Origin of the sequence: Endozoicomonas sp. (assembly GCF_965196975.1) — a bacterium.
Taxonomy (GTDB): Bacteria; Pseudomonadota; Gammaproteobacteria; order Pseudomonadales; family Endozoicomonadaceae; genus Endozoicomonas.
The window spans coordinates 3,366,604-3,481,946 of record NZ_OZ239981.1 but is presented as its reverse complement, the minus strand read 5'-3'; the positions used below and the strand labels follow the sequence as shown (position 1 = coordinate 3,481,946).

Here is a 115,343-nt window from a genome sequence, read left to right as displayed (position 1 = left end):
TTTACAAGAAAGTCCGGTTGCAGGAGCGGATGAAACTGGCATGCGGGTTGACGGTTCACTGTGGTGGTTACACATTATGCGAGATGACCAATGGACGCTTTACTACCTCTCAGAAAGGCGAGGTTGTGAAGCAATGGATGCAATGGGCATCCTGCTGACTTTTGCAGGCATTCTGGTTCACGATCATTGGAAGTCCTACTTTGCCTATGCGGCAGTGCATGTGCTTTGTAATGCCCATCATCTGAGAGAGCTTCAGGGAGTTGTCGATAGGGATGCGAATAAGCTGGCTCTGCGGCTGATGAAATTGCTTACGCTCTCCTGGCACTTCTGCAAGAAATACAAAGCAGCCGGTCTGACTCAAATGCCTGGTGCAATACAGCTTCGCATTGAGACGATATACGACCAAATCCTTCAAAGGGCTCTCACGAAGGAAACCGCTTATATGGAAAAACAACGACAGGTGCTTGGACGTAAGAAGGTCAGGAATACCAAGGCCTACAACCTGTTCAAAAGGCTTATTGAGTTTAAGGTTGAAACGTTGCGCTTCATGTCGGACTTTTCAATTCCCTTCGATAACAATGGCAGTGAACGTGATGCCAGGATGGCCAAACTTAAGCAGAAGATCTCAGGCTGCTTCAGAAGCGAAGACGGAGGTACCATGTTTACCCGAATCCGAAGCTATTTATCATCTGCTAAAAAGCAGGGGTTGAACATATTTCAGGCGCTTCTTAAAGCGGTTCGAAATTACAACAATACGCCTTTGCTGGGTGCTGAATAGTTACTCGTCAGGAATAATAGAAAATGAGCTGTGTATAGAGCTGACACTGGGAAGATGCTCGAGTGAGTCTTCAGCAGGGTATACCGGTTCTGGAGACTGGGGGACCGACCCACTATTCTGGCTCTCACTGCCCAGTGTCTGGCTCTCACTACCCAGTGTGGGGGTACCCTCAGGCATACTCACAACAACGATGCTGTCTTCAGAGTCTGAAGACAGTACGCTATCAGACTTGCCTTCTGCCTCATTGCCGGGGGCAGTAACCACCTCCCCGGTACCTGGCGCCTCATCCGGTGATGAACTTCTGCAGTGTCGAGTCGTCAACTCTCGCGAAGGGCCAGGCTCATAAAACTCCCAACCCGATGGTGGCGGTGAGTCAGGTCGCCCTGATAGCGAAGGGGGTACTGAAGAAGGCGCCTGTAGATGGGCTGCCTGATGACCACTGAGGCAGGCTTGCCCCTCGGTACTTTCAGGTTTTTTATCAAACTTTAGTACAAGGTTTAGTTTGCCCTCATGTTGAGGTGGCTGTGCTGCGCCCACTTTATCAAACATGCCTGTTTCTCCTGTTTTTTAGAAATCAAATGATCAAGATCTTTTTAGAGTCTCTTTTCATTTCTAGACATGTAAGAAGTTGGTGAGTTCCAGTCTTACCCGAATGAATTGTGACGACTGACCCAAAACGTTCGTAATATAGTGCCGTGCAGTAGAATGATGAGGTCAGGCTTTTCTTCATCACCAGGTGCAAAAGGCCAGGCCTGAGAGGGTGGGTTCTGTTTTCACCGCAAAGACACAGAGGAAACGGATTTCGGTACCTGAATGATTCTGTGATCAGTTTTTCACCCCATCGGAACGCTGATCAAGCGCGCTCTTCATGGGATAAGTTATTTCTACATTCCGATGGCAACAATTCATAAGGTATGTCGGTTTTATTGTTACCTACCGCTGACATTCCCGGCACGGGCTCATCGTAACCGCATAACCAGGACATAGGGCTGGTCGGGCTATTGTTAACCACGGCAGGTCTGTAGGTTAAGATTTTTCCTTTCAATATTACGGGTGCCTTGTGACCTATCTGAATATGAATGGCGCCCTCCTCAACGGTAATGCTTTCTACCCGGTTCCCAATCAGCAGTTCAGGAGCTGGTACACCTGCTTGCCGGTTATTTATCGGGAAGGCCAGGTTTTCATGGTAATACGCTTGTACTTTCTCTCTGATGGAGGATGAGATACTTAATGCATCGACGATTTCACTTCGGTGAATATACGTCTGATACTGCGGCATCGCGACTGAGGCTAAAATCCCAATGATGGTTACAACAACCATTAACTCAATTAAAGTAAATCCATTTTCTTTTGATGTCATGACACTGAACTCAGGGTAAAGAGCGGTTGATAGGCGCTGTTGATAAAGCAGTAAATGGAGTAAATGATTACCACGCCTGAAATGGTGAGCAGTAATGTGGTATATGCCTCTAATCGTCTTTGCAAGACCTGCTTTTCACGGCTCAGAATCGCAGTAATTTCCTGATGTCGTCTGCCCGGGTTATGGATGAACTGATTTAAATAACGATAAAGCTCGTTATCACTTTCATCATAATCGATCGGGTAATTCATTAAGCTGAGCAGCTGTTGATAAGAGGCTTTTATCTTACTGGGCATCAGCAGTCTGAAAAGAAGGGACCTGGCAGGCTCGATGGCTAAGCATGATATCCGTTTCATGGTATGCGATGACAGTATGGAAAAGCATAATACAAGGGCTATCGTGGCGGTTATGGCATTCCAGTGATCAACATACCATGCCATGTCGTCAGAAACCGGGAAATTCAGGTTCTCGTACATCGCCATAAACGCAGGGATGACCTTGGTCATATATACCGTTGATGCCAATAAATAGATACCAGTCACGTACGAGAGATAAGTGTGCGCTCTTTTGGTTTTATCCAATGCCTTGATGGGCTCAGAAAAATCAAGAGCACCATAAGTTGACGTTGCAATCAGTGCTTTTTCCCTGGACGCGGTATTCTTTAACCGCTCTTCAAGCTTGAATTGCAACGATCTTTTTTTGGATGCAGGTCCATACCAATGGACAGCCTCACACCGGGAAGCATGTTCAAAAGCCACAGAGGGGGATTCAGACGTTTGCAAATGTTCATTCATTTCCCGACAGAGGAAATGAAATCGGCTCCATGTCATTTTTTAACTCCAGAGGGTTGGGATATAAAGCGATTGGTGCCAAATAAACGGGTCATTACCGGAATATAATCAGTGGTGATGGGAGCAGTAATTTCATTATGCTCAAGACAAAATAAAAGAAATGACACCGGCTTCTTCGTTTTCTAACCACAGAGACACAAAGGAAAGCTTTTTAGTGCTTTGACGATTTTATGATCAGGTTTTCAGGTCTCATGATTCAAGAACTGCCTCCGGTCTTTACACACCTAAAATTTAACGTGGAATTTTTATTCATTGACCGTGTTAGATAGAATGCTTTGTTAGGAAGATGTTTTACTGTTTTTAATAAACACATCATACTCATATGTGGTGATTTCAAATGGGTTTCCATCTGGGTCTTTGAAATAAATAGACCATGAAACCGCATGATCAACTGGCTTACAGTGAATATCGTTTTCAGCTAAATGAATAATCCATTCATCCAGTTCTGAAGCTCCCACCTTGAACGCAATTGTTGTATCTTGAATCTCAGCATTTTCAAAAAGAGCCAGGTGTATATTCTTATTCGCACTCTCTAACGTCAGTGGACCACCACTCACAGCCCAAAACTCTAAAGTTTCCACCCTTTGAAACCCTAATACCAGCCTATACCATTCTTCTGATTTAGACCTATCTGAGACATTGAGGTGAATATGATCAACATTTTGAAGATTTGGAATCATGGATTTTCCCGGGACTTCTCAAAATATGTCTGATGCCTTCTTGTCAGGGGGCAGCCGGAATGCGGTGCAGGCTGTCCCGAAGAGGCTTGAGTGTAAGTGAGCAACTTGTTACAGGGCATTACTCGAAGCACCTTTTTATCAAGTAACCACATACCCACGCCAAAGCAAAAAAGATACCCGATATGGCAAGCAGGCCAAAGCTGGCACCGACTAGCTGGAGAATGAATTCCCGGTTCGCTGATGCAAGCTCAGTAAGTAGTGCCCCAATTATGCCTGCACCGAAAACACTGAAAGCAACAAAACCAATGAGCATAGAAAAGAACACTAAAGGTTTCTGTAGTCTTTTAAACTGAATGCCTAACAGTATTGCTTCTATTAATCCCATAGCTGACTCTTGTATGTCTTATAACGCCTGCCTGTGCGCCTTGTCCGCATGACGCACTCGTTAGGCGCGAGTTACTCTTTGATTTCGATTCTGTATGCTTTATATACTTTGTTGTCTATGTTTTCGACACTGTGTAAGCCCTCAGGATCCAGCCACTGTGGATTTTGGTGTGACATTCCATCTGTGGGTTTAGTCATGAATAGCAGCTGACCGTTCTCGCCATAATATTTTATTTGAGCTGGCTGATCGACAATCATGACACTACTCGCTTTATGAGTGTGGACAGGCTCTCTTGCTCCAGGCTCTATCACAACTCTCAGGACTCTCACATTTTCGTTTTCAAGGAGGATTTTATGAGAGTCTGGTGCTGCTATGACCGCATCAAGCGATTCTGAATGTTCCCATGGACTTTCCTCATCTCCAAATGCGATGCTGCATGAGAGCAATAGAAGTAAAGAGTAACTCTGGAATTTATTCACGAACAAAACCCTGTTGATTTATTCATCATGAGAATAGCAGGATTTACTCGAATGATGGTTTAGCGCCTAACCGCCGCAGACGGTGTCGGGTGGAGGAGCGTAGCCCCGGAACGAACTGGAAGCATTGGTTATGTGATTTCTTGCAGACATGCGGAAACGCCTAAGATTATTAGCCTTAAGCGTTTCTTCTACCCAGTTCGATTAGAGATTAACCGAGATTTACAACTTCATATGTAAGATCGGGAAAGGTTTACCCATATCATCGAGAGGTGAACGTGAGATGACGTTAAAACCCATGTGCTTGTAAAAATTAACAGCTTGTGGGTTTTGCTCATTTACATCGACACTCACTGCTCCCAGGTGGTTTACTGCATACTCAAGTAACAACCGACCTATGCCTTTTCCCCGTGCCTTGTCGAGCAAAAAGAGCATCTCAACTTTCGCATCATGAACGCCCACAAACCCTAGAATCTGGTCTTCGGCATTCTTGACACATTTCAGTGTCACAGCAGGGAAAGCCTGTTCGATGATGATAGGCTTAAAAAACTCAATATCTTCTTCCGTAATGAAGTCATGAGTAGCTCGGACTGAATTTTCCCAAACATCCAGCATTTCTGCATAGTATTCAGGAAGCACATTTTCAACAATCATAGATTTCTCTGTTACGTTCAATTGCTCTGATGTGCAGCCGCGAGTTGCAAGAATAACATCCTATTGCAAGTGAGTAATAGTTGAGATTTGCACTAATTACATAACATTGTATTATGTGTTGACCTCACTACTACTGCGGAACTTTATATCTTTAATAATGTTAATAATAGAAACCAATCCTATAAAAGGATGTTTTTTAATGCTATCAGTTTATAAATTACACTATGGTGGGCAAGAGCTAATTAGAGTCGAGAAACCGGACTCTGATAAAAACGAGTGTCCAGTTTGTATTGGCGAATTTTTAGATAGGAAGTTAATAGAAACTGACTGCAATCATTTATTTCATGCTTCATGTTTGAAAACATGGCTCAATACTAAAGTTGAAGGAGGGATAGTAAATAATTGCCCATTATGCAGACGAAACATATACACTTTAAGAGCAGCCCTTAATAGATTACAGCTAGATGATGTGGAAGATCAGCTGGCAGTTGCATGCATAGACAAAGCAAAACAAGCCCTCGAAGAGTATTTAAACGGAAATAAAGATACATCATTAGATTTTATCAGGATAAATATACAAATCGCTTTGGATAATGGTTTAGAATCTGAAGCAGAACCCTTGGTGATACGCTGTAAACTTGAGATGGCGAAAGAAGCCCTCGAAAACTATTTAAACGGAAATAAAGATACATCATTAGATTTTATCAGGATAAATTTACAAATCGCTTTGGATAATGGTTTAGAAGCTGAAGCAAAACCCATGATGATACGCTGTAGACTTGAAATGGCGAAAGAAGCCCTCGAAAACTATTTAAACGGAAATAAAGATACATCATTAGATTTTATCAGGATAAATTTACAAATCGCTTCGGATAATGGTTTAGAAGCTGAAGCAAGGCCTTTCTTGGAGAGGTTGAGTAAATTGCTTGGTTGAGACACATAAGATTGTATTAGAACTCAAATGAGCAATATTGGTTATTGAACTCACTTGAGTTATATCCCCCCATTCACCTTTCTTAATGACTCACGTGAGATATATCACCCTTTTTACAGGTTTGGTAACGCTCTGATTAATAAGTCTTTTCGCAATTCCCTCCGATACGTCAGAGTTACCTTAGATAAGCCTTTTGCACCTGACTGAACATCACAAGCATCCTTGTGATAGAAACCATTAATCACCAGGCAGTCTCGTTTCTGCGCAGATCAGGGCTTCAGCACATGGCTCAGTTTCTCAGCAAAACAGCAAAAATGACAAAAACGCTACCGCCCGTAGATTTGCCCTGATCGTATCATCATCAGGGGGAGCAGGGTTCCTGGTAGCTCAGTAGGTCGTTATAACGCCGAGCTATTGTACAGAGACTCTCTTTAAAACGACTATAGTCTTATATCAACAAAACCGGACTCCCCAAAAGAAAACGCCCGCAGAAGCGGGCGTTTGGGGTTTTGCAGAGCATTAGCCGTTAGAAGTCATAACGGATATTGGCCAGCCAGGTATCGGCACTGAAGTTGGAGTTCCAGTTCCGGTCGTAGTTGGCAGACAGACTGACGTTGTTGTTTAACCAGTACTGCACACCCAGACCCGCCTGATAGTTGGTCTGTTCTGGCTTGGCACCGGTGGTAACAAAGCTGTTACCGGCACCGGTCAGGAAGCGGGCAGCGGTATCACCCCGGTCGGCGGCAAAGTCGTGCCAGGCCATCAGGTTCACTTCTGGAATCAACAGACCGCGCTTGGTATCGATTGCGGTCATTGCCCGCAGGCCGGCACCCAGCTCCACCGTTTCAATGCGCTGATCCAGCACTTCCATATTCAGCGGCTGCAGGGTGTAGCTGTCGGTATCCACACGGCTGTAGTTAAAGGCCACCTGAGGCTCAACAATGGTGTCATTGTCGTTAAAGGCGAAGGTGCGGCCAGTGACCAGGCGCAGGGCTACCTGGGCAGCATCGCTGTCGGCGGTGGACTTCACGTTGGCAGTGTACTGCTCGATATCGGAACGGCTGACACCGAAGGCGATACTGCTGTCCATAAAGTAGTCCTGCTGACGCCAGCTGCCATAAGCAGTGAGCAGGTAGCTGTCGGTTTCGCTGCGGTTGGCGCTGCCTTCCACATCGGACTTGGTGACACCGTAGGTCACGGCCAGGCCGGCAGTGAGGGTATCGCTCAGATCGGCATCGGCACCGATGGTAAAGCCACGGGTGCGGTAGCTGTAACCGTCGAAGTCATTGCCCTGGTACTGAACCGCATCCTGGTCTCCATCAGACGCAAGAGCCTGCATCCAGAGTGAGCCGGGCTCGATGTTGTCACCAGAGCTGACCCCGCTGACGCTGCTGCGGAAACCGGCAATACGCTTGAATACGGCACCCAGCGTTTCGCTCTGAGCGGCCTGACTGGCACCGACAACGCCGGAGGAGTCTGGCACCATCTCTTCAGCAATGGCGGCCAGTTCTTCCGCGGTTTCTGCCTGCTCAATGGCCTGGCAGATTGCATTGCATTCGCCACCAGAGCTGGCGATGTATTCCTGCATGTAGGCATCGATAACCTGGACTTCGTTACCGGTGGCGCCAACACTTTCAATAACCTGACCAAAGTCGTTGGTAGCGACCGTCACGCTGAGGCTGTTTACCGTTACTTCGGCCAGTTCCGCGGTAATGATGGCAGAGCCGGATTCAACGGTTACACCGTTGTGAGAGAGTGCATTACCAGACAATGCCAGATAATCGACAGGGTCCAGATTTACCTCAAGGTTCTGAGAGGCGGTAATGACCAGGCGGCTGTCGCTGCTCAGGTAAATATAACCCTCAGTGCTCAGCATCGCTTCCGCTGGGTCGGTCTCATTGCTGATGTTCAGGCTGAGCGTACCACCGTAAAGGTTAAGGTCACTTTCAAAGCTACGGGCTTCACCGGTCAGTGTCAGGCTACCGCTGGATTCAATATTGATGAAGCTGCCACCATAAACGTTGCCGTCCAGCGTGGTAACACCGTCAACATAAATCTGCTCGATATCGTGCAGATCTCCGGTGATGCTGCCGCCATCGATATACGCTCTGTCACTGCTGCCTTCTGAGCTGCCAAAAATACTACCGATGATCTGGCCGGCTTTCTGTACCAGTGTCAGCGGTGCAAAGGCATCGCCGTAATCTATGGCGGTGACCGTTTCACCGTCATTACCACCCGTAATGGAGCCGTAGTTTTCGACGGAACCATCATGGTCTGCACCAAAGCTGGCGTAGATCGCTGCACCCTGATCCGAGCTGATGGTGCCGGTATTGAGGATGTCCCCATTCAGCTCGCCATTGATGTGGATGCCCTGGTAGTCGCCATTGATGACCCCTTCGTTATAAATGGCGGCCTTCTGGCTGCTTTCACCATCAAAACCGGTGGATAGCTCATCAATATAAATACCGATGTGCCTGCTGTTGATGGTACCACTGTTGGCAATGCCGGCTTCCAGGGCGCCATCGTTCAGTATGGCTGCTTCGATCATGCCGTCTTCGACCAGGATGCCGTAGCCTGCGGTAATATCACCGGTGTTCAGAATGCCGGCGCCAACCCCGGTACCGTCAGTAACGGAGATACCACGCCCATAGTATGGGCCTTCTTCTGTGACGGTGATGGTGCCGCTATTGGCAATCATGCCTTCGACGTAAGAGTCTTCAGCGGATACACCTTCATAGCTGGCATTCATGGTGCCGCTGTTGAGGATATCGCTCTCAAGGTAACTGCTTTCCAGGTACATGCCTGTGCTGGCGTTGATAACACCCGCATTGATCATACTGGTTGCCGGCAGGTCTTCCAGGGTAATGCCAGTGCCGCCATCCGTGACGGTGATCACGCCATTTTCATCATTGATCACCGCACCGACAGGAAGCCCTTCGGCATACCCCATAAAGCTATCGACATAGATACCACCATAAGCTGCGGTAATCTCGCCATCGTTCCGGATGCCGGTGGAGACATCGCTGCTTGACGTGTAGATGCCATAACCATTGCTGGCGGTGATGCTGCCCTCGTTAATAATGCTGTCTGCTACTGTGTCGTACAGACTGATGCCATCCATATCGGCAGTAATAACACCGCTGTTGCTGACCTGGTTAACGAAGCCATTTTCCCAGCTTTCGACATAAATGCCGTAGTCCGCTTCAATCAGGCCTTCATTCAGGATATTGCCGCTTATCTGGCTGTTCTCAACGGCAATCCCCGTGTCGCTTGCATTGATAGTGCTGATGTTCACGATGTCATCAGTCAGAATGCTATCGGTAACATTCAGGCCATAACTGGCATTGATAATACCGGCATTACCCAGACCGGTCGCCTCAACAAAATCAAGGCCGATACCGTAGGAATCTTCAGCCGTTGCGTTAATCACACCACTTTCGTCGTTAACAATAATACCAACGGATAAAGGGTCGTTTTCTTCAGGTGGTATTGGGCCAGGAGGTGGAGGTGGTGGTGGCGGAAAATCCTGTACAGCGAGCATCGGACCAAAGCCAGGATAACCGGAAACTAAAATGCCTTCGCTCGCATTGATGGTGCCGTTGTTGTAGACACCGGTGGTTAACTCACTTCCAGCGATGTTGATGGCCGCCCCATACTCCTCAGAGACATTGATGGTTCCTTCGTTGGCAACTGTGCCGGCCTGTGTGCTGTAGAGTTGAATACCTGACCAGTCAGCGTTAATGGTGCCAGTGTTGACCACACCTTCGGTCAAACTGCTTCCAACGGACTCCATACCAATAGCACTGTTGATGATACCGGCGTTAACCAGACTCTCTCCGGACAGGAAAAAGGCCCCCATACCAAAGCTGTCGCCATACTCTTCTTCGCTGTCAGTGGTTATGACGCCATTTTCATCATTGACGATGATGCCAACCTGTGAGCCTTCATCATCACCCGCCACTTCGATACCGGCATAACCGGCATTTATCTGTCCACTGTTGTATACGCCGTCGGTGAGGTTGCTGTCGGAAACATAGATACCAATATCACCAGCCAGTATGGCGCCAAGGTTTCCAACACCAGTAGCATTCACACCGTTCAGCTCGATACCGCTATTGCCGGCAGTGATGGTGGCATCAGCATTGTTCAGTACATACTGAACAGTGGTCTGGCCGTCACCCCAGCTGTCCAGAGCAATACCCGAGCCGAAAACATCGATATCTCCGTTATTGGTGACATCTTCTGCAATCTCACTGCTTCTGATATAGATGCCTGCACCGAAGCTGTTGTCATACATCCGTGGCATGGCTTCCTGAGGCGCTTCGACTTTGATCAGTCCATTGTTGATGACACTGTTGGCTTCAATACCATTGATGGCAATACCCAGTTCTTCAACCTGGATCTTGCCAGCGGTGTCATTAACGATGTTATTGAGCGTGGTGGTGCCGTTCTCACTGCTCTCCAGGTAGATCCCTTCATAGCCAGTGATCAGGCCGCTGTTGATCACGTCACCGGAAATGGTTGTGCTGTCTGCGTAAATGCCAAGGTCGGCAGCAATGGTACCCTGATTGATAATGCTGCCGTTTATCACAGCACTGTCGACGTCGATACCATTATCGGTGGCATTAATGGTTCCGTTCTCACCATTAATAATGCTGCCTGTTGTTGATGTGAAGTCTGTGCAGCTCTCTTCCAGCTCATCACATTCGGTAAAGGCTGAAACATAAATACCACTGCCTTCTATTTCTTCCGGTGGCGCAGGCTCTTCATCATCCCAGCGCTGGTATTCAGCGAAGCCGCCACTGGCATCAATCAGGCCATCATTACGAACAGTGCCGGAAACAGTACTGGAACTGACATTGATCCCCGCACCCGCTGTAGTAACGATGAGGCCGGTATTGGAGACACTGGCCGCCGTTGATTCATCGACATAGATACCGTCCCAGAAGCCAGTAGAGAAAATGGCGCCTTCATTGACCACGTCACCGACCGTTGAGTCATCCGCAACGATAATGCCTTCACGGGAAGAAGTGATCATACTGTCTTCACCCACATTACCCACACGGCCGGTAACATTGGCATTTTCAACTAGAATACCGAAGGTTTCGCCATATTCATGGTTATTCACTTCCACCCGTATTTCACCGGTGTTAATCACATCACCAGTGACATAGGCTGCCGGGGTTTCCTGTGTTTCCAGTTCAACCCCAACGAAAATACCACCCACCATATCTTCAATCAGAGCCGGTGTTTCAGGATCTGCATCGGTAATGGTGATGGTGCCGCTGTTGATTACGCTGCCACCAACGGTGGATTCGCCAAGAATTTCGAACCCTTCAGGACCATCAGAAGGTACGACGTTGGTCACCTGGATGCCGAACATGCCTACCTGCTGGTAGTGCTCGCCCTGGGTGGTAAGGGTGATATTGCCGCTGTTTTCAACATCACCGGCAATATCCGTTTCACTGATATGGATACCGATGTTGTCGCCCGTGATACTGCCCTCGTTCAGAACGTCGCCACCAATGGATGATGAGTCAATCCAGATGGCGTCGAATACCGGGGTTTCAGCGCTGCCAATCGTACCGCTGTTAACCACACTGCCAGCAACAGCTGTGTCTCGAACAATCAGGTAATCGTGAGTCAAGGTGCCACTGTTGATCAGGTCACCGCCAATATCGGCATACTCAACTTCAAGATACGTTGCCGTACCTTCATTGATGACATCTCCGCCGATGCTGAGGATAAGGTCATTGCTGTCGTCGTCATCGTCCAGGTTATCGCCAGCGAGGAAGAGTGAGTAATCGTTCTCTGTACCAATGCCATCCGGTAGAATCAGCTCGCCCTGGTTGATAACACTGCCGGTGATGTCGCGATCACCTTCCGGTCCGACCAGTACCTTGAAAAACTCTAGCCCGGTGGTATTGATAATATCGCCATCAACCGTACCGCCGACGGTGATAACATTGGCGAGATTGTCGTCGGATATGGTGATGGTGTCGCAGGTTTCACCAGAGCTGATGGTGATGCCCCCGTCGACCGGGGCGGGGCAGGGAGCGGCGGCGGCTCCCATGGAGTAGGTATGCAAAATGGCCACTACCGCTGTACTTAACAGCGATTTGCGGAATAGCTCGTTCCTGTTCATGGTTATTCTCTCTTATGAGCGAGAGCCACACTGCACAAGAAACTTTTACTGCCTGTCCTGGGAAAACGACAATGGCTTTACAATTAGCAATACGTAATCTTACTTAAAATTTACGATAAATCCACAATAATGTGATGGGTTTTGCATTTTTATTGGATTTTATTGATCTGGATGCGTGTTCTTGCCCGAAAAATAACCTTGATGATGTTTTCCGGATGCAAGGCGCTCAGAATAAGAGGGGTAACCGTGAAGAAAATGACCGAGTAAAGTTTAACCCGGTCATGCTAAATGGATGCTTTTCCACGGTTCTGCTGTGAGGCAAGCTTCAGGGCGTTGGTTTAAATGGCTTCCAGTGCTTCTGATAACTTTTTCACAGCTATCACTGTCAGACCGGGAATCGGCTTTCTTGGCTGATTGGCTGCGGGAACAATGGCCCGGCTGAAACCGTGCTTGGCGGCTTCGATCAGACGCTCCTGGCCATTGGCCACCGGGCGGATTTCTCCGGCCAGACCAACCTCTCCAAACGCCACCAGATCCTGAGGCAGCGGTGTATCCCGCAGGCTGGATACCACGGCCAGCAGGCTGGCCAGGTCGGCACTGGTCTCGGTGATCTTTACGCCACCGACCACATTCAGAAATACGTCCTGATCACTGGTGAAAATACCACCGTGTCGGGTCAGAATTGCCAATAGCATGGCCAGGCGGTTCTGTTCCACGCCGACGGTTACACGGCGCGGGTTACCCAGTTGGGATTCCACCACCAGCCCCTGTATTTCAACCAGCAGCGGGCGGGTACCTTCCCACAGTACAGAGATAATACTGCCTGAGGTCGCTTCCTGGGTTCGGGAGAGGAAGATGGCTGAAGGGTTTTTCACTTCTTTCATGCCTGTTTCGGTCATGGCGAAAATACCCAGCTCGTTCACCTGACCAAACCGGTTTTTGGTGGCCCGCATCATCCGGAAGCGGGAGTCATCAGTATTGCCCAGCATGATCTGGGTATCGATGATATGGGACAGGGTCATGGGACCGGCCAGGGAGTTGTCCTTGGTGACGTGGCCAACGATCAACAATACCGTGCCGGTCTGTTTGGCAAAACGGGTCAGGAAAGCGGCAGACTCTTTTACCTGGCCCACGCCTCCGGGAACGGAGTCCACCCCGTTCATGTACATCACCTGGATAGAGTCGATCACGATGATGCCGGGCTTTTCCTGCTCGGCGACGGCCACAATGTTTTCTGCGGAGGTTTCCGCCAGCATTTTCAGGTTATCGGTTGGGAGTCCTAATCGCTGGGCACGGGCGGCAATCTGCTGCAGTGATTCTTCGCCAGAGACATAAAGAGCATTCATGGACTGGGCAACGTGGCAGAGCACCTGCAGCAGGATGGTACTTTTCCCGGCACCGGGGTGGCCACCAATCAGCACGGCACTGCCTTTGACAAAACCGCCACCGAGCACCCGGTCAAACTCCGTCATGCCACTGGAAAAGCGGGGTGCTTCTTCAACATCCACTTCACTGAGGGTTTTCAGCTCGGAGAGGGTGCCGGCAAAGCCGGCTTTATTACTGGCGGCAATGGATGGAGAGGCCGCTGGACCGAGGTTCACCTCTTTATAGGTGTTCCACGCCTTGCAGTCCGGACACTGCCCCTGCCATTTGGCGGCTTCGCTGCCGCATTCAGTACAAACGTATGCTTTTCGGGATTTTGCTTTTGCCATGAAGAGTCTTTGCGCAAATAGAGTCAGTCTAACTGCTTAGCCAGTTCGCTGACAAACCTTCTGATTGAAACCACAAAGATCACAAAACTGTCGATTCTGAAGGAACAATCATCGGCAGCTTTGTGATCTTTATGGCTCCAGTCCTTCAACAGGCTAATTTTCAGATTTCTGCGATACTTTACAGTCAGGTAGTAAAAGGATTCGCGAACATGAGTCATTTTTTCACTCCCGATGACTATGCCATTGCGGTGGCTGAGTCACCAGTCGCAAAGTACGTTTACACCCCTTATGTAAAAAGTGTGCTCATGATGCACCCGGTGAATTCCGTGTTGGACCTGCGCTGTAGTGAAGGTTTCTTTTCACGCCTTGCCCTGGTGGCAGGGGCTGAGTATGTGGTGGGTATTGACCAGTGTCCCGCGATGCTGGATCGTGCCATTCAACTGAATGAGTCTGCTGGCCTTGGCATTGAGTTCAGTCAGGCAGATCCAACGTCACTGCGACTGGATCGATCATTTTCTACGGTGTTCGCTTTCTGGCTGACCTGCCGACTGGCCAGCCTGAGCCATCTGAAAGAGCTGGCTGAAACCCTGTCTTATCATACGTCACCGGGTGGGTATAGCTATCTGCTGGCGATGGATTCTGAGCGTCATGCCCGGGTACAGGATAATCCACAGTCACCGGATGACTGCTATGGAAAAAAAGTGGACTCTGTAGATGACCTTCAGGATGGCGACCCATTTGAGTTAACCATTCAGGTCGGTGAGACTGAGGTACATTTTACCGACTACTGCTGGTCTACTGATACGGTTGTTCAGTGCCTTGAAGAGGCTGGTTTTTCCAGCGTGAATCTGCTTTATCCACCGGTGTCTGAAGAGGGGCTCAAGGCCAAGGGTGAGCATTACTGGGCAGCGTATCAGGGGGACCCGTTTGTTGTGGCGATAGAGGCTTACAAGCAGTGAGTAGCGACCATTTTCAGAGCGTTATTTTGGAACGGTAGACTTAAGCTATAGCGTGAGACAGTGCCTGAAATCCATTGTTCTGATATCTCCGCCACTATCATTGTTATAGTGGCTTTTTATATGAAATTGGCTGCAGTTATAAGTTTGTGGTGTATGGAGGTGAACTTTTTAAAACAAATATGATCTAGCAAGTAAGTTTTTAAAAAAAAATCGTAACTATTCAGCACCCTTCATATAAATCTGGAATTTTCTGATTTTTCGACCATCATCTTATACTCAATTTTTCTAACAAATCTCCAGTATGGAACCAGACTTCCCAGCTACTCCGTTTACCGAAGCTCTCCTTAAAGAGAATGAAGAGCTTCGGACCGAGAATGCGCTTTTACGGGAACGTTGCAGCGAACTGGAAGAAAGGGTTAATAAAAACAGTCAAAACAGTAGTAAGCCACCATCGTCAGATGGTTATCAAAAGCCCAGTAAAAAAGGGAGTGATAAAGGTGATACATCTTCCAAAGAAGCCCCCTGCTCCTCACAGGAAACACCGAACCCCAAAAGCCTTAGACCATCTTCAGGCAATAAACCAGGTGGCCAGAAAGGTCATCAAGGCTCTTGTTTGAGACGTGTCGCCTTACCCGATTATGTCAGGCATCTGAAGGTTGAAAAATGTTGCTGTTGCCAGTCTTCGCTTATCGATATTAAACCCACCAAATACATTGAGCGACAGGTTTTTGATCCAGGTAGACCCGGAGAATTTGAAGTTACCGCGTACTGGGCAGACGTTAAAGTATGTCCTTGTGGTAAACGGAACACCGCTGAGTTTCCCCAAGGAGTGAAAGCCGCTGCTCAATACGGAGAAGTGACTCAGGCAATGGCTGTTCATTTAAACCAGTATCACTTCATCCCATATCACCGGGTGTCTGAGTATTTCAATACTATTTATTGCATGAGTGTCAGCGCAGGCTCTGTTGCCAATTTTGTTGCCTATACCCATGAGAACCTGGCCTCTACTGAGCAGAGTATCCGCGATGCTTTACAAGAAAGTCCGGTTGCAGGAGCGGATGAAACTGGCATGCGGGTTGACGGTTCACTGTGGTGGTTACACATTATGCGAGATGACCAATGGACGCTTTACTACCTCTCAGAAAGGCGAGGTTGTGAAGCAATGGATGCAATGGGCATCCTGCTGACTTTTGCAGGCATTCTGGTTCACGATCATTGGAAGTCCTACTTTGCCTATGCGGCAGTGCATGTGCTTTGTAATGCCCATCATCTGAGAGAGCTTCAGGGAGTTGTCGATAGGGATGCGAATAAGCTGGCTCTGCGGCTGATGAAATTGCTTACGCTCTCCTGGCACTTCTGCAAGAAATACAAAGCAGCCGGTCTGACTCAAATGCCTGGTGCAATACAGCTTCGCATTGAGACGATATACGACCAAATCCTTCAAAGGGCTCTCACGAAGGAAACCGCTTATATGGAAAAACAACGACAGGTGCTTGGACGTAAGAAGGTCAGGAATACCAAGGCCTACAACCTGTTCAAAAGGCTTATTGAGTTTAAGGTTGAAACGTTGCGCTTCATGTCGGACTTTTCAATTCCCTTCGATAACAATGGCAGTGAACGTGATGCCAGGATGGCCAAACTTAAGCAGAAGATCTCAGGCTGCTTCAGAAGCGAAGACGGAGGTACCATGTTTACCCGAATCCGAAGCTATTTATCATCTGCTAAAAAGCAGGGGTTGAACATATTTCAGGCGCTTCTTAAAGCGGTTCGAAATTACAACAATACGCCTTTGCTGGGTGCTGAATAGTTACAAAAAATCTTATGTTGCGATCCAGTTATATTGACGCCTTATCATCGCTTTCTTCGCAGTTCCGCCAAAGCAACGATCCAATACCTGGATCTGATAGCAGGAAAGAGCCTGTTAAAAGGAAGATATCAGAAAAGCTATCTGTAGTTATCAAGCAGGAACCCGATGTACTTCCACCCCCACTGAAGGCTAGAAAGATAGAGGACTCTAGAGTCAGCTGTAAACGACCTGTTTCTGAAGCGAAAGTGACTGATGAAGTGGATAAAAAGCCTGTTGATCTTCCAGATCCTCATCCAGTTAGCAGTGTTCAGTCTCTAAAAAGAAAACCCCAGTCTGATTTAACCATTGTTTTGTCGAAGGGAAATAACCCTCCCCCATTGGTTCTTGCCAGAATAATAGGGAGTGATGAAGGCATGTTACGCAGCCCAAAACTGGGAAGGGCTGAAGCAGCAAGGCAGAGTAAGTTTCACTGTCAGGTGTTGGGGCAGGGGGTTTACACCGCACAGAGTACCAGACCCGGAGCCGGAGCCGGCTTATATGCAGGGATGGATTTTGCTCGCCATGTTTTAATCACCGAGTGTGTAGGAGAGATTGTGGAAGTTCATGCTGGTAGCAAAGGCTCCAGTTTGACATGGGAAAAAATTGGTTCCAGTTATGACTCATGGAGCCATCTGGTGGAAATATCAGATCACAAAATTCTGCAGTGTATCAAAGAGGCGGTTCCTGGCCTGGGTGGTGGTAGTTTTGCTAATGACAGTTTTCCCGATAAACCCAATGCTGAGTTCGTTCGAATCAAGGATGAAGAGCGAGGCGAGTATCGGGTTTTTATTAAATCACTGTGCTTTATCCCTGCCGGAGCGGAAATAACGGTCAGTTATGGTGAGGGGTTCTGGCTTTCTTTTAAGGAGATGTATCCTGATCGGTATGAACATATTTTTGGTGAAAAACTCTTTGACATTGATGGTTGGAATGAATGCTGGCAGAACGCTTTTCAACCAGGAAAGAAGCCAGGAACGGTTGTTTTCCGCAAGCAGGGACTTGTCGATTTATTGAACCGGAAGAAAGAGGTTCCTCAGTGGGAAGAGCTCAATGATTGCCATAAGAAATGGAATAAAGATCTAGTTATTTATGCACTTTATAAATATTGGAAAGTTGGACCGGAGAAGCTTACGCCGAGCGTGCTCAGTTTGCTGAAACCGGACTCTGACCATTATTTTACAGCGATGGGCAAATACACTGCCTGCCAGACAAGAAAAGCGAAAGACATTATTTCCGACTGGGGAAGGCCAAAGGGTAATCATCATCATGCTCCATTGATGATTCCGACTAATGGCGTTTTTCGAACCAAAATTACCACGTGGGGGTCTGAGCACATCAATGTCTTTTATCGTTTTTTTAAGCCGCAACGATATGTAGAGCAGGTTGACGCTAAAAAAAGTTCAGATGCTTTGATGCATGTACTCAAGATACTAAACCCCCAACATCCGCTCTATGAGCAGTTAATAACTGAGTATATTTTCAGGTACCTGAAAACGGGTATTGGTCAGACGGTTAATTTTAATTCTGACCAAACAAAGAAGGGACTGAAATCTTTAAACACACTGTTGTTGTCATCGGCACCACCGGTGCCTGAGACAGTGTGTGGAGAGCCTCTTGGGTCCAGTAATAAATGGTCTACACCGAGTGTAAGAGAGTTATTAAGACGAAAGGGGGTTCAAATTATTGAGGCAAAGGGGGTTCAGTATATGAGTCCGTTCAAACAGCTGGACATGCTGTTTGACCTGAATGAAGAACATGAAGAGCAATATATGGAGGGCTTATTAAGCCTATGTCGAGAACGGCGTTGTCAGTTTGGCACAATCGCGAGGGATGCTAAGGGGTCGAGAAGTGGCTATGGTATTCGGTTCAGAGCAATCCATGGCGTAAAGTATGATCCGAAGTATGCGGATAAACATGCCCTGTTTTTCCAGTATATTCACCATGCGGGCATAGATTGTCAGGAGGTATATCAGCAGGCAACCAGTGAAACATTGTATAAATGTATCCGGATGATTGGACCCAGGTATAAGGGAGCTGTTTCTCAAAGAGAGCTATTGGCAATAGCACTAAGCAGGTTTGGCCCTAGAAATGAAGAGAATAGAAAGGTCCTTGAAGTAGCGATAAAGAAAATTCGTGATAGCTTGCATGACGACTTACGCTCAATGAAAAACAGTGACCTATGTTCAACGCTTCAGCCGTTGGGACGTAAGTTGTGTTTGAAATATGAGCAATTGCCAGAGGTGGCGGCTTTGCGTGATTCTTAAAGCCTGGCTGGAGGTATTGACCTCTCTGCGTGAGTCTGCAGAAATGGTATTACTCCATATACTCAAGAAAACCGCTCACCACTATAGTGGTCTCTATACGTTTAATTTCAGGAAGTGCCGAGTTGTCTGCTGTTGCCGTTCTTCCCAGAATGCTGGGAACCCTGTTTTATTATTCTCCAACCTCCGAAGAAGCCGTTGGTGTTATTTCCGAACTGGCTGAACTGCCTGCTCTGCTGGACTGGCAGAACTCCTCGCTGATTGAGGACGCGACAGCGCGTCTGTGCTCTGTGGATATAGCAGAATTGCCTTACCAGTTTTCCCTGCTGTTTGAAGGGCAGGGCGCCATGCCTGCGCCACCCTGGGGATCGGTTTATCTGGACAGGGAAAACCTGCTGCTGGGTGAAACGGCACAGGCTTATCGCCAGTTTCTGCGGACAAACGAGGTGGAACTGGATACGGATTTGAATGAGCCGGAAGACCAGTTTGGCCTGATGATTCTGGCCATGGCTTACTTTATGGAAACGGAGAATGACGATGCCGTGGTAGAGCTGCTCGGTACTCATCTGCTTCCATGGTCCGGCCGTTATCTGGAATTGCTGGCAGAAGCCGATGAGAGCGGCTTCTACAGCGCTCTGGCGGAAGTAGCTGATGAATTCCTGAAGGAAGTCTCTGAAGCGTACGAAGTGACGGCCGATACTCGCCAGCTGTATCGATAATCTCTGTACACTGTTGGCCGGTAAATGCCGGGTCGGAGAAAACTATAAAAAAAACAGGTTGCCTGTCCGATACATTTGAGAATGCCCTTGGGGTTGTTGATGTTTCATTCCGCTGATCTCGTAATGGAATGCCAACAGCCCCTTAACTTCGATAATGACTAACCAGATGACTACCCGCTGTATAAGAAAATGATCTTGTATTGTGGGCCTTCCTCAGCTTCAAGGGCATATATTCAGGGATAATTATGCCACTAAAACGGACAAGTGGGACAAGTTCAAAGCCTATTGCTGCCTCGGAGCCCGCTGATCACTCTGACAAAAAAGAGTCTTTGCCTTTTGCCTCAGGGGTGTTCAGGCATTGGCAGATACTGGGGAAAAAAATTGAAAAAAAGCTGAAGAAAGTAGGGGCGATGCTTGAGTTGCCAACCACTCGGGAGAACATTAAAAGTGTTCCTGAGGCTGGTGAGAGCCACTCAATGGTTATTTCAAAAATCCATGACCTTAATAAAGGGAAAATAAGTTATGAAGATTTTGTTACCTGTCTGAAAAAAGATCTGGCTGGGGTTATCCAGGAGCTTGAACTCTATAACCACCTGTTTGGGTTGCAGGAAACACTAACGCTATTACTTTCTGAGAAGGATAAGAATCGGCATAAAAAAATCATGGGCTCAATACCGCCACTGATTGAAAAAATTGCTAAATATCAAGGAGATCTCATTAGCCCTGAGACCCGGTATCTGATTGAGCAGTTCGACGGCAATGAGACTGATGCGATTAACGTCGTTTCAGACTCTCTGAAAGGTGAGATTGAACATCTCGGTTCGAGAATAGCAAAAGGTGGAAGAGTACCTGTTGTAAATAAGGAACTCACACGTGATTTGCAGCTTGATTACTTTTACTCAAACTGTTGTTTTTCCGCTGACGATATTCAATTACTCAAGCTGCTAAAATCCATGGATAACGTTATCTTTCACCTGAAAGGCGTTATCGTCCGAGCATTTGTTAAAGATAGCCTTAAGTACAAATCGCCCGTAAATGACCTTGTTCTATTAAATGAGGCAGCAGTCAGAGAAGCAGAGGAGGCCAGAATACAGTGGGTTCTGGATCAAGATAGTTCTGAAATAAAGCACACCTGGAAGATTCTTGGTCGACCTCAATCCCTTCGGCAGGATCTGGAATACCTGATCAGTCTGCCTGCCCCACTATCAGGAAGTGAAAAACAATGGGCAAGAATAGCCCGTGATGTTGAGGCTTTTCTTCAGGATGAAGAAAGAAAAAGGCATATGGTGGAAACCAGTGTTTTTGTGATGAAGGTTCATAAACGGTTGAAAGCGTTAAGCTTGCCAGAAGGGCATAAGCTAACGTCGTGGCCATCGCTTTATACGGATTATATTCCACAAGGACATTCTGTCAGACCGAAGACATAAGTCGCGGGACAGATGAAAGCCTATACTTCTCACTTTCTGTTCAGGTTCTCGGATAACTGGATTTGGCAATCCGTTTTGTTCAGGACAGCGTCTACACACCGTCCTGCTCATAGCTCTTTGAGACCGGTAAACCCCGTCGACAATGACATAACAGCGAGTTCACTTTTATGCTTTTTGCTTCATCACCTGGAGGAGTGTTTGAACGGGGTGAGGAATCTTGCCATCCCCATAACGCTTCACCTGGCTGCGGCAGGAATAACCGGTAGCCACTAGCCTGCCGCTGTTTTCCGGGTTCTGCACAACGTCCTTCCAGCTCATGTCGTAGAGCTTTCTTGAGGTTTCCTGATTTCGGGTTTCATGGCCATAGATGCCCGCCATCCCGCAACAGCCGGTAGCTTTATACGTAAGCTTCAGACCCAGGTCTTGGTATAACTGTTGCCACTGAGCAGGGGCTGCAGGTACATTAGAGGTTTCTGTACAGTGCCCCAGCAGAACAAACTCTTCTTCGGCCGTGTCTGAAAGGTTCATTTGCAACTGACGTAACGTTTTTGACTGCTGAGCAAACCATTCAGAAAGCAGCAGGACTTCAGGAGAATCTTCCCCCATCACTTCTTTGTATTCATCCCGGTAGGTCAGAGTAACCGCAGCATCAATCCCCACCAGGCTGATGCCGCTGTCGGCCAGCTCTTTCAGCTCTTCGCCATTGGTTCTGGCGATTTTTTCAAACCGGCCCAGGAAACCATAGACATGAAGCACCTTACCATTGGGTTTATACGGCGCAATCAGTGGTCGGTAACCAAGACGGATCAGCAGCTCAACCAGATCGGTCAGCAACGGTGTTTCAAAGAAGCTGGTAAAGGCATCCTGAATAATGATGACGGTTTTATCCCGTTCACTGTCGGGGATGGCATCCAGCAACGTCCGGTTGGCGATGGCCGCACCTGCACGACAACAGTCGCTGGTTGGCGATGAGCTGGTAATCGCAGGGATATCCTGCAGACCAACGGTTTTGCCGGCAAGGGTATTGGCCACTGACCAGCCCATGACCAGATTGTAAGCCGGTTTGAACTTTGCCAGTACGGGCAGCATGGGTTCCAGCAGACCAGCCACATGGTGTTTGACCGGTCTTGGGTAGCGGCCGTGGTAGAGTTCAAAGTAACGGGAACGCAGGTCGGGAACATTCACCTGAATAGGACACTGCCCTGCACAGGATTTGCAGCTCATGCAGTTATCGAGGGCACCATACACCTGGTGGCTGAAGTCTTCTTCACCCCGCCATTTGTTCACCAGGTTAATCAGTTTCTGGCCACCGTTATAGAGTGGACCCGCCTGACGAATCTTATGGCTTTCACCAGCAATATCAGCACCAGCGGCGGTTTGTAATCGCAGCCATTCCCGCACCAGACCAGAGCGGCCTTTTGGGGACTGAATCCGATCATAAGTCGCCTTCCAGGTAGGACACATGGCACTGTTGGGGTTGTAGTTGAAGCAGGCACCGTTGCCGTTGCAGTAAAGGCTGCTGGTGAATGCTTCAAAGGCATTTCGTTCAATCTCCCGGTCCTGCTGGCCACGGGTTGGCACTTCATCAATTTTCAGCAGCTGAACGGGTTCTGGCAGGGTCGCGGGTGTGGCAATCTTGCCGGGGTTTAACTGGTTGTAAGGGTCAAATACGCCTTTGATTTCCTGCAGCACCGGATAGAGGTCGGCAAAGAAGTCCGGGGCGTACTCCGAACGGACACCTTTGCCGTGTTCGCCCCAGAGCACACCACCATGGTTTCTGGCCAGCGCGGCAACGTCATCACTGATTAAACGAACCAGTTTCTCCTGTTCCGGGTCTTTCATATCGATGGCCGGGCGGACATGGAGTACGCCAGCATCCACATGACCAAACATGCCATAGGTAAGGTGGTGACTGTCCAGCAGTGCCCGAAACGCTTTAATAAACTCGGCGAGATTTTCTGGAGGAACGGCAACGTCCTCGACAAAAGGTATGGGGCGAGCGTCGCCTTTCATATTACCCAGCAGCCCAACGGCCTGCTTACGCATATTCCAGATCTTTTTAACATTGCCGGTACCCATCACCACGCTGTGACCGGCACGCCAGATACTGACCGGCTTTTCCAGCTCTGTTTTCAGACGATCGATACCCTGTTGGATCTCAGCTTCATCGTCGCCGGTAAATTCAACAAAGTTAATGCCGTCAATGTCATCACTCTGCTTGGGGAAGAAGTCTTTGACGCTTTCCCAGACGCTATCGGACTTGGCCAGCCCAAGCACACGGGAGTCGATGGTCTCAATGGAACCGGGCTCGGCAGCCATCAATGCCTGGGCATCCTGCAGTGAGTCCTGAAAACTTTTGTAGAAAACCAGCACCAGAGCCGACTGCTTCGGAATAGGCAGCAGGTTAACTTTAATTTCACTGATGATGGCGAGCGTGCCTTCTGAGCCACAGAGAATGGCATTCAGGTCGTGTTGATGGTCTTTATTAACAATATTGGCCAGATCGTAGCCGGTCAGGTTTCTGTTCAGGTGCGGGAATACTTCTGACACCCGTTGATGATGCTCGCAATGCGTCTTTTTCAGGGTGTTATAAATTTCACCAATGCGATCCTGCCGCTGACACAGTTGCTCAAGTTGATCGTTATCAACAGGTGAGGAGTTCCACACTGTGCCATCAGCCAGTACGGAAGTCAGCTCAAGCACATGGTGGCGGGTTTTACCATACACCACAGAGCCCTGACCGCTGGCGTCAGTATTGACCATACCGCCAACCGTTGCCCGGTTGCTGGTGGAGAGCTCCGGGGCAAAAAAGAGGCCTTCTTTAGCTGCCAGCTCGTTGAGGTAGTCTTTTATCGCTCCCGACTGAACCCTGGCCCAGCGCTCTCTGGTGTTGATTTCCAGCACCCGGTTCATGTAGCGGCTGGTGTCCACCATAAAGCCTGACGTAAGCGACTGGCCATTGGTGCCGGTACCGCCACCACGGGGAGAAACAACAATCTGGTGGAAATCAGGCTTATGAGCAAGTGTGAGAATTTTGCTGATGTCTTCCGTTGAGCGAGGGTAGAGTACACCCTCGGGAAGTACTTGATAGATCGAGTTGTCCGTTGCCAGAACGGTCCGGTCGGCATAACCCAGCTCAATATCCCCGCTAAAGCCTGCAGAGGCCAGTTCACGGGCAAAGTGGCCATATAAGGTATTTGTTGTTTTCTGATCCAGCCTGCTGATCACAGCTTTACTCCCCATCAATCCCATGGGGTATTGTACGTAAAGCAATTAAGTGAAACCATTATTGAATGGCTTCCGGGAATACCTTTACAACATTTATCACTGCCCTCATGTAGATCAGTTTTGTGGATCCAAGGGTCAGTTTTCCCAACGTCCATTACAAAAAGGGCATGTGTAGTTTGGATGCTTTGTTCTGAACCACTGTTTTAAACAATGTGGATGCATAATGCCGGGGTGATCACCATGACGACAGTTCACGTTATAAACCGGGGCAGTATTTCCAGAACAGATTATGCATACTGAATCATCATTTTCTTCTAGTGTGGTTGGTCGTAAAGCGTCATCCAGCACCCGTTCCAAGTGAGTTTTCCGTAATGGTGCAAGTAGCCCTCCAAGTTTTTTTCCAGCAACGGTTCCTGCTTGGTGTGCAGCTTCATCGACCATCATGAAGAGTATGTCGCCCACCCACTTCGGAATCCAGTATTGAACATGCTGTGAGTATTCACCATAGTGGGTGGTATCAAGATGCAAGCCTGACCATACAGATCCGCGGTACTCGCCACTGTGCCAGTGAATCGAAACAGAGTCTTCTTCGGATGTAGAGAAAACAAACTGGGCTGCTCCATCATCATCTCGTAGAGTCTGTGTTGGATAGCCAAACTCTGAGCTTGCTGATAACCCCTGATCATAGGTTAAGTATGAACTGGTCTGCTCGTCATGGTGCTGTTTGAAAAACTGAAGGGCATCACTAATCACCTGAATTACATCAGGTGCCAACACGCTGCGTGCATTGGGCAGATGGTTAATTTCTTGCTTCTTATACATCGCATGCAGAATCAACTCATTAATACTTTCGCCTCGTAATGGGATGTCTACTATCGATGGGCTGTCCATATCAGGCAGGGTGAATTTCATAATGAGACTGCCTGTTTTATGACTGACTTGTTCTTCTGAAGGCCGTTGAGTATGAATATGCTGAACTGGTTGTATAGAAATAGAGTCAATGCCAAGTTCATCCATTACTAATGCGAGCTCTTGATAACTTCCATTACCAGAAGGTTGGCCAAGATGGAGCCTGACAATGTCATACTTAGATGAATCATGTGTTGATTTTGGGTAGGAAATTTTAATAGAAAATAATCTGGCAATATCTCCGTATAATGAAACTGGGATGAATTGAGTGGCTGTTTCGCTTAAATCGTCTACAACTTCTCCCTTGATTAAACCCATCATTTCAATAAAGACTCTGGATAAAGAGAGAAGTACTATACGCAAGATGGGTGAGTTTCGGAATGCTATATGTTCTGGTATAAACGGTAGCATTGTGAACGGCTCAATAATTCCATAGCCAATGGAAAACAAAAAGCTGTATATGTAATCTCCGCTGCTGCCCTCAAGGAGAGCATTGAAGTAACTGTTTTCAATAAAAATCCAAGTTGAATAAATACTTAAAATTGCAGCTGCAGTGTTTAACCTATATGGTATTTTATGGCCATAAGCCACAAGAGCTTGAAGTGTAGCTATAAATAATCCTTTCTTAAGAAAATCATCGATTATCAATTGTTGGTGATAAGTTGTAATTCTGTCCAGATAGAAAATGCTGTTTCCTAGCTTAATTGCCGTGCCAAAAGGGGTAACTGATAAGCTGAAAGTTCCTTCTTTAGTTTGCGAGGTGTGTCGTTTTTCCTGAGCGTAGGCGTTTATTTCTGGTTGTTGAGTATCATAATTACTATTGATTGGAAGAGGTGATGCTTCTGTCGACAGAGTGAAGGCAAAGAATATAAATACTAAAGCGAATCTTTTTATATAGTTTCCAGTGTTTTTTTTGATTGTCAGTTTTGTATTGATCATGGTTGTGTTTGTTTGAATTGGCTCTCGTTGGATTGATGAATGTTTTGCTCGGATTTTCTGGTTTTTATCGATTAAAGTTTCTTGTGTATGTATATCGTTGAAATAAAATTTAATTAATATGAATGTGATTTTCTTTGAAAGAGAAGCGATTTAATCATGTCGAGCTAATTTAGTTTTGATGCTGGTGTTCTTATCTACAGTAATATCTGGGGAATAATGTTCTATAAAAGGGTTCGTGTTAATAACAAAAGAGTTCGTGTTAATAACATATTAAAGGCGCTTGTCAGTTTAGACTTATGTTTGCAATTTATCAAAAAGTTAATGCTTGCTGGTGTTGATAGTTGTGAGTGCCAGTTTAAAAGTATTATGAACATTCAATTACTCAGGGTCTTGGAATTAGATTGTGTTTATAAAAGAGTCTCTGGTTTTTATTATGCTGTTGATTTTTATGAAAATTGGCTTGATTTACGATAGCCCAAGAGGTCTATTTTCTCTCAGGCTTCGAACATTCTAACTCATGGCTTCGCCAATGCTACCTCAAGGAGATGCCTATCGGCTTCAGAGAACGGTAATGTTAATGCCTCCTGATGCGCCCTTTCTGACATTTTATTCCAGGTTTTCTGCACAATGGAAATTACCTTGCCCCTGGGGTGTTTTTCAGCAAAGGCAGAAAAATCACGGGTCAGAAAGACCAGGCAGGCACAGTCTTCCAGAGCCTGGGTATCGGCATTACGTTTTATGCCCTGCTTGCGGATGATTGCTGATGCCTGTGCACAGCTTTCTTCTGAATAACCGTGCCTGGCCATGATTTCACAGGCTTTTCGTGCGTGCAGTTTGCCCAGCTCGGTGCGCCACTTCAGGTAGCCGGTACGTCCTTCAGGGTATTCAGAACGGGAGATTTCCCAGCGGCAGAGATGCTGACTGCGAACGGCGATCTGCAGCTCTTCAGAAGCATCCGGAGCCAGCTGCTGTAGCCAGTACGTCATTTGCAGGGCATAGCTCAGCTCAGCCGGGGTGCCATCAACAATCTTTGGATCCATCCCATGAAGCTGGTCAATAGCGGCCAAGGTTTCTGCAAGCCTGGTCATAAACTGCGGTCCTGTTTTTTATGAGAATGGTTATGAAAATCGTTATGCCGCACTTTTTACTTGATTTGCCTGAGGATTTCGACTGGTATTTGTGATTCCACAGGTTGTTTTTCGGGTTGATTAGCTGGAGAGACGGGTAAGAAGAATGAGTAAAGAAAAGCCCCCCAAGGTTGCCATGGTGGTTGGTGCAACCGGAGCCACCGGGCAGGTGTTGATGGCATCTCTGCTGGCGAGTGATCACTATTCTGAGGTTATTGTTCTCCACTATCGAACCACTCCCTGGAGAGATCATCCCAAGATCAGGGAGATTGTGCTGAGTCTGGATCAGTTACAGGACCTGGAGCCAGGTTTAACCGTCGATGTCCTGTTCTGTTGCCTTGGCACTACGATTAAAAAAGCGGGCTCAAAGCCAGCCTTTGCAAAAGTCGACCGTGATTATGTTCTGGCGCTTGGGCAGTGGGCAGTCAGTCATGGACAGCCATCGTTTCATCTGATCAGTGCCCATGGCGCCGATAAGAGGTCGCTGGCCTTTTATATGAAGGTGAAAGGTGAGGCGGAGAGTGGGCTGAAAAGAATGGGGCTTCGTTCTCTGTCCATTTACCAGCCTTCGTTGTTGCATGGGGAACGCAATGAGTTCCGGTTAATGGAATCTGTCGGTTTTTATGTGATGTCTTTGTTAGGCAGCCTGCCGGTTTCTGGTTTAAAAGCACTTCGTCCCACCCGGATAGACGCTCTGGCGAAGTTGATGTACCAACAGTCGTTACTGGATGTGTCCGGCTTGCAGGTATTCCGCCCTTCAGATATTGCTGCCTGTGAATAGAGAGGCTCCGTTGCAAGCGCCCGTTGTATTACCTGAAGACTATTACCTGACCAATTTTCAGAAGCTGCTTGGTTTTGTTGAGAAGCGATATGTTGACCTGTTGAATGACAGCGAAACTGATTTTTTAAACACGTTCCAGCTGTTGGAGGAGGATGCGCAGAAGCTCTATGTGCGACTGGCGAGTCGGAAAGGCCCGATATTTCGAACGGATAAACTGAATTATCCGGAAATTACATCCATTGAACTCGCCGTTAATGAGCTGGTTGGTGCTGATCTTATACAGGCTAACCCACCACTGGATATTGTCGGTCTGTCAGACCTGATGACCAAAAGTGAGTTGTTACTCTGTTTTCCTGATCAGCTTGGGACTTACCGAAATGAACGTAAGCAGGCTCTGGTAAACCGACTGGTTGATAGTGGTCAAGCCTGCCCTGATCTTCCATTTACCACACTTCAACCTCTGTATATGGAAGAACTGAGAACCTTATTGTTCCTGTTCTTTGGTAACCTCAGTCAGGACCTGACGGAGTTTGTGCTTCAGGATTTGGGGGTGACTCGCTTCGAAAATTACCCGCTGACATCCCGTCTGTTCAATAGTCGGGAGGAGCTGGAACTGGGGTTTAGCTTGTCAATGCTCTGGCAGGAGGTTGCCTATGAAAGTAAGAAGCTTGACCTTGATTCATTGCAGGTTCTGTTTACAAAATTACCGCCATCGTCTGACTTCACTCATCCGACACTGAAGCGTCGTCATGCTCGGCTGGTAAATGCCATTGCCCGTGACATGGAAAGGCAGGGGGCATTGAGGGAGGCGGTAGTGAGTTTTCAGCAGTCCTATTTGCCACCGTCCCGGGAACGGCGGACTCGCATTATGGCCAAACTCAATGATACTGCTGGCGCTCTGGCTCTTTGTGAAGAGATAGAGGCTTCACCGGCCAGCAGCCTGGAGCTGGCTTTTGCCCATCGTTTTTCCAAAACCCTGAAAGGGGAAAAGCGTAAGCGGCAAATCTCTCGGTTGAATGAACGGACTCTTGAGTTTAACGACAATGGTCAGCGGGTTGAGTTTCAAGTTCAGGAGCATTTCAGAAACCAGGGGAGGCAGGTGTTTTATGTTGAAAATGCCCTGATAAACGGACTCGCTGGCCTGTGGTTCTGGGATATAGTTTTCGCCGATAGGGATGGGGCCTTTTTTCACCCGTTTCAAAGTGGGCCTGCAGATCTGATGACCCCTGATTTTTATCAGAACTGTAAGGATTCGATTCATCACAGACTGTCAGAGATGTCTGAAAGCCATCTTCTGGATACTCTGCTGATAACCTATAACGAGAAGCACGGAATCAATAACCGACTGGTTATCTGGCCTGCACTCAGTCCGGAGCTGATTACACTTGCCGTATCGTTGATACCGGTAGAGCAACTGCGTGCCATGTTTCAACGACTGATGTTTGATATTGCCCATAACCGAACCGGGTTTCCGGACCTGATCCTGTTTGATGTGGAAAATAAAAAGTACCAATGGGTGGAAGTGAAGGGCCCTGGAGATCGGTTGCAGGATAACCAGAAACTCTGGCTGGCGTTTTTCCAGGAGAATGATATTCCGGCTGAAGTTGTTTATGTCAGTTGGTCATAGCAGTACTGGTTGTTTTTTCTTCGAAATGTTTCTCTTCTTGACTCTGTTACTGATACCGCTAGGGTGAAGGGTTAGCTATATCTAATAGCTCTCAAAATACAGAGGTAAATATGGGCACAGCACCCGATAATAATAATAAAATCTTGCTGCAAAATGGCCTGCTGATCGATGGCACTGGTACCCCGGGCAGAAAAGCGAATGTATTGATGGAGCAAGGACGACTTCGGGTTATGAACCCCACAGAAAAAGTCGCTGATGCCACCACCATTGATTGTACCGGTAAGGTGATCGCTCCCGGCTTTATTGATGTCCATAGCCATATGGATTACTTCGCCATTGAACATGCACCGGAACACTTTGATCCATTTATAGCTCAGGGCATCACAACGATGGTGGTGGGTAACTGTGGCTTCAGTCCATTTGGGTTTAAGTGCAATACCCCTCATCAGCACCTGATTGAAAACTCGCTGTTTAAAGAAGGCCATGGAGAGATAATCTGGCACAGCTTTCAGGGTTATCAACAGCGTATTCAGGGGCATGGCTGTGGTCCTAACCTGGTCAGTCTGGTTGGTCATGGCGTTTGTAGAACTTCACTCAATGGTTTCAGTGCAGACCCTCTGTCTTCCAGCCAGTCGCATGAAATGCTGATGATGCTGGATGAAGCCCTGTCCCAGGGCGCTGCAGGGATATCCCTGGGTCTGCAATATAAACCAGGTGTTTTTGCCAGTAAGGAAGAGTTACGGGCCGTTGCCCAGCTGGTAAAAAAACACGACAAAGTACTGACTGTGCACGCCAAGGCTTATTCCAGCCTCTCTGGTACTTACCCAATGAACCCGTTTGGCAAGGCTCATAACCTGCGAGCCATTGATGAGATGCTGGATCTGGCTAGGGAAACTGGCGTTCGGCTGCAGTTTTCTCATCTGATCTTTGTGGGGGAAGCGACCTGGAATACGCTGGATGAAGCCATTGCGAAGTTCGACAAAGCCATTGCTGATGGAGTCGATGTGAAGTTTGATATGTTTCCCTATCCTTTTGGCGCCACACTGCTCAACACACTCTTGCCGGAGTGGGTGATGGCCGGTATGCCCGGGATTTTGAAAAAGCCCCTGCCCATGTTGCGCCTGAGGCTGGAAGCCTGGCTGGCATTTCGATCATTGGGGCTTGGTTATGACTGTATACAGATCAGTGATGCCAGTTGCCCTGCTTATGAAAAGTACAATGGCCTGTTTATTACCGAGATTGCCAGCAGGGTAGGGAAGTCACCCTTTGAGGTGATGGTGGATATTCTTGATCAGTCCAATGCGGAAGCCCGGATGATTATGCATAAATATTACGGCCCGCAGATTGTGGAAAAGCTGATGACTCATCCAGCAGCCATGTTTATGACGGATTCCTGGCCTGAGCCATCCGGAGTTGAAAACGCCGCTACCTTTGGTGCTTTTCCCCGCTTTCTGCAGATTGCACGGGAGACGGGCAACGTATCGCTGGAAACACTGATTCATCGCATGACGGCACAGGCGGCTGAACGTTTTGGGATCGCTGAGCGCGGTTGTATCCGTGATGGTTTTGTTGCCGATGTGGTAGTGCTGGACTGGCAGCAGGTGCGGGATAATACAACACATGACTTATGTAATGCTCCGCCCAGTGGTATTGAACATGTCTTTATCAACGGTGTGCCTGCCAGGTTAGATGGGAAGAAATATACTTCGGTTTCTACCGGGGAATGTCTGGCGATGACTGCTTAACTTATTGGAGGGGGGCGCGATAGTAGGCTCCGCCAGCTATTGAATTACTCTTCTTCTTTGATGGTCACTTCATGGTTTCCATTCAATAGAGGAGTCGGGTTAGCAGGTAAAGTTCATTGAGAGGAGATAAAGTAAAGGAGTGACTACCCGGAAAGGGCAGTCACTGATTAACTGCATTACGCATCAATACGCTTGTACTTGATACGGTGCGGGCCTGCCGCTTCTTCACCCAGACGGGCAACGCGGTCTGCTTCGTATTCGGTGTAGTTACCTTCAAAGAAGGTGACTTTGGAATCGCCTTCGTAGGCCAGAATGTGAGTGGCCACGCGGTCCAGGAACCAGCGGTCGTGGGAGATCACCATGGCACAGCCAGGGAAGGCCAGCAGAGCTTCTTCCAGAGCACGCAGGGTTTCTACATCGAGGTCGTTGGACGGTTCGTCCAGCAGCAGTACGTTACCACCGTCTTTTAATGTGGCAGCCAGCTGGAGGCGGCCACGCTCACCACCGGAGAGTTCACCGACACGCTTCTGCTGATCACCACCTTTGAAGTTGAAGCGTCCAATGTATGCACGGGACGGTACTTCATAGTTGTTGATCTTCAACATATCCTGACCATCGGAAATCGCTTCCCAGACGGTTTTCTTGTCGTCCAGCTCATCACGCAGCTGTTGAACGTTGGAGATCTTGACGGTGTCTCCAAGTTCAACGGTTCCGGAATCCGGCTGTTCCTGACCGGTGATCATTTTGAACAGGGTGGACTTACCGGCACCGTTACCACCGATAATGCCGACGATGGCACCTTTTGGAATACTGAAGCTGAGATCATCGATCAACAGGCGGTCACCAAACCCTTTGGACAGGTTGTTGACTTCAATGACCTTGTCACCCAGACGTGGGCCGGGTGGAATGTAGATTTCATTGGTCTCGTTACGGGCCTGGAAGTCCTGGGACTGCATCTCTTCAAAGCGGGCCAGACGGGCTTTGGATTTGGACTGTCGACCTTTGGCATTTGATCGGGCCCACTCAAGCTCGTGCTCCATGGCCTTGCGGCGGGCATCCTGCTGTTTCTGTTCCTGCTCAAGGCGCTGTTCTTTCTGTTCCAGCCAGGAGCTGTAGTTGCCCTGGTAAGGAATGCCTTCACCACGGTCCAGTTCCAGAATCCAGCCAGCGGCATTGTCCAGGAAGTAACGGTCGTGAGTAATTGCTACGACCGTTCCGGGGTATTCAACGAGAAAGCGCTCCAGCCAGGCAACGGACTCGGCATCCAGGTGGTTGGTTGGTTCGTCAAGTAACAGCATTTCAGGGCTGGAGAGCAGCAGACGGCAGAGTGCAACACGGCGGCGCTCACCACCTGAGAGATTTTCAATTTTGGCGTCCCATTCTGGCAGACGTAGAGCATCGGCTGCGACTTCCAGCTTGCGCTCCAGGTTGTGGGCATCGGCAGCCTGAATGATGTTTTCCAGGCGGGCCTGCTCTGTGGCCAGGGCATCAAAGTCGGCATCTGGATCAGCGTATGCTGCATACACTTCGTCCAGACGCTGCTGGGCAGCCTTAACTTCACCCAGTGCTTCTTCAACTACTTCACGGACGGTTTTATTCGGGTCCAGCTCAGGCTCCTGAGGCAGGTAACCCACATTCAGGTTGGGTTGTGGACGGGCTTCACCGTCAAACTCCTGATCCACACCGGCCATAATGCGAAGGAGCGTAGATTTACCGGCTCCGTTCAGACCCAGAACACCAATTTTGGCACCCGGAAAAAAGGAGAGGGAAATGTTTTTTAAAATCTGGCGTTTCGGGGGAACGATTTTGCTCACCCGGTTCATGGTATAGACGTACTGAGCCATGTCTCTGGGTCTCTGATTCTATAAAGGTTAATCGATGGAAGATACTGGATGCCCATAGCCTTGGCAATGGTTTCCGGGTAGCACTGCTACCAAGATAGCTGTTAATAGGCGGTTGGGTGCTGTCCAGTTCATGCGCACCTTTCTTTTGCATAGAAGGGCTGGCAGATAAGGCTTTGATTTCTAGAGTGTGATGCGTTGAAAAAGTTGATCTGAACAGTACATATAGTCGTAAAACATTTGGTGAGTATGCGTTGTATTGTGTGATTCCCCAGCATAAGTAACGTTGTTTTGATGGGCTGAATGCTATGATCAAAATTTGTTGATTATTCACCAGCTTGCTTTTTAAAGGCGTCTGAATAGTGAGTGCATGGTGTGATCCCGGCCAGATAGCGGTAAGGCTAATAATGACTATGAAGGATTTTCACTGCAGATTTATTCCAAGCTGTATTAGAATAGCGCCTCACCACCGACATCCAGGCATTTTACAGGCAACAACCCAGAGGTAATGAATGTTCACAAAGGACATGACCATCGCTGAATTTGATCCGGAGCTGAAGGCGGCTATTGACGCGGAAACCCTGCGTCAGGAAGAGCACATTGAGCTGATCGCTTCCGAGAACTATGCCAGTCCACGAGTTATGGAAGCTCAGGGCAGTGCGCTCACTAACAAATACGCTGAGGGCTATCCTGGCAAGCGTTATTACGGTGGCTGCGAGCACGTTGACGTCGCTGAGCAGCTGGCCATTGATCGTGCCAAGGCGCTGTTTGGTGCTGGTTATGCCAACGTTCAGCCTCACTCAGGTTCCCAGGCTAATTCCGCCGTATTCATGGCGCTTCTGAAGCCCGGTGATACCATCCTTGGTATGAGTCTGGCTCATGGTGGTCACCTTACACACGGTGCCAGCGTAAGCTCTTCAGGTCGAATTTATAATGCCGTGCAGTACGGTATTACTCCGGATACCGGTGAGTTGGATTACGAAGAAGTTGAGCGCCTGGCTCTGGAGCATAAACCCAAGCTCATTATTGGTGGCTTCTCTGCCTATTCAAGGGTTGTCGACTGGCAGCGTTTCCGTGATATTGCCGACAAGGTCGGTGCCTACCTCATGGTTGACATGGCCCATGTCGCCGGGCTGGTGGCTGCGGGCGTTTATCCCTCCCCGGTTGGCATCGCTGATGTGGTTACTACCACTACCCACAAAACTCTGGGCGGTCCTCGCGGTGGTTTGATCCTGGCCGCTGAAGATGAAGAACTGAACAAAAAACTGAATTTTTCCGTTTTCCCTGAGTCTCAGGGTGGCCCTCTGTGCCATGTGATTGCTGCCAAGGCCGTCTGCTTTAAAGAAGCGATGTCTGATGAGTTCAAGTCCTATCAGGCGCAGGTGGTCAAGAATGCTCAGGCCATGACCCGTGTGATGATGGAGCGTGGTATCAAGATTGTTTCCGGCGGTACTGATGACCATCTGTTCCTGATGGATCTGATCGGTAAGGAATACACCGGTAAAGATGCAGAAGCTGCTCTTGGTCGTGCCAATATCACGGTGAACAAGAACGCGGTTCCTAATGACCCACGTTCACCTTTCGTAACCAGTGGTCTGCGTATCGGTACACCGGCGATTACCCGCCGAGGCTTTAACGAAGAAGACTCTGCCGCTCTGGCTGGCTGGATCTGCGATGTGCTGGATGCTCTGGCCGATGGTTCCGGTGATGAACAGGTCGAAGCAGAAGTGAAAGCCAAAGTGCTGGAAATCTGCTCACGTCTGCCTGTTTATAAATAAGTTCAGGCTCTTTAGCCGTCCAAACGCGATGCAAGCTTCAATTGATTGCATAGCGTAAGGGCGGCTCCTCCCTCCCTATATCTTCTTTCTACATTATCTTGTAATAAAACCGTAGCTGGTTATCATTGCTTAATCCCCCTCAAAAAACTGAAGGATTAACTTGCTCAATGCATTGTCCATTCTGTGGTGCTGCTGAAACAAAAGTGATCGACTCGCGTCTGGTTGCAGAAGGCAGTCAGGTGCGCAGGCGTCGTGAATGCCTGTCCTGCATTGAACGTTTCACCAGTTATGAAACAGCAGAACTGCTGATGCCAAGACTGGTTAAACGGGATGGTACCCGTGAACCTTTTAATGAAGATAAGCTGCGGGCGGGCATGTCCCGTGCCCTGGAAAAAAGACCCGTCGGTGTTGAGCAACTGGAAGAAGCATTAAGCCGTATTATTCATCGCCTTCGGGCCATGGGGGAGCGGGAAGTCAGCTCCCGGATTCTGGGTGAAGAAGTCATGCGGGAGCTGAAGCAGCTGGATGAAGTGGCCTATATCCGTTTTGCTTCCGTGTATCGCCATTTCAAGGATTTAAATGAGTTCCGGGAAGAGATTGACCGACTGGAGACCGAGGATCGGGAATAAATGCCCCTGATTCTTTTATTACTGGCGATTCTGGTTCTGGTTTTTGGACCTCAGTTCTGGGTCCGGCAAACGCTCCGTAAATATGGCAAAGATCGACCGGATCTTCAGGGAACCGGTGGTGAGCTGGCCCAACACCTGGTTGAGCGTTTCCAGCTGGAGAGTGTATCGGTTCGCGAAGGCATGGAAGGTGAGGATTATTATGATCCGGAAAACCGGGTAGTTTCACTCTCCTCTTCGCACTATCAGGGGAAGACCATCGCAGCGGTCGCCGTTGCTACTCATGAAGTCAGCCATGCCCTGCAACATCAGGAAGAGCATCCCGGGTTTATGCGCCGCCAGAGACGGATAAAAATGGCCATGATGATTGAGCGATTCAGTGTCATGGCCTTGATGGTTACTCCTTTTATTTTCTTATTAACCCGTCTGCCCCAGAGTACCTTGATTACTTTATTACTGGGGGCATCGGGGATGGTTGCATCGCTCTGGGTGCAATTGATGAATCTGCCAGTTGAGATGGATGCCAGTTTTAATAAGGCGCTGCCGATTCTGGAGGAAGGGTATCTTTCCAAAGATGATATTCCGGGGGCGAGAAAAGTCCTTAAAGCGGCTGCAATGACCTATGTTGCTGCTGCGCTTGCCAGCCTGCTAAATATCGGACGATGGATCGCTATTCTGAGGCGGTAGGTAAGTACCTAACCCTATGAAATCATATTTTCTGATTCAGTGGTCAGCCACTCCCGGCAACTGCTCCATGCGTTGCTCTAACTCCTGCATCCATGCAGTTGTGCAGCGTTACAGCTACGATCACATAGCTACGGCTATGCTCACTCCGCTGAGCCTTGCATAGTAACTAACCACTAAGCCAGAAATATTCGATTTCATATGATCAGGTACTTATTCAATAGTGGGTGCCAGAGGCTGTTCATACATCCAATTGTGAATGCCCCTGGTCAGAATCTTTAAATTTTTGTAACTATTCAGCACCCAGCAAAGGCGTATTGTTGTAATTTCGAACCGCTTTAAGAAGCGCCTGAAATATGTTCAACCCCTGCTTTTTAGCAGATGATAAATAGCTTCGGATTCGGGTAAACATGGTACCTCCGTCTTCGCTTCTGAAGCAGCCTGAGATCTTCTGCTTAAGTTTGGCCATCCTGGCATCACGTTCACTGCCATTGTTATCGAAGGGAATTGAAAAGTCCGACATGAAGCGCAACGTTTCAACCTTAAACTCAATAAGCCTTTTGAACAGGTTGTAGGCCTTGGTATTCCTGACCTTCTTACGTCCAAGCACCTGTCGTTGTTTTTCCATATAAGCGGTTTCCTTCGTGAGAGCCCTTTGAAGGATTTGGTCGTATATCGTCTCAATGCGAAGCTGTATTGCACCAGGCATTTGAGTCAGACCGGCTGCTTTGTATTTCTTGCAGAAGTGCCAGGAGAGCGTAAGCAATTTCATCAGCCGCAGAGCCAGCTTATTCGCATCCCTATCGACAACTCCCTGAAGCTCTCTCAGATGATGGGCATTACAAAGCACATGCACTGCCGCATAGGCAAAGTAGGACTTCCAATGATCGTGAACCAGAATGCCTGCAAAAGTCAGCAGGATGCCCATTGCATCCATTGCTTCACAACCTCGCCTTTCTGAGAGGTAGTAAAGCGTCCATTGGTCATCTCGCATAATGTGTAACCACCACAGTGAACCGTCAACCCGCATGCCAGTTTCATCCGCTCCTGCAACCGGACTTTCTTGTAAAGCATCGCGGATACTCTGCTCAGTAGAGGCCAGGTTCTCATGGGTATAGGCAACAAAATTGGCAACAGAGCCTGCGCTGACACTCATGCAATAAATAGTATTGAAATACTCAGACACCCGGTGATATGGGATGAAGTGATACTGGTTTAAATGAACAGCCATTGCCTGAGTCACTTCTCCGTATTGAGCAGCGGCTTTCACTCCTTGGGGAAACTCAGCGGTGTTCCGTTTACCACAAGGACATACTTTAACGTCTGCCCAGTACGCGGTAACTTCAAATTCTCCGGGTCTACCTGGATCAAAAACCTGTCGCTCAATGTATTTGGTGGGTTTAATATCGATAAGCGAAGACTGGCAACAGCAACATTTTTCAACCTTCAGATGCCTGACATAATCGGGTAAGGCGACACGTCTCAAACAAGAGCCTTGATGACCTTTCTGGCCACCTGGTTTATTGCCTGAAGATGGTCTAAGGCTTTTGGGGTTCGGTGTTTCCTGTGAGGAGCAGGGGGCTTCTTTGGAAGATGTATCACCTTTATCACTCCCTTTTTTACTGGGCTTTTGATAACCATCTGACGATGGTGGCTTACTACTGTTTTGACTGTTTTTATTAACCCTTTCTTCCAGTTCGCTGCAACGTTCCCGTAAAAGCGCATTCTCGGTCCGAAGCTCTTCATTCTCTTTAAGGAGAGCTTCGGTAAACGGAGTAGCTGGGAAGTCTGGTTCCATACTGGAGATTTGTTAGAAAAATTGAGTATAAGATGATGGTCGAAAAATCAGAAAATTCCAGATTTATATGAAGGGTGCTGAATAGTTACAAATTTTTTAATCATTTTCTGGAATTGAGTTGATATGGTCAGTTCATCTCTGCTGGCTCTGTTTGTTCCCACGTTTTTCTTTGTTTCTGCAACCCCGGGCATGTGCATGACACTGGCCATGACGCTGGGTATGACCGTCGGTGTTCGACGAGCGCTCTGGATGATGCTGGGAGAACTGCTGGGTGTTGGGTTGATTGCGGTACTTGCCGTGATTGGTGTAGCCGCTGTGATGTTGAATTACCCAACTGCATTCACGGTGTTTAAGTGGGTAGGCGGCGTGTATCTGTTTTACCTGGGATTCCAGATGTGGCTTTCCAAAGGGAAAATGGCTATTCCCCATGAGGGTCAGCAACCCAGAGAGACGGCCCCCAAAGAGCTTATGGTTCAGGGATTTGTAACAGCCGTAGCTAACCCTAAAGGATGGGCATTCTGTATCTCGCTGCTGCCACCCTTTATTTCTGCAGACCTGCCGGTTGCCCCACAGCTGATCGTTCTGGTTTCCATTATTCTGATTATTGAATTTATCTGCCTGAATATTTACGCAGCAGGTGGAATAACACTGCGACATTTTCTGCAGAAAAGCGGCAATGTTCGAGTGATGAACCGGATTGCCGGCTCTCTGATGATGGGGGTGGGTATCTGGTTGGCATTTGGGTAAACAAAAGTCAGTGTGCCGCCTTTTCAGCGTTTTCATCCATCGACATTATGAAAGCGGCAGTTTTTTAATAAGAAGTGTATCAGCGGGCTAAGTGAATAGGGCTTTTCAATTGAATAACCCGCTGGTTACTGCTGCCGCGCCAGGGCAGTGAAAGGTCTCTCTTATCCCGCTGAAAACGACCATCAATCAATACATCAATATATTGCATGACTTCCTGCTGGGCTTTTTGCTGAGTTCTTCCAGCGTATGGCCGGTACAGAGCCGGATATGTTTCTCTGGATACTCTGCCTTTACCGGTTTAACCAGCTTCAGCATGCCGGACAGGCTCCCAGGATAAAGTGAGTCTCTACCGGAGAGTGGCAGCCCATCCGGCTTGATACAAGAATCACTCAGGTCTTCAGTCGTCTGGTTTTCAGAGTCTGGTCAATAAGAACGCTATACCATCCACCAGTTTTAGTTTTGCATTGATCAATGTTGCATCGCTCAGACTCTCGCGCCCGCCGCGCGGAGCGCTGCCTTGATTTCACGGATTTTCCTGTCGTAGACGACTTGACGATTTCCAGGGTCAGTACAGTTGAAATAACGATGGCCTGAATTTCCGTAGACTGAAGGCCAATCTTTCAGGCACTCAAAACAAATATTGTGATTACACGTTCCCCTATCTTGTGCGTTGTTATAAATTCTATGTTCTCCGTTCCGCTGAATTAAGTTACAGCCGCCGGGTTCTCGTATTATAGGGGTATCGCATTTCGGGCATGGACGAGCCTGATTATCATGCCTTTTAGCGTCTTGATACATACTTAGTTTTGCTCGAAGATCCATAATTTGTTGATTATTATTAATATCCGCCTGGGCGCAAGTCTGGTTTCGATGAGGGGGATTCTGACAACTTGCACAAAAAATTTCGGTACAACGTACAAGGCTGTCGCCCGGGCCTGGATCGACAGCTTTAACTCCGTCACAGGTTACCCGGAGCTGACTTTGGTCTCTAAGGTTGACTTCAGGATGTTCCTTTTGACACTCTGGGACTGGACATACAGGCTTTTTCATAACCAAAGAGTCCAGTTGCCTGGAGTTCGGATCTTCACGAAAAAGCCGATACTGGCCAGCCAGACGGAAATCTTGTACTAACTGCTGTGTTTGAGGGTCGGTAATGTATTTGCCGAGTACGTTCGTGGGTAAAACATGCTTGACTTCACCAGGTGCGCTTGGACATAAAGGACATAACACGCCACGTCCTTTTAATTCAATGTCCTCTACGGGGGCCTGAATTCGAGCGTTTAAATGTCCTGACAGACAGTCAGGGTGTAACCATGAGGGATTCGTGCAACCAGTGAGATTAACTGCTGGAGCAGCATCAAATCCTGTCAGGCATATAGGGCAGTCAGGGGTGCCTTCTGGCGGCGTTCTAAGCTGTTGTGATGCGTCTGCTGGTTCAAATCTATAACGCCCATCACTATGACTATCACTATTGCGATTAAATGGATTGGGAAGCCAATTGGTTACAAGCTTCTCAGCCAGAACGCAGATGGTATAGATAGCAACTGCCCCCAATGCTGCAGCAACGAGATTAGGAGCCAGATATAGGGCTGTACCAACCGCAATGACAGGTTTGACACTGCGACCCAGCCAATAACCTATACCATGTCTATTATTAGGAATATGGTCTTGGCCAGCCGGGTTAATATTAGCTGCGAATGCGAACGGGTTTAATGCATTAAGAGTGTCCATCATTATTTGTCTATCCTTTAGTATTCTAGAAAAATACTTAGTAAAGACAATATTGTTTATAACAAAGTTCCCTTGTTTTCGTTTTTACCCGCTCAGGGATTTAATTTAGTACTTTGGTATCAATACGAATCACCCGCTGGTTACTGCTACCGCGCCATGGCAGTGACAGATCTCTCTTATCTAACTCAAAGCGCCCATCAATCAGTACATCGATATATTGAATAACGTCCTGTTGGGTTTTGCTGAGTTCTTCCAGTGTGTACCCGGTCCAGAGCCAGATGTTTTTCTCCGGATACTCAGCTTTTACCCGTTTTACCAGCTTAAGCATGCCGGGAATATTTCCCGGAAAGAGCGGGTCTCCACCGGAGAGTGACAGTCCATCCCGCTTGATGCGTGCATCACCCAAGTCTTCAATAATCCGGTCTTCCATAGCCTGGTCAAACGGGGTTCCCTTGCTGGCATCCCAGGTCGTGGCGTTATGGCAGCCTTTGCAGAAATGCTCACAACCGCTCACAAACAACGTACAGCGGGTGCCTTCGCCATTAACCACATCGATTGGATAATATTGGAGATAGTTCATGCTTTCTTGTTGTACTTACTATCAAGTATGTATGTAGCGATAAATGGCATTCTACTTCTCATACCCATAAGTTGCATTGAAAGGAGTTAGAAAAAAATCATCATTTAGTCCAGCAATTTTAATTCCAAGTACTTTACAAATACTTTTGTGCAGCGTGACCAGGTTATCAAACAATCTATCAGGCAGTTGGAGTTCACGATGCATGTTGTGGAGTGCTTTAATTACTTCTGGCTCATTATGAAATAAAACTGATACTTGGTTTAAAGCACTAAAAAACTTTATTTTAGCTTCAGAGGTTGTGTTATGAGTCAAGGCAAACCGGTAACCTACCAGATCTCTTAGTACCTCTAGTCTTTGCTTTCTTTTCTCATAGCGCTGAAAGAAGTAAGTTGAAATCAGAACGCTTAAAATTCCTGATATTAATGAAGAAATGATGGTAATTGAGATATTCATTTTTAATATACTCCCAAAATATTATATTCAGTCAGATAGCTCTAATTGGAGTTAGCCTGTCTGAGTCCCTAACTCTTTGTATGGGGAAGTATTACTCTTGATGTTCAGGATTTTCGGCCTTTTCATAAGCTGTGTAACTTAAGTAGGGTTCAGTAGGCATTCCCACGGGGTTCCGTGGGAACGAGATTGCCAAAAAACTCTTCTTTGTGTCTCTGTGCCTTTGTGGTGAAAGCTTTTAATCCCTCACGATAAGCCGTATCAGAGGTGCTTAACCCGACGAACTACTTCTTCCTGCTTACCTTTAATGAAAGGTCGGCTGTTAGGCTGGCCCAGGTAGCCACAGACGCGACGGGTTACGGACATTTTATCTGAATCCCGGTTCTTGCACTGCGGGCACTCAAAACCACGGCTGGTGGCGTTGAACTCACCTTCATAACCACAGCTGTAGCAGGAGTCATTCGGTGTATTGGTGCCGTAGTAAGGAACCTTGTCGTAGGTGTAGTCCCAAACGTTTTCCAGTGCCTTCAGGTTGTTGACCATGTTCGGGTATTCACCGTAGCAGATGAAGCCACCACTGGCATGTTTAGGGTATACCTGCTCAAAGTCGACCTTGTCGTATGGGTTAACCTTCTTTTCCACATCCAGGTGGAAAGAGTTGGTGTAGTAGCCTTTTTCAGTTACTCCTTCAATGACACCAAATTTCTTTCTGTCCAGTCGGCAGAAACGGTCACACAGACTTTCACTTGGGGTTGAGTAGAGGCTGAAGCCGTAGCCGGTCTCTTCTTTCCACTCATTTACCGCTGCACGCAGGGTTTCAACAATGGCAACGGCTTTCTGGCGAAGCGCTTCACTGTCATACAGATCACCAGTACCGTATAGAGCATTGATCGTCTCATGGATACCGATGTAGCCAAGGGAGATGGATGCACGACCATTTTTAAAGATTTCACTGATCTTGTCGTCTGGCTTCAGGCGAACACCACAGGCACCTTCTACGTAGAGAATAGGGGCTACCCGGGCATGAACATTATCCAGGCGCTGGATGCGGGTCATCAATGCTTCTTTGGCCAGCTGCAGACGCTGTTCCAGCAACTTATAGAAGGCCTCTTCACTGCCCTTGCTTTCAATCGCGATACGAGGCAGGTTGAGTGAGACAACCCCCAGGTTGTTTCGGCCATCATGAATCAGCTTGCCATCTTCTTCATAAACGCCCAGGAATGAACGACAGCCCATGGGTGTTTTAAAGCTGCCAGTGACTTCAACCAGCTTGTCATAATTGAGAATATCCGGGTACATCCGCTTGCTGGCGCACTCCAGTGCCAGCTGTTTGATGTCGTAGTTCGGGTCTTCAGCGCTGAAGTTCACCCCTTTCTTGATGGCAAACACCAGCTTTGGAAAGACCGGCGTCTTGCAATTTCTGCCCAGACCACGAATCCGGTTTTTCAGGATGGACTTTTGTACCAGACGCTCTTCCCAGCTGGTTCCCAGACCAAAACCAAAGGTGACAAACGGTGTCTGACCATTGGCAGTATGCAGGGTATTTACCTCATACTCTAAAGCCTGGTAAGCGTCGTAGCAGTCCTTCTCAGTCATTTCCATAGCGTATTCACGGGCTTTCTCTTCATCACCAATCCAGCGCATGCCCTGCTTGAGATGCTTGTCGAACGTCTTGCGAACATAAGGTGCGTGAATACGGTCAATCTCGTTGATACTGGTGCCACCATAGATATGGCTGGAAACCTGGGCAATGATCTGGGCGGTGATGGCTGCAGCCGTGGTGATCGACTTTGGTTTTTCAATTTCCGCATTACCCATACGGAAACCGTTGTTCATCATCCCTTCAATATCGATCAACATACAGTTGAACATGGGGAAAAAGGGCGCATAGTCCAGATCGTGGTAGTGAATCTCTCCCCGCTCATGAGCTGCGGTAATATGGGCAGGCAGAATATGTTGTTTGGCGTAGTGTTTGGCGACAACGCCAGCCAGTAAATCCCGCTGTGTCGGGATAACCTGACTGTCTTTGTTCGCGTTTTCGTTCATGATCTCTTCATTATCCTGATTGATAATGCTGAGAATATCCCTGCCCATGGCATTACGGGATTCCCGCTCAATATCACGGGTCTGCCTGAACTCAATGTATTTGCGAGCCGCGTTGTGGTACTCGCTGCTCATCAGCAGGTCTTCCACCTGATTCTGAATATCATAGATATCCACCGTTGCCTGACCAGCCACCGTATTGCCCACTTTTTTAGCAACATACTCAGCAAAGTCATTGTCTTTGATCTGAGCATCATTCAGGGCGCTGGCAACGGCTTTTACGATGCGCGGCGCATCAAAAGGCTGGCGTGAACCATCGCGTTTGATGATCTCAGTCATGGTGGGTCTCCGGGCAGATAGAGTCATTAGATATTGCGCCTTTCTGGCTGAAATATCTACAGGTAGTGGTGTGTTGGTTTGGTGAGCACTATATATAGTGTTTGTTGGCAGCTATGATCTACTAAAGTGACGTGTTCTGCAATATTGACAAAACGTAAATCTTCACGGGAAATCACGGTTTTCATCTCCAAGTCAGGAGTTACTGACAGGGAAAGTCATACATACTGTGTGGTTAAACAGCGAGAGACTGCTGGAAAAGCATTTTGTAGGTATATACCGAGATGGTTTGGTAGGCAGGCATTCATAAGTAGCTAACGGTATGGAGTGATATTTTCTGACTACTTGTGATGGCATCCTGCTTCGTTACAACTCCGGTCACCAGGCTATGGCTATGTGACCGGAGTTGTACCTCGCATAACACCTGCCCGGGTAGCCAGAAATATTCGATTCCATATAGCCAGCTACTTATTGATGGACACGGTTGATGATGAGATGATCTGCGCCTTTTTTAGTATCTGTCCAGAAATGGAGAGAGGAGATTGAGTTGAGCGATAGTTCCACAAAAGCATCCCTGGCCAATTGCGAGTTTGATCAGCAGCAGGAAAAAGTATTATCTGCCTTCCTGGCATCACGCCCTGCCGGGAAAAGTGGTCAGGTTATGACGCTGTCGGCCATCAAAGGCCTGATGTTTGCCATTGCCAACTCACCTGTTAATGTGCCACCGGATCGCTGGATGACTCTGGCGCTGGCGACCAGAACACCAACGTTTGAATCGGCACAGCAGGAAGATGATATCCGTCATATTCTGTTTAACCTGCTGGATAAAACCAGAAAGACCATCAGTGGTGGCTTTGAGGTACTTCCAGAAGAGTGTCGGGCTGAAGATGTGTATTCTTCAGAATTTTCCCGCCTTCAGGAATGGGCGATGGGTTATGGACAGGGCAGTGAACTGCTGATGGATGTCTGGACCCAGGTCCTGAAGCATCCCAAAGTTCAGCCTATGGAAGAATCCTGGTCCAGTTGCATGGTGCTGTTGAACGTCTGGAGTCGTGCAGACAGCCTGCTGGAAAAAGCCAAGAAGAAAGATGGCCCGGATGTGAATAAGATGCTCCAGGCAATGCCAGCGGTTGCCCGGGAAATGGCAGTGATGTGTCATGATATTCGTGAGATCTGGCAGAAGGCCCTGGAAAAGCCGGCACCGGTTAAGGTGACTAAAGTCGGCCGCAATGATCCTTGCCCATGTGGTAGTGGTAAAAAGCACAAGAAGTGCTGTGAAACCAAGTAAGACTTTCTGGAACCACGGAGATCACAGAGTCCACAAAGTTTTTGAAAAAGGCTGTTCTGGCGCGAACACCTCGGAAGGTTTAAGAGCCGATTTTGCGGGCGCATGAATCGGCTCTTTGTGCTCTTCGTGGTTCTAAGGCGCCTTCTAGGCGCGTCCGTCTTCTCCTTCGCTTACTGTACGGAGCCCGATTTCTGAGCGTTGAATGGTCACCCGCTCGCCCGGCAGGTCTGCTGGCGTTTTGTTATAAAAGTGAAGTTCCCGCTGTGGGAATGGAATGGTGATACCTTCTCGATCAAACCGGACTTTCACCTCACGGGTGATGTCCCAGTATACATCCCAGTAGTCGTCTGTTTTAACCCAGGGACGAACGACAAAATCCACAGATGATTCGTTGAGCACGTGCAGGCGAATGATATGTTCGGGTGTTTTCAGTATTTTCGGGTGGCTGCTGACAATCTCTTCAAGAATTTTTTCCACCAGTTCAACATTGTCTCCATAGGCAACGCCAAAGACCATATCGACCCGGCGGATACGTTCCGAGGTGATGTTCTTGATGGTTTCTCCCCAGATTTTGGCATTGGGCACCATAAAGACCTGGTTGTCGAAAGTGCGAATTGTGGTGTTTACCAGGCTCATCTTGCCCACTTTACCGGCAACACCGCCGGCCTCCACAAAGTCACCTACATCAAAGGGGCGGTAGATCAGGATCATCATCCCGGAGGCAAAATTGGACAGGGTATCCTGCAGGGCAAAACCGATCACAATACCGGCAACCCCCAAACCAGTCAGTACCGGTGTTAAGTCCAGCCCTACCTGTGCCAGAGCAAACAGGAAGCCGAAGACCACCACCAGATTACCGCCCACATTGATAAAGAACTCCTGAACCAAAGTACTGAAGCGGGCTTTCTTGTGGGTAACCGCCCGGGATATTCCCCGTCGTACCAGACGGGCGAGCAGTATGGCTACTGCCATCAGGGCGGCAAACAGGAAGAGGCGGGAGAGTATGCCGCCCATGTTGGATTTAAACCAGTGAATCAGGTCGTCCCAGAGCCCGGCAATGACTGTACGCAGGGTTTCGAAGTTCACCACCGCTTCTGCCAGATTACCGGTGGTCTTGAAAATCAGTTCATTGTACTGATCCACCGGCAGTCCCTGCTCTTCCATCATGATCACGATCTGTTTCAGGTTGGCGACAGCACTGCGTACCAGGCGATCCTGAGTGGCAATTTTGCTTTCCAGAGAGCTTCGAGCATCCGCAGGAAGGGACTTCAGCTCTGTCTGTAACAACTCTTTCTGGCGGGTATTATTGCGCAGATAAGTCGCCATGAACTCGGCATAGAGAGTGATCTCCTGATCGAGCTCCTGTTGCGCAGCGGCGGTATCAACCTTCCAGCTTTTCAGTAAATTCAGGTTATCCAGCCGTTCATTCTGCAACCAGTTTATATAGGCGTAGAAGTCATTGATGTTGAACAACACCAGTAACTGCTCATCGGCACTGGCCTTCTCATACTGCTCAAACAGTTGACGCAGGTCCGATGAGGCGGGGGTTAGCCGGGCTTCAAAAAAGCGATTCTCCGCGTTCACTACCTCTTCACCCAGTTTAATGGCCTCAGGGGTATTAATAACCTTCACCTGATCCAGGAAATGATTAACCAGTCGGGTCGTGGTGCGAATATCAGAAACGACCTGTTGCTGAATTAAGTCACGGGTCATTTCAGAGGTGGTTTTCTCCCAGGTGGCTTCCATCTGAACCACCCGTTTACTGGTGGCTTCAATATCGTTGATTACCGCAGTCTGTGAAGCAACCAGTTCCGTAGGTGATGGTGGTTGAGTAACCGCATTTTCTGCCAGACAGTGAAAGGAAATAAACAACAATACCCAGAAGGCGTTTCTGAACATTGGGTGACTCCGAAAAAGACATCCATCACTGCTTCAGTTTAGGCGCTGAAGTGCAAAAAAGAGCAGTAGATTGATGCTGTTGGATAAAAATGATCAGTGAGCGTCGATTGTCCGAATGACGCGGCAGGGGTTACCGACGGCAACGCTGTTGGCAGGTATGTCTCTGTTCACCACGCTACCTGCGCCGATCACACAATTGTCGCCAATCGTAACGCCGGGAAGAACGGATACATTGCCGCCTATCCAGACATTGTTACCGATGGTGATGGGGGAACCATACTCGGTTTTCTGCCGCTCAATTGGGTCAATGGGGTGAGTACCGGTTGAGATCATGACATGAGGGGCAATAAGTACATTGTCCCCAATAGTGACTTTGCAGACGTCAACAATTGTCAGATTGTGGTTGGAGTAGAAGTTACTGCCTATCTCAATATTGTATCCATAATCACAAAAGAAGTTTGGCTCCATATGGGCCGTATCTTTGATGGATAACAGGTCTCTGAGAATGGCCATCCTGCCATCCAGGTCGGTTGGATCCGCCATGTTGAACCTGGCGCACAGACTTTTGGCCCGCATGCGGTCAGACAGCAGTTCTGACTCCCAGGCATCGTAAGGCATGCCTGCCAGCATTTTCTCTTTTTCAGACGTGTACAGCATGATCAGCCCGCGTTTAGTTGTAACTCAGTGGATGGTTTTTCTGCAGAACCTTCGGACAGATTCTGGACACTCAACAGGAATATCCGCTGAGGATCCAGGCCGCCCTCATCCATGAGATAATCCTTGATCTCCCGGGCACGATCTATCGCCAGTTGTCGCATGGCGTTTTCGTTAAATGGCCATTGTGCCAGTAGATGCTGGGTAATGGTGTCCGCGTTGGCCTGTTCAATATTCAGTTCAGCGCTTTCACTGTTCATCACGGTGCCTGCAATGGTTTGCAGGAGTCGCAAATGAGTGTCTTCATCCATGGTGGACAGGATAAGCTTTTCAGGAACCGGCTTTTTCTGCGCCTTAAGCTCTTTGTAACTATTCAGCACCCAGCAAAGGCGTATTGTTGTAATTTCGAACCGCTTTAAGAAGCGCCTGAAATATGTTCAACCCCTGCTTTTTAGCAGATGATAAATAGCTTCGGATTCGGGTAAACATGGTACCTCCGTCTTCGCTTCTGAAGCAGCCTGAGATCTTCTGCTTAAGTTTGGCCATCCTGGCATCACGTTCACTGCCATTGTTATCGAAGGGAATTGAAAAGTCCGACATGAAGCGCAACGTTTCAACCTTAAACTCAATAAGCCTTTTGAACAGGTTGTAGGCCTTGGTATTCCTGACCTTCTTACGTCCAAGCACCTGTCGTTGTTTTTCCATATAAGCGGTTTCCTTCGTGAGAGCCCTTTGAAGGATTTGGTCGTATATCGTCTCAATGCGAAGCTGTATTGCACCAGGCATTTGAGTCAGACCGGCTGCTTTGTATTTCTTGCAGAAGTGCCAGGAGAGCGTAAGCAATTTCATCAGCCGCAGAGCCAGCTTATTCGCATCCCTATCGACAACTCCCTGAAGCTCTCTCAGATGATGGGCATTACAAAGCACATGCACTGCCGCATAGGCAAAGTAGGACTTCCAATGATCGTGAACCAGAATGCCTGCAAAAGTCAGCAGGATGCCCATTGCATCCATTGCTTCACAACCTCGCCTTTCTGAGAGGTAGTAAAGCGTCCATTGGTCATCTCGCATAATGTGTAACCACCACAGTGAACCGTCAACCCGCATGCCAGTTTCATCCGCTCCTGCAACCGGACTTTCTTGTAAAGCATCGCGGATACTCTGCTCAGTAGAGGCCAGGTTCTCATGGGTATAGGCAACAAAATTGGCAACAGAGCCTGCGCTGACACTCATGCAATAAATAGTATTGAAATACTCAGACACCCGGTGATATGGGATGAAGTGATACTGGTTTAAATGAACAGCCATTGCCTGAGTCACTTCTCCGTATTGAGCAGCGGCTTTCACTCCTTGGGGAAACTCAGCGGTGTTCCGTTTACCACAAGGACATACTTTAACGTCTGCCCAGTACGCGGTAACTTCAAATTCTCCGGGTCTACCTGGATCAAAAACCTGTCGCTCAATGTATTTGGTGGGTTTAATATCGATAAGCGAAGACTGGCAACAGCAACATTTTTCAACCTTCAGATGCCTGACATAATCGGGTAAGGCGACACGTCTCAAACAAGAGCCTTGATGACCTTTCTGGCCACCTGGTTTATTGCCTGAAGATGGTCTAAGGCTTTTGGGGTTCGGTGTTTCCTGTGAGGAGCAGGGGGCTTCTTTGGAAGATGTATCACCTTTATCACTCCCTTTTTTACTGGGCTTTTGATAACCATCTGACGATGGTGGCTTACTACTGTTTTGACTGTTTTTATTAACCCTTTCTTCCAGTTCGCTGCAACGTTCCCGAAAAAGCGCATTCTCGGTCCGAAGCTCTTCATTCTCTTTAAGGAGAGCTTCGGTAAACGGAGTAGCTGGGAAGTCTGGTTCCATACTGGAGATTTGTTAGAAAAATTGAGTATAAGATGATGGTCGAAAAATCAGAAAATTCCAGATTTATATGAAGGGTGCTGAATAGTTACAGCTCTTTTATCCACCGTTGAGTCAGCTCACTCTCCAGAAGTGATCTGGCGACCAAAGGCCAGTCCGAATCCTTTGCTGTTTTGCCAGTAACTTCCAGTTGTAATCCCGGTCTGTCACGCAGTGCTTTGGCCAGTTTGTCCAGGGATTCAACTTGTTCTGAACGGTTGATGGAAAACTGCCCCGGTTCGAAGGTAACGAATTGCATCTCTTCGGCGCTACCGCCAACGAGGGAGGCGAGCAGGTCAAAAGGGGCGGAAATAATATTGGTGATCAGGTTGACCAGGGCCATTCGAATAACGGGGCCCAGTTCAAATTCCGGATTTTCCAGATCACCAGAGATGGGCAGAGTGATATCAATCTGCCCATTTCGATCTTTCAGTAATGCCAGGGCCAGCCGGATGGGAAGGTCTACGGCTTCATTGCTATCCACCCTGCTACCCAGTATCAGTTTATCCAGCAGCATCTGGTTGGTAGCGGAAAGCTGGTGGTTTTTGATCTGGTAGTTTAAATCCAGGTGGAGCCTGCCCTTTTGGATGCTGTAGCCGGCAAAACGACCGGAATAAGGCGTTAAAGTGGTCAGTTCGACATTAGTAAACGACATTGACAGGTCAGTCATGTTCAGCGGGGAAGACGGGTTGAGAGCACCTTTTATGGTAACTGGGGCATAGCGGTCGACCCGACCATCGATTTTAATCGTAGCCGGTTTTTTACTGCGGGTATCGAAGCCATCGATTTCACCATTCAGGTTAACAATCGGGGTTGCAAAACCCGGTTGGAAGGAGCGATCCGAAAAATCCATGGCTCCATTTTCAATAGCCAGCCGGTTGATGGCCAGGCTGAAGTCAGGCGTTTCTGTTCCGGTAGCAGTGGTTATATCTACCTCTTCTTGCTCACTGCTAATTGTATTTTCAATCGGTTTAACCAGGCTGGCCAGATTGACCTGCAGCTTTTCATCCACGGCAATGACAACCGATGGCGCAGCCAGAAGTAACTGGCCAATCTCCAGTCGATTGTCTTTCTGCTGGTAACTGAGCGCACTCAATTGAAGCTGCAGCCACTGGGCAACGGTTTCCTGAGTTCTGCTATCGTCCAGTTGCAGCTGGTTGATAGTGACGTCACTGGTAAGCTGTACGCCAGATTCCGCCTGCCAGTTTATGTCTGCCCTGGTATCCAGAAGGCCACTGGTCAAATCAACATAGGTAAATCGGTTAATGATGGGCTGGAAATCAGTCAGGTTAATATTATTCAGCGAAATGGATGCAGAAGCTGATGCTTCCGAAGGGATACCGGATAGTGCCAGATCGACTTTGCTGTTTACTACAGCTTCACCATTCAACTGGGTACTGAAATTAACGATTGAGTCTGCTTGGGGCCAGCCAAGGGACTGTCCTTGAATATTGATCTGGTCAAGTTGTAATGAAAACGGCGAATGCCCATCAGTGAACTGGTAGTCAGTGAATCCAAACCTGCCATTTTCGATGGCAATCTGATTGACTGTGAATTGCAAGGAAGAACTTGAGCCTTCTTTCTCTGTTTCGGTCGATGTGGGCTGTTCAGGGAACTCTTTCAGTAAACTCGCAAAGTTATTCTGTCCATTTTCCGTTAAGGTGAAATCACTCTCTGGATTGTTGATCCGTATTTTATCCAGTGTCAGCTGTCGAATATTATTCTCGGTAAGCAGTGCCTTTTGCAGGTCTTTCCATGAAAGGTCAATATCAGCGGAATACAGCTTCATGGTGTCTCTGACATCAACAGCAATCAGGGATAGCTTGAGTGTCAGCGGGTTAAAGTAAACCGCACCCAGCTTCAGTTCCCTGGCAAGAAAATGGTTACCGGCCAGAACAATGCCTGCATGTATAAGTGGTGGCACAACAACAAAACCGATAATCGTGTACGCGGCCACTGCATTAATAATGTATGAAACCAGTTTCCTGATCATGGTCTGAGTCACATATAAAAATTCAGGGTGGCCAGTCCCTCTTCCTTTCAAAGACAAGATGGATGGCAGATAAAACAGGAGAGTTTGGACGATAGGTCAAACCTGCCTGATGATATCAGGCAGCGGGAGGGATTGGTATTGCAAAAAAAACGAAACGTCAACAGACCTTAGAGGCTACTTCCGGTCAAGTTTGAAAACATGCTCGGTAATCACTTTCAACCCCTGAGCCTGTTTTCGTGGTGAGGGCTTGGTATCCCGTGTTTCGATCAGGTCAATTTCGAAATAGTCACCGTAAAGCGCTTTCACTCGATCTGGTGGGATGCTGAATGGCGGCGCTGCTGCGGCAACGTCATCGTATTCAACAGTAACCAGAAGAATTTGTTCAATATCGGGTGCGATACGCAGGAGGTGTTCTACATAGGCTTCCTGCATGCCGGGGGGGAGAGCCACCAGGGCTGCCCGATCATAAACAAATCTGGCCGGGATACTCTCTTCTGCCAGGGTAAAAAAGTCTCCCTGGATGATGGCCATACGCTCACTTGACCAGTACTCGTGTTCACCCGCTTCATGTTTCGAGTGATTGAGGTTCTGTTCTGTGAAGAACGCTTCCACAGCAATCTCACTCAACTCTGAGCCGAGGACAAAGTGCCCCTGTCTGTGCAGTTCAATCATATCCAGGCTTTTACCGCACAGAGGAACGAACACCATGTCCTTTGGGACTGCACGTATCTTGGGCCAGTGTTTAACCAGCATGGGGTTGGTCTGATCGAGATGGAAGCCAATGTTATTGTTCTCCCAATGAGACCGCCAGTTAATATCGTCCATTGCTATTGATATCCCGTTATCATGATAGGACACTGATTCAGATGCTTTTGTATTACAAATAACAACAATACCGGCTGTCAGTAGGAAGATAAATAGCTGAGTGTATTTCATGGTCAGCTTTACTCTCTGAAGTCGTGCATACAAGGTAGCAGAATGCAGCTGATTCTGATTGAAGGGACGCACGGAACCGGCAAGTCAACGCTGGGCAAGGCTCTGGCTAAGAAGCTTGAGTCTATCGGTAAGGTGGTTTCACTGTACGATGAATATGACCGGTCAAACCCTGTTGATACCTGGGCCATCAATATGATGCGCAAGAGCCTTTTTGAGCAAAGGGCTTACCTGTCCGGTGAAAATGTATTTTTGCAGCATTTACATGACCCGACCGTAGATACTTCCGGCCAGTGGATGATGTTGAGTGAACAGTTGATTGAAACTCCTGAGCAGGTTGTCATTTTTGTGGGTAAATTCTGGCAGAACTGTGTGATGCCGTGGTTCTTCCACGATATTCCTGTTGCTCATATTCTGGCTCATCACCAGAAACTTTGTGAGTCAGTCATGACAGCTAAACCTCTACTGGTTTTTCTTTCCTGCAGCGATACGACAGAGGGGCATAAACCACTGGTTGATCGTGGTGAACTGTTATCTCCCATGCTGTTAAGCCTCTATGGCTCATCATTCTGGTCACGTAAACATGCACCTGAGGGAACAGTACAGGATAAAGGGAGGTTGTACTTACAGGCATGGCAAGCCGTGTTGAACCAGCTTTACCAGGATATTCCTTTTTCCCGACTGGAATATCCTGATGCATGGAAGCACTGGTCAGACAATGACGAGTATCAGGAAAAGATACTTTCTGAAATAACAGGGCTGATTAAAGAGTAAGGAACAAACCGGCTTAAGCTGCCGGTTGGTAAATGATGGTTTGCTGCAGCTGAGATTCAAAATGATCCCAGTCCATCGGTGAACTGCTAATAATTTCCAGCCGGCTGTCTGGGCTTTCTTCCATTTCAATAATACTGACAACCCCATCCTGCATATTAAACCCTCTTACGCCCTGATCGGTTTTTGCAACTGCCTTCAGGCGCTGAGCAGTCTGAGCGTGGATCAATGAGAACAGACGGTCAAATGAGAATGATGCACTTTCAGAAAACAGCCAGCCGCAGCTGAAATGATTCTGGCCTTTGTTCTCCTTGCGGAGAAACAGCTGGCCTTCAGGCAGTTTGAGCTCAACGGGTTCAGTGGTTTGGTCTTGCTGAGGGCTTTTGTGAGCATGATGGGCTTTAGGGTTAATGGCTACACGATCACTGTGGGGAAGGTCCAGCCATTCTACCGATAACTCACCCTGCTTGACCCAGGCAGTGACCGGGTGTGGCTCGGGGAGTTGCTTTGCAAACTGCTCAAAACGTTTTCGGTCATCTTCGCAGGATAAGTCCGTTTTGTTGGCAACCAGCACATCGGCCAGGTGAATCTGATCCCGGAAATTGTCATTCTCAAGGTATCGGTCATCTTCAAGGTTTCGTGGATCCAGAAGGCAGATACTCGCTTCCAGACTCAGAATCTCCTGATAATAATCGCCTTGGAGTGTGTTAATAATTTCCTGTGGATGCCCCAATCCTGTAGGTTCAATCAGCAGCCGGTCCGGTTTGCTGCGGGCAATCAGCATATTGAGACCAATCTGCATGGGCAGCCCTGCCACGCAGCACATACAGCCACCGGGCACTTCGCGGACTACCACATCATTTCGTGCTGAGGATCCCTGTAGAAGAGCACCATCAATACCGACTTCACCAAACTCATTCACCAGAACAGCCCAGGTTTCATCTTCGGGTTTCTGCTTCAGGAGGTGGAGAATAGCAGTGGTTTTACCGGAGCCCAGAAACCCCGTGATCAAATTGGTTGGAATCTTTTTCTGCATTGTAATAACAGCCCTGCAATTTTCTGGAAGTGTAGCAGTCTGTCAGGGATTCTAAAAATGAGGTAGGAGCAGGTAGAAAGACCTGGTACGGCAAAAACACAGGTCATTATCGATGATTAGCGTTTTTTTCGCGCATCCCGAATAATAAATCCGGCAACACCACCCGCAACGATGACGGTTGCCAACACGACCAGAACACCAGCAATGACCACTGTGTCGAGATACATAATCCATTCCTTTTTGTTGGTTGTTTTATGAAAGATCTGTATCACTTCAGGTTAAGGGGTAACCGGAAAAAATAATTGACGCAGATCAATCAGGCGGGCTTTAAGAAGCCTGCCTGATAATCTCAGCAGCTGCATTGGCGAGCACTTCACACCCGATGATCAAATCCTCTTCGCTGGTGTCTTCATCAAAACTGTGGCTGATTCCTCCAATACTGGGAACCAGCAGCATTCCTGACGGCATGACGTGAGAAAAAAATCCGGTGTCGTGTATTGCACCGCTGGACATGAGCTGCCAGTTATTTGGGCAGTGCTGCTGGGCTATATGACATAGCACTTCCTGCACTTTTCCATCCAGACGAACCGGAGCAATATCCGTTTCTTTTTCAATCTGGATGTCAACTTTCAGATCTTTCTGCAGGGCTTTTGCCATTTGCCATAATGCCTGCTCCATCCGATCCAGCTGAGCGGGTGAAGGGTCTCTGAATTGAAGGGTCATTGTGGCTTTTCCAGGAATAACCGATAGAACGCCCGGATCAAATTCCGCATGCCCAATGGTCCAGACCGATTGTTTCGTCCCTGTCTGACGGAATCGGCGATTGAGAATGGTGGCAAACTCCATCATGGCCATACCGGCATCCCGTCGCATGGCCATTGGAGTGGAACCAGCATGGTTGCTCTCTCCGAAGAAAGAAATTTCAAATTCACGACAGCCGGATATCTGGTTAACAATCCCAATCTGCTTTTGCGAGATATCCAGTCTTGGCCCCTGTTCAATATGAGTGCTCAGGTAGGCAAGGTAGCGTTCGGGGTCATATTGTTCGCTTATGCCATTGAGGCCCGCAGCATTTAAGGCATCCTTTAACCGGAGCCCGTCAGCACGAATGGCTGTGTTAATCACCTGCGGAGGTAACTGGCCAAGAAACCCCTTGCAGCCAAGAAAGTCGTGGAATGTGTTTTCTTCGTCAGCCCAGGATGCAATGTCCACGGACATATGGCTGGTATCCGGATTCTCAGAAAGGGATCGATACACCTCAAGGGCACAGATAACCCCATAAGCACCATCCAGCCAGCCCCCAATGGGTTGAGTGTCAGTGTGAGAGCCCATCAATAAGGTTCGGGCAGACTTTCCGGAATAACCGATCACATTGCCAAGGCCATCGATCTGGGCATCCAGTCCGGAACTGGTCATTTGTTCCTGTAACCACTGTCTCGATTCCATATCTGCCGGGGAGTACATTTGACGAATAACACCGGTCTTGTACTGGCCGAATTTCCTGAGCTCATAAAGGTCGTTCAGCAGACGGTCTGGATTAATGGATACTGACTTCATTGTTTTTATACCGCCCTGACAGAAAAAGACCCTGGGGAAATGTATGACAGTTGGAAACACTCAGCGACATTCTAAGCTGGCAGAATTTGCAGGTGTTGAGTTGGGTCAATGGAGAGACAGGTGACGGGGAATACCGGTGCAGCAGGCGAAATATTGCCTGCTGCAGGAGAAGACTTACAAGGTATCAGAGCGGAGAGTCTGCTGACTGCAGCCAAAGATATTTCGATAGAGTATGCCAAAAGCAATCGTGGACATGGGAACCGTCCAGATCAGCCCGAGGCCGAGTGGAATCATGGCGATGGCATTGATCAGCATAATCAGCAGAGTGAGTCCGAAAATCGAAAACCAGCGCTTGGTAACCGCTTTTCGAGACGTTTCCAGCGCTTCCCAGATCCCCATTTTTTTGTCGACTACCAGTGGAATGGCCAGCATATAGGCAATGGCAAGATAAATGCCTGGAAGGATCAGTAATAAGAAACCAATCACGATGAGAATCGTCATCAGAATATATAAACCAAGCAGTGGCAGGGTAGTGTTGAAATAGTCGTAACTATTCAGCACCCAGCAAAGGCGTATTGTTGTAATTTCGAACCGCTTTAAGAAGCGCCTGAAATATGTTCAACCCCTGCTTTTTAGCAGATGATAAATAGCTTCGGATTCGGGTAAACATGGTACCTCCGTCTTCGCTTCTGAAGCAGCCTGAGATCTTCTGCTTAAGTTTGGCCATCCTGGCATCACGTTCACTGCCATTGTTATCGAAGGGAATTGAAAAGTCCGACATGAAGCGCAACGTTTCAACCTTAAACTCAATAAGCCTTTTGAACAGGTTGTAGGCCTTGGTATTCCTGACCTTCTTACGTCCAAGCACCTGTCGTTGTTTTTCCATATAAGCGGTTTCCTTCGTGAGAGCCCTTTGAAGGATTTGGTCGTATATCGTCTCAATGCGAAGCTGTATTGCACCAGGCATTTGAGTCAGACCGGCTGCTTTGTATTTCTTGCAGAAGTGCCAGGAGAGCGTAAGCAATTTCATCAGCCGCAGAGCCAGCTTATTCGCATCCCTATCGACAACTCCCTGAAGCTCTCTCAGATGATGGGCATTACAAAGCACATGCACTGCCGCATAGGCAAAGTAGGACTTCCAATGATCGTGAACCAGAATGCCTGCAAAAGTCAGCAGGATGCCCATTGCATCCATTGCTTCACAACCTCGCCTTTCTGAGAGGTAGTAAAGCGTCCATTGGTCATCTCGCATAATGTGTAACCACCACAGTGAACCGTCAACCCGCATGCCAGTTTCATCCGCTCCTGCAACCGGACTTTCTTGTAAAGCATCGCGGATACTCTGCTCAGTAGAGGCCAGGTTCTCATGGGTATAGGCAACAAAATTGGCAACAGAGCCTGCGCTGACACTCATGCAATAAATAGTATTGAAATACTCAGACACCCGGTGATATGGGATGAAGTGATACTGGTTTAAATGAACAGCCATTGCCTGAGTCACTTCTCCGTATTGAGCAGCGGCTTTCACTCCTTGGGGAAACTCAGCGGTGTTCCGTTTACCACAAGGACATACTTTAACGTCTGCCCAGTACGCGGTAACTTCAAATTCTCCGGGTCTACCTGGATCAAAAACCTGTCGCTCAATGTATTTGGTGGGTTTAATATCGATAAGCGAAGACTGGCAACAGCAACATTTTTCAACCTTCAGATGCCTGACATAATCGGGTAAGGCGACACGTCTCAAACAAGAGCCTTGATGACCTTTCTGGCCACCTGGTTTATTGCCTGAAGATGGTCTAAGGCTTTTGGGGTTCGGTGTTTCCTGTGAGGAGCAGGGGGCTTCTTTGGAAGATGTATCACCTTTATCACTCCCTTTTTTACTGGGCTTTTGATAACCATCTGACGATGGTGGCTTACTACTGTTTTGACTGTTTTTATTAACCCTTTCTTCCAGTTCGCTGCAACGTTCCCGTAAAAGCGCATTCTCGGTCCGAAGCTCTTCATTCTCTTTAAGGAGAGCTTCGGTAAACGGAGTAGCTGGGAAGTCTGGTTCCATACTGGAGATTTGTTAGAAAAATTGAGTATAAGATGATGGTCGAAAAATCAGAAAATTCCAGATTTATATGAAGGGTGCTGAATAGTTACAAATAGTCAAGAACCTGCCCCGCCCGGATTGGGGCGTTGACAGACCGTCGGAGACCTATCATATAAACACCCGCCCACAGCGGTGTAGTAACCGCTATCATGGCCAATTGAAGAAATATCTCAAGAAGAATGCCTTCCGGTACGATCAGGGCAGGTATGGCAGCGGCAATCACCAGTAATATGGCAATGCCAAAATAGATAGCCATGGCTAAATGGATTGTCCATTTAGCTCCACCGGTTTTCTCCCAGGCTTCACTGAGCACACTTCCAATAGATAACGGGTAGTTTCCGGAAAGCCCTTTTTCTACTGATCCCCAGCCTTCCATAGCGGGTTCAGAAGTTTGATTTTCATTGGTGGATGACATGTGCATTCCTTTATACATTGATTGTTTGTGGGAGATAAAGCAGCTCAATTTATATCAGACAATGAATGGCTGCATTATTCAATATTTCCTTGATTCTTTTCATTAACATCAAATTGTATTTGAAAAAATGTGGTTAACACGTTCTGGCATTGATTGTGCATAAACACAGCAACCCTTTTTTTGGGGCTTCATGCAGTCATAAGGCCCCAAAGCGCACTTTAATCAGTTTATAGATCGCGTTGTATGCACAAAAAGGGGGCGTTTTTAAGCTACTGGCGGGAAGGAGATAAAAGATGCACTCAGTACATCTCTCAAAATCATCGATAGAACAGCTTTTGGCGGCAAAGCGGCAGATTAAAAAAGAGTTTGGTGAGGTATTAAGTCTGTCGGATGACAGGCTGGTTGTTCAGTTAAGGGAATACTTTCGAAAAACAGTAGTGCAGGAAACCAGACAATTGTTACAACAGTGCGTTAACGATCTGGGAGAGGAAATGGTTGTACCTGTTTCTTCAGCGATTACACCTGCCTGGGAGCCGGCAAAAAGGATTTATCGAGGACAGGTAGTCAATGGTTAAAAAAAAAGGCTTCGGGTAAGAAGCCTGCTTATTAAAGCCATGTAAACCTCTTTATAAGAGGTTTAGGCTCTATTTCTTACTGCTTGAAGAATTCACCCAGCTTGGAAGCCAGCATCATGTTGCCTTCAGTGCGCAGTTTGCCAGTCATGAACGCCTGCATGCCGTCCAGTTCACCACTCATCAGGCCAACAAAGGTTTCACTGTCCATGATCAGAGTAACGTGAGCATCATCTTTGGTGCCTTCAGCAATTTCCAGGGCGCCGTCTTCGATAGCCGCATAGTAAGCCTTGTCATCGGTGATATCGAATTGGAAAGTCAGGGTTTGACCAGCAGCTGCAGACTCGTCAAAACGACCCTTGATGTTTTCGAGAGTTTCCTGAACAGTAGCCATGGTTTACTCCTTTATCTTCTAAGGAAAGCGGACACCAGCTTGTTACGATGAAGGTGTCTGTTTATTTTATTGTTAGTAGCACGCTATTTAATCACGGCGGATTAGATTGCACGGGGCTATTGTTAACAGCATCTTAAAAATGAGCATCGTCCGTTTTGCCTATGCTTCCATCGGTGTTGTTAAAGAAATAGCCGCTTCGAATGAGGAGTGGGCTGATATCCGATAGTCTTATACGTCTGGTCATTTTATCCAGAACTAAGCATTTTTTTGAAAATATCTGATTAATTTAACGCTGATTTATTTTAATTAACCACCGTAGACTATGCTCAGAAATGCTTAACCATTGTCTTTTTTGATTGAAGGTATTTCTATGTCTGTTGTTGCGGAACGGTTAGCTGAACAGTCAAGTTTACTGGTTCGTTTGTTATGGTGTGACAATGCGAACTTGATTCGAGCCAAATCATTTCATCGTGATTCACTCGGAACGTTTCAGGATATGGGGATTGGTATTACTGCAGCCTGTCAGGCGCTGTCAGTGATCAGTGATGCGCTTTGTGCTGATACAGGGCTTTCAGGGACCGGCGAAAACTGGCTGCAACCGGACTGGAATACCTTGAAAATATCAGATTCTTCACAGGGACATGCTGCGGTTATTGCCGATATTGTGCAGTCAAATGGTGAACCCTGGTCGTTATGCCCAAGAAATTTTCTGAAGCGAATGATTGGCAATTTAAGTGATGAGTTTGGTTTGTCTATTAAAGTGGGCTTTGAATATGAATTCTACCTGATGGAGGACAAAGAGGATGAGTGGGTACCAGCGGAAGACTTTACCTATGCCTCTGACCACGGGTTTTCAGTTTTACAGCCTCTGGTTGATGACATTATCCGGAGCCTTGATAAGCAGACTATCAAGGTTAGAACCGCTCATGCGGAAAGTGGGCCCGGGCAGCTCGAGATGTCCCTGGACTACGGCGATGCTCTGAAGACTGCTGATGATCAGCTTTTCTTTCGTAAAACCGTGCATGCCATGGCTCGTCAGCACGGCTATGCAGCTTCTTTCCTGCCGAAAATTTTTGCGGACCAGTGTGGCTCTGGTATGCATCTGCACCTGAGTTTATGGCAGGAAGGAAGCAATATTCTTGCTGATGGTCACTCCCGAAAGCTCTCTTCGGAAGCTGAGCATTTTGTCGCCGGTATTCTTCATCACCTGCCCGCATTAACAGCGGTGACTACCCCCACCTGTAACTCATTCCGCCGCATTACTCCGCATTGCTGGAGTGGGGATTTTACGGCCTGGGGATGGGATAATCGGGAAGCAGCGATAAGAATTCCGAGCCAGCCTGGGCAGGCAGCTCCTTCTAATATTGAATTGAAAACCATGGATGCTAGCGCAAACCCCTACCTGGCCCTGGGTAGTATCATTGCTGCAGGGATCGATGGGTTGAGGAATAAGATGGCGTTGAATGAGGAATGCAGCATCGACCCTGGGTGTATGTCGGAGCAGGAGCGAGAAAGAGCGGCTATCAGGGCTTTACCGGAAGACCTTTCTACAGCATTAGGCTGTTTGCGGGAAAATAGTGTGCTGCTTAAGGCGATGGGAGATGGACTGGCAACATCCTATCTGGGGGTTAAGCAGACAGAGAATGCATATTTTTCAGAACTATCTCTGGAAGATGAAGTCAATAAGTTGTTGCAATGTTATTGAATCAAATCAGCACTCAAAAGGTAATTTCAGGTTTGCTCAATGAAATCAGAGTGTTCTGAAGATTTTTTGTTAAAGCGCTTTCTTTGTTGATTAATCAGTTATTCTCAATAAGTGTGTGGTAGCACTACTAGGACAACCGTACATTTATTGAGAAGCGTATATTGAACTTTGGCATATAGTCGGTAGTGATAATGCAAGGTCTTACAAATAATCCAGTGAACTCTCCCGTTAACGTTACTTCTACTCCTCCTACTTCACCAGTACCGTCAACTGGCTTTTTACAGTTTTCCGATGGTAGCTCTCACACAGCTTCAGTAAATACTCAAACAGAACCCCGTTTGCCTCTTTCTACGCATGAATCTGATTTGAGCGAAAACTCTGATAGAGTGCGACAGGTAACGCATACAGATGCTGAGCCAGTCACATCTCAAGGTTCTGTAGACGGTGACTCTCAAATAAGAACTCCTGCTATGAGGTGTCTTTTTGGTCGTCCTGATCCGGAAGAAACTCGAAGATTTTTAGATAATGAAGAAGCAAAAATAAATGATCGGTTACGGGAGAAATATAAGCATTGTCAGGTTTATGAATATCAGGATTTTGGGAAACCACCAGTTAAACTTCCTAAAGAATCTAAGGTAACAATCAGTGATATTCTTTTTCCAAAAGAAAACTCTCCACGGGAAGACGGAGGAGCTGTTAGTGAAAGGAAAAGAAAAAATAGCCATCCAAATGACCAATCATCTAATGCTGCAGGGGCAGAAGTTACGAGGTTTTCAGAGCAGCCAGCTGGTAAAATGGTTAAACCTACTCCTGTTAAGAAAGAAGCACAGGCGGGTTCATCAACAAATATTCAAAATGATTCTTCTACAAAGCAAGATCCTTCAGAGTCATCTAATAAAAGGCAAAAAATAGAAGAGCCCGACTAAAAAAGACTGATTTTTTATTGGTCTCAATGATTTTTAATCTAATTCGAAAGAATTGTAAGTGTGTTTTTAGAATTGAGTTTGCTTTGCTGATGTTTTTGCGAATTACTAAATGCCAAATATTGTTTGCCAGATTGATCTTGGATAAAAAGATTACCAAAAGCATGGTGTTTTGCTGTCAAAAAAAACGGCTTTTTGATTTTTACTGATGTTTTAATTTATCCTGATTACCACCTAACCTAAGCTATCTTCTCGTCTAAACTTACGACACTGGTTTTCCTTGAATTAGGAGACGTGTCATGGCCAAAAACAAAATCCAGTTTCAGAAAGGCATGAGCCTTGTGGAGTTCTTTCAGCAATACGGACAGGAAGAGCAATGCCGAGATCAGTTTTTCAAATGGCGCTGGGCGAATGGTTTTGAATGCCCTCTGTGTTGTTGCCGGGAGTATTGCACTCTGAAAACCCGAGAGCTATACCAATGCAACCGCTGCCGCCACCAGACATCGCTGACCAGTGGCACCATCCTGGAAGCCAGTAAATTGCCCTTTACCACTTGGTTTCTGGGCATGTATTTGATGACTCAGACCAAGAATGGCATATCGGCCCTGGAGCTCTCGAGACAATTGGGAATCTCTTATAATGCCTCCTGGCGCTTAAAGCACAAACTCATGCAAGTAATGAAAGAACGGGATGACAGCCGTCCCCTGCAAGGGCATGTGCAGATGGATGATGCTTACTGGGGTGGTGAAAAACATGGAGGCAAACGGGGAAGAGGCTCTGAAAACAAACACCCCTTTGTTGCCGCCGTGCAAACCAACGAAGAAAATCACCCGCTGTATATGCGATTCAGTATGGTCACCAGTTTCCGGAAAAAGGAGTTGGAACTCTGGGCGAGAAAGCACCTTGGTAGTGATACCTGCTGCGTTGTCAGTGACGGACTCGGTGCATTCACGGGAATAGCTGACGCCGGACACCCACATACTGCAGTTGTGACAGGTGGTGGTCACGAATCGATGGATAATGAGCTGTTTACGTGGGTCAACACGATGATCGGGAATGTCAAAAATTCCTTGAAAGGCAGTTATCACAGTATTAACCCGAAGCATTTGCCAAGATATCTTGCTGAATATTGTTATCGATTCAACCGGCGCTTTGATTTGAAAGCAATGGTGTCAAGGTTGGGTTACATGGCTGCACGAACTTGCCCCATGCCAGCAAGGCTTCTCAAGCTGGCTGAGGTACAGTGGTAATCAGGTAATTTATTGCACACTACATGAAAGACTTTGACTAAGCTGTTGTTACATGAATATTGAATATGATGAGTGATATGAGGCTTTGCGATAGTGATTTTAAAACTGTAAAAATCACACCTAATTCCGGTGCGCTGGGTGCCTGGGTAGAAGGCGTGGATGTGAGCAATCCTTTATCTCCCGAAATATTAGAAGAGTTACGCAGTGCATTCATTCGATACAAAGTACTCTTTTTCCCACACCAGAACGTATCCTCTCAGGAATTTCTTGAGTTTGCCCGACAGTGGGGTACGGTACTTCAAAACCCCTATTTTCAGCCTCTGGAAGGTTTATCCTCTGAGATCACCGAAATCATTAAGCGGCCGGAGGATTCAAGAAATATTGGCCGCTCATGGCATATGGACTTTGCTTTTGATGCCGAGCCTACCAACATCAATTTATTAATGGCCAAAAAGCTCCCAAGTCGTGGAGGTGATACGCTTTTCTGTGATTTGTGTAAGGCCTACAAAGCATTGTCTCCTGGATTACAGCAAACCCTGAAGCGCTTGAAGGTGGTGAACAGTAATCGAGACATCGTTCATGCTGCCCGCTATGAAAAGGAGTTCAAAGGGAGGCTCCCACAAAACAACGCAGAAGTAAGAAATACTCATCCAGTGGTGATCCATAACCCTGACAATGGTGAAGACTCATTGTTTATCAGTGCTACGGCAACGGAACGTTTTGACCAGTGGACGGAGGAAGAATCAAAACCTCTGCTAAACTATCTTTTTGCTCATGTCGGCAGACCGGATGGGTGCTCTCTCTGAATGATTGAAACAATAGTGCTCTATTTTCACAGCTACTATGGGAACACCACTCATAATAGTTAACTGTCATGCCCGCTTCTGTTATTTCCAGCTCTACCAAAAGCATCGTTTTGCAAATTGAAGTTTCTATAGATTCAGGCAACATGCTGAATCTTGAAGATAGTTTACAGCGTGCACTCAATGAAGCCGGGCAGCTTGGAACAAAAGAGTTATTGGGGCTATTTGAATCACCCAATAAAGAACCTATCGTCGTTAATCAGCAGAAGTGGAACTACAAAGGAAAGGTTCTTAAGCACTATGAAACCTTATACGGTCGTATACCTTTGGAGCGCTCCGTATATCAGGGTGTCAGAGGTGGCAGTACTCTGGCAGCACTTGATCTTCGTGCCGGTATTATTGGTTCAGCTACCCCCAAATTTGCCAAGTCTATCGCCTGGAAATACAGCCAGATGCCAGCGCCTGCGGTAAAAGAAGATTTTGAGACCAACCATCAAAGGACGCTTTCAAATTCTTATATCAAGCATTTATCGGACAGAGTAGGTGCATTAATTGAAGACCAGCAAGACACTCACTACCACCTTCCTCCACTAAAAGAGCCTGTTGAAACAATAGCCATTGGTCTGGATGGAACCTGCATGCTGCTTTGTGAAGAAGGCTGGAGGGAAGCCATGTGTGGGACATTGAGCCTATATTCTGCAGATGGAGACAGGCTCCACACGATATATACAGCCAGTTCGCCAGAGTATGGTAAACAAAGCTTTATGAGCAAGCTCGACGAGGAGATTGCAGATCTAAAACGACTCTACCCAAATGCCACATACATCGGGGTAGCTGACGGGGCTAGAGAAAACTGGAGTTATTTGAAACAACATACCTCTGGGCAGATACTCGATTTTTATCATGCATCTGAATATTTAGCTGGAGCAGCGGAAGCACTGTTTCCAACCAGTAAGGCGAAGCGACACCAGTGGCTTGAAGACAGGCTACATAGTTTGAAAAACAAGCGTGGAGCAGCCAAAAAAATCCGTAACTATTCAGCACCCTTCATATAAATCTGGAATTTTCTGATTTTTCGACCATCATCTTATACTCAATTTTTCTAACAAATCTCCAGTATGGAACCAGACTTCCCAGCTACTCCGTTTACCGAAGCTCTCCTTAAAGAGAATGAAGAGCTTCGGACCGAGAATGCGCTTTTACGGGAACGTTGCAGCGAACTGGAAGAAAGGGTTAATAAAAACAGTCAAAACAGTAGTAAGCCACCATCGTCAGATGGTTATCAAAAGCCCAGTAAAAAAGGGAGTGATAAAGGTGATACATCTTCCAAAGAAGCCCCCTGCTCCTCACAGGAAACACCGAACCCCAAAAGCCTTAGACCATCTTCAGGCAATAAACCAGGTGGCCAGAAAGGTCATCAAGGCTCTTGTTTGAGACGTGTCGCCTTACCCGATTATGTCAGGCATCTGAAGGTTGAAAAATGTTGCTGTTGCCAGTCTTCGCTTATCGATATTAAACCCACCAAATACATTGAGCGACAGGTTTTTGATCCAGGTAGACCCGGAGAATTTGAAGTTACCGCGTACTGGGCAGACGTTAAAGTATGTCCTTGTGGTAAACGGAACACCGCTGAGTTTCCCCAAGGAGTGAAAGCCGCTGCTCAATACGGAGAAGTGACTCAGGCAATGGCTGTTCATTTAAACCAGTATCACTTCATCCCATATCACCGGGTGTCTGAGTATTTCAATACTATTTATTGCATGAGTGTCAGCGCAGGCTCTGTTGCCAATTTTGTTGCCTATACCCATGAGAACCTGGCCTCTACTGAGCAGAGTATCCGCGATGCTTTACAAGAAAGTCCGGTTGCAGGAGCGGATGAAACTGGCATGCGGGTTGACGGTTCACTGTGGTGGTTACACATTATGCGAGATGACCAATGGACGCTTTACTACCTCTCAGAAAGGCGAGGTTGTGAAGCAATGGATGCAATGGGCATCCTGCTGACTTTTGCAGGCATTCTGGTTCACGATCATTGGAAGTCCTACTTTGCCTATGCGGCAGTGCATGTGCTTTGTAATGCCCATCATCTGAGAGAGCTTCAGGGAGTTGTCGATAGGGATGCGAATAAGCTGGCTCTGCGGCTGATGAAATTGCTTACGCTCTCCTGGCACTTCTGCAAGAAATACAAAGCAGCCGGTCTGACTCAAATGCCTGGTGCAATACAGCTTCGCATTGAGACGATATACGACCAAATCCTTCAAAGGGCTCTCACGAAGGAAACCGCTTATATGGAAAAACAACGACAGGTGCTTGGACGTAAGAAGGTCAGGAATACCAAGGCCTACAACCTGTTCAAAAGGCTTATTGAGTTTAAGGTTGAAACGTTGCGCTTCATGTCGGACTTTTCAATTCCCTTCGATAACAATGGCAGTGAACGTGATGCCAGGATGGCCAAACTTAAGCAGAAGATCTCAGGCTGCTTCAGAAGCGAAGACGGAGGTACCATGTTTACCCGAATCCGAAGCTATTTATCATCTGCTAAAAAGCAGGGGTTGAACATATTTCAGGCGCTTCTTAAAGCGGTTCGAAATTACAACAATACGCCTTTGCTGGGTGCTGAATAGTTACAAAAATCCTTCAGGAAATTGAATCAGCCGAGCTCCCGAAAAAGACAATCGCACTGACAGAGAAGCGCTACAAAGCTGTGAGCTATTTTACAAACAATCACCAGTTAATGAATTATCATCAGGCGCTTAAACGCCATTGGCCAATAGGTTCAGGAGTTACTGAAGCGGCTTGTAAGACTCTGGTAAAGCAACGATTATGTGGTTCTGGAATGAGGTGGAAAGCAACAGGAGCGGAAGTGCTTTTGACAACAAGAGCACTGATCCAGAGTAAGGGGCGCTGGGAACAACTTTGGTCTGAGTTCATGACTGGAAAGGTTGAAGCTAACCTATGAGTCAGTTATCAAATTGAGAGAGCACCCGACCGGATTTTTGCAGTCGCTTCTCGTGGGAGGAAGGGATGATTGCACTGTGGAGTAATCTGTACACCCTGCATTATGCAGTGAATGATTATCCCGGTGAAGAACGAATAATGCATCGTATTGCTCTTGCAGGTAAACCGATAGTCTCAGCGACATAAACCATCATTAATAACAATGAATGGATGGAAATTAACATCATATTATTACAACTATTTTAATGCCTTTTAGTAGGTGGAAAAAATTGATATTTGATTGTCACACGATTAAGGATGTTACCTTGAATAGATTAATTTATCTTTGCCTGATTTCGATATCCGTCAGTTACTTTTGCTATGCGTCCGAGGGAGAGACTGATATTGAGTTTCTTGGAGCACAGAGTGTTCTAGCTGAGTCAGCTGATGAACAAAATGTTCTTGATGATTCAATTGATGAACAGCCTGTCTCTGATGATTTATCGCCTTATTTGGTATCTGAATCTGAGTTAGTGGATGCGATAGAAAAGCTACAAGCCCGACTGGATAGTCTGACTCAGGAAGGAGATATAAACGCCTCAGCGGCTTTTATGGCAACTGGTGTTTTAGCTACTATAGTTTTTGCTATTGTTCACTCCGGTTTTAAACAATATTTTGACCCAGCATTCTACCTTGATCGAGTTAAGTTCGTTCACTCCGATTACATTAATGCGGCTTTGGTTGCCATTCTTGTTGACTTTATACCCGGTGCTGGACTTGGTGTATTACTGAATCATGCAAATGATAAGGGTGAGGACTTGCCGAGGCTACCTGCTGAAGAATCAGTTTGGACTGGTCTTAGAGGTATCATTTATTCATCGGGTCTCTGGCTTGCAGGTTATTCACCTATTCGTAAGCTAACACTGGGCACCTGGTTCGTAGGTAATACAAGGGGGGGAGGGCCCAAGTTCACGCGTTATCTGTTAATGTGGTCCGTCGCTGTGCTTCCGGCTGTTGGGTATGCCCTCTATATGCATATTCTTAAACGGCGAGATGAGCTGCAGAAGGATATTTTTGATATTAAAACGCAGCTGAAAGAGGCAAGGGGCGTATTGAAAGAGAGGCAGGCCCAAATAGATGTCGATTTGTTCGATGGTGCTGAAGCTCTGTAAGAAATGGTGCTTATGGATCGACTGACAAGAAAGGTAATCTGCATTGAATAATTAACCCTGTTAACTATTGCTTCAGATTATCCATCTTGTCTTTTTGTTGAAATCAATCCTGATTTTTTAAAGTGCTGGTGCTATATAGTGGGGGCTGATACCTGTTCGAGAAATAACCTCCAGAATATTTTCATTCTGGTACACACCGCACTGTAACAATAACGTTTTAAAGCCCATGGCGTTCCCCCCCAGAATGTCGGTATACAGGGTATCACCAACCATCAGGACTTTGGATGGGTCTGTAATCTGATGTTGTTCAATCGCCATTGAAAAAATGGAACGATCGGGCTTTCCGAACAAGGTTGGCTTTGCTTTTTGAATCGTTTGTTCTACCAGGTCTGCCAGAAAGTAGCCGGGTGTTGCCGTAACATGATCGCCATGAGGTGCACCGATATCCGGATTGCCGACAATCAGATCAAACTGGCGTCCATTGGCACTGTTCACCATATTTTCCTGCATTTTTGCAGTCCAGCCAGCACCGGTCAGAAAAAGGAGGGTATCAACACCGTCCGGAATCTCACCGTTACAGCCATTGAGCCTTACCATGCCTTCCAGCAGGTGGTTGGAAGGATGATCAAGAGGAGCAATGACGCCAATATTTCCTGAGCTTTCTAATGAACTCAGGTATTGTTCAGTAATATCCAGGCTGGTCAGCACTTCGTTACTGGTGAAGTCAAATCCACGGGTACGATATTTCTCTGCAGCAACAGAGCGGTTAGTTAACGTGTCATTTGAAACCACGCAAAATGACACATTGTTCTTCCTGAGTTGCTGTATAGCTTCGGGAGCGCCTTCAATTGGGGTGCTTCCCCGGCACAGGACACCATAAGAATCCAGCAATATCAGATCGAACTGAAACATGATATCTGCCAGACCTTCGATATGCTCAGGGGCTGATTGTGGGTTCTGGATAGCTGGATACCAGTCAAGATGACGGGCATAGACTTCATTCAGTGACTCTGGTGAAAGAACAATCATCGTTGTAACCGGATACTGTCTTAAGGCTGTTTGATGGTTCAGATTATACCAGAACTTCAGTGTTCAGATACCTGAGGTACCTGTAGTGCCAGTTCTTATTGGGAGAGAAATATTCTTTTTGTGCTAATTTGAAGTGTTCTTTCTCTAGCCATTGAGGTGGTAGGTTGTGAGGTTAACGCGTTTATTGAAAACGATCAGTTTATTGCTTCTGGTAACCAGCATGTATGGTTACTCACTGGAGGACTCACGTAATCAATCTCTGCCTGCTTTCTCAGATGACCAGGAAGTAAGAGACTCAATAATTAAAATTTATACCTCATTTAATCAATACGACCACCAGAATCCATGGACTAACCTTGGGCCACGTCAGAAAGGTGGCTCTGGGTCTATCATTCAACTGCCAGATAGTGATCAGCGAGCAGTATTGACCAACAGTCATGTCATCAGCGCCCATACGTATATTGAGGGAAGAAAAAATGGTCAGACAGACCGCTACAAGCTAAAGCCTCTATGGGTGTCACATGAGCTGGATCTGGCATTGCTGGTACCTTTTCATGAGCACGAGAAAGAGGCTTTTTTCAGCGGTACTGCCCCTATACCTCTTGGTAAGCTACCTCCTTTGCAGACAGACCTGATGTTATTGGGGTACCCGATTGGAGGCGACACGATCAGTGCGACGAAGGGGGTATTGTCTCGTTTGGAATACCAGCCTTATGTCAATTCCGGTTTTTCATTCCTCGCTGGACAAATCGATGCTGCCAGCAATCCGGGCAATAGTGGTGGACCAGCGATAGTTAATGGCCAGATTATTGGTGTGCTTATGCAGGGGGCGAGCCCATTTGAAGCCAGCAATATTGCTCATATCGTTCCCGTCAATGTGATCCATCATTTTCTAAAGGATGTCTCCGATGGTTATTACAGCGGGATTCCCAGCCTTGGTGTTGAGACAGAAGAGCTCGAAAATGGGTTTTTTAAGGCGGTTTATGGTGTGACAGAAAACAAAGGTGTGCTGGTTCGGCATGTGATCCCGGGCTCCGCTGCTGACGGTATCCTGCTTCCGGATGATGTCATATTAGAGCTGGACAGACATCCGGTGGGGCACGATAAAACCATCGTTTTCAGGGGGAGTGAACGGGTATCAATGGATCATATTGTCCATTCAAAGCAGGTGGGAGAGAGTCTTGGTATCAGAATCATCCGTGATAAGCAGGAGCTGGATGTGACTGTAAGCCTTACCCAGCCTATCAACAGTGACCTGCTATTGGGGGTCGACGGTGAGTCTGCACCATCTTATTTCATATATCAGGGGCTTGTGTTTACCAAGGTAACCAGAGAACTGTTGATAGGTGCAGGTCATGAGATGATTTCCTATGCGGGTCTTACTCCGGTTCTACTTAATAATTTCCGGTTTGCTAGTGAAGACGAGGTTGTTGTTATCCTGAAAGTTCTGCCTCATGAGGCTAACCGTGGTTACCACAATATCTTTTTGAGAAGGGTTGATAGTGTGGGTACTGAGAAAGTGAAGAGCCTGAAACAGCTGGTACAGCTAATTGAATCACATGAGCAGGAATATCTGGAAATTAACACAGGTTATAAAGGACTGGAGAAGATCGTTCTGAATGCGAATCTGGCGGATGGTGTGAATTCAGAAGTTATGTGGCTGAATGGAATTCATAATGATCGCTCTAAAAACTTTCAGATAGAAGCGGGCAAAGCGGTTGGTGACAGTCATCAATGGCATGAGATGGACAGTGATAAACCTGTGTTTTCCCTGCACCCTGGCAGAGATCTTGCCGTAGGGGGATGAGTTTGCTTCGAATTCTGTAAGATCTTGAAGTCTTTTTTGTTTAAGGCGTGGTCAGTATATGAGCATTTCAGGCTGGCCACTTTAGCCGGTAAAAAATAATGTTTCAGTGGTTTGGAGCGATAAAAGTAAATAACCTTTCTGACTCCGAGATAATCAATGTCTATTCAGCTAAAGCGTGTATTTTCTGCTGGTATTTTGCTCTTTTTTGCAGGTATATCCAGTATCAGCCTGGCTGCTTCCCATGTAGAAGGTACGATCCTCAAGGAAATACAAAGCTGGCAAACGGTAAAGGTTAGAAAAAAAGAGGGCCTTGCTCTCAGAGCCGCATTCAGCTGCAATTTTTTCACAGCGACTCCCCGAACCAGCTACCCAGATGGAACCACGATGTCCGGTGGTAGCGTGCTGTTTTATGAAAACGGCAAGACCGTCAACAGTCTTTTCAGGCCTTCTGTGTTTGCCTCATCGAATGACGAGTCAATGCCTGAACTGATGGCCTGTATTCATGAAGATTTTCGTATTAGCAATCTGGAAGAAGCCGGGATACTGGCTGAAGCACTGGAGAAGTTGTTTGAACAAAGCTCCTCCTTTCCAGAGGAGGCTGAAATTAAACGATTTCAGAATGGGTGGGTCATTATTAACGATGAGTTCTTTGGAAAAAGACAGGGCTACATTATAACCACGAACTCTGAAGGTGCCGTATTGCGCATAGGGTATTCAGTTAATATTGATGGAGGCTAACTCAATAAAAGAGTGTGGCTTTGAAATTTAAGACAGGGCTCATTAAGAGCCCTGTCTTGTTTAGAACTTAATATTTAACACGATAAAACAACGAATAAAGTACCGGCACCAGGCCCAGTGTCAAAATGGTTGAGAACAGCAAGCCGGCAATAATGGCCACCGCCATAGGCTCCCACATCTCCCCACCTCCCAGGTACAGTGGAATCATACCAAGAACGGTGGTTGCCGTTGTCAGCAGGATCGGCCGAAGCCGGCGTTGAGCCGCAACAATAATCGCTTCCTGAGCCGAAAGACCATTGTCGTCAATCTCGTACTTGATACGTTCCAGAAGAACAATGGCATTGTTAATGACAATACCGGCGAGAGAGATAACCCCCAGTAACGTCATAAACCCAAAGAAGGACTGAGCGGTCAGCAGGCCAATGATCACTCCAATCATACCCAGGGGTATCGTTGCGAGAATAATGGCTGGCTTACGCAGGGAGTTGAACTGGGCCACCAGAAGAATCAGGATAATAAAGGCCGCCATAGGCAGTTTTTCACCAATGGACTGGTTGGCTTTACCTGAACTTTCTGCTTCACCGCCCAGTTCGTAGCGATAGCCAGCAGGCCATTGCGTGGAATGTTCATCCAGCCAGGGCTGCAGTTTTGCAAAACCTTCTGATGCCGTCATACCCGATGTCAGCTGGGCCCCCACCGATACGGTTTTCAAACCATCACGTCGCAGGATTTGTGCCGGCTCCCATACCACCTCAATATCAGCAACCTGATTCAGGGTGACCGATTCTCCAGTGGACTGGATATATACCGAGAGGGTTTCCAGTTTGTCGATGTCCTGCCTGTCAGCCTCCACAGACCTCAGTAACACTGGAATAGCATCTTCACCTTCCCGGTACTGAGTTAACTCAAGGCCGCTCAAACCGCTTTGCAGGGAAATGGCAATATCCTGGCTGGTGGCTCCTACTCTCAAGGCTCGTGACTGGTTAATCACCACTTTTAATTTCTTGATACGCTGTCCCCAGTCATCGCTGATGTTTTTCAGCCCGCTGATTTGAGACATTTCCGCTTTCAGCTGCTCGACCAGTGAGAATAGCTGATCCGTCTCTTTTCCATAGAGTCGTATTTCGACCGGGTTGGTAATGGATACGCCACTCTCAATACGGCGACTGGTAATCTGAAGGTCAGGAAAGTTGTCAAAGGCGTAACGATCCAGTTTTTCAATCATGTCACCAATCACTTCCGAGGAGGAGGTATTGATGACCATCATCGCATAGTTGGGACTTGCCGGTTCCGGGCTGTGCTGGAGCACAAATCTTGGTCCACCGGTGCCAATATGACTGATCCAGCTGGTGACGCCTTCAGTGCGATCAGGATTTACCTGCAACTCTTCTTTTATAAAGGCTTCAAGCTCTTCAACAATGGTTTCAGTTCGCTCTATTGCCGTTCCCAGGGGAAGCTCCAGCTCGGTTTTGAAGTAGAGTCGATCAGAAGGGGGGAAAAAGATTTTGGGCACGTATTTGAAGCCGCTCATGACTACGGCAAACAGCACAGCGGTGGCTGCAAGTGAAAGTAACCGATGCTTCAAAACCCAGGTCAGCAGCTCGCGGTATTTCTGGTAAAAACCACGGTTATAGTCCGTGCTCTCTTTTTTAGGCTTCAGGAACTGAACACACAATAGTGGTATCAGCGTCATGGACAGCAGCCATGAGCAGAGCAGGGTAATGGTGACCACCAGAAACAGGGAGGCGGTAAATTCACCCACTGCGGATTCCGCCAGATAGATGGGTAAGAAGGCGGCGGCTGTCGTTAAGGAGGACGTCAGCAGTGGAACCCGAAGTTCACTGGCTGAATCAATCGCAGCCTCTACCGGCCTTTTGCCATTATTCATCTGAACCATGATGCTTTCGGCCATGACGATGCCATTATCGACCAGCATGCCCAGAGCAATAATCAACGCGGCCAGTGAGATCTGATCCAGTCCAATATTAAAGAAAGACATCACCAGCATGGCTGAAATCATGCTCATGGGAATCAGTGAGGCAACGATGAGTCCGGTACGTGGCCCCAGGGCAACCAGCATTACGGCCGCTACCACCAGAACAGCCTGAATTAGGTTGCTGACAAAGTCATTAACTTTGTCTTCTACCTCTTTAGGGGAAAAGTTAATTACGTTGAAATCAATCCCGATCGGGTAGGTTTGGTTAAGGTAATTCAGCACCTCCTTGACCTGCTCACCCATGCGGATATTGTTACCACCTTCCCGCATGGAAAGGCCTAGCCCAAGCGCCAGCTGACCAGAGGAGTGGACTTTGGAGGAGGCTGGATCTACATAGCCACGCTTAACGGTCGCGATGTCTTCCAGATAAACAACGTTGTTGCTACCGGGGATGGAGACAATGGTGTGGCGGATATCGTCCACGGATTCAAAGTTACCACTTGGCTCCAGCTCAATACGTTCCATATCCAGCGTAATGGCGCCACCGGGAACCACAATATTGCGGTTCTCCAGCATCTGCATCAGCTGGGTGGGGGAAAGCCCAAGTTCAGAAAGACGAGCATTGTTGTATTCAATGAAAATACGCTCTTCCTGAGCGCCATAGATTTCCACCTTGGCCACTTCCGGAACCCGGAGAAACTCATCCCTGGCCTGGTCAGCGATATCCTTTAATTCGGCGTAGCTGAACTCGGGGCCGGTAAGGGTTACCACAACGCCAAACACATCACCAAATTCGTCGTTAACTTCAGGGCCGATAACCCCATCAGGCATGTCTTTGGCCGCACTCTCAATTTTGCGCCGAAGGTTATCCCAGATAGGGCGCATATTGGTGTAGCTTTCCTGAATACTTACCGTGATGATGGATACACCAGTCCGTGATGTACTTTTCACAAAGTCCAGTTCAGGTATTTCCTGAATCACTTTTTCCAGTTTGTCGGTAATCAGCTGTTCAACCCGCTCCGGGCTGGCTCCGGGGAAGTGGGTGATGACTTTCGCAACCCGGATGACAAAACCGGGATCGTAGGCCCTTGGCAGGTTTTTGTAGGCCTGAAGGCCGGCAATGATCAGGACAATAATCAGTACCAGTGCCGTTCGGTTATTGTTTATTGTCGCTCGAGTAATGTTCATCGTGCCGCCCCTTCCTGAAGACGGACTTTCATTCCCTCGCTCATCTGGCTCATGCCAGCAGTGACGACTCGGTCACCAATAGCGAGCCCAGACTCAATAATAATCCCCTGTTTGGATAGCTTCCCTGTAGTAACGGTTTTGCGGGTAATGCTACCGGTTTCGTTCCCTTCATCATTGACTAAGTAAACGAAACGACCATTTTTATCCTCCATAACGGCATACGCGGGAATCAGGATGATGTCGCTGCGGGGGGACTTCTGCTCTGCCCTGACCACCACTGACATGCCTGGCAATACCAGGCGATTCTCAATGGCCGGCATGGCAAACGTCATGGTATAGGTCTGGGTGCTTTCATCTGCCTGGGTTGAGGTTTCTCTCAATGTCAGTGGAAACAGGCGATCAGGGATGGAGCTGAAGCGGGCATGGAAGGTGTAATCACCTTTGTGATTCCTGGAGCGGATCAGAACGCTTTCTGGCAGTTCCATTTCCACCAGGAGAGCTGAAGTGTCCTGCAGGGAGATGATTTCCTGGGTGCTCTCTCTGAATGATTGAAACAATAGTGCTCTATTTTCACAGCTACTATGGGAACACCACTCATAATAGTTAACTGTCATGCCCGCTTCTGTTATTTCCAGCTCTACCAAAAGCATCGTTTTGCAAATTGAAGTTTCTATAGATTCAGGCAACATGCTGAATCTTGAAGATAGTTTACAGCGTGCACTCAATGAAGCCGGGCAGCTTGGAACAAAAGAGTTATTGGGGCTATTTGAATCACCCAATAAAGAACCTATCGTCGTTAATCAGCAGAAGTGGAACTACAAAGGAAAGGTTCTTAAGCACTATGAAACCTTATACGGTCGTATACCTTTGGAGCGCTCCGTATATCAGGGTGTCAGAGGTGGCAGTACTCTGGCAGCACTTGATCTTCGTGCCGGTATTATTGGTTCAGCTACCCCCAAATTTGCCAAGTCTATCGCCTGGAAATACAGCCAGATGCCAGCGCCTGCGGTAAAAGAAGATTTTGAGACCAACCATCAAAGGACGCTTTCAAATTCTTATATCAAGCATTTATCGGACAGAGTAGGTGCATTAATTGAAGACCAGCAAGACACTCACTACCACCTTCCTCCACTAAAAGAGCCTGTTGAAACAATAGCCATTGGTCTGGATGGAACCTGCATGCTGCTTTGTGAAGAAGGCTGGAGGGAAGCCATGTGTGGGACATTGAGCCTATATTCTGCAGATGGAGACAGGCTCCACACGATATATACAGCCAGTTCGCCAGAGTATGGTAAACAAAGCTTTATGAGCAAGCTCGACGAGGAGATTGCAGATCTAAAACGACTCTACCCAAATGCCACATACATCGGGGTAGCTGACGGGGCTAGAGAAAACTGGAGTTATTTGAAACAACATACCTCTGGGCAGATACTCGATTTTTATCATGCATCTGAATATTTAGCTGGAGCAGCGGAAGCACTGTTTCCAACCAGTAAGGCGAAGCGACACCAGTGGCTTGAAGACAGGCTACATAGTTTGAAAAACAAGCGTGGAGCAGCCAAAAAAATCCTTCAGGAAATTGAATCAGCCGAGCTCCCGAAAAAGACAATCGCACTGACAGAGAAGCGCTACAAAGCTGTGAGCTATTTTACAAACAATCACCAGTTAATGAATTATCATCAGGCGCTTAAACGCCATTGGCCAATAGGTTCAGGAGTTACTGAAGCGGCTTGTAAGACTCTGGTAAAGCAACGATTATGTGGTTCTGGAATGAGGTGGAAAGCAACAGGAGCGGAAGTGCTTTTGACAACAAGAGCACTGATCCAGAGTAAGGGGCGCTGGGAACAACTTTGGTCTGAGTTCATGACTGGAAAGGTTGAAGCTAACCTATGAGTCAGTTATCAAATTGAGAGAGCACCCGATTTCCTGCTTGGCTGACACTTCTTCGTAGTTATCGATATAGCGTCGTGCAACACGTCCATTAAACGGCGCTCGCAGAATGGTGTAATCCAGCTCCTGTTGCGCTGCCTGAAGTTGAGATGAAGCGGTGCTGACTTTGGCTTTCAGGTTATCCAGTTCTGCACGGGCAATGGCACCTTTTTCTATCAGCTTTCTGGCCCGGTCGTAGTCTGCTTTGGCGACATCATAAGAAGCTTGTCGGTCTTTTAATTTGATCTCAAAATCCACCTGATCAAGTCTGGCAATTTCATCCCCTTCTTTAACAAGCTCACCTTCCTTGACCAGTATATCCTCAAGCTTGCCAGCCACCCGGAAACTGAGATTGGCTTTCTGCACCGCATCAACGGTTGCCGGAAATTCTTTCACCCAACCGGATTCAGGAGAGTTAACCACAATGGAGCGAACGGGGCGAAGCACTTCTTCCTGTTCAGGCAGTTCCTGATTACATCCAGTAATCAAACTCAGGGTCAGAGCTGTTACTAGTATTTTTCCCAAAGACTTCTGTTTAAGCTTCATCCTTACTCCGTGCATGGCGTTTCTGGTCATTATTGGGTGCAAGCAGCTAACCATATGAAATCATATATTTCTGACACCATGTTCAGGTAATCTTCAGCGTTGCAACTCCAGTCACATAGCTTTGGCTATGCTCCCTGCGTTGCGCCTTGCATATCACCTGCCAAGGTTGCCAGAAATGGATGTTTTCATATGGCCAGCCACTTATGGTATCAAAAAAATGTCATGGGAATGTCCTCCTGACGGTACGGGTTTTACGTGGAATGAATTGTGATGACTGAAGTCAATACTTGTCCAGGGTGTGGGCAGCCGAATCAATGTGCTTCATCGAAGGGGGAACCACTCGAAAGCTGCTGGTGTATGAAACCTCTACAATCTGAAGACAAATTGGAGGCTCCGGTCCTGCTGCCGGTTCCAAAAGTAGTAACCAGTTGTTACTGTGAGCGCTGCCTGGAAAAAATAAAGAAGGAATTGGGGCGTGCTCAAAACTCTACTGGTTAGTCTGTTGGCTTTTAACTTAATAGCGTGCGCCAGTCTGCCATCCAATTCCCGGGCAATGCCATCCCATGCTCTGGAAACTGTTTCTGCCCAGTCAACCCGTATTGGTCAATGGGTCGATACTGGAAATGCCCGCCACTCGGGTTTAAGCGGTTTTCATCCACTGTCCGACGGGCTGGACGCTTTTGTTGCCCGGCTGGTATTGATTGAAGCGGCGGATCAAACCATTGATGCCCAATACTACCTTTACCATGATGACCTGGTAGGTCAGCTGTTTCTGCAGTATTTGTTGAGAGCGGCCGACCGAGGTGTCCGGGTTCGTCTGTTGTTGGATGACTTATCCATAGCCAGACTTGATAAGACGGTAGCTATTGCCAATGAACATCCCTTGTTTGAAATCCGGCTGTTCAATCCACTGGCTACCCGTGGCTGGGGGCGCTCTGTTCAGCTGCTGACTCAGTTTGACCGAGCCAACCGGCGGATGCACAACAAGAGCTTTATTGTTGATAATCAGCTGGCCATTCTGGGTGGCCGAAATATTGGCAATGAATATTATCGGAACAGTGCTGTTGAGTTTGCTGACCTCGATATGATTCACCGGGGTATTGTAGTTCCTCAAATTTCCCGTGAATTTGACCGCTATTGGAACAGTTCATTAAGTTATCCGGCTGAATCACTCATCAATAAAACGGTAACCTCTGAAGATAAACAACAGCTCACTAATGAGCTTGCTAAAGCGGCTGGTTCAGTAGCGGGACAACAATACATCAATCGCCTTAAGCAGGCGTCACTGCTTGAGCGGATTACCAGTGGAGGGATGCACTGGTATTGGGGAGATGTCTCTGTTTATGCCGATGCACCGGAAAAAATACTGGCCCCTGTTTCAGATCGTTCGACCCATCTGTCTCCCCGACTATTACCATATATAGACAGTGCCACCAGAGAGCTGGTGATGTTTTCTCCTTACCTGGTGCCGGGGAAAGAGGGAGTAAATTACTTTGCTGATCTGGTCAACCGGGGAGTCAGAGTTGTGTTGATTACCAACAGCCTTGCTTCAACCGATGTTGCGGTTGTCCATGCCGGGTACAGTAAATACAGGAAAGATCTATTAGAGGCGGGTGTTCGTCTTATTGAGGTGAAGCCTCATGCAGCAAAGGGTGAAATCCATAAAACCATTACTGGCTCCAGCAGGGCCAGTCTGCATGCCAAAACCTTTATTATTGATCGACGTTATCTGTTTGTTGGCTCGCTGAACCTTGATCCTAGATCGGCTCTGTTGAATACCGAAATTGGAGCCATCTATGACACGCCTGAGATGGCGGAAGACTTTGTCTCTGGTCTGAGCCAGCTGGACCGGGGAGGGTTCTGGGAATTGAAACTGACGGAGAACGGTATTCAATGGTTTGACTGTAACCCGGAGTGTCGGGCCGTCAGTAGTAGAGATCCTGAAAGTTCCGTGTTTAGCCGAATGGGAATTTTTATTCTCTCTCTGCTGCCAATTGAGCAGCAACTCTAATAAGTACCCAACCAAACGAAATCCTGTTTTCTGATTCAGCGTTCAGCCACTCCCGGCAACTGCTCCATGCGTTGCTCTAACTCCTGCATCCATGCAGTTGTGCTGGGTTACAGCTACGATCATATAGCTACGGCTATGCTCACTCCGCTGAGCCTTGCACAGTAATTAACCACTAAGCCAGAAATATTCGACTTCATATACTCAGGTACTTAGTCAATATAACTGAGAAAATACGCGGCAGCAGGGTGGATTACTCTGTATCCGTTGCCAGGATAATCACCGAACCAAAAAGGCTCGGCAATGTTGTTTCAGGGTGGGTTAAATCATAGCTGCGTTGCACTGATACCTGTCGCAAGCTCTATATGTAAATGCTGAATACAGACGTAACCCTATGTTGGAATAGGGTTCATATAAAGAAATATTTGATCTGTCACATGTTTGGAAATAGTGCTTGCCGCTATTTACTGCACTTATCTCCAAAGCTTTTTAATTTCTTCAGTGACGCTACCTCCTTTAAGTGCCGTTTTGATTAAATGGCCTTCAAATTTGGACCCCACCACAAGTGTCCCATAAATGCCATACCCTATCCCACCACCAATACCTGCGACAACGGAAGCGGCAACGTTGCACGCTGTACACACTTCTCTTTTTTCCAGTTTTTTATAAGTCTTTTCTGCTACTTCCAAACCATTAAAAAAGCCGTATACACTACCTATTCCTGCTAGGGTCAAAGGAAAGGCTATAAAGACTGTAGTCGCTTTAGCTGCTCGAATGGAATAGTCGCATAGAGAACGCAATACAGGCCTGTTGGAAGAGGACTCTTCTTGGTATGAAGATCTGTAGGATGGGTACTCTTCTGGGTGTGAAGATCTGTAGGATTGGTACTCTTCTGGGTCTGTAGGTCTGTAGGAAGAGGACTGTTCCGCACTACCAAAAACTTTTTTGAAACCCGTTTTGATGGTCTCGATACAGTAGTCGCATAGAGAACACCAGGAAGACTGTCTACGTGACTCACCTGATTGCCATTCATTTAATTCATAGGAATATTGCCCCAATTCATGTGCACGTTGATCCAATTCTTGTAAGCGCTGGCCTCTCTCAAGGACGTGGTCGACGTTAACTCTCATAATATCAACAACCTCATCTACCTGAGACTGAGTTTGCCGAAGTCTTTGGCTTCGTTGCCAATCACTATGTTGAAAGTGTTGTCCACGAGGAATTCTTGTAGCGTATCTATCGCTGTCAGCCGTTTTAGTCGCAGTACGATGATAATAGTTGTGTGAAGGCGTGCGTCGTTGACGGAGTTCATCGCCTTCTGAATCAGAGAATTCATCATCTGAATTAACATGTGGATAGGAAGATTGGGTGTATTGAGAATAGCCTCCAGAACCATTTAAAGAAAAGTCACCAGAATCCATTAAAAAACTCCTTTGTATTTAATTGGTTAAATGTATTTACTGAATTATTTGACAGCTTTTAGGGAATTAAGTTCCTTGATGATGGTTGGGGGAAATATCAGTATCACTGGATAGTTGGTTGTTTAATGTGGTGACTTTCAGCAGTTTCATTATTGAATGAGTGATTTATGCTTTTTTAGGATGCTTTCTTAATGCTTCTTTGTTCTTTCCTGAAAGCAGATCAATGCCTTTAATGAAAAGTCATTTTCACTAAAAAATGCGATCTGGGTAGCAGTAGGTTAGGTATCACCGTTCGCAGCAAATACAATTCAGGCAAAGAAACGGTTACCTTCCTGTATTCAACAGTATAAAGGATAAGCTTATAAGCTCAGATACTGTGTTACTCTGATCGCGGCTGTTCTTCTCATGATGGTTCATAGAAATTTCTGCCAATTGAGCGGCGGCTGTAATACAGTATGGGCGATAGAATAATGACAATAGAGTTTCAGGGAGTTTAACCCATGTCAGATCAGCAGAATCATATCCTGATCGAACAACAGGATGATATCCTGACGATCCGCTTCAACCGCAGTGATAAAAAGAATGCTCTGACCACCGCCATGTACGCTTCGATTCTTGAAGCACTGATCGCTGCTGACCAGGATGACAGTGTTAAGGTTATTCTTTTTGCTGCCCAGCCTGATATGTTTACTGCGGGTAATGACCTCAAGGATTTTCTGGCCCAGGGCAGTGCTGAAGAGCCGGAAGCCATGAAAATGCTACGACAACTTGCTGTGCAGAAAAAGCCGATTCTGGCCGCTGCCAGCGGTATTGCAGTGGGTATTGGTGTGACCCTGCTGCTCCATTGTGATCTGGTTTATGTGGGCGAAAGCACGCGATTGCGCTTACCCTTCGTGAATCTGGCGGTAGTACCAGAAGCTGCTTCAAGTTTGCTGCTGCCAGATATTATGGGGCGTCAGCGGGCTTCAGAGCTGTTGATGCTGGGAGATTTCTTTGATGCTCAACGCGCCCGTGAATATGGCATTGCCAATGCAGTAATTGCCAATGAAGAAGTCTTTGAATATGCCCTGGCAAAGGCCAGAGAGCTGGCAGAAAAACCCCGTGAAGCGCTGTTGCTGACCAAGCAGCTTATTACCCAGACCCGTCGTAGCGATGTGCAACAACGTATTGATGATGAAGGTGTTATCTTCGGTGAGCGAATGGTATCCGAGGAAGCCCGTCAGGTAATGGGCGCCTTTTTCTCCGGTAAGTCTTAACCCGGTGCTCTGAGAATGGACGGCCATGGGGCAGTGCTGAAAGGGGTTCTGTTCGCCATCGCATCATCACTGGTAGCCAGCACCGCTGGGGCTGCCAGTAAGATGATTGCTGATGTAGTGCCGGTTACCACCATTGTTTTGTTCCAATATGGGTTTTGCCTGCTGCTTCTGGTGCCCATGTTCCTGCGTTATCCACTTAGTCACTGGTCTACCCGGCGCCCTGGCGCGCATTTGTTACGAGGGTTGGCTGGCTGGCTCTGCTTTTATGCTTACTATCTGGCCATCAAGCAAATTCCACTGGTGGATGGTGCACTGTTAAGAAATACAGCGCCTTTGTTTGTTCCGCTGCTGGTTTTGGTATGGGTGAAGGTTGAGATACCAAAGAGCCACTGGCAGCCCCTGATTCTTGGGTTCATAGGAGTGATCCTGATTCTGAAGCCGGATCTGGAGGGTGTTGAAACCTGGCACCTGATTGGTTTGATTTCCGGATTATCCCTGGCGTTATCCATGGTTGGAACACGAGTGCTTTCAAATACTGAGCCGGCCAGTGTGATCCTGTTTTATTATTATCTGATCTCATTTCTCTGCAGCTTGCCATTGGCGATCATGGGGTGGCAGGCAATTCCTCTCTGGACATTACCCTACTTGCTTTATATTGGCTTCTCGATATCTCTGACCATGTGGTGTTATACCCGGGCCTATACTCTGGCTAAAGCTTCAATTGTGGCGCCTATCAACTATTCTGGTGTTGTCTTTGCTGGAGGGCTGGGCTGGATTATCTGGGGGCATGTTCCTGATGCTATTGCACTTTCTGGTATTGTGCTGGTGGTAGCTGCTGGGCTGTTGTCTTCTTGGATTGGTTATAAGAATGGTTCAGGAGTTACTGTAGAGAGAAATAGGTTATTGTCATCACAAAAGTAAAACGATTTTTCCTGTCTTATGCTGAAAGGAACTAAAGTATAAACCCTCCCTCTAAATTGATCTCAATCAATAATTCTAACTTACCAATTTCCAGGAGCTTACATTGCAGTCATCCGAAGTCTGCCCCCTGCAGGCCAGCTCTTACCCTTTAGCCAATATTTCCAAACAAGATGTAATTGAAAACCCAGCAGTGTTGTACCCCTTCATCATTGATGATGAAGGGGTACATGTGACAGATGGTTTGAAGCGGCCTTGCCCTACACTCGATAGAAAGCTTAGAGATAAACTCCTTTCTGAGCGGCTCATCCGATTCCTTCCGGTTTATCAACATGTGGGGGTTGGCAGGTTAACCCAAGGGTCACGTTTTATGGAGAAGGTGGAATGCGTAATGCTTTCTACATTTTTAATGGAAAAAAAAATTGCTGACCTTGCCGTGTATTTCAGTATGGGGCAAGACTCAAATGTAAGTACAAACCAAGAGCCAGAGGACTTTATTAAGCTACTACCTGGGATTAGAGGGTTCGAGGATAAGCAATACTTTGAATTACATCATCCAAAGAGTGAAGTGGATTCAGAATGTTGGCTTTGTTTATATAATCATAGTTGGAAGACTGGTTTAATCATGTATAAGAATAGCCAGTTGACTGAATTAATGGATGGTGAGGGCATTGTTTTGCGATATCCTGGGGGGGGCACTTCAGGATGGGTTATCGAAAGTCAATATAAGAGAGAGCCAATCAAGTCAGTAGATATGAATCCATTGGTTAGAGATCAAAAAAAAGCTGCTGGACAAATCGCTGTCGGAGAATATTTTCTACCACCCGAAGCAGTTCAAGATCTAGTGGGTAGCCAAATTGATAGTGGAATTAAGCCCCCAGTTTATCACTTCTCAGGGGCTAGTAAGTTAGATTTTCATGCTTTAAAAGCAATTGCTTCGGGAATCAAAAAAAAGATTTCTCATAATGACGCATTCAGTTTTATTGTCATGAATGATTCTGAATGTCATATGGTTGCGATTAGGATGCGCTGTAAAGATGGCCAGGTGATGATTTATATTCACGAAACATTGTCTCCCGATGCTCTTGGAACAAGGGCTATAAGGGATTTTGTTATTGCGGGAGCTCAAAAAGCAATATCAAATTACATTGACCATAAAATATTTTGCATTACAACTCCGGTTCCAGATAAAACAGGAATGAAATTTCAAAAGGATTTTAGAAGTTGCGGGAGCATAGCTATTGATGCACTGGTTTATTTTGAAACGGGTGAATTTGATGCTTGGGTTTCTGAGGTGATTCATGGAAGAAAGGGACAGTGGATTCAGAAAGAAAATGAATTTTTTGATGAGGCTGTGGAGAGTGTAGATTGTGGCAGTCTGAAGTCAGCTAAAAAGAGTAAATATGTAAAAGAGATTATGGTTTTATGGGAGGCAGTTCCTGCGCCTTTGCTGAAGCATTTTATGGGAGATCAAATGCTTTTGACAGAAGATCAGCTAACTTCCAGAATTGATGAAGATAATAGAACTTTATCTGACCATTTCATGATGCATCGTGGAAAAGGGAAAAGTAGAAATCACTACTCCACGGGTATGACTTATAAGAATCTATTAATGTGGGAGAAGATGATTCTTGGATTTGAGTCAATATCGTTGGATATGCCTTTCAATGATGTTAAAGGCTGGTTGAAAAAATATCATGGTTTTTCTATATCGCAAAACGACTGGTCAATGCTCAATGAATATAATAATGTGATGCATACTGAGGCGCCTCTAAGGGAGTGGAGTGAGGCTGAGTTAAAACAATGGGCAGAAGGAAAAAAACCATTAGTAAAATGGCTTGGTAAGCTTGTTGGTTCTCAAAAGCTGGATAAAAAAAATAAAGAATTTATTTATCCTTGGTGCCAGTTTATCAATGATACTGTTAATACAGAATTTAATGCACTATGGTTAAATCAGCCACCTGAATCATTATTGCATTTAATTAGAAAAAATATAGACGAAATAAGCAGGCATGGATGCTGTGATGCCGACTTTCATGCTGGAGCAGCAGCTTTTTTGGGAAGCCCAAAATCTCAATGTAATCTGGGATCTTCGATAAACCCGAGTCACGAAATGCCTGGTCAGTCAGGGGGATCCGAAGATGAAGATACTTACTCTGTTTCTGCCGTAACAGATGAGTCCTCAAAAGATACATATTGTGCTAGTGATACGACGCACTCAGAACAAAGTCATTCAGACACGTCATTCCAGTCAGAAGATACTCTCCCAGCAATATTGGAGTGCTCAGAAGCTTCTGTTGAAGCAAAAGTCGATGAGAAACATCTACAGCATGAGTTCAAGCCTGAAGTCGGTCAAACTCCAGACCGTTTGCACCGTAAGCGGCGTTTCTTGCCTGCGATTCTGGATCATAGGCCCAAGAAAGAACGGCTCTCTCTCCCTTTTGCTTCTGCGACGGTTAAAAAAACGGATTCAAACTTACCTGCACAGAATATTTCTGAGCAAGACTGGGAGGTGCTCTTTGCAAGAGCCCGAAGCTATATGGAACGCATGGCGTATCATAACCCAGACAAACTTGAAGTTACTCGATCGTTTGATAGCCAGAGAACTGTTGTCGATGACGATATTCCTACAGGAGTCTGGCAGGATGAAGGCAGTGATAACTCTTCATTAGTTGATACCGAACTATTGGTACCTTGGGTTCTTGCCACAGCCATACCCAGTGTAAAAATGGATGGAGTATCTCCTGAACCTGCCGCTGTTACAGAAACTAAACCATTATTTGTGGTTGGTACAGAAGAGCAATCAGCGATTCTCAGTACTCAAGAAACAGCATTGTTAACACCTGAAGATTGTAGCGCTGCAAATGATTGGTCAACAGTCAAAGCGCAGGAAGGGGGAGGGGAATTGACATCCGGCGTTAAGCCACAATCCCTGCAGAGTGATGCCAGACATGTTGATGTCTGTTCTGGACTTGCGGTACCTGATTTTTCTGATCTCGACAGTAAAAATGCACCTGCATCCATTAAAACTGAACCCTTCGATGAAGAGCTTCAACCCTGTAGTCATAATCTTTGGCCGACAGGTATGGCAAATCAATCATTACAAGTGGTTGAAAAGGAAGAATCTCAAGTAGGGATGGATAGAAGAAATAGGTTAACTCAAGTTGGCCCTGATGGTTTCTTCAAGATTAAGGTGGAGGATTCTTCTTACACACTTGGTTTTCAGCGACTTGACCACGTTGTTTCCGATGATGAGAGCGTTTCTTCTAAGGTAGCTCCATTGGAAAGTAAACATGAAGTCGTAAATTGTAGCAGAAAGCGAGTGTCCTTAGCCGACAGAGAGGAATATAAACGAAGAACAAAGGAAAAAAATAAACAGTCAGCAAAGGCTGCAAGAGAGAAAAAGAAAAACGAGCTTGATGCTTTGAAGCTAGAGGTTTCAAGCTTTGTTGATATTCAGAGAATAGAAATAGAATCTAAGAATGAAGCAAAAAAAATAATAACATTAGACTTTATCAAAGCGTTTCTTACCAATGATTGTTACTCTCATTATCCCGTACTTAAAAAGCACCCTAGTACAATTTTGGCCTTAGTAGCTATGAGTTACGGTCTTAATGAGGCAGGTCAGCCGCCTTCTGTTCCAGAGGAAGATCGTAAAGCACTCAAAGCTTTTATGAGAAAAGTTAAAAACGCAATTGATGCACAAGTCAGTAGAAAATATAAAATTATATTGAAAGAAAATCTTGAACGAATGAAGAATCAATGCTCTGGTACAATTGCTAGTCACCAGGTAGCTGATCAGCTACTTCCCTATCAGCTCTAGGTTTAAGAAACTCCAGTTAACTGAGGATGGAGTGTCAGCCTTAAGCCTGAGATGTTCCTGACCCTGCCTTTGCTACTGTGAGAGACGTATACGAGTTCAGCGTGGTTCAAAGATAAGAAAAACAATAATAATTCCAGCAGACAGAATTGTTCGATGCTTATTGATAGATGGGTGGTCACTGCCTTCTGGCGAGAGAATAGATGGATATTACAGTCTTTCCTAAGGATCTGATTTACTCTCACTTGTGTATAGCATGTTTTTTGTGGAACATTGGATTAATCCACTGTTGGCACTGTGTCTTATGCCTTACCTGCGTAAGCCTGGTCAGTAAACAGTGCCGAATGGGCGGCTGAATATTACTACCGTCAGTCTGCAAGGTTTACTAGCAGGAGTCATTGTTTCATGAACCCAAAACATTATTCAATCCATACGCTTAACGACAGGGTTTCATATTAAGTCCATAGGGATTAAGTCACTACCTACTCATTTTAAAAGAAGCCTGCTTGTTGATGTTTTTAACCCAAAATTCGACTTGTTCAGCTTCTACCCCGTAGAGTTCAGCCATTATGGTCAAGTTATTATTGTGTTTTCTCAGTGCAGCTTTGAAGTCTCCACACCAGTTCTGAGCATCAGTGTCTTTAAACCGACCTCCGGCAATCGACCTGGCAACTGGAGCAATCTGTTTTGGTTCTGGATCGGACCACATTGCCTCAAATACAGCAATCTTGTGGCTGACTCTGTCTGCCTCTGCATGCCTCCTTATTTTGATTGCATTAGTCCAGAAAATGACTCGCTCTAATGGTAGATCCATTTTAGAAGCAATCAGCTCATCCGATTTGTTCTCTGCTACCAGTCTTTCAATTTTACGACGATGTTCTTTTAATGATTTAATGCTGGCTCCAGTGTCCTTCGAAATAGACTCTGCTTTTTTATCTTTGGAAACAGAACCACTTTCTTTTGTGTAAATTTCATCAAAGTATCGAGATATCACTTCTTTGGTGGTGACTTGCTGTGCAAGGGTTGCTTTATACCCAGGGGTTTTCTGATAACCATTAAGCCAGGCTTGTGCCTCACCTTCGGTTATTTGGTACTGGGTTGAAACCCGTTTTGGTTTGGACGAACGAACAGCTGGACTTTTTCGCCATTCATCGAGCCATTTATCAATCTGTCGGGTGGTTATTCCCGGGTGTTTTGTTCGAATCAGTGCACTGGTTGTCTCTTTTGTGACCCTGCTTTTTGAACTGGCCTTCTCAGGTTGGCAGAAGTAGTGAGTGAAAAATGCTTTTTTTGCATCATCAATCTTTCCACTTCTAACCGTCGTCCTTATTTTAGTACTGTATGTATCGAGCCAGGCCTGAGCCTCTATTGTCGTTATTGAATATGACGATGCCATGGCTTCCTGATCATTTTTAGCAGCAAGCCTGTTGAAATCTTTAAACCACTTCCCGATCATTCGATCCGTTACTTTTGGGTATTTATGCCTTATTTCAACTCTTACCTCTGTTCTTGACCGGTCGGTACTGTCTGCACCGTAAAGTGTGTGGAAAAGCTCTTGTTTTGCACTCTGAACATTATTTTCAAACTTTATTTTTTTTCTCGGAAGTTGTTGTAGTTCATGAGTAACTGAATTTATTTTTCTCTTTAGTGCTTGTGGTGGTTTAGCTAGACACTGTTTCCATATTGTTAGGGTATCATCAGACACACCGTAGTAGGTAAGGGCCAAGGCTTCGTCATCTTCGTTTTGAACTCTCTTTTTCAAATTAGTAAATGCTTCTACCAATTCCCTTCTGCAGGTTAACCCTTCATATGTTTTAATGGTTGACTGAATAGCCTGCTCTTTTGTTAGCAATGGGTTGGGTTTTAAAAAAAGAGAGAAAAAATGTACAAATACCTCTCGTTTACCATTTTTAGCTGTTTTCTTTGGCTTACGTAGGTCTGTCAGTTGTTCATCCGTAAAACCTAATCGGTGCAAGGTTGCATCATTTTCATGGCTCCGCGATGAAATCAGTTTGGAGACATCATTAAGATAGAAACGGACTGAGTCCACGCGGGTTTCTTCAGGCCAGGGTTGGGAATGAATGGTTTCTCTTGCTTCATCAAAATGATGACCAATCCCATTGTGGTAAAAGTTGATATATAAATCTTTTAATATCGTTTGGGCGCTGAAATTCAGTTTTTTTTCAAGTGGATGCAATTTGGGGTGGTCCAGCATCATTCTCATCGAATCTAACTGTTGCACCCATTTTTTTGTATATTCTTTTGTTACCTTATAGTGTTTTGCAAGCAGCTCCAGACACTCTTCAGGGGTTTTTCCGCTTTGGTAGATATCAATAAAATTTTGTAGATGAGCTTTGATAGTGTGTGGCTTTATGGATATGTCTGGGTGCCTGGAAAGGTGCCAGGGTGTTGGGAAATGTCCATTCACCAGCGTGTTCAGCATGGCTTTGACGTGCCTGGAAAAACGAAACTCGTTCTCATAGATTTCCATATATTCACATAGCTTCGATCCACTGATACCCAGAAAATCAGCAAGACTGATAATTCCAGGGTACTCATGCATGCTTTTCCTTATCCAGCCTTGTGTTTGAGCTTCATCAACGACCTCAGTCATGAGTTGAATAGCCCGGTTAAACATTCTATGCACCAGGTTCAGTGATTTCTGGACCGGGAGAAGCTCAGGAACCACCTCTGGAGGAAACTTTTCATTTAGAACAAGACGCAATATGTCAGATATTGTTGAATCTACCTTGATTTGTTTGCAATGTTTGAATGCTTGATCATCGACAAACCTACTGCTTTTCTTTATTTGAGCCTCCCTGTTTTTTTGGGCTTCCTTCCTGAGTTTCCAGAATTCTGGATCATAGCGGAGCCATACCCTCCTATCTGGAGGAATATCCTGATTAGCAACAACGTAAACCCTTGGTATCCATACCTTGCCAAGATGTGTGTCAGTTTCTTTAAAAAGACAAAATAGCTCCACATTGTATCTGCTTTTGTGCTTGATGCCATGATCGTCTTTAAGTGTACCGTCATTGATGCAGTGCATCTGGTTCCCTTTAAACCCATTGAGAACTAATTTGGTGCCCTGTATTCCAACGGCGTAATCCTCAGGGGCGGAGTCAAACTGATTGTATTCATTACAGAGCTGATCAAACTCTTCTTCTGTTAATAGTTCGCCACCGTAGGGACCCATGACCTCACCTTCTTGATTAAGGCGGTTTGTCATCAGTTCATCTTCACCAAAGAGTATGGAATATTCTGCGCCATCATACGCATTTATTCTGGTTCTTTCGGTAATATGATTCCTTATTGCCTCTGTATTTTGTGTCTGGAACCACTCTTCAAATCTGTCAGTTTGCTGGCAAAGTAAGGAGCCTGGCTTATCATAGAGGTTTCTCATCTTAACTGAGCCATATATCCGGGAAGCACTATCACTTCTGGCCTTCAAATAGCGTAAAGCAGCATCACTGTAGCTTACGAGAGGATAGGAGTTATCAACCCGATCATTTACTAGGCTCTCAGTCTTGATTACTGATTCTGGCCGTACCATGGGTGAGTCAGTAAGCGATTTAACTTCCGTGACTGTGCCAGAGTTTTGTTGTGCGGCTAAACGCTCTACTGGCTTTTCGGCTTTAATACTTAGACGTTTCAGTTCCGGTACTTCATTAGATGGGGGGGCAGCAGGGGAAAACTTTGTTGCCTCAGGCTCTACTTTGACCATCATTTTTGCGCCTGATACTGCAAAAATACCTTCTCGTGAATTGTCGGGTTCACGGATAGGCATGTCTCCAGATAAAGAGGAATTTCTGACAAGCTTTACTGCATCCATGTGTTTTGGACTTTATGATATTAAGTTATTAACAATAGATAACTCTGACATTCATGGGTTTAGATAGTTCATATTTGGGGGAGGCGGGCTGACGGGTAGAAAAAGCAACTTGTCATGCTTCTTGCTCTTCCCTAAAGGAAAAATCAGGGCAGGGCATTAGCCTAAAGTCTAAGATGCTCCTGTCCACACATTTGCTACTGTGAGTAGACGCACACAGTCCCTCGTGGCTGACAATAAGAAAAACAATAATAATTTCAGGAGCGACTTTCATGTCTGCTGGCTCTTCTCAGGATAATCCATCTTTTAAAAATCAAAGCGCAGCTGCCGCCTACTGGCGGGAGAATATACGGATATTACTTTCCTTACTGGTCATCTGGTTCGCCGTCTCATTTGGGTGTGGCATCCTTTTTGTGGACCAGCTGGATCAATTCAGCTTTTTTGGCTTTCCCCTGGGCTTCTGGTTTGCTCAGCAGGGTTCCATCTATACCTTTCTGATTCTGATTTTTGTCTATATCGGGCTGATGAATCGTCTGGATAGAAAGTACAACGTTCAGGAGGAAGAGTGAGATGGCAACTCAAACACTGATTTTCCTCTTTGTCGGCTTATCGTTTGCGCTTTATATCGGCATAGCCATCTGGTCAAGAGCGGGCTCAACCAAAGACTATTATGTGGCCGGTGGCGGTGTTCATCCGGTTGCTAACGGTATGGCAACGGCAGCGGACTGGATGTCGGCAGCTTCCTTTATATCCATGGCGGGTATTATCTCATTCATGGGACGCGACGGCGCCATGTACCTGATGGGTTGGACCGGTGGTTATGTGCTGCTGGCCATGTGCCTCGCACCTTACCTGCGTAAGTTTGGTCAGTTCACGGTGCCGGACTTTGTGGCCGAACGTTATTACTGCCAGACGGCGCGGGTGGTGGCCGTTATCTGTGTGATCTTTATCTCCTTTACCTATGTGGCCGGGCAGATGCGCGGTGTCGGTATTGTCTTCTCCCGTTATCTGGAAGTGGATATCAATGTCGGGGTCATGATCGGGATGGGGATTGTCTTTGTTTATGCCGTATTAGGTGGCATGAAGGGCATTACCTACACTCAGGTAGCGCAGTACTGTGTGATGATTTTTGCGTATCTGGTGCCAGCGATCTTTATCTCCATGATGATTACCGGTAACCCAATCCCGCAGCTGGGCTTTGGCAGTAATGTCGAGGGTACCGGGCTCTCGGTGCTGGAGAAGCTCAATGGACTGTCTCAGGAGCTGGGCTTTGCTCAGTATACCGATGGCTCCAAGTCTACCATTGATGTGTTCTTTATCACCATGGCTCTTATGGTGGGTACTGCGGGTCTGCCACACGTTATCGTGCGTTTCTTCACCACCCCAACGGTGCGTGACGCCCGTAAATCTGCCGGTTATGCGCTGCTGTTTATTGCTGTGCTCTACACCACGGCTCCGGCCGTTGCCAGTTTTGCCCGTATTAATCTGCTTCAGACAGTTTCTGAAGCTGAATACGAACAGCTGCCGGAATGGTTTGCCAACTGGGAAAACTCTGGCCTGATGGCCTGGGTCGATAAAAATGATGATGGCAAAATTCAGTATCACCCGGGGGCTCCGATTGAAGGGAAGCCATCGTTTATTGAATCCCGTGGTGGCAGCGGTGAGCGACTGGTCAGCAATAACCAGACTGACAACGCCAATGAACTGTATGTTGATCGCGACATTATGGTTCTGGCCAACCCTGAAATTGCCAATCTACCCGGCTGGGTAATTGCCCTGGTGGCTGCCGGTGGCCTGGCTGCAGCCCTTTCTACCGCCGCTGGCTTGCTGCTGGTTATTTCAACCTCCATATCTCATGACCTGTTGAAGCGTAACCTGATGCCCGGTATTACGGATAAGCAGGAACTGCTGGCGGCACGTATTGCTGCAGCAGCGGCCATTGGTGTGGCAGGTCTGGCAGGCATCTATCCACCCGGGTTTGTGGCGTCGGTGGTGGCCTTTGCCTTTGGTCTGGCGGCTTCCTCATTCTTTCCGGCAATTCTTCTGGGTATTTTCTACAAGCGGATGAACCGTGAAGGTGCTATTGCGGGTATGGTGACTGGGTTACTGTTCACTGCTTCCTATATCATCTACTTCAAGTTCCTGGGTGGTACATCGGATCAGTGGTGGTTCGGCGTTTCACCAGAAGGCATTGGTACCCTGGGTATGCTGATTAACTTTGCGGTATCCATGGTGGTTTGTCATGTCACAGAGGCGCCACCGAAGTCTGTTCAGGATATGGTTGAAGATATTCGTATTCCTCGCAAGGGGGGGACAGCATCAGAGCCTGTCGAGGAGGGTGAAACTGTTCGGGTATGAAGTAGGCAGAGCATGAGAGGCATTGAGCCGCTTTCAGTTTGAAAGCGGCTTTTTTGTAGATTCTTTGATCTCGGTAGGCTCTATCGCAGTAACTACAAGAGTAAAATTTATTAATCATTTTTACTGTGAAATGCATACGGAAGTAGATCAATTATGAGTGAAGAGATCAGTTTTCAGGATTTTCAGAAACTGGATATCTGTGTAGGGCGTATTGTCGAAGTAGAGCGACTGCCCAATGCAGAAAAGCTCTATAAAGTGCAGGTGGATATTGGGCGTGACCGGCTCTATCAGACCGTGACCAGCCTGGTGCCTTTCTACACTGAGCAGGAACTTCAGGATAAAGAGGTGGTGGTTCTGACCAACTTGAAGCCTGCCAAAATGCGGGGGGAGCTTTCTGAAATCATGCTGTTGTGTGCAGAAACCAGTGACAGTGCTGTCTGTAAGCTCCTGAAGCCAGAAGTTACTATGGCTCCCGGAACGCCTGTTTGTTAAGCCATTCATTGTAAACATCACTATAACTTAAAGCTGGTAATAAAATAGTTGCTATGCTCTTTCATGCGGTTTCAGAAGCTGTTTTATGAAAGAGCCAGCTAAATTTAAAAAAGGCTGTTTACAGTGTCTGTCTCTCCCCTCAGGGCCTTAAATTCTCAATTTGGAGTTATTCATATGACTTTAAGAAAAGTGTGTCTGGGTTTGCTGTTGGTTTCAGCATTTGCCAGTGCTTCTGAGGATCCTCATAAATTATTGTTGAGCCTAAAGTACCACCGGGGAGAGCAGGTAATTAAGGAGGTCAATTTTTATGGTACTGAAATTGACCCCAATACTACTACTGATGAGTACGGCCAATTTAAAGTAACGGTTGATGGTCGTGAGATCGGCGATTTAAGCTCTGCGACCTTTTGGCGCCTCCATAGAGTGAGGCGTTATTTCAGCTATGATAATTTTTCGCAGGGTATTCGAGAGCTTGAGCCTCGCCCGATAACTTGTAAGCTGGCCGGACCAGCAGTAGGGATTACACTGGAAGCTCGTTACCTGACCTATGAGAATCACCAAATTGCTGATGATGAGTTGAGAGTTGTGTATGACTGGCCTTCGAACTGCCTTTACCAACCAAAATATCAGCCTGTCAGTGCAATCGCCAGAGAGTCTGCCAGAGGTGTAATGGAGACGCTACGAACTATTGATGAACTGTCTCAAAATATAAGATGATTTCAATGAACTATCTGAAAAGTTAGTAAATTGAATGAGAGTGATTGAATTGATGATTAACCTAGATTCAATTCAATCATTTTTTTCTTTGATATTTAAGCCGAGTAATAGCTATTGACCTATGGGGTGCTCTCTCAATTTGATAACTGACTCATAGGTTAGCTTCAACCTTTCCAGTCATGAACTCAGACCAAAGTTGTTCCCAGCGCCCCTTACTCTGGATCAGTGCTCTTGTTGTCAAAAGCACTTCCGCTCCTGTTGCTTTCCACCTCATTCCAGAACCACATAATCGTTGCTTTACCAGAGTCTTACAAGCCGCTTCAGTAACTCCTGAACCTATTGGCCAATGGCGTTTAAGCGCCTGATGATAATTCATTAACTGGTGATTGTTTGTAAAATAGCTCACAGCTTTGTAGCGCTTCTCTGTCAGTGCGATTGTCTTTTTCGGGAGCTCGGCTGATTCAATTTCCTGAAGGATTTTTTTGGCTGCTCCACGCTTGTTTTTCAAACTATGTAGCCTGTCTTCAAGCCACTGGTGTCGCTTCGCCTTACTGGTTGGAAACAGTGCTTCCGCTGCTCCAGCTAAATATTCAGATGCATGATAAAAATCGAGTATCTGCCCAGAGGTATGTTGTTTCAAATAACTCCAGTTTTCTCTAGCCCCGTCAGCTACCCCGATGTATGTGGCATTTGGGTAGAGTCGTTTTAGATCTGCAATCTCCTCGTCGAGCTTGCTCATAAAGCTTTGTTTACCATACTCTGGCGAACTGGCTGTATATATCGTGTGGAGCCTGTCTCCATCTGCAGAATATAGGCTCAATGTCCCACACATGGCTTCCCTCCAGCCTTCTTCACAAAGCAGCATGCAGGTTCCATCCAGACCAATGGCTATTGTTTCAACAGGCTCTTTTAGTGGAGGAAGGTGGTAGTGAGTGTCTTGCTGGTCTTCAATTAATGCACCTACTCTGTCCGATAAATGCTTGATATAAGAATTTGAAAGCGTCCTTTGATGGTTGGTCTCAAAATCTTCTTTTACCGCAGGCGCTGGCATCTGGCTGTATTTCCAGGCGATAGACTTGGCAAATTTGGGGGTAGCTGAACCAATAATACCGGCACGAAGATCAAGTGCTGCCAGAGTACTGCCACCTCTGACACCCTGATATACGGAGCGCTCCAAAGGTATACGACCGTATAAGGTTTCATAGTGCTTAAGAACCTTTCCTTTGTAGTTCCACTTCTGCTGATTAACGACGATAGGTTCTTTATTGGGTGATTCAAATAGCCCCAATAACTCTTTTGTTCCAAGCTGCCCGGCTTCATTGAGTGCACGCTGTAAACTATCTTCAAGATTCAGCATGTTGCCTGAATCTATAGAAACTTCAATTTGCAAAACGATGCTTTTGGTAGAGCTGGAAATAACAGAAGCGGGCATGACAGTTAACTATTATGAGTGGTGTTCCCATAGTAGCTGTGAAAATAGAGCACTATTGTTTCAATCATTCAGAGAGAGCACCCTATGCAAATACAAATCGAACCAGATCATCAAGCCAGAGTAAATTCGATCATCAATCAACTCGGAAATTTAACTCCTGAACAGATCAAAGAACTGGAAAGCCATATTATTGAACGTTACTCACTTTCTCCACATGATGCTAAAAAAGCAGTTGCAGATTTTATTATTCAAATACAGGAGCCGACATCAATCTTACAAGGGATTTTAACATGTGCTTGCTTATCCAGCTCATTTGGCAGACATATTTCATTTATTCTTGATAGTAACTCCACAGCCAGGGAGTTTATAATCACAATGATTGGATCACTAGCCACTGGAGCCTTAGCCGTCGATTCAGTCTCAGATTTACCTCCAAATATTAAAGAGCACTGGCAGTCAATGTCAGGACTGAAGAAAGCTGGTATTGCCATATATCTTGCATTACTCACAATGGCCACAGCTAGTGATGCATATCGGGTCGGAGCAGAGGCATCAAAGGTGTTTGGTCTCGCTGCTGGTATTCCACTGGGTACTTTTGAAGGCGTAACCATTTTTGGTGTTGGTACTGAAGCATTGAAATGTAGAAGTTCAGACCTGACCTGACAGTTACCGATTTTCAAGAAGGTGTCTGTCAGGTTAAATTCAGGCTATGAACTTTTCCTTCCAGATCTCTTTCCCATCAATCAGTGTTTCTATCGGCGTTCTCCCGTTGCACTGCTTACCTTGATGGGTACGCTCAGTATTGTAGTGAATTAACCATTCGTCCAGATCTGACTGAATCATCTCAATACTCGTATACAGCGTCTTTCTCAATGCAGGTTGATAAAACTCCTGCAGAATCGTTTTATGGAAGCGTTCACAGATTCCATTCGTTTGTGGATGCCGGGTTTTCGTCTTCGTATGTTCAATGTCGTTCACCGCCAGGTAAAGTTGATAATCGTGTTGATCAGCACGACCACAATACTCTGTACCTCTGTCTGTCAGTATTCTGAGCACAGGTAGCTCTTGAGCTTCATAGAATGGCAACACGCGGTCATTGAGCAGGTCTGCAGCCGTAATTGGGGTCTTTGTCTTATAGAGTTTGGCCTGCGCTACCTTGGAGTAAGTATCAACATAAGTCTGCTGATAAACGCGGCCAACACCTTTAAAGGTTCCAACATAGAAAGTGTCCTGTGAACCAAGGTAGCCAGGGTGCGCTGTGTCAATCTCACCACTGGCCTCATCATCCAGCTTCTTGCGCTCAAGTGCCCTGACCTGGGACTCGGTGAGAATGATTCCTTCTCGAGCCACTTTCTCTTCAAGGGCTTTGAGGCGCAGTTTGAAGCTTCCCAGATCATTTCTTAGCCAGATGCTTCTCACACCGCTGGGAGAGACGAAGATACCTTGCTTGCGAAGTTCATTGGAAACACGGGCCTGCCCATGGGCAGGATCTTCTACCGCATACTCAAGAACCGCTTTTTCAACAGCGGGGTCTACTCGGTTTTTGAGGTTTGGAACTCTTCGGCTTTGATCAAGAAGTGCTTCGACCCCACCTTCATCAACAGCATCCCGGTAACGATAAAATGTATCTCTGGAGACACCCATGGTTTTACAGGCTTTAGAGATGTTTCCGAGCTCATCTGCAAGGTTCAGTAGCCCGACCTTGTGCTTGATGATTTTCTGGTTGGTGTGAATCATAAGGGTCACCTTTAATGATTTAGATTTCAGTGAACTCACCTTCTTTCTAAATCGGTAACCCTTTTCTTTTGATGAGAAGAAAATGTCAGATTAAGTCTGAACTACTCCAATTGAAAATTTTAACCATCTTATGGCCGCAAAGAAGTTCATTATCAGAACAGTCAATGTTCAACAAATCTCTAATTGGCATAGCATTATTAACATCATTATGTCAGCCTATGCATTTCCTCTTGGCACAGAACAAACAACAAACTCGTTATTTATTGACAATACTCCCCCCAAGTTTGCCTACTCTATTCTGGCCCGTTCCCTTTTGTCTCTTATGATGCTTCCTCATGCAATAGTAAACTTAATATTGGAAACTTATGTCATGTCAAAGATGTTAATAGGAACAAAAGATTTGTCTTTTCACCTTTTTAATAAAGTGTGTTGTTTTCTTCTGAGAGATGGAAACAATACAGATACAGTTGAATAGGGTGCTCTCTCTGAATGATTGAAACAATAGTGCTCTATTTTCACAGCTACTATGGGAACACCACTCATAATAGTTAACTGTCATGCCCGCTTCTGTTATTTCCAGCTCTACCAAAAGCATCGTTTTGCAAATTGAAGTTTCTATAGATTCAGGCAACATGCTGAATCTTGAAGATAGTTTACAGCGTGCACTCAATGAAGCCGGGCAGCTTGGAACAAAAGAGTTATTGGGGCTATTTGAATCACCCAATAAAGAACCTATCGTCGTTAATCAGCAGAAGTGGAACTACAAAGGAAAGGTTCTTAAGCACTATGAAACCTTATACGGTCGTATACCTTTGGAGCGCTCCGTATATCAGGGTGTCAGAGGTGGCAGTACTCTGGCAGCACTTGATCTTCGTGCCGGTATTATTGGTTCAGCTACCCCCAAATTTGCCAAGTCTATCGCCTGGAAATACAGCCAGATGCCAGCGCCTGCGGTAAAAGAAGATTTTGAGACCAACCATCAAAGGACGCTTTCAAATTCTTATATCAAGCATTTATCGGACAGAGTAGGTGCATTAATTGAAGACCAGCAAGACACTCACTACCACCTTCCTCCACTAAAAGAGCCTGTTGAAACAATAGCCATTGGTCTGGATGGAACCTGCATGCTGCTTTGTGAAGAAGGCTGGAGGGAAGCCATGTGTGGGACATTGAGCCTATATTCTGCAGATGGAGACAGGCTCCACACGATATATACAGCCAGTTCGCCAGAGTATGGTAAACAAAGCTTTATGAGCAAGCTCGACGAGGAGATTGCAGATCTAAAACGACTCTACCCAAATGCCACATACATCGGGGTAGCTGACGGGGCTAGAGAAAACTGGAGTTATTTGAAACAACATACCTCTGGGCAGATACTCGATTTTTATCATGCATCTGAATATTTAGCTGGAGCAGCGGAAGCACTGTTTCCAACCAGTAAGGCGAAGCGACACCAGTGGCTTGAAGACAGGCTACATAGTTTGAAAAACAAGCGTGGAGCAGCCAAAAAAATCCTTCAGGAAATTGAATCAGCCGAGCTCCCGAAAAAGACAATCGCACTGACAGAGAAGCGCTACAAAGCTGTGAGCTATTTTACAAACAATCACCAGTTAATGAATTATCATCAGGCGCTTAAACGCCATTGGCCAATAGGTTCAGGAGTTACTGAAGCGGCTTGTAAGACTCTGGTAAAGCAACGATTATGTGGTTCTGGAATGAGGTGGAAAGCAACAGGAGCGGAAGTGCTTTTGACAACAAGAGCACTGATCCAGAGTAAGGGGCGCTGGGAACAACTTTGGTCTGAGTTCATGACTGGAAAGGTTGAAGCTAACCTATGAGTCAGTTATCAAATTGAGAGAGCACCCGTTGAATATTTCAAAAATAAATATCAACAGTACTTCACAGGCTCTTGGAAAAAAATTGCAGGAAACAGTCTTATCGGTATAGCTTCCTTGGTAGTGACGGCTCTTGCTATCTACAATGCAGTCCAATATCAGAGAGCTATTAGTGAAGATACTATAAAAATTTCTAATAACTATCGTGAAATGTCAGGTAATCAAACTTTGATTGATACACAAGAACTCGATGCTAGTCAGCTAACCATTCTCGCCAATTGGGCAAGTTTTGATGCATTTTCAAACTTGATCGGTATTGTAAATACAGCCTTGGTTCAGGGGTTCGGGGGAACCGTCGGTTTCAGTAGTGCTATGGGTATGTTGGCTGGAACAGTGAGAGCTACTTTTAACTGGTGTCGTGGTAAGAAAACAGATAGCACCGAACATCAACAGCTCGCTCAACTGCTTGCCCAAAATATCTCCCCTGAAGAGCTTCAAATAATTTTCGAGGCTCTTAATGAAGTCCAGGCAGAAGAAAGTCAACTCGAAGCCTGTTCTGAATCAGAGCCCCCCCGTCGCATAGATCCAAGCATGCCTTCCTACGCTTAGTAAGTTTTCTCAGTTAAAAACTAATCATCTCTTTACCTTCCAGTAAGGGGAAGGGTTATGCTTACCTCATGATGAATCAATCAGTGGCAAAATAGCCACAGGAGCATAACCCATGACCGCCCGAGAAACTGAGCTGCGATTGAGTGGCCTTCGCTGTGCCGGCTGTGTTGGCAAGGTAGAAAAAGCCCTGCTTGCGGTTGCCGGCGTTACTGAAGCCAGCGTCAATCTTGCTGACCGTACTGCAAGGGTTGCCGGAACTGCTGCTACGGAAGAGTTAGTCAGTGCCATAGAAGGTGTCGGTTTTGGCGCTGAGCTTGCCTCCGGGGTACAACCCTCTGCGATCATTTCCGTCGCCTCCATGAACTGCGCCTCATGCGTTGGGAAAATTGAGAAGTCACTGCAAAGTATTAATGACGTTAAGGGAACCGTTAATCTCGCGGATAAAACCGTTCTGGTAGAAAGCGTCAGCGATACGGATATTAATAAAGATATCGATACCGTGCTTGCTGCACTGGAGAAAGCTGGATTTCCCGGCACTGTTCTCAACCTAAAAGAAAGCTCATTTGAACAACAGCAGGAGCAGCAGGAAGCAGAAGACAGGCGACGTTATCGCTATCTGCTGAAACATACCGCCATCGCCCTGGGTCTTGGGATCCCGTTGATGATCTGGGGAATGGTTACCGGAGAGATGAGCGTCAACAACACTCAGGAGCAGGTTGCCTGGGGAGTGGTTGGCGTACTTACCGGGCTGATTCTGTATTTCTCCGGAGGGCACTTTTTCACTGGCATGTGGCAGTCCCTGAAACATCGTAATGCCAATATGGACACTCTGGTGGCACTGGGCACCGGTGCAGCCTGGCTCTTTTCCATGATTGTTGTGCTGTTTCCTGAGTGGCTGCCAGCCAGTGCCCGGCATGTCTATTTTGAAGCTTCTGCGATGATTATTGGCCTGATTAACCTGGGCCATGCGCTTGAGTTGAGGGCCAGGGGTAAAACCAGTGAAGCGGTCAAACGTCTGCTTGGACTTCAGGCCAAAACAGCGCGTGTGATCCGTGAGGGTAAAGAGCTGGATATCCCTGTGCAGCAAGTACGCAAAGGCGATACGCTGCGGGTGCGCCCTGGAGAGAAAATTCCGGTGGATGGCAAGATTGTTGATGGCAACAGCTTTGTGGACGAGTCCATGCTGACGGGTGAGCCTATTCCCGTAGAAAAGAATGTGGGTGGCACCATTACCGCCGGTACTCTGAATAAAAATGGATCGCTGCTGTTCACGGCTGAAAAAGTAGGCAGCGAAACCGCCCTTGCGCAGATTATTGCACTGGTTAAAAAAGCGCAGAGTTCAAAGATGCCGATCGCCCGGCTGGCCGATAAAATTTCCAGCATCTTTGTTCCGGCAGTTATTCTGATTGCCATACTGGCTGCCGCTGTCTGGTTTTTTGTTGGGCCTGAGCCTAAGGTTGCCCATATGCTGGTGGTCACCACCACGGTGCTGATCATTGCCTGCCCCTGCGCACTGGGTCTTGCCACCCCTATGTCAGTCATGGTGGGTGTGGGGAAAGCAGCGGAACTGGGTATCTTGATCCGCAAGGGGGATGCGTTGCAGCAGGCCAGCAAGCTGACGACACTGGTTCTGGATAAAACAGGAACCATCACGGAAGGCCGCCCCACGGTTACCGAAATCTTCAGCCTTGAGCCATATACAGAAGCGGAACTCTTAATGCTGGCTGCCAGCCTGGAGCAGGGCTCAGAACACCCCCTTGCTGAAGCGATTGTAGAATCCGGTCAATCTAAGCAAATAGTACTTAAATCCGTTGAGGGTTTTCAGGCTATTCCCGGTCATGGCGTATCCGGCAAAGTCGATGGTCATGTATTGCTGCTGGGTAATGAAAAGCTGATGAAGGACAATGGCCTCAACGTTGAAAGTCTTGTCAGTAAAGCAGAGCAACTGGCAGAACAGGGGCAAACCCCGATGTTTATGGCGATTGATCATCAACTGGCCGGTATCATCTCGGTTTCTGACCCTATCCGTTCTGACTCAAAGGCAGCCATCCAGCGACTGCATAAACTGGGCATCAAGGTGGTTATGCTTACGGGAGATAACCGGTTAACCGCACAGGCCATTGCCAGGCAGGCTGGTATCGATGAGTTCCATGCAGAAGTTCTGCCGGAAGATAAAGCCAGGCATGTGAAAGAGCTACAGCAGAGTGGTCATAAAGTCGGTATGGCTGGCGACGGCATCAACGATGCGCCCGCCCTGGCTCAATCCGACGTTGGCTTTGCCATTGGCACAGGCACTGATGTTGCCATTGAGTCTGCGAATGTGACCCTGATGGGTGCTTCTCTTCACGGTGTGGTAGATGCCATTGAGCTTTCAAGGGCAACACTGAGAAACATCAAACAGAACCTGTTTGGTGCTTTTATCTACAACTCTCTGGGAATCCCCATCGCCGCGGGTATTCTGTTTCCCTTTACCGGTATGCTGCTCAACCCAGTCATAGCCGGTGGTGCCATGGCACTGTCGTCGGTTACCGTAGTGTCGAATGCCAATCGGTTAAGGTGGTTCAAACCCTTGAGATAGCTAAGACTTCACTTTAATAAAAAGGGAAATACAAAGTCTGCTGAAAGTTAAAAATGATAGCAATTTTGTATTTCCCAGCTCTTCAACCAGATTGATACTGAAAACTCATCTCTTCATCATTATCAACTCCTGAAATATCATCTATGGTTGTTAAACGTATTCGAAGCTTATTAAAATCGATTCTAATTAAATCAGACCTACAGCAGATATTTTTTATATATTTGTAAAAATCTTCTGCTTGCTTAGGTGTAATTTTTTCATCTTCTCCATCAAAGCTTGAAGCAACAAAAGGCAGGTTTTTCTTAATAACACACTGAAGTTTTTCTTGCAGTTTTCTGAGTTCGCCCACTCTATCAGAGCCAGTCAAAGAAATCACAGACATCAAGTCGATTATTGGTTTCTTTAACCGACTCTTGCAAAGCTGATCCCACCCCTCGTTCTCTTCCAAAGTTATTCCTTTTTCAAAATGAGTACAATGTATCACCCGCCTAATTTCATCCCCAAGCCAGCACAGCCTGGCTGGGATATCATAGCATTCTCTATAACCATCTATTGTTTCTATAAATTTACAAAAGTCAGCAAATTTAAATGCAACCATCTTTCCATTAAAAATACGTTCTGTGAGATATTTTTTAAGTTGCCTAGACTGTCGACTATTTATTACAGCTTCGTTTTCTCCCTCTGATAATTCAATTATCCCTGAGTCTACCACTCTTTTTTGCAGCTCAGACAATTGTGATTTTGGCCTTTCACTAACTACTATTGTTATTAGTAACTCTTTAATTGCATCCCCGTAGTGCCCGGAGATTAAAGCATACCAGCATGGCTGGAGATCCTTAGGGCATCCACCTTTAGCATCACGAAGGCGATTCATTTTTTCTTCGATATCACCAACCAATACATCAATTGTGTGAGGCCAATCCATCGCTGTCTCAGTAGGAATCCGCTTCTTTTTGACTAGAGGCACTCCTTGTTGAGAAGGCCGGGCGATGTCTTTTTTCGATGATGTTGGCTCTTGCTGATCTGGTTGATGCTCTACTAGCTTCGGAGTATGTGCGGAGGTTACTAGTGTAGGTTGCGCATCTGCCTGAAGTTTCCTCTTCTTAGAAAACTTATGTTGGCTTGATGACCCTGCTTCAGAAGATAGCTCAGCTTCTACTGCGGGGTATTTTCCTGAATCACTTTTTGCGGCTTTAGACTGAATCAGCTTACCCCTGACTCGACCAAGCATCCCTTCAAACTGCTCAACTTCATTCAGAAGTTCACTTGCAGACATCTCCTTATCATTAAGATAACTTTTCACCTGATCATCAGGCAGGGCATCAATGGCTTTAAAATCCATTACATTAGTAACCCACCCTTTAAAATCACTTATAGCAGCAAGTTTAAGCTTAACTCCTGTATCACCGGGTGCTCTCTCTGAATGATTGAAACAATAGTGCTCTATTTTCACAGCTACTATGGGAACACCACTCATAATAGTTAACTGTCATGCCCGCTTCTGTTATTTCCAGCTCTACCAAAAGCATCGTTTTGCAAATTGAAGTTTCTATAGATTCAGGCAACATGCTGAATCTTGAAGATAGTTTACAGCGTGCACTCAATGAAGCCGGGCAGCTTGGAACAAAAGAGTTATTGGGGCTATTTGAATCACCCAATAAAGAACCTATCGTCGTTAATCAGCAGAAGTGGAACTACAAAGGAAAGGTTCTTAAGCACTATGAAACCTTATACGGTCGTATACCTTTGGAGCGCTCCGTATATCAGGGTGTCAGAGGTGGCAGTACTCTGGCAGCACTTGATCTTCGTGCCGGTATTATTGGTTCAGCTACCCCCAAATTTGCCAAGTCTATCGCCTGGAAATACAGCCAGATGCCAGCGCCTGCGGTAAAAGAAGATTTTGAGACCAACCATCAAAGGACGCTTTCAAATTCTTATATCAAGCATTTATCGGACAGAGTAGGTGCATTAATTGAAGACCAGCAAGACACTCACTACCACCTTCCTCCACTAAAAGAGCCTGTTGAAACAATAGCCATTGGTCTGGATGGAACCTGCATGCTGCTTTGTGAAGAAGGCTGGAGGGAAGCCATGTGTGGGACATTGAGCCTATATTCTGCAGATGGAGACAGGCTCCACACGATATATACAGCCAGTTCGCCAGAGTATGGTAAACAAAGCTTTATGAGCAAGCTCGACGAGGAGATTGCAGATCTAAAACGACTCTACCCAAATGCCACATACATCGGGGTAGCTGACGGGGCTAGAGAAAACTGGAGTTATTTGAAACAACATACCTCTGGGCAGATACTCGATTTTTATCATGCATCTGAATATTTAGCTGGAGCAGCGGAAGCACTGTTTCCAACCAGTAAGGCGAAGCGACACCAGTGGCTTGAAGACAGGCTACATAGTTTGAAAAACAAGCGTGGAGCAGCCAAAAAAATCCTTCAGGAAATTGAATCAGCCGAGCTCCCGAAAAAGACAATCGCACTGACAGAGAAGCGCTACAAAGCTGTGAGCTATTTTACAAACAATCACCAGTTAATGAATTATCATCAGGCGCTTAAACGCCATTGGCCAATAGGTTCAGGAGTTACTGAAGCGGCTTGTAAGACTCTGGTAAAGCAACGATTATGTGGTTCTGGAATGAGGTGGAAAGCAACAGGAGCGGAAGTGCTTTTGACAACAAGAGCACTGATCCAGAGTAAGGGGCGCTGGGAACAACTTTGGTCTGAGTTCATGACTGGAAAGGTTGAAGCTAACCTATGAGTCAGTTATCAAATTGAGAGAGCACCCGACCTATGATTGCTCTTGATTTATTGGTTAAGAGTTGGGAGTTAATAATCAGTATTCAAACAGATTTTTACTTTCTCATTAAATAGCCAGTATTTTAGGTTGATAATGTGAGGTTTTCAAAAGTGTCAGCGTTCATTTTATAGCGTTGTATGCTTGGCCTTTTCGGAGTTTTTCAGGCGAGTGATAAAAACATTGTTTATAAATGATAAGGTGTTTAATTAAACCTATTGGTCCAATGGTTATGCTGAAAGCGATTAATGTTTGGAAAGTGCTATTTTTAATTTTCAGCATTTTTGTTGCAACCACTGCCTTCTGTCATTCAGGAAATAAGGATGGAAGTACTAAACTTATCTCTTCTCTTGGCCCTGGTAGCCTTCAGCGAATTAATGCTCTGCTGGCAAATACGGATATTGTCAGGTTAAATTTTTCTCATGATTCGCATGTCGAGCATGTGCGTACTTTTTTTCGGGTTCAAAGCTGGTCTTTATTCAACAATAAACCAATTGCAGTAATGGCTGACCTTCAGGGCCCTAAAATCCGGCTGGGGAACTTCGCCAATAAAGAAGTTCATATACATAAAGGTGATGTTTTCACGCTATCAACGGATACCAGTATTACCGGTGATCGGTCAAGAGTTTCGGTGGATTATCCATTCTTGGTCAGTGATGTGATTCATGGCGATGTGCTGGTTATAGGAGACAACCTGGTAAACCTCAAAGTTTTACAGGCAGATGATGGTGAAATTGTCTGTGAAGTGCTCAATGATGCTGTTGTTGGTAGCAGGAAGGGTATTAATAAAGTTGGAGGGGGGATTTCGGCTCCTGCATTCACAGAAAAAGATAAAGCGGATCTGACCATGGCTTTATCAATGGGGGTTGATTATGTAGCAGTCTCCTTTGTGAAAAGTGCACAGGATATTCTGGCGGTCAAAAAGCAGATAAACCAATTGCAGAGTTCGGCAAAAGTAGTTGCCAAGATTGAAACCCGGGAGGCGATTGATAATCTGGAGTCAATTATCGAGGCAGCTGATCTGGTGATGGTTGCCAGAGGTGATCTGGGGATTGAGATGGGTATTGCTAAGGTTCCTTTCCTGCAGAAAAAGATCATCCAGGTGGCCAAAAGCCTGGGTAAGAAAGTGATTGTTGCCACCCAGATGATGTCTTCCATGATGACGAATCCAACCCCGACAAGAGCTGAGGTCTCTGACATTGCCAATGCGGTTTATGACGGTGCAGATATGATTATGTTCTCAGAAGAGACAGCCGTGGGAAAGTATCCGGCACTTGTTGTGCAGATTGCCAGAGAGATTATCAGGTCAGCCGAAGGCTCGGCTGAGGATCTTGCTGGTTTATTGCATTTAAACGCCCGTTGAAGTGAAGAGAAGGCGTTTAGATTGGTCGTATATTTGAATGAGAGCTAATCCATTCGAGCATTTCTGATCTATCTCTAATATTAAGAGAACCGTAGGACTGAGTGATATAACCAGATTTCACCAGAATGCCAACAGCCTTATGGGCTGAAAGCAGTGTCACTCCCAATATATCTGCCAGGTCAGACTGGCGGATTCGAACGCTGTTACTCTGTTACTCTGTTGCTTCTCTGCTTCTGACAACAACAGTTTGGCTGTTCTGACTGGCAAAGACAGACGACGCATGTCATCCAGTATTTCCAGGCTGGTATGCAGCCGGATCGCCAGCGAAGAAAGCATGAAACTGGTCAGTTCAGGGAGTTGGGTGCTGCACTTCTGATACTGTGGGGCGGTTAACTGAATAACTTCGACCATTCCATGAGCTTCGGCATGATGGGTTCGTGGTAGCCCGGCAAATACCGTAAACTCCCCAAAAGTTTCTCCCTGTTCAAGAATGCGGGTTAAACAGTACTGGCCATCAAGGCCATAATTCCCGATTTTGACCTGCCCTCGGTAGACGACAGATAACCCAGGCGTATTATCCCCGCGGGCATGAATAACCTCTCCATCCTGGTAAGTCAGGCAGCTGCCATAACCCTTCAGCTGCTCCAGTAATGTGTCTGGAAGGAAGTGGAGATTTCCTGTCTCCATAAAATACTCTCTGAATTACATAAAACTATATATTTGGTGATTTCAGCAGTTGTTAACCTGCATGACAAGAATAATAACAATAAGGTTTGGATGTATGAGTTATCAGGCTGTGATCATGTTGATCTTTCTGGGCTTCGCCATTATTGAGGGGATAAAGGGGAGCCTCTTTTCAAAAGCCAGTGAAGTCAGTGATGACTGGCGGGTCGAGCTAATCAGCACCGTTATTCTATTGGCTGCAACCCAGCCTTTTATCCTGTTTCTGGTTGACCAGCTGATGTTTTTGGGATGGCCACAGCTGAAAGACAGTCTGGTAAACGTTCCAGTGATCTGGCAGATCGCCTTGTTCCTGGTGTTTGATGACATGATGCAATACTGGTGGCACCGTGCCAGTCATACCTTTATTCCACTGTATAAACTGCATCGTGCTCACCACAATGCCCGTTATATGAGCGTCCGCATTGTCTATCGAAACGTAACTATTCAGCACCCTTCATATAAATCTGGAATTTTCTGATTTTTCGACCATCATCTTATACTCAATTTTTCTAACAAATCTCCAGTATGGAACCAGACTTCCCAGCTACTCCGTTTACCGAAGCTCTCCTTAAAGAGAATGAAGAGCTTCGGACCGAGAATGCGCTTTTACGGGAACGTTGCAGCGAACTGGAAGAAAGGGTTAATAAAAACAGTCAAAACAGTAGTAAGCCACCATCGTCAGATGGTTATCAAAAGCCCAGTAAAAAAGGGAGTGATAAAGGTGATACATCTTCCAAAGAAGCCCCCTGCTCCTCACAGGAAACACCGAACCCCAAAAGCCTTAGACCATCTTCAGGCAATAAACCAGGTGGCCAGAAAGGTCATCAAGGCTCTTGTTTGAGACGTGTCGCCTTACCCGATTATGTCAGGCATCTGAAGGTTGAAAAATGTTGCTGTTGCCAGTCTTCGCTTATCGATATTAAACCCACCAAATACATTGAGCGACAGGTTTTTGATCCAGGTAGACCCGGAGAATTTGAAGTTACCGCGTACTGGGCAGACGTTAAAGTATGTCCTTGTGGTAAACGGAACACCGCTGAGTTTCCCCAAGGAGTGAAAGCCGCTGCTCAATACGGAGAAGTGACTCAGGCAATGGCTGTTCATTTAAACCAGTATCACTTCATCCCATATCACCGGGTGTCTGAGTATTTCAATACTATTTATTGCATGAGTGTCAGCGCAGGCTCTGTTGCCAATTTTGTTGCCTATACCCATGAGAACCTGGCCTCTACTGAGCAGAGTATCCGCGATGCTTTACAAGAAAGTCCGGTTGCAGGAGCGGATGAAACTGGCATGCGGGTTGACGGTTCACTGTGGTGGTTACACATTATGCGAGATGACCAATGGACGCTTTACTACCTCTCAGAAAGGCGAGGTTGTGAAGCAATGGATGCAATGGGCATCCTGCTGACTTTTGCAGGCATTCTGGTTCACGATCATTGGAAGTCCTACTTTGCCTATGCGGCAGTGCATGTGCTTTGTAATGCCCATCATCTGAGAGAGCTTCAGGGAGTTGTCGATAGGGATGCGAATAAGCTGGCTCTGCGGCTGATGAAATTGCTTACGCTCTCCTGGCACTTCTGCAAGAAATACAAAGCAGCCGGTCTGACTCAAATGCCTGGTGCAATACAGCTTCGCATTGAGACGATATACGACCAAATCCTTCAAAGGGCTCTCACGAAGGAAACCGCTTATATGGAAAAACAACGACAGGTGCTTGGACGTAAGAAGGTCAGGAATACCAAGGCCTACAACCTGTTCAAAAGGCTTATTGAGTTTAAGGTTGAAACGTTGCGCTTCATGTCGGACTTTTCAATTCCCTTCGATAACAATGGCAGTGAACGTGATGCCAGGATGGCCAAACTTAAGCAGAAGATCTCAGGCTGCTTCAGAAGCGAAGACGGAGGTACCATGTTTACCCGAATCCGAAGCTATTTATCATCTGCTAAAAAGCAGGGGTTGAACATATTTCAGGCGCTTCTTAAAGCGGTTCGAAATTACAACAATACGCCTTTGCTGGGTGCTGAATAGTTACATCGAAACAATCTGTTCTTCTATTTTATGATGCCCTCTATCTGGCTTTCCGGTGTTCTTATCTACCTGGGGTTTGGCTGGGTCTATGCCGGTTATCTTATTGTGAAACTGACCGTGATTATCGGGGCCCATTCAGAATGGAAGTGGGATGCTGTTTTGTATCGACATAAAGCCCTGCACCCAGTCGCCTGGGTGATTGAACGAGTTATTTCAACGCCTTCTACTCACTCGGCGCATCATGGGCTGAATAATGAGGATGGTATTACCCATTACAAAGGCAATTACGGAAACCTGTTGTTTTTCTGGGATGTGTTGTTTGGCACAGCAAAAATTACCCGACAGTATCCAGAAGAGTATGGCGTCAGTGGTATGTTGAAGTCAGACTGGAAAGAGCAATTGATCTGGCCGTTGTATAAAACGCCGAGAAAACGGTAACTTGTTAATGCCGTAGGCGTGCCTGATTTTATTCCATCAAGTGGGGCGGTATCATCGCCCCTGCTCTATGGAATGCTCAGTTATTTATGACCGATAACGACTGCCATTTCATCCCCATCAACCCAGGGGTTACCGCGTAAATCACTGTAGGTTGCCTGAATTTTCAAATCGTGTTGCTCAAGTTCATTGCTCAACATGTCATGGGTGAAGTGCTGCAGCCAGTTGTAGACGGTCCATTTCCTCTGTTCTTCACAGATGACATACTTGTCCAGAGTGACCAGTTCAGGTCTATACAGGAAGGAAGATTGAATACACCAATAGTCCTGGGCACTCCAGAAACCGTTCATAGCGTTTCTGGCGAGGGTGATAGCCTCTGCCTGCTTCTCAAACCGGGTAGAGGTATAGACATCCAAGGCGATAACCCCATTCGGTTTCAGCACCGACTTAAACTTTCCCAGCAACCTGGTACGTTGAGATGGGTTCAGTGCGCAAAGGTCACACATCACTAATGTGATCAAATCAAACTGCCGTGAATCGTGGTAGTCCAGGTAATTGCCCAGATGGTATTCGATGTGCAGGTTCGCTTGTTCTGCCTGCTGACCGGCATATTCGAGGGAGTTTTGCGAGAAATCGAGACCGACGACAGTGCCTATACCCTGTTTTTTCAGGCGCTGGGTGTAAAGTCCGGGACCGCAGCCAAAGTCGATGGTTGCTGAAGATTGGTTAAGGCCAAACGCTGAAATGAGTCAGTCGACTGATTCGTCAATAAAATCAAAGGATCTTGAGGCAGCGTTAATATCAGGGTTCAGGTGATATGCCAGCATTTGTCTGGCAATATGACGATCTGTCCACAAGACTTCCGCAGTGTAAGCTGACCACACAACAGGCTGAGTCGTTGCTTCATTAAGTTGTTTAAACATGTTTGTAATTACGACAATAAGTGAATGCGCCGTCCTTACATTCTATAGAGCTGTTAATTAGCCTGAAATGATGCAGGGACGCTGATCAAATTCCGATTGATAACGATGAAGATGATTCATTCTAAGTACCTCCTTATAGGCAGAGTTTGAGACGCGCGGAAACTACCAGCGAATGGATAGGCGATCAAGTGTGCGTTCTTTTTTTCATTGTCAGCTCATTCCTTTGGTTTAGCTCAGCTTTGCTTATTCAGTGAGAATATGAGAGCTGGCAGCATCCAGTTCTGAATACTGCCAGAAGGCTGTGGTAATACGAGTTACGGTGTCTGTGCTACCACATTAAAGTAGGACGTGTCGTTCGGGTTTTTAGTCCGCCAGCGGTTGAAGATGATGCTGCAGTAAATGAATACCGCCACAATGCTCATCGGTCCAAGAATCAATTGAATCAATGAGCCCATGAAGTTTGCGTTCCAGCTTTCCGGGCTGGGTACAAGAGCCGTAACGGTAGCAGCGGTAAAAATGATAACAATAGGCATAACCGCCAGTAATGCCCAGAAGCGCCCCTTGCCCAGAAAGTAAAAATCCCGCTCGTAATCCGGATTCTCGGAGTCCCAGCGAAGTTTGATATAACCAGCCACCAGAAACAGAACGGGCAGAGTAGCAGCGCCGCCATTCAGGTTTTTAACGGCTACCAGTATGGTATTCATTTCTGCACTGAACTGTCCGAGCATAAACAGAATCATGATGACAGACACCAGTGCCCCCTGCATTTTCAGGGCATTGACTGGCGTTCCCTCATGATTAACCTCGGAGAGCTTATCGCCAAAGATACCTTTTGGCGCATCAACAAACAGCATCTTCACCGGTGCTGCAGTCCATAGCATCAGTGAGCCACAGAAGGTCGTGATCAGCATGAACAGGGCAATCACATTGGTCCACCAGACCGGGAAACCAAGTTGCTGGAATACTGCATAAATAGCAGACAACAGACCAAGGCTGGCGGCCTCTTCAGCAGGCAGTACCATGGCGACCATGATCGAGGCAATGATCATGATGGTTGAGAAAATAAAGACATTCAGCAGAACACCGATGCGGAAATTGCGTTCGCCACCCTGAATATTGCGCTTATATGCCGCCAGGGCTTCCAGGCCACCCAGTGATTGCAGGGCCCAGGACATGGAGGCGATTCTGGACCATGACAGGTCAATCTCTTCAATAAACTGTGGAATAACCGGTTGCCCCTCAAAGGTTATGGTACCGGTCATCAGCGTGTAGGCTGCGGCAATAATGAACAGTATTGTTAGGCCAAAACCGGCATAGCCAGCCGATGATAGAATGCGAGACAACCACTTTGGTCCTTTCATGGACACCCAGGTCGCTACCCAGAAAATGGCGATGGAAACCACACTGATGATGGGCTTGAACCAGCTCTCACCGGTTAGCTCAGCGACATAGGGACCGTCTCCGAATATGGTGTAGAGGAAATAAGTGATGACATTGGGCAGAAGGTCTACAAAGAAGAAAATGTTTACATAAAAGTAAAAAAATCCACCGATAAAACCGAACTTTCTACCCAGAACCAGATTTAACCAAGTCTGGTACCCGCTCTCTGAATCCGCCAGTTTCCGGATGGACGAAAATTCGATGACCATAAACGTATATGGAATTGCATAGACCAGAGTGGCGATCGCAAACAGTATCCAGGAGTTATAACCCCACCCGGTATACTGATTGACGATACCCCTGAGGATAAATCCCCCACCGGCAATCGAAAAAAACAAGAATGTCATTAAAGACATCTTATAGCGTTGATCGGGCGTCGCAGACATACCAATTTTTCCTGTTTGGGTGTTGTTGAATCGGTTGTCCTGTCGTTCTGGTTGGGAGGGAGGGCGGGGAAGCCATGCGACAAAAGACAGTGTTAGTGGGTTATGTTCGTCAGTATGGCTTCTCGTGCATCTGGCCGTTTGACAACAGCCAGATGCGTCGAGAAAGCAATGGTTAAAAAAGTGACCTATCGATTAGTGGGTCTGACAGGTTTCATTCGGAATGAATAACGATAGGGCTGGGCCGGAAGCTGGTAAGCTTTTGGCGGCAGTGATCCCCAGGAATTCTGACCGCCGGTACCCATCTGGGCCAGATCGATATTCCAGGTGGTCAGGTTGCCGGGCTGAACGTCAATGCCGTGTTTACGGGTCATGGGGGTTAAGCCTGAGGCACCCATGCCGCCGACATCGGCAACAAAATCCAGCTCTTCCGCCGCGAATGGCCAGGCACTGGTGTTCAGCAGCTGGTCCTCGGCCATGGCTTCCAGACCGAATCCATCACGATCCATCAAGCGAACCCAGCGGACATCGGTTTTGTTACCGCTTTCCTGAGGTCTTGGGTAAGCATGGAACTGCTCCCAGGTTGTGCCGCCGTAAATACCGGCTTTGGCACCCTTGCGATCCGCGTAGGTTTCCACTGGGCCCCGGCCAAACCACTGCATATACTGAAACTCTGCTGGCAGCGTCAGCTGTGTGCCAACCCGCATCATCATTGGCAGTTCTCGATTGCCTGGTGTGAATTCGGTTTCAACCTTGATCTCACCATCGGCAAAAATGGTGTAATTCAGGGTGTACTCACAGGCAACGGTAGGCAGGTTGAAGTGGGTAGATACTTTCACTTCGTGAGTAGAAGGTGCGGTGACCTCAATGAAAGACAATTGACGTTCTTTCGCCGCATTTCTCCAGATATCGGCCCATTCAAAGGCTTTTGCACCCAGATCGTTATCAGTCAGTCCACGCCAGAAGTTGGGTTCAAGGCCTGTGCAGATCATATTACGACCAGCTACTGAGAACTCGGTCATCTGGCCATTCTGACGATCAAAATGCACTGTAAAGTCAGTACCTTTGATTTCAATGGTCGCGTCAGACTGATGAAGCTCCAGCGTCTGGTGATCGTCAATAGTGGGCTGCTGATATGCAAGACGATCAGTGATATTGAACTGATCCCAGGCGTATTCATAGCCAGAACCAACAAAGGCCTCTTCATTCCTGCTGACTGCGCTCAGGGTAACCAGATACTCTCTATTATCATTCAGTGCCAGGTTTTCCAGAGATACCGTCAGTGTTTCGCGCTGATCAGGAGCAACGGACACAGTGCCCAGGCTGCCTTTTGCTACTTCATGACCATCAGCGGTAATCTGGTAACGGATTTCCAGGTGATCAAGGCCAATAAAGTCGTAGCGGTTTTCTACCTCAAACTGACCAGCTGTTGCGTCAACCGCATGGAAGCGTACAGGCTGATACACTTTCTTCACTTCGGCCATATGAGGGTGTGGTGTCCGGTCAGGTGCTACCAGGCCATCATTCATAAAGTTACCATCGGTTGGCATATCCGGATGGTAATCCTTGCCGTAACCCCAGTACTTTTGACCTTTTTCATTGGTCAGCTCCAGGGCATGGTCCATCCACTCCCAGATAAAACCGCCCTGCAGGCAGTGGCTGTGATCAATGATCTTCCAGTAGTCGTTGAGGATGCCGACTGAATTACCCATGGCATGGGCATACTCAATCATGATCATTGGACGGCCGTCGTTCTGCCGGGCAAACTCTTCCAGGCGCTCGAGCGTTGGGTACATCGGGCAGACAATGTCGGTATATGGTGCTTCACCGGCTGGCTCATATTGCACAGGACGGCTGCTGTCTTTCTCTTTCACCCAGTTGTACAGGGTTTCAAAGACACAGCCTTTGCCTGCCTCATTACCCATGGACCAGATGATCACACAGGCGTGGTTCTTGTCCCGCTCTACCATGGCCTGCATGCGGTCCAGATGCGCCGGAATCCAGGACCCGGTATCACCAATCTGGGTTTCCGGTTTCAGAGCCAGTGGATGGGATTCGATATTGGCTTCATCGACAACATAGAGACCATGTTCATCACAGAGCTGATACCAGCGGGAATGGCAGGGGAAGTGGCTGGTACGCACCGCGTTGATGTTGTGCTCTTTCATCAACCGGATATCGGTGAGCATATGCTCTTCGGTTGGAACGTGACCCAGTGTCGGGTGCAGCTCGTGGCGGTTCACCCCTTTGATCTTGATGGCTTTGCCATTAACGGTCAGCTGACCATCGATGATCTCTACATGACGGAAACCGATCTTGTGGCTGGTGGTTTCGATAACCTCACCCTGCTCATTGGTCAGGGTCATCAGCAGGGTATAAAGGTTGGGTGCCTCGGCACTCCACAGGCGTGGGTTGGCCACTTCTCCGGCAAAGTTCAGGCTTTGTTCAGTGCCTTCCCGGGTGAATGACTCGGTACAGACAATGATCGGATCAAAACCTTTGGCATCATCCAGCAGCTGTGCCTTGAGGGTGAGTTGGGCGGCATCGCTTCCGTAGTGCTTAAGATCAACGCTGAGACTTAATGACCCC

General features: G+C 46.8%; 92 protein-coding genes and 1 pseudogene (2 of these 93 only partly in view). 48 read left to right on the top strand and 45 right to left on the bottom strand.

What is annotated here, in order from left to right; translation table 11 throughout:
• Positions 1 to 778: the 3' portion of an IS66 family transposase gene (gene tnpC, locus ACOCLE_RS15580; RefSeq protein ID WP_419532963.1), read on the top strand. 728 nt of this gene lie to the left of the window's left edge; only the last 778 of its 1,506 coding nucleotides appear in the window; the start codon falls outside the window, past its left edge; the stop codon is at positions 776 to 778.
• Here tnpC (ACOCLE_RS15580) and ACOCLE_RS15575 read toward each other — a convergent pair whose 3' ends face one another.
• The 7 genes from ACOCLE_RS15575 to ACOCLE_RS15545 form a co-directional block, all read right to left on the bottom strand.
• Entirely contained in the window at positions 779 to 1,327 is a 549-nt protein-coding gene (locus ACOCLE_RS15575) for a hypothetical protein (protein ID WP_419533247.1), read from the bottom strand.
• 304 nt (positions 1,328 to 1,631) lie between these two features.
• A complete protein-coding gene (locus ACOCLE_RS15570; RefSeq protein ID WP_419533246.1) occupies positions 1,632 to 2,138 on the bottom strand; it encodes a pilin in 507 nt (168 codons plus the stop codon).
• The gene (locus ACOCLE_RS15565; RefSeq protein ID WP_419533245.1) at positions 2,135 to 2,968 is read right to left on the bottom strand and encodes a hypothetical protein; all 834 of its coding nucleotides are present in this window, start codon (positions 2,966 to 2,968) and stop codon (positions 2,135 to 2,137) included. The genes ACOCLE_RS15570 and ACOCLE_RS15565 overlap by 4 nt, the downstream gene beginning before the upstream one ends.
• A 299-nt stretch (positions 2,969 to 3,267) precedes the next feature.
• The gene (locus ACOCLE_RS15560) at positions 3,268 to 3,669 is read right to left on the bottom strand and encodes a VOC family protein (RefSeq protein ID WP_419533244.1); all 402 of its coding nucleotides are present in this window, start codon (positions 3,667 to 3,669) and stop codon (positions 3,268 to 3,270) included.
• A gap of 118 nt (positions 3,670 to 3,787) precedes the next feature.
• Positions 3,788 to 4,054, bottom strand: a complete 267-nt coding sequence (locus ACOCLE_RS15555; protein ID WP_419533243.1) for a hypothetical protein — start codon at positions 4,052 to 4,054, stop codon at positions 3,788 to 3,790.
• Between the two features lie 71 nt (positions 4,055 to 4,125).
• Positions 4,126 to 4,533, bottom strand: coding sequence for a hypothetical protein (locus ACOCLE_RS15550; protein WP_419533242.1), 408 nt, complete (start codon positions 4,531 to 4,533; stop codon positions 4,126 to 4,128).
• Positions 4,534 to 4,752: 219 nt separating this feature from the next.
• Complete coding sequence (locus ACOCLE_RS15545; RefSeq protein WP_419533241.1) at positions 4,753 to 5,184, bottom strand: GNAT family N-acetyltransferase; 432 nt, start codon at positions 5,182 to 5,184, stop codon at positions 4,753 to 4,755.
• 199 nt (positions 5,185 to 5,383) lie between these two features.
• Here ACOCLE_RS15545 and ACOCLE_RS15540 point away from each other — a divergent pair, with 199 nt between their 5' ends.
• Positions 5,384 to 6,118, top strand: a complete 735-nt coding sequence (locus tag ACOCLE_RS15540) for an RING finger domain-containing protein (protein ID WP_419533240.1) — start codon at positions 5,384 to 5,386, stop codon at positions 6,116 to 6,118.
• A 526-nt stretch (positions 6,119 to 6,644) separates the two neighbouring features.
• Here ACOCLE_RS15540 and ACOCLE_RS15535 read toward each other — a convergent pair.
• Together ACOCLE_RS15535 and radA are read right to left on the bottom strand one after the other, a co-directional pair.
• Positions 6,645 to 12,263, bottom strand: coding sequence for an autotransporter domain-containing protein (locus ACOCLE_RS15535; protein ID WP_419533239.1), 5,619 nt, complete (start codon positions 12,261 to 12,263; stop codon positions 6,645 to 6,647).
• Positions 12,264 to 12,601: 338 nt separating this feature from the next.
• Entirely contained in the window at positions 12,602 to 13,975 is a 1,374-nt protein-coding gene (gene radA, locus ACOCLE_RS15530) for a DNA repair protein RadA (protein ID WP_419533238.1), read from the bottom strand.
• Between the two features lie 209 nt (positions 13,976 to 14,184).
• Between radA and ACOCLE_RS15525 the strand changes: the two genes are divergently transcribed.
• The 5 genes from ACOCLE_RS15525 to ACOCLE_RS15505 all read left to right on the top strand — a co-directional run bounded on the left by ACOCLE_RS15525 (position 14,185) and on the right by ACOCLE_RS15505 (position 21,187).
• A complete protein-coding gene (locus tag ACOCLE_RS15525) occupies positions 14,185 to 14,934 on the top strand; it encodes a class I SAM-dependent methyltransferase (protein WP_419533237.1) in 750 nt (249 codons plus the stop codon).
• Between the two features lie 301 nt (positions 14,935 to 15,235).
• The gene (tnpC, locus tag ACOCLE_RS15520; protein WP_419532963.1) at positions 15,236 to 16,741 is read left to right on the top strand and encodes an IS66 family transposase; all 1,506 of its coding nucleotides are present in this window, start codon (positions 15,236 to 15,238) and stop codon (positions 16,739 to 16,741) included.
• A gap of 14 nt (positions 16,742 to 16,755) precedes the next feature.
• Positions 16,756 to 19,044, top strand: coding sequence for an SET domain-containing protein (locus tag ACOCLE_RS15515; RefSeq protein WP_419533236.1), 2,289 nt, complete (start codon positions 16,756 to 16,758; stop codon positions 19,042 to 19,044).
• A gap of 122 nt (positions 19,045 to 19,166) precedes the next feature.
• Entirely contained in the window at positions 19,167 to 19,760 is a 594-nt protein-coding gene (gene dmsD / locus ACOCLE_RS15510) for a Tat proofreading chaperone DmsD (protein WP_419533235.1), read from the top strand.
• 476 nt (positions 19,761 to 20,236) lie between these two features.
• Complete coding sequence (locus ACOCLE_RS15505; protein ID WP_419533234.1) at positions 20,237 to 21,187, top strand: hypothetical protein; 951 nt, start codon at positions 20,237 to 20,239, stop codon at positions 21,185 to 21,187.
• Between the two features lie 165 nt (positions 21,188 to 21,352).
• Here the strand turns inward: ACOCLE_RS15505 and ACOCLE_RS15500 are convergent, their stop codons facing one another.
• From ACOCLE_RS15500 to ACOCLE_RS15490, 3 genes are all read right to left on the bottom strand, one after another.
• Positions 21,353 to 24,415, bottom strand: coding sequence for an FAD-binding and (Fe-S)-binding domain-containing protein (locus tag ACOCLE_RS15500; RefSeq protein WP_419533233.1), 3,063 nt, complete (start codon positions 24,413 to 24,415; stop codon positions 21,353 to 21,355).
• A gap of 135 nt (positions 24,416 to 24,550) precedes the next feature.
• Positions 24,551 to 26,263: an RING finger protein gene (locus tag ACOCLE_RS15495; RefSeq protein ID WP_419533232.1), complete on the bottom strand. Its 1,713-nt coding sequence runs from the start codon at positions 26,261 to 26,263 to the stop codon at positions 24,551 to 24,553.
• A gap of 515 nt (positions 26,264 to 26,778) precedes the next feature.
• Positions 26,779 to 27,351, bottom strand: coding sequence for a DUF4202 domain-containing protein (locus ACOCLE_RS15490; protein ID WP_419533231.1), 573 nt, complete (start codon positions 27,349 to 27,351; stop codon positions 26,779 to 26,781).
• Between the two features lie 145 nt (positions 27,352 to 27,496).
• Between ACOCLE_RS15490 and ACOCLE_RS15485 the strand changes: the two genes are divergently transcribed.
• The 3 genes from ACOCLE_RS15485 to ACOCLE_RS15475 all read left to right on the top strand — a co-directional run bounded on the left by ACOCLE_RS15485 (position 27,497) and on the right by ACOCLE_RS15475 (position 31,543).
• The gene (locus tag ACOCLE_RS15485) at positions 27,497 to 28,171 is read left to right on the top strand and encodes a hypothetical protein (protein WP_419533230.1); all 675 of its coding nucleotides are present in this window, start codon (positions 27,497 to 27,499) and stop codon (positions 28,169 to 28,171) included.
• Positions 28,172 to 28,181: 10 nt separating this feature from the next.
• Complete coding sequence (locus ACOCLE_RS15480) at positions 28,182 to 29,798, top strand: VRR-NUC domain-containing protein (protein WP_419533229.1); 1,617 nt, start codon at positions 28,182 to 28,184, stop codon at positions 29,796 to 29,798.
• Positions 29,799 to 29,908: 110 nt separating this feature from the next.
• The gene (locus ACOCLE_RS15475) at positions 29,909 to 31,543 is read left to right on the top strand and encodes an N-acyl-D-amino-acid deacylase family protein (protein WP_419533228.1); all 1,635 of its coding nucleotides are present in this window, start codon (positions 29,909 to 29,911) and stop codon (positions 31,541 to 31,543) included.
• A gap of 176 nt (positions 31,544 to 31,719) precedes the next feature.
• Here the strand turns inward: ACOCLE_RS15475 and ettA are convergent, their stop codons facing one another.
• Entirely contained in the window at positions 31,720 to 33,387 is a 1,668-nt protein-coding gene (ettA, locus tag ACOCLE_RS15470; protein ID WP_419533227.1) for an energy-dependent translational throttle protein EttA, read from the bottom strand.
• A gap of 509 nt (positions 33,388 to 33,896) precedes the next feature.
• Between ettA and glyA the strand changes: the two genes are divergently transcribed.
• From glyA to ACOCLE_RS15455, 3 genes are all read left to right on the top strand, one after another.
• Positions 33,897 to 35,162, top strand: a complete 1,266-nt coding sequence (glyA, locus tag ACOCLE_RS15465) for a serine hydroxymethyltransferase (RefSeq protein WP_419533226.1) — start codon at positions 33,897 to 33,899, stop codon at positions 35,160 to 35,162.
• A 167-nt stretch (positions 35,163 to 35,329) separates the two neighbouring features.
• Entirely contained in the window at positions 35,330 to 35,791 is a 462-nt protein-coding gene (gene nrdR, locus ACOCLE_RS15460) for a transcriptional regulator NrdR (protein ID WP_020580846.1), read from the top strand.
• Complete coding sequence (locus ACOCLE_RS15455) at positions 35,792 to 36,475, top strand: zinc metallopeptidase (RefSeq protein ID WP_419533225.1); 684 nt, start codon at positions 35,792 to 35,794, stop codon at positions 36,473 to 36,475.
• A gap of 289 nt (positions 36,476 to 36,764) precedes the next feature.
• Here the strand turns inward: ACOCLE_RS15455 and tnpC (ACOCLE_RS15450) are convergent, their stop codons facing one another.
• Complete coding sequence (tnpC, locus tag ACOCLE_RS15450) at positions 36,765 to 38,270, bottom strand: IS66 family transposase (RefSeq protein WP_419532963.1); 1,506 nt, start codon at positions 38,268 to 38,270, stop codon at positions 36,765 to 36,767.
• A 123-nt stretch (positions 38,271 to 38,393) separates the two neighbouring features.
• Here tnpC (ACOCLE_RS15450) and ACOCLE_RS15445 point away from each other — a divergent pair, with 123 nt between their 5' ends.
• The gene (locus ACOCLE_RS15445; RefSeq protein WP_419533224.1) at positions 38,394 to 39,017 is read left to right on the top strand and encodes a LysE family translocator; all 624 of its coding nucleotides are present in this window, start codon (positions 38,394 to 38,396) and stop codon (positions 39,015 to 39,017) included.
• A gap of 79 nt (positions 39,018 to 39,096) precedes the next feature.
• Here ACOCLE_RS15445 and ACOCLE_RS15440 read toward each other — a convergent pair.
• From ACOCLE_RS15440 to nrdD, 5 genes and pseudogenes are all read right to left on the bottom strand, one after another.
• Positions 39,097 to 39,380 (bottom strand): annotated as a pseudogene (locus ACOCLE_RS15440) (4Fe-4S cluster-binding domain-containing protein).
• A 120-nt stretch (positions 39,381 to 39,500) separates the two neighbouring features.
• Positions 39,501 to 40,751, bottom strand: coding sequence for a BRcat and Rcat domain-containing protein (locus ACOCLE_RS15435; RefSeq protein WP_419533223.1), 1,251 nt, complete (start codon positions 40,749 to 40,751; stop codon positions 39,501 to 39,503).
• A gap of 97 nt (positions 40,752 to 40,848) precedes the next feature.
• Positions 40,849 to 41,328, bottom strand: a complete 480-nt coding sequence (gene nrdG / locus ACOCLE_RS15430) for an anaerobic ribonucleoside-triphosphate reductase-activating protein (protein WP_419533222.1) — start codon at positions 41,326 to 41,328, stop codon at positions 40,849 to 40,851.
• Between the two features lie 51 nt (positions 41,329 to 41,379).
• On the bottom strand, positions 41,380 to 41,781 hold the full coding sequence (locus ACOCLE_RS15425) for a DUF6680 family protein (RefSeq protein ID WP_419533221.1): 402 nt from the start codon (positions 41,779 to 41,781) through the stop codon (positions 41,380 to 41,382).
• Between the two features lie 258 nt (positions 41,782 to 42,039).
• Entirely contained in the window at positions 42,040 to 44,160 is a 2,121-nt protein-coding gene (nrdD, locus tag ACOCLE_RS15420) for an anaerobic ribonucleoside-triphosphate reductase (RefSeq protein ID WP_419533220.1), read from the bottom strand.
• Between the two features lie 544 nt (positions 44,161 to 44,704).
• On the opposite strand from nrdD, the gene ACOCLE_RS15415 reads away from it, so the two are divergent.
• A complete protein-coding gene (locus ACOCLE_RS15415; RefSeq protein WP_419533219.1) occupies positions 44,705 to 45,445 on the top strand; it encodes a UPF0149 family protein in 741 nt (246 codons plus the stop codon).
• A gap of 144 nt (positions 45,446 to 45,589) precedes the next feature.
• Here ACOCLE_RS15415 and ACOCLE_RS15410 read toward each other — a convergent pair whose 3' ends face one another.
• From ACOCLE_RS15410 to ACOCLE_RS15385, 6 genes are all read right to left on the bottom strand, one after another.
• On the bottom strand, positions 45,590 to 47,344 hold the full coding sequence (locus ACOCLE_RS15410) for a mechanosensitive ion channel domain-containing protein (RefSeq protein WP_419533218.1): 1,755 nt from the start codon (positions 47,342 to 47,344) through the stop codon (positions 45,590 to 45,592).
• A gap of 93 nt (positions 47,345 to 47,437) precedes the next feature.
• Positions 47,438 to 48,001 (bottom strand): sugar O-acetyltransferase, encoded by a 564-nt coding sequence (locus ACOCLE_RS15405; protein WP_419533217.1) that lies wholly within the window; start codon positions 47,999 to 48,001, stop codon positions 47,438 to 47,440.
• Between the two features lie 2 nt (positions 48,002 to 48,003).
• A complete protein-coding gene (locus ACOCLE_RS15400; RefSeq protein WP_419533216.1) occupies positions 48,004 to 48,378 on the bottom strand; it encodes a hypothetical protein in 375 nt (124 codons plus the stop codon).
• Positions 48,368 to 49,873 (bottom strand): IS66 family transposase, encoded by a 1,506-nt coding sequence (tnpC, locus tag ACOCLE_RS15395; protein ID WP_419533215.1) that lies wholly within the window; start codon positions 49,871 to 49,873, stop codon positions 48,368 to 48,370. The genes ACOCLE_RS15400 and tnpC (ACOCLE_RS15395) overlap by 11 nt, the downstream gene beginning before the upstream one ends.
• 85 nt (positions 49,874 to 49,958) lie before the next feature.
• Positions 49,959 to 51,902: a DUF748 domain-containing protein gene (locus ACOCLE_RS15390; RefSeq protein WP_419533214.1), complete on the bottom strand. Its 1,944-nt coding sequence runs from the start codon at positions 51,900 to 51,902 to the stop codon at positions 49,959 to 49,961.
• A gap of 174 nt (positions 51,903 to 52,076) precedes the next feature.
• Positions 52,077 to 52,838: a thiopurine S-methyltransferase gene (locus ACOCLE_RS15385; protein WP_419533213.1), complete on the bottom strand. Its 762-nt coding sequence runs from the start codon at positions 52,836 to 52,838 to the stop codon at positions 52,077 to 52,079.
• A gap of 42 nt (positions 52,839 to 52,880) precedes the next feature.
• On the opposite strand from ACOCLE_RS15385, the gene ACOCLE_RS15380 reads away from it, so the two are divergent.
• Positions 52,881 to 53,609, top strand: a complete 729-nt coding sequence (locus tag ACOCLE_RS15380; RefSeq protein ID WP_419533212.1) for an AAA family ATPase — start codon at positions 52,881 to 52,883, stop codon at positions 53,607 to 53,609.
• Positions 53,610 to 53,622: 13 nt separating this feature from the next.
• Here the strand turns inward: ACOCLE_RS15380 and ACOCLE_RS15375 are convergent, their stop codons facing one another.
• From ACOCLE_RS15375 to ACOCLE_RS15350, 6 genes are all read right to left on the bottom strand, one after another.
• Positions 53,623 to 54,642, bottom strand: coding sequence for a CobW family GTP-binding protein (locus ACOCLE_RS15375; RefSeq protein WP_419533211.1), 1,020 nt, complete (start codon positions 54,640 to 54,642; stop codon positions 53,623 to 53,625).
• Positions 54,643 to 54,758: 116 nt separating this feature from the next.
• Positions 54,759 to 54,869 carry a cytochrome c oxidase subunit CcoM gene (gene ccoM / locus ACOCLE_RS15370; protein WP_419533210.1) on the bottom strand — a complete coding sequence of 37 codons (111 nt, stop codon included), beginning with the start codon at positions 54,867 to 54,869 and terminating at the stop codon, positions 54,759 to 54,761.
• 100 nt (positions 54,870 to 54,969) lie between these two features.
• Complete coding sequence (locus ACOCLE_RS15365; protein WP_419533209.1) at positions 54,970 to 56,199, bottom strand: hydantoinase/carbamoylase family amidase; 1,230 nt, start codon at positions 56,197 to 56,199, stop codon at positions 54,970 to 54,972.
• Positions 56,200 to 56,373: 174 nt separating this feature from the next.
• Entirely contained in the window at positions 56,374 to 56,760 is a 387-nt protein-coding gene (locus ACOCLE_RS15360; protein WP_419533208.1) for a hypothetical protein, read from the bottom strand.
• Positions 56,750 to 58,255, bottom strand: a complete 1,506-nt coding sequence (tnpC, locus tag ACOCLE_RS15355; protein WP_419532963.1) for an IS66 family transposase — start codon at positions 58,253 to 58,255, stop codon at positions 56,750 to 56,752. The genes ACOCLE_RS15360 and tnpC (ACOCLE_RS15355) overlap by 11 nt, the downstream gene beginning before the upstream one ends.
• A gap of 85 nt (positions 58,256 to 58,340) precedes the next feature.
• Positions 58,341 to 58,709 carry a hypothetical protein gene (locus ACOCLE_RS15350; protein ID WP_419533207.1) on the bottom strand — a complete coding sequence of 123 codons (369 nt, stop codon included), beginning with the start codon at positions 58,707 to 58,709 and terminating at the stop codon, positions 58,341 to 58,343.
• Between the two features lie 293 nt (positions 58,710 to 59,002).
• Between ACOCLE_RS15350 and ACOCLE_RS15345 the strand changes: the two genes are divergently transcribed.
• Positions 59,003 to 59,284, top strand: coding sequence for a hypothetical protein (locus ACOCLE_RS15345; protein ID WP_419533206.1), 282 nt, complete (start codon positions 59,003 to 59,005; stop codon positions 59,282 to 59,284).
• 76 nt (positions 59,285 to 59,360) lie between these two features.
• Here the strand turns inward: ACOCLE_RS15345 and ACOCLE_RS15340 are convergent, their stop codons facing one another.
• On the bottom strand, positions 59,361 to 59,675 hold the full coding sequence (locus ACOCLE_RS15340; RefSeq protein WP_419533205.1) for an SCP2 sterol-binding domain-containing protein: 315 nt from the start codon (positions 59,673 to 59,675) through the stop codon (positions 59,361 to 59,363).
• Positions 59,676 to 60,045: 370 nt separating this feature from the next.
• On the opposite strand from ACOCLE_RS15340, the gene ACOCLE_RS15335 reads away from it, so the two are divergent.
• The 9 genes from ACOCLE_RS15335 (at position 60,046) to ACOCLE_RS15295 (ending at position 68,465) form a co-directional block, all read left to right on the top strand.
• Positions 60,046 to 61,380, top strand: a complete 1,335-nt coding sequence (locus ACOCLE_RS15335; protein ID WP_419533204.1) for a glutamine synthetase family protein — start codon at positions 60,046 to 60,048, stop codon at positions 61,378 to 61,380.
• Between the two features lie 191 nt (positions 61,381 to 61,571).
• Positions 61,572 to 62,306, top strand: a complete 735-nt coding sequence (locus ACOCLE_RS15330) for a cyclin-dependent kinase inhibitor (RefSeq protein ID WP_419533203.1) — start codon at positions 61,572 to 61,574, stop codon at positions 62,304 to 62,306.
• Between the two features lie 296 nt (positions 62,307 to 62,602).
• Entirely contained in the window at positions 62,603 to 63,553 is a 951-nt protein-coding gene (locus ACOCLE_RS15325; protein WP_419533202.1) for an IS1595 family transposase, read from the top strand.
• Positions 63,554 to 63,618: 65 nt separating this feature from the next.
• On the top strand, positions 63,619 to 64,359 hold the full coding sequence (locus ACOCLE_RS15320) for a TauD/TfdA dioxygenase family protein (RefSeq protein ID WP_419533201.1): 741 nt from the start codon (positions 63,619 to 63,621) through the stop codon (positions 64,357 to 64,359).
• 68 nt (positions 64,360 to 64,427) lie between these two features.
• Entirely contained in the window at positions 64,428 to 65,411 is a 984-nt protein-coding gene (locus tag ACOCLE_RS15315) for an ISKra4 family transposase (RefSeq protein ID WP_419533200.1), read from the top strand.
• A 63-nt stretch (positions 65,412 to 65,474) separates the two neighbouring features.
• Positions 65,475 to 66,980: an IS66 family transposase gene (gene tnpC / locus ACOCLE_RS15310; RefSeq protein WP_419532963.1), complete on the top strand. Its 1,506-nt coding sequence runs from the start codon at positions 65,475 to 65,477 to the stop codon at positions 66,978 to 66,980.
• A gap of 80 nt (positions 66,981 to 67,060) precedes the next feature.
• On the top strand, positions 67,061 to 67,315 hold the full coding sequence (locus tag ACOCLE_RS15305; protein WP_419533199.1) for a hypothetical protein: 255 nt from the start codon (positions 67,061 to 67,063) through the stop codon (positions 67,313 to 67,315).
• A gap of 65 nt (positions 67,316 to 67,380) precedes the next feature.
• Entirely contained in the window at positions 67,381 to 67,500 is a 120-nt protein-coding gene (locus ACOCLE_RS15300) for a hypothetical protein (protein ID WP_419533198.1), read from the top strand.
• Positions 67,501 to 67,619: 119 nt separating this feature from the next.
• Positions 67,620 to 68,465 (top strand): hypothetical protein, encoded by an 846-nt coding sequence (locus tag ACOCLE_RS15295; protein WP_419533197.1) that lies wholly within the window; start codon positions 67,620 to 67,622, stop codon positions 68,463 to 68,465.
• 117 nt (positions 68,466 to 68,582) lie between these two features.
• Here ACOCLE_RS15295 and ACOCLE_RS15290 read toward each other — a convergent pair whose 3' ends face one another.
• Positions 68,583 to 69,494 carry an HAD-IIA family hydrolase gene (locus ACOCLE_RS15290; protein WP_419533196.1) on the bottom strand — a complete coding sequence of 304 codons (912 nt, stop codon included), beginning with the start codon at positions 69,492 to 69,494 and terminating at the stop codon, positions 68,583 to 68,585.
• 184 nt (positions 69,495 to 69,678) lie between these two features.
• Here ACOCLE_RS15290 and ACOCLE_RS15285 point away from each other — a divergent pair, with 184 nt between their 5' ends.
• Positions 69,679 to 71,301 (top strand): PDZ domain-containing protein, encoded by a 1,623-nt coding sequence (locus ACOCLE_RS15285; RefSeq protein ID WP_419533195.1) that lies wholly within the window; start codon positions 69,679 to 69,681, stop codon positions 71,299 to 71,301.
• A 156-nt stretch (positions 71,302 to 71,457) separates the two neighbouring features.
• Positions 71,458 to 72,039: a hypothetical protein gene (locus ACOCLE_RS15280; protein ID WP_419533194.1), complete on the top strand. Its 582-nt coding sequence runs from the start codon at positions 71,458 to 71,460 to the stop codon at positions 72,037 to 72,039.
• 67 nt (positions 72,040 to 72,106) lie between these two features.
• Here ACOCLE_RS15280 and ACOCLE_RS15275 read toward each other — a convergent pair whose 3' ends face one another.
• Both ACOCLE_RS15275 and ACOCLE_RS15270 read right to left on the bottom strand, forming a co-directional pair.
• Positions 72,107 to 75,163 (bottom strand): efflux RND transporter permease subunit, encoded by a 3,057-nt coding sequence (locus ACOCLE_RS15275; protein ID WP_419533193.1) that lies wholly within the window; start codon positions 75,161 to 75,163, stop codon positions 72,107 to 72,109.
• Positions 75,160 to 75,777 carry an efflux RND transporter periplasmic adaptor subunit gene (locus ACOCLE_RS15270; protein WP_419533192.1) on the bottom strand — a complete coding sequence of 206 codons (618 nt, stop codon included), beginning with the start codon at positions 75,775 to 75,777 and terminating at the stop codon, positions 75,160 to 75,162. Before ACOCLE_RS15270 ends, ACOCLE_RS15275 begins: the two co-directional genes overlap by 4 nt.
• Between ACOCLE_RS15270 and ACOCLE_RS15265 the strand changes: the two genes are divergently transcribed.
• Complete coding sequence (locus ACOCLE_RS15265; RefSeq protein ID WP_419532972.1) at positions 75,776 to 77,056, top strand: ISKra4 family transposase; 1,281 nt, start codon at positions 75,776 to 75,778, stop codon at positions 77,054 to 77,056. The genes ACOCLE_RS15270 and ACOCLE_RS15265 overlap by 2 nt on opposite strands.
• On the opposite strand, the gene ACOCLE_RS15260 is transcribed toward ACOCLE_RS15265, so the two are convergent.
• Positions 77,051 to 77,638: an efflux RND transporter periplasmic adaptor subunit gene (locus ACOCLE_RS15260; RefSeq protein ID WP_419533191.1), complete on the bottom strand. Its 588-nt coding sequence runs from the start codon at positions 77,636 to 77,638 to the stop codon at positions 77,051 to 77,053. The two genes, ACOCLE_RS15265 and ACOCLE_RS15260, sit on opposite strands and share 6 nt — an antisense overlap.
• Positions 77,639 to 77,908: 270 nt before the next feature.
• Between ACOCLE_RS15260 and ACOCLE_RS15255 the strand changes: the two genes are divergently transcribed.
• Complete coding sequence (locus tag ACOCLE_RS15255; protein ID WP_419533190.1) at positions 77,909 to 78,136, top strand: cysteine-rich CWC family protein; 228 nt, start codon at positions 77,909 to 77,911, stop codon at positions 78,134 to 78,136.
• Between the two features lie 4 nt (positions 78,137 to 78,140).
• On the top strand, positions 78,141 to 79,649 hold the full coding sequence (locus ACOCLE_RS15250; protein WP_419533189.1) for a phospholipase D family protein: 1,509 nt from the start codon (positions 78,141 to 78,143) through the stop codon (positions 79,647 to 79,649).
• Positions 79,650 to 80,119: 470 nt separating this feature from the next.
• Here the strand turns inward: ACOCLE_RS15250 and ACOCLE_RS15245 are convergent, their stop codons facing one another.
• Positions 80,120 to 81,067: a hypothetical protein gene (locus tag ACOCLE_RS15245; RefSeq protein WP_419533188.1), complete on the bottom strand. Its 948-nt coding sequence runs from the start codon at positions 81,065 to 81,067 to the stop codon at positions 80,120 to 80,122.
• Between the two features lie 500 nt (positions 81,068 to 81,567).
• On the opposite strand from ACOCLE_RS15245, the gene ACOCLE_RS15240 reads away from it, so the two are divergent.
• From ACOCLE_RS15240 to ACOCLE_RS15230, 3 genes are all read left to right on the top strand, one after another.
• A complete protein-coding gene (locus ACOCLE_RS15240) occupies positions 81,568 to 82,323 on the top strand; it encodes an enoyl-CoA hydratase-related protein (protein WP_419533187.1) in 756 nt (251 codons plus the stop codon).
• A 15-nt stretch (positions 82,324 to 82,338) separates the two neighbouring features.
• Positions 82,339 to 83,244: a DMT family transporter gene (locus tag ACOCLE_RS15235; RefSeq protein WP_419533186.1), complete on the top strand. Its 906-nt coding sequence runs from the start codon at positions 82,339 to 82,341 to the stop codon at positions 83,242 to 83,244.
• A 103-nt stretch (positions 83,245 to 83,347) separates the two neighbouring features.
• Positions 83,348 to 87,064, top strand: coding sequence for a bZIP transcription factor (locus ACOCLE_RS15230; RefSeq protein WP_419533185.1), 3,717 nt, complete (start codon positions 83,348 to 83,350; stop codon positions 87,062 to 87,064).
• Between the two features lie 475 nt (positions 87,065 to 87,539).
• Here the strand turns inward: ACOCLE_RS15230 and ACOCLE_RS15225 are convergent, their stop codons facing one another.
• On the bottom strand, positions 87,540 to 90,893 hold the full coding sequence (locus tag ACOCLE_RS15225) for a hypothetical protein (protein ID WP_419533184.1): 3,354 nt from the start codon (positions 90,891 to 90,893) through the stop codon (positions 87,540 to 87,542).
• A gap of 269 nt (positions 90,894 to 91,162) precedes the next feature.
• Between ACOCLE_RS15225 and ACOCLE_RS15220 the strand changes: the two genes are divergently transcribed.
• The 4 genes from ACOCLE_RS15220 (at position 91,163) to ACOCLE_RS15205 (ending at position 94,457) form a co-directional block, all read left to right on the top strand.
• On the top strand, positions 91,163 to 91,459 hold the full coding sequence (locus ACOCLE_RS15220; RefSeq protein WP_419533183.1) for a DUF4212 domain-containing protein: 297 nt from the start codon (positions 91,163 to 91,165) through the stop codon (positions 91,457 to 91,459).
• Position 91,460: 1 nt separating this feature from the next.
• The gene (locus ACOCLE_RS15215) at positions 91,461 to 93,248 is read left to right on the top strand and encodes a sodium:solute symporter family protein (protein WP_419533182.1); all 1,788 of its coding nucleotides are present in this window, start codon (positions 91,461 to 91,463) and stop codon (positions 93,246 to 93,248) included.
• Positions 93,249 to 93,401: 153 nt separating this feature from the next.
• Complete coding sequence (locus ACOCLE_RS15210; RefSeq protein WP_419533181.1) at positions 93,402 to 93,740, top strand: tRNA-binding protein; 339 nt, start codon at positions 93,402 to 93,404, stop codon at positions 93,738 to 93,740.
• Positions 93,741 to 93,914: 174 nt separating this feature from the next.
• Positions 93,915 to 94,457: a hypothetical protein gene (locus tag ACOCLE_RS15205; RefSeq protein WP_419533180.1), complete on the top strand. Its 543-nt coding sequence runs from the start codon at positions 93,915 to 93,917 to the stop codon at positions 94,455 to 94,457.
• Positions 94,458 to 94,608: 151 nt separating this feature from the next.
• Here the strand turns inward: ACOCLE_RS15205 and ACOCLE_RS15200 are convergent, their stop codons facing one another.
• Entirely contained in the window at positions 94,609 to 95,889 is a 1,281-nt protein-coding gene (locus tag ACOCLE_RS15200; RefSeq protein ID WP_419532972.1) for an ISKra4 family transposase, read from the bottom strand.
• Positions 95,890 to 95,973: 84 nt separating this feature from the next.
• On the opposite strand from ACOCLE_RS15200, the gene ACOCLE_RS15195 reads away from it, so the two are divergent.
• Positions 95,974 to 96,552: a hypothetical protein gene (locus ACOCLE_RS15195; RefSeq protein ID WP_419533179.1), complete on the top strand. Its 579-nt coding sequence runs from the start codon at positions 95,974 to 95,976 to the stop codon at positions 96,550 to 96,552.
• Positions 96,553 to 96,591: 39 nt separating this feature from the next.
• On the opposite strand, the gene ACOCLE_RS15190 is transcribed toward ACOCLE_RS15195, so the two are convergent.
• Positions 96,592 to 97,626, bottom strand: a complete 1,035-nt coding sequence (locus tag ACOCLE_RS15190) for an IS481 family transposase (RefSeq protein WP_419533178.1) — start codon at positions 97,624 to 97,626, stop codon at positions 96,592 to 96,594.
• Between the two features lie 130 nt (positions 97,627 to 97,756).
• Between ACOCLE_RS15190 and ACOCLE_RS15185 the strand changes: the two genes are divergently transcribed.
• The 4 genes from ACOCLE_RS15185 to ACOCLE_RS15170 all read left to right on the top strand — a co-directional run bounded on the left by ACOCLE_RS15185 (position 97,757) and on the right by ACOCLE_RS15170 (position 102,648).
• Complete coding sequence (locus tag ACOCLE_RS15185) at positions 97,757 to 98,101, top strand: hypothetical protein (protein ID WP_419533177.1); 345 nt, start codon at positions 97,757 to 97,759, stop codon at positions 98,099 to 98,101.
• 82 nt (positions 98,102 to 98,183) lie between these two features.
• Positions 98,184 to 99,464 carry an ISKra4 family transposase gene (locus ACOCLE_RS15180; protein WP_419532972.1) on the top strand — a complete coding sequence of 427 codons (1,281 nt, stop codon included), beginning with the start codon at positions 98,184 to 98,186 and terminating at the stop codon, positions 99,462 to 99,464.
• Between the two features lie 114 nt (positions 99,465 to 99,578).
• A complete protein-coding gene (locus tag ACOCLE_RS15175; protein WP_419533176.1) occupies positions 99,579 to 100,070 on the top strand; it encodes a hypothetical protein in 492 nt (163 codons plus the stop codon).
• A gap of 112 nt (positions 100,071 to 100,182) precedes the next feature.
• Positions 100,183 to 102,648 (top strand): heavy metal translocating P-type ATPase, encoded by a 2,466-nt coding sequence (locus ACOCLE_RS15170; protein ID WP_419533175.1) that lies wholly within the window; start codon positions 100,183 to 100,185, stop codon positions 102,646 to 102,648.
• Positions 102,649 to 102,730: 82 nt separating this feature from the next.
• On the opposite strand, the gene ACOCLE_RS15165 is transcribed toward ACOCLE_RS15170, so the two are convergent.
• Positions 102,731 to 104,125, bottom strand: a complete 1,395-nt coding sequence (locus ACOCLE_RS15165; protein ID WP_419533174.1) for a hypothetical protein — start codon at positions 104,123 to 104,125, stop codon at positions 102,731 to 102,733.
• A gap of 14 nt (positions 104,126 to 104,139) precedes the next feature.
• On the opposite strand from ACOCLE_RS15165, the gene ACOCLE_RS15160 reads away from it, so the two are divergent.
• The gene (locus ACOCLE_RS15160) at positions 104,140 to 105,420 is read left to right on the top strand and encodes an ISKra4 family transposase (protein ID WP_419532972.1); all 1,281 of its coding nucleotides are present in this window, start codon (positions 104,140 to 104,142) and stop codon (positions 105,418 to 105,420) included.
• A 268-nt stretch (positions 105,421 to 105,688) separates the two neighbouring features.
• A complete protein-coding gene (gene pyk / locus ACOCLE_RS15155) occupies positions 105,689 to 106,819 on the top strand; it encodes a pyruvate kinase (protein ID WP_419533173.1) in 1,131 nt (376 codons plus the stop codon).
• 156 nt (positions 106,820 to 106,975) lie between these two features.
• Here pyk and ACOCLE_RS15150 read toward each other — a convergent pair whose 3' ends face one another.
• On the bottom strand, positions 106,976 to 107,506 hold the full coding sequence (locus ACOCLE_RS15150; RefSeq protein WP_419533172.1) for a Crp/Fnr family transcriptional regulator: 531 nt from the start codon (positions 107,504 to 107,506) through the stop codon (positions 106,976 to 106,978).
• A gap of 94 nt (positions 107,507 to 107,600) precedes the next feature.
• Between ACOCLE_RS15150 and ACOCLE_RS15145 the strand changes: the two genes are divergently transcribed.
• The 3 genes from ACOCLE_RS15145 to ACOCLE_RS15135 are packed head-to-tail and all read left to right on the top strand — an operon-like array spanning position 107,601 to position 110,011.
• Positions 107,601 to 108,020 (top strand): sterol desaturase family protein, encoded by a 420-nt coding sequence (locus tag ACOCLE_RS15145; RefSeq protein WP_419533171.1) that lies wholly within the window; start codon positions 107,601 to 107,603, stop codon positions 108,018 to 108,020.
• Between the two features lie 47 nt (positions 108,021 to 108,067).
• The gene (gene tnpC, locus ACOCLE_RS15140) at positions 108,068 to 109,573 is read left to right on the top strand and encodes an IS66 family transposase (RefSeq protein WP_419532963.1); all 1,506 of its coding nucleotides are present in this window, start codon (positions 108,068 to 108,070) and stop codon (positions 109,571 to 109,573) included.
• Positions 109,574 to 109,603: 30 nt separating this feature from the next.
• Positions 109,604 to 110,011 carry a sterol desaturase family protein gene (locus ACOCLE_RS15135; protein WP_419533170.1) on the top strand — a complete coding sequence of 136 codons (408 nt, stop codon included), beginning with the start codon at positions 109,604 to 109,606 and terminating at the stop codon, positions 110,009 to 110,011.
• A gap of 80 nt (positions 110,012 to 110,091) precedes the next feature.
• Here the strand turns inward: ACOCLE_RS15135 and ACOCLE_RS15130 are convergent, their stop codons facing one another.
• The 3 genes from ACOCLE_RS15130 to ACOCLE_RS15120 form a co-directional block, all read right to left on the bottom strand.
• Positions 110,092 to 110,718, bottom strand: coding sequence for a class I SAM-dependent methyltransferase (locus tag ACOCLE_RS15130; RefSeq protein WP_419537215.1), 627 nt, complete (start codon positions 110,716 to 110,718; stop codon positions 110,092 to 110,094).
• A 527-nt stretch (positions 110,719 to 111,245) separates the two neighbouring features.
• A complete protein-coding gene (locus ACOCLE_RS15125) occupies positions 111,246 to 112,718 on the bottom strand; it encodes an amino acid permease (protein WP_419533169.1) in 1,473 nt (490 codons plus the stop codon).
• A 224-nt stretch (positions 112,719 to 112,942) separates the two neighbouring features.
• Positions 112,943 to 115,343: the 3' portion of a glycoside hydrolase family 2 TIM barrel-domain containing protein gene (locus ACOCLE_RS15120; protein ID WP_419533168.1), read on the bottom strand. It continues 761 nt past the right edge of the window; only the last 2,401 of its 3,162 coding nucleotides appear in the window; its start codon lies beyond the right edge, outside the window; the stop codon is at positions 112,943 to 112,945.

Excerpts from the sequence above, each read along its gene's own strand:
- ACOCLE_RS15575 (WP_419533247.1), bottom strand. The coding sequence starts at position 1,327 with ATGTTTGATAAAGTGGGCGCAGCACAGCCACCTCAACATGAGGGCAAA.
- ACOCLE_RS15570 (WP_419533246.1), bottom strand. The coding sequence starts at position 2,138 with ATGACATCAAAAGAAAATGGATTTACTTTAATTGAGTTAATGGTTGTT.
- ACOCLE_RS15565 (WP_419533245.1), bottom strand. The coding sequence starts at position 2,968 with ATGACATGGAGCCGATTTCATTTCCTCTGTCGGGAAATGAATGAACAT.
- ACOCLE_RS15560 (WP_419533244.1), bottom strand. The coding sequence starts at position 3,669 with ATGATTCCAAATCTTCAAAATGTTGATCATATTCACCTCAATGTCTCA.
- ACOCLE_RS15555 (WP_419533243.1), bottom strand. The coding sequence starts at position 4,054 with ATGGGATTAATAGAAGCAATACTGTTAGGCATTCAGTTTAAAAGACTA.
- ACOCLE_RS15545 (WP_419533241.1), bottom strand. The coding sequence starts at position 5,184 with ATGATTGTTGAAAATGTGCTTCCTGAATACTATGCAGAAATGCTGGAT.
- ACOCLE_RS15540 (WP_419533240.1), top strand. The coding sequence starts at position 5,384 with ATGCTATCAGTTTATAAATTACACTATGGTGGGCAAGAGCTAATTAGA.
- ACOCLE_RS15535 (WP_419533239.1), bottom strand. The coding sequence starts at position 12,263 with ATGAACAGGAACGAGCTATTCCGCAAATCGCTGTTAAGTACAGCGGTA.
- radA (WP_419533238.1), bottom strand. The coding sequence starts at position 13,975 with ATGGCAAAAGCAAAATCCCGAAAAGCATACGTTTGTACTGAATGCGGC.
- ACOCLE_RS15525 (WP_419533237.1), top strand. The coding sequence starts at position 14,185 with ATGAGTCATTTTTTCACTCCCGATGACTATGCCATTGCGGTGGCTGAG.
- tnpC (WP_419532963.1), top strand. The coding sequence starts at position 15,236 with ATGGAACCAGACTTCCCAGCTACTCCGTTTACCGAAGCTCTCCTTAAA.
- ACOCLE_RS15515 (WP_419533236.1), top strand. The coding sequence starts at position 16,756 with ATGTTGCGATCCAGTTATATTGACGCCTTATCATCGCTTTCTTCGCAG.
- ACOCLE_RS15505 (WP_419533234.1), top strand. The coding sequence starts at position 20,237 with ATGGTTATTTCAAAAATCCATGACCTTAATAAAGGGAAAATAAGTTAT.
- ACOCLE_RS15495 (WP_419533232.1), bottom strand. The coding sequence starts at position 26,263 with ATGATCAATACAAAACTGACAATCAAAAAAAACACTGGAAACTATATA.
- ACOCLE_RS15490 (WP_419533231.1), bottom strand. The coding sequence starts at position 27,351 with ATGACCAGGCTTGCAGAAACCTTGGCCGCTATTGACCAGCTTCATGGG.
- ACOCLE_RS15485 (WP_419533230.1), top strand. The coding sequence starts at position 27,497 with ATGAGTAAAGAAAAGCCCCCCAAGGTTGCCATGGTGGTTGGTGCAACC.
- ACOCLE_RS15475 (WP_419533228.1), top strand. The coding sequence starts at position 29,909 with ATGGGCACAGCACCCGATAATAATAATAAAATCTTGCTGCAAAATGGC.
- ettA (WP_419533227.1), bottom strand. The coding sequence starts at position 33,387 with ATGGCTCAGTACGTCTATACCATGAACCGGGTGAGCAAAATCGTTCCC.
- glyA (WP_419533226.1), top strand. The coding sequence starts at position 33,897 with ATGTTCACAAAGGACATGACCATCGCTGAATTTGATCCGGAGCTGAAG.
- nrdR (WP_020580846.1), top strand. The coding sequence starts at position 35,330 with ATGCATTGTCCATTCTGTGGTGCTGCTGAAACAAAAGTGATCGACTCG.
- ACOCLE_RS15455 (WP_419533225.1), top strand. The coding sequence starts at position 35,792 with ATGCCCCTGATTCTTTTATTACTGGCGATTCTGGTTCTGGTTTTTGGA.
- tnpC (WP_419532963.1), bottom strand. The coding sequence starts at position 38,270 with ATGGAACCAGACTTCCCAGCTACTCCGTTTACCGAAGCTCTCCTTAAA.
- ACOCLE_RS15445 (WP_419533224.1), top strand. The coding sequence starts at position 38,394 with ATGGTCAGTTCATCTCTGCTGGCTCTGTTTGTTCCCACGTTTTTCTTT.
- ACOCLE_RS15435 (WP_419533223.1), bottom strand. The coding sequence starts at position 40,751 with ATGATGGACACTCTTAATGCATTAAACCCGTTCGCATTCGCAGCTAAT.
- nrdG (WP_419533222.1), bottom strand. The coding sequence starts at position 41,328 with ATGAACTATCTCCAATATTATCCAATCGATGTGGTTAATGGCGAAGGC.
- ACOCLE_RS15425 (WP_419533221.1), bottom strand. The coding sequence starts at position 41,781 with ATGAATATCTCAATTACCATCATTTCTTCATTAATATCAGGAATTTTA.
- nrdD (WP_419533220.1), bottom strand. The coding sequence starts at position 44,160 with ATGACTGAGATCATCAAACGCGATGGTTCACGCCAGCCTTTTGATGCG.
- ACOCLE_RS15410 (WP_419533218.1), bottom strand. The coding sequence starts at position 47,344 with ATGTTCAGAAACGCCTTCTGGGTATTGTTGTTTATTTCCTTTCACTGT.
- ACOCLE_RS15405 (WP_419533217.1), bottom strand. The coding sequence starts at position 48,001 with ATGCTGTACACGTCTGAAAAAGAGAAAATGCTGGCAGGCATGCCTTAC.
- tnpC (WP_419533215.1), bottom strand. The coding sequence starts at position 49,873 with ATGGAACCAGACTTCCCAGCTACTCCGTTTACCGAAGCTCTCCTTAAA.
- ACOCLE_RS15390 (WP_419533214.1), bottom strand. The coding sequence starts at position 51,902 with ATGATCAGGAAACTGGTTTCATACATTATTAATGCAGTGGCCGCGTAC.
- ACOCLE_RS15385 (WP_419533213.1), bottom strand. The coding sequence starts at position 52,838 with ATGAAATACACTCAGCTATTTATCTTCCTACTGACAGCCGGTATTGTT.
- ACOCLE_RS15380 (WP_419533212.1), top strand. The coding sequence starts at position 52,881 with ATGCAGCTGATTCTGATTGAAGGGACGCACGGAACCGGCAAGTCAACG.
- ACOCLE_RS15375 (WP_419533211.1), bottom strand. The coding sequence starts at position 54,642 with ATGCAGAAAAAGATTCCAACCAATTTGATCACGGGGTTTCTGGGCTCC.
- ccoM (WP_419533210.1), bottom strand. The coding sequence starts at position 54,869 with ATGTATCTCGACACAGTGGTCATTGCTGGTGTTCTGGTCGTGTTGGCA.
- ACOCLE_RS15365 (WP_419533209.1), bottom strand. The coding sequence starts at position 56,199 with ATGAAGTCAGTATCCATTAATCCAGACCGTCTGCTGAACGACCTTTAT.
- tnpC (WP_419532963.1), bottom strand. The coding sequence starts at position 58,255 with ATGGAACCAGACTTCCCAGCTACTCCGTTTACCGAAGCTCTCCTTAAA.
- ACOCLE_RS15350 (WP_419533207.1), bottom strand. The coding sequence starts at position 58,709 with ATGTCATCCACCAATGAAAATCAAACTTCTGAACCCGCTATGGAAGGC.
- ACOCLE_RS15345 (WP_419533206.1), top strand. The coding sequence starts at position 59,003 with ATGCACTCAGTACATCTCTCAAAATCATCGATAGAACAGCTTTTGGCG.
- ACOCLE_RS15340 (WP_419533205.1), bottom strand. The coding sequence starts at position 59,675 with ATGGCTACTGTTCAGGAAACTCTCGAAAACATCAAGGGTCGTTTTGAC.
- ACOCLE_RS15335 (WP_419533204.1), top strand. The coding sequence starts at position 60,046 with ATGTCTGTTGTTGCGGAACGGTTAGCTGAACAGTCAAGTTTACTGGTT.
- ACOCLE_RS15330 (WP_419533203.1), top strand. The coding sequence starts at position 61,572 with ATGCAAGGTCTTACAAATAATCCAGTGAACTCTCCCGTTAACGTTACT.
- ACOCLE_RS15325 (WP_419533202.1), top strand. The coding sequence starts at position 62,603 with ATGGCCAAAAACAAAATCCAGTTTCAGAAAGGCATGAGCCTTGTGGAG.
- ACOCLE_RS15320 (WP_419533201.1), top strand. The coding sequence starts at position 63,619 with ATGATGAGTGATATGAGGCTTTGCGATAGTGATTTTAAAACTGTAAAA.
- ACOCLE_RS15315 (WP_419533200.1), top strand. The coding sequence starts at position 64,428 with ATGCCCGCTTCTGTTATTTCCAGCTCTACCAAAAGCATCGTTTTGCAA.
- tnpC (WP_419532963.1), top strand. The coding sequence starts at position 65,475 with ATGGAACCAGACTTCCCAGCTACTCCGTTTACCGAAGCTCTCCTTAAA.
- ACOCLE_RS15300 (WP_419533198.1), top strand. The coding sequence starts at position 67,381 with ATGATTGCACTGTGGAGTAATCTGTACACCCTGCATTATGCAGTGAAT.
- ACOCLE_RS15290 (WP_419533196.1), bottom strand. The coding sequence starts at position 69,494 with ATGATTGTTCTTTCACCAGAGTCACTGAATGAAGTCTATGCCCGTCAT.
- ACOCLE_RS15280 (WP_419533194.1), top strand. The coding sequence starts at position 71,458 with ATGTCTATTCAGCTAAAGCGTGTATTTTCTGCTGGTATTTTGCTCTTT.
- ACOCLE_RS15275 (WP_419533193.1), bottom strand. The coding sequence starts at position 75,163 with ATGAACATTACTCGAGCGACAATAAACAATAACCGAACGGCACTGGTA.
- ACOCLE_RS15265 (WP_419532972.1), top strand. The coding sequence starts at position 75,776 with ATGCCCGCTTCTGTTATTTCCAGCTCTACCAAAAGCATCGTTTTGCAA.
- ACOCLE_RS15270 (WP_419533192.1), bottom strand. The coding sequence starts at position 75,777 with ATGACAGTTAACTATTATGAGTGGTGTTCCCATAGTAGCTGTGAAAAT.
- ACOCLE_RS15260 (WP_419533191.1), bottom strand. The coding sequence starts at position 77,638 with ATGAAGCTTAAACAGAAGTCTTTGGGAAAAATACTAGTAACAGCTCTG.
- ACOCLE_RS15255 (WP_419533190.1), top strand. The coding sequence starts at position 77,909 with ATGACTGAAGTCAATACTTGTCCAGGGTGTGGGCAGCCGAATCAATGT.
- ACOCLE_RS15245 (WP_419533188.1), bottom strand. The coding sequence starts at position 81,067 with ATGGATTCTGGTGACTTTTCTTTAAATGGTTCTGGAGGCTATTCTCAA.
- ACOCLE_RS15240 (WP_419533187.1), top strand. The coding sequence starts at position 81,568 with ATGTCAGATCAGCAGAATCATATCCTGATCGAACAACAGGATGATATC.
- ACOCLE_RS15235 (WP_419533186.1), top strand. The coding sequence starts at position 82,339 with ATGGACGGCCATGGGGCAGTGCTGAAAGGGGTTCTGTTCGCCATCGCA.
- ACOCLE_RS15225 (WP_419533184.1), bottom strand. The coding sequence starts at position 90,893 with ATGGATGCAGTAAAGCTTGTCAGAAATTCCTCTTTATCTGGAGACATG.
- ACOCLE_RS15220 (WP_419533183.1), top strand. The coding sequence starts at position 91,163 with ATGTCTGCTGGCTCTTCTCAGGATAATCCATCTTTTAAAAATCAAAGC.
- ACOCLE_RS15215 (WP_419533182.1), top strand. The coding sequence starts at position 91,461 with ATGGCAACTCAAACACTGATTTTCCTCTTTGTCGGCTTATCGTTTGCG.
- ACOCLE_RS15210 (WP_419533181.1), top strand. The coding sequence starts at position 93,402 with ATGAGTGAAGAGATCAGTTTTCAGGATTTTCAGAAACTGGATATCTGT.
- ACOCLE_RS15205 (WP_419533180.1), top strand. The coding sequence starts at position 93,915 with ATGACTTTAAGAAAAGTGTGTCTGGGTTTGCTGTTGGTTTCAGCATTT.
- ACOCLE_RS15200 (WP_419532972.1), bottom strand. The coding sequence starts at position 95,889 with ATGCCCGCTTCTGTTATTTCCAGCTCTACCAAAAGCATCGTTTTGCAA.
- ACOCLE_RS15195 (WP_419533179.1), top strand. The coding sequence starts at position 95,974 with ATGCAAATACAAATCGAACCAGATCATCAAGCCAGAGTAAATTCGATC.
- ACOCLE_RS15190 (WP_419533178.1), bottom strand. The coding sequence starts at position 97,626 with ATGATTCACACCAACCAGAAAATCATCAAGCACAAGGTCGGGCTACTG.
- ACOCLE_RS15185 (WP_419533177.1), top strand. The coding sequence starts at position 97,757 with ATGGCCGCAAAGAAGTTCATTATCAGAACAGTCAATGTTCAACAAATC.
- ACOCLE_RS15180 (WP_419532972.1), top strand. The coding sequence starts at position 98,184 with ATGCCCGCTTCTGTTATTTCCAGCTCTACCAAAAGCATCGTTTTGCAA.
- ACOCLE_RS15170 (WP_419533175.1), top strand. The coding sequence starts at position 100,183 with ATGACCGCCCGAGAAACTGAGCTGCGATTGAGTGGCCTTCGCTGTGCC.
- ACOCLE_RS15165 (WP_419533174.1), bottom strand. The coding sequence starts at position 104,125 with ATGAGTGGTGTTCCCATAGTAGCTGTGAAAATAGAGCACTATTGTTTC.
- ACOCLE_RS15160 (WP_419532972.1), top strand. The coding sequence starts at position 104,140 with ATGCCCGCTTCTGTTATTTCCAGCTCTACCAAAAGCATCGTTTTGCAA.
- pyk (WP_419533173.1), top strand. The coding sequence starts at position 105,689 with ATGCTGAAAGCGATTAATGTTTGGAAAGTGCTATTTTTAATTTTCAGC.
- ACOCLE_RS15150 (WP_419533172.1), bottom strand. The coding sequence starts at position 107,506 with ATGGAGACAGGAAATCTCCACTTCCTTCCAGACACATTACTGGAGCAG.
- ACOCLE_RS15145 (WP_419533171.1), top strand. The coding sequence starts at position 107,601 with ATGAGTTATCAGGCTGTGATCATGTTGATCTTTCTGGGCTTCGCCATT.
- tnpC (WP_419532963.1), top strand. The coding sequence starts at position 108,068 with ATGGAACCAGACTTCCCAGCTACTCCGTTTACCGAAGCTCTCCTTAAA.
- ACOCLE_RS15135 (WP_419533170.1), top strand. The coding sequence starts at position 109,604 with ATGATGCCCTCTATCTGGCTTTCCGGTGTTCTTATCTACCTGGGGTTT.
- ACOCLE_RS15125 (WP_419533169.1), bottom strand. The coding sequence starts at position 112,718 with ATGACATTCTTGTTTTTTTCGATTGCCGGTGGGGGATTTATCCTCAGG.